This window comes from Leisingera sp. SS27, assembly GCF_028368855.1.
Lineage (GTDB): Bacteria > Pseudomonadota > Alphaproteobacteria > Rhodobacterales > Rhodobacteraceae > Leisingera.
The window spans coordinates 110495-220364 of sequence record NZ_JAQNCY010000004.1 but is presented as its reverse complement, the minus strand read 5'-3'; the positions used below and the strand labels follow the sequence as shown (position 1 = coordinate 220364).

Sequence of the window (109870 nt, the reverse complement as noted above, 5' to 3'; positions counted from 1 at the left end):
CAGCAGATGCTTGCGGATCACTCGTCCGGAGGAGGCACCCATCATTTCCGCGGCGCGGACATATTCCTCTTCCCGCAAGGACAGGAACTTGGCGCGTACGGAGCGGGCCAGACCGGGCCAGTCAAGAATGCCAAGAATGATTGAGATAATGAAGAACACCGCAACAGGCGACCAGTTTGACGGCACCGCAGCAGACAGGGCAAGCCACAAAGGCAGCTCCGGCAGTGAGCGCAAGATCTCAATCACCCGGTTCACAGCCCAGTCCACGCGGCCGCCGAAATAGCCAGCGACGCTGCCGAAGAAGATTCCAAGCACAAATGAGACTGTGATCCCGATCAGGCCGACCGTCAGCGACAGCTGTGCGCCATAGGACACGCGGCTGAAGATGTCACGGCCCAGGCGGTCGGACCCCATGATGAAGATCGTGGCTTCCTCGCTAGCACAGAACAGGTGCCTGTTACTCTCTATGAAACCGGCAAGATAGTAAGTGCTGCCTTCGCAGAAGAACTTGAGTTTTAACGGCCGCGAGGTATCCGGACTGAACTCCCACTGAAATGTTTCCAGGTTGGCCTCGGAGGTCATTGGATAGACGAAGGGGCCGACAAAATCGCCTTCGTGAAACAGCTTGATTGACTGCGGCGGCGAGTAGAGGTGTTCGGAAAACCGCTGGTTCGGGCCGTAAGGGGCAATGAATCCGGCAAACGGGATCAGCCCGTAGGCAATCAGCAGGAAAATACCCGAGATGAGGCCAAGCCTGTGCGTCTTGAATTTGCGCCAGACAAGCAGCCAGTTTGGGGCGTCCAGATCCTTGCGCTCTAGCTCCAGCAAAGAGGCCTTTGGATCAAAGGGTTCATCATCGACGAAACGTCCGTCAGGCAGGTGGGTCATGCGTCGCGCCCCTCGTAGCGGATCCTGGGGTCAAGCAGCACCAGAAGAACATCTGAAATCATCGTCCCGATCAGGGTGAGCAGGGCAACGAACATCAGCACGAAACCGGATAGAAACATGTCCTGAGTCTTGAGCGCCGTCAGCAGGGTCGGGCCGATGGTCTGCAGGCCCAGAACAACCGATACCAGAACAGAGCCGGAGATCATCGAGGGTAGCAGATTGCCGATGTCGGCAACAAAGGGGTTGAAGGCCACCCGCAGCGGGTATTTGGCGAGCATCCGCGATGGCGCCATTCCCTTTGCAATTGCGGTCTCAACATAGGGTTTACCCAGCTCGTCCAGCATATTTGCGCGCAGCCGCTGCATCATAGCAGAGGCGCCGGCGGTTCCGATCACAAAAGTTGGGACAATCAGATGAACCAGAATTGACTTCACCTTCTCCCAGTTCATTGGGACCCCCTCGAATTCAGGTGCCATCAGCCCGCCGATCGGCAAGTCAAACCAGCGGTGGCCGTAATAGAACAGTATCAGCGCCAGCAGAAAGTTCGGGGTTGCAAGGCCGAGGTATCCGACAAAGGCGGTGGTGTAATCGACCCAACTGCGGGCGCGGGCAGCCGCCAGCACCCCAAGCGGCAGAGCGACGGCATAGACAAAGATTACCGCAGCAAGGTTCACCAGTACTGTCAGCCACAAACTGTCGCCGACAATATCGGCTACAGGGCTGTCAAACTCGAATGACCAGCCGAAATTTCCCTGTATCATTCCGGAAAAGCCATGCGGTCCAGGCATGAAGCCCATCCAGATCATGTATTGCTGCCACAGCGGCTTATCGAGTGCGTACTCTTTTCGCAGGAATTCGGCCTTGGCCACTCCTGCGGACTGTCCGGTTGCCTGCAGTTCGGCAATTTGGTTCGACAGGTAATCTCCGGGCGGGAGGTTGATAATCACAAAGATCAGAACCGAAACCACCAGAAGTGTCATCAGCATGGTGCCAAAACGGTAGATGGCGTATCGCAGTATCTCCATCAGTCCAGGCCATCCTCGAAAAAGAATTCATCCGGCCGGTAGACGCCGAAATGCGCGCCCGGATCCCAGGCCCAGATTGCTTTCTCCGGCACATTGCGCAGTCGGTTGCTGACGACCACGGGTTGCGGTGCAGCTGCTATCACACCGATGGCGTAGACCTGTTCGGCGTGGATTTTCAGCATGGCGTGCCATGCAGCCATGCGTTCGGCCTTGGTCGTGGCCATGTCCCAGTCCTGCAAAAGGGAGAGCAGTTGCTGGGCCGGCGCCATGTCTGGCGGTTCGCCTGAATTGCCACCGGTCTGGTAGAACTGGCCCCATTTCGGCCAGGACAGAAAGACCTGATCAGTCGGCGCCAAGTAAACGGGGGATGTATAGGACTGTGGCAGGCCGTTGTCCCAGCCAAACCAGGCAGAAGCCATAGAACTTCCTGAGAACACGCGGTTCCTGAGAATATCGCGGTCCAGAGGCCGCATAATCAACTTGACGCCGATATCGCGCCAGTCATCGGCGATGATCTGCAGGGCGTTTTCCACTTCCTGCCGTTCACCAGCGGTTTCCACGATCAGTTCCATCAGACGGCCATCAGGCAAATATCGGATGCCATAGCCGTCCTTGTCCGTTAGCCCGGCTTCGTCCAGCAATTGATTGGCGTGCTCTGGGTCAAACTGTGCCCATGCATCCCTAAAGGCGGGATCAAAGAGCTCGCTTTGCTCCAAAACGGTCATCGCGCCGGGTTTGGCAAGATTGAAGTAAAGCGCCCTGTTGATTGCGCGCCGGTTGATTGCAAGCGATAGAGCACGCCGCACCCGCACATCGCGCAGAATGTTCCGCCACACCGGGTCCTGAGTGTTCAAGTTCGGGTAGATGGCGATTTGCGAGGCCGCACCGTTGCCCCAAAGATAGGTTTTGTAGCCGGAGTTGTCCTTTTCCCCCTTGCGCAGAATAGGAATGTCGCGGAAGTCCAGCCCGCGGGCCTGCAAATCGGCTTCCCCGGCATTTGATTTGGCGGCCACCAGACCGGCAGTCACGATCTCCATCTCGACGGTATCAATATAAGGCAGCTGGACACCCCGGCTGTCGATCCGGTGATAGTAAGGGTTGCGCACAAATTGGTGGCGGATCTTCTTGCCAGGCGAGGCGTTGATCCACGGCTGCAAGGTCGGAAGCTCGTGATTGTCGAACTTGTACATATTGTCGTACTTGTTGTGCAGGGCAGCCCAGCTTTTCACGCGGGCATAGTCGACTTCTTCCTCCAGAATTGCCGGGTCGGCGTAGTCCGCATGAAACTGTTTCAGATACTTGGCCGGGCGGTAGATAAAGGGCGGGCGCGCCTGGGCCAGCATGTGCAAAAAGCTGGGGTTGGGGTCGTTCCATTCATAAATTACTGTGGTTTCGTCAGGGAAGCTGACCCGCGGCAGCTTACCCATCACCCGCAGGAAATCAGGCGGGCCGGCGGGACTCAGCAGTTCGTTGTTGGCAACGTCGTCCCACCAGTAGCGGAAATCGCCCGATGTGAAGGCGTCGCCATTGGACCAGCGGTGCCCAGGCCGAAGTTTCAGCGTGTAGCGGCGGTTCCCCTCGTTTTCATATCCCAGCAGGATATCCGGCTTTAACTGGTACTTCTCATCATAGCCTGCCAGCCGAGCGTATCCGTAAACAACCATCTGCCGGATGTCCTTGGAGCGGGTGACCATCGTATTGAGGGTGCCGCCCTGAAGGCCAAAGTCGCGGCCCTTGGCTGTCAGATCGACCACCAGCGGCACCTCGGGCAAGCGTTTCGCAGCAGGGGGCAGGTACCCTGCCGTAACCTCTGACTTCCAGAAGTTGCTTTCCTGCACTGTGATGTCTGCAAGAGCCCCCAAAGGCGTAAAGCAAAAGATGGCGGCCAGCAAAGGTTTCAGGGCATCAAGCATGGCAGCGCACCTTGTGGCCAGGTTCCAGGTGTTTCTTTCCGACCAGAGGCGGAGCTTCGGCACCGTTAAACCTGAACTCCTCTGGCCAGTGCTCAGGGGCACCTGCACCCTGCGCCACCAATTTCAGGTCGATTGGCCGGTCTATGTCAGGCTCCGGCTGGGCAGCGATCAGAGCCTTGGTATAGGGATGTTGCGGATTGTAGAACAGTGTTTCCGGCGGTGCCTGCTCGACGATCAGCCCGCGCCGCATGACCGCAACTTCATCTGCAATCCGTGCCACCACGGCCAGGTCATGGCTGATAAACAGGTAGGACAATTTGTGCTGGTCGCGGATTTCCTCCAGCAGCCGCAGGATTTGTTCCTGAACCGATACGTCCAGTGCTGAAGTCGGTTCATCGCATACTATCAGAGCTGGGTCGAGCATCAGCGCCCGCGCAATTGACAGGCGCTGGCGCTGGCCGCCGGAAAAGGCGTGGGGATAGCGTTTCAGCATATCAGGCGACAGACCTACCAGGCGCAGCATTTCCGCAGCCTTGTCGCGCCGCTCGGAACGGGTGCCTATGCGATGGATGTCCAGCGGCTCCATCAGCGTGTCCTGAATGCGCATCCTGGGTGACAGTGACGAGTACGGATCCTGAAACACCATCTGAGCTTGTTTCTGAAAAGCCGTCCGCGTTTCCCGGTCCATGTCATGCACTGCGACAGGGGGGCGGCTGGGGTCTGGCCGGAACAGAACCTCGCCACCGGGATCGGGAGGCTCTGCCCCCAGGGCAATCCGGGCGGCTGTTGTCTTGCCTGAGCCGCTCTCTCCCACAATTGCCAGCGTCTCGCCGCGGGTCACCCGCAAATCGATTTCCCGGCAGGCATGGATCAGTGTCGGGGCCTTCCAGCCTTTGCCTGCCCGCAGAGTGTAAGTTTTGGAGACATTTTTCATCTCCAGGATCAGATCATCGCGCAATGGCGGGATTGCGACAACTTCCGCATCCGGAATCTCCGGTGCGGCGTCGAACAATGCCTTGGTGTAGGGATGTGCCGGCGATCGCAGCATCGGTTCGGCAGGCCCTGCTTCCATGACCCTGCCCTTGTGCATCACCACCACCTGCTCAGCCATATTGGCAACCACACCAAGATCATGGGTGACCAGGATCATCGCCATGCCGGTTTCGCGCTGCAGGTCCTTCATCAGCCCCAGCACCTGCGCCTGCGTGGTGACATCCAGTGCCGTGGTCGGCTCGTCCGCAATCAGCAGGTCAGGCTTCGCAACCATTGCCATGGCTATCATCGCCCGCTGGCGCATTCCCCCTGACAGCTCGAACGGGTAGGAGCGGTAGGTGCGTTCTGGGTCAGGAAACCCGACCCGTTCAAAACACTCCAGGACCACATTTCGTGCTTCACGTTCAGATTTGCGACCGTGCAGCCACAGGACTTCGGATACTTGATTTCCGATCCGGTGCAGCGGTGACAGGGACCGCATCGGCTCCTGAAATATCATTGAGACCGTATTGCCGCGCACGTCGCGCATCAAGCGTTCGTCAAGCGTGGCAAGGTCCAGCTTCTTGCCCCGGGTCTCCAGAATTATCCGTCCAGAACGCAGCTGCGCCACTTTTGGCAGAATGCGTAGAACCGCACGGCAGGAAATCGTCTTGCCCGAGCCGCTTTCCCCAACCAAGGCAAGTGTTTCGCCGGGCTGGACGGCAAAGCTGACGTCCTTGACAACGGAGTCTCCCTTGCCAAACCCGATGCTGAGGTTTTCGACGGACAGCAGCGGACGCATTCAAAATTGCCCGCCCAGCTGGTTCAAGGCGCTCATGAGATTGTGTTTTCCCCTGTTTTTTTCAACACCTTCGCGCGCCGGAGGCCGTTTAGTCAAACCCCATTTGGCCAGATGCCGACTTTGCAAAAGGAAATTCGTAAAGCTGAAGAAGGCGTTGCGGGTCCGGGGATGCTTTGCAACGCGCGTTTAGGCTGGCTGTACGGGGGCTAGGGAGGGGCGGCCGTGCAGTGGCGGCAAAGCTTGATCATGTGTGAGCAGCCGCCAGTTGCCACAAACTCTTGAAAGCCGTGCCGACAGTACGGTGTGTCGCCAAGGCCACTCAAGCCTGATCGCAATTCGGCGCAGACTGGAGTGCTGTGTTGGCGCTCGCTGCAAGCCCGGCATAGACTAACGCGAATGCAATCTACCTGAAAGGCCGCCCATGGCGCAAAAACCTGTCCTGCACCGGGATAATCCTGAGGCTGAGCCATTGATCGGCAATATCAAGGTCACCCGCAATGACTGGCTTAATGTCGCTATGGACGTGCTTATCTCTGACGGGGTTGAGCAGGTCAAAGTGCTGGCACTGGCTGAGCGGATGCAGGTTTCTAGATCTTCGTTCTACTGGTACTTCAAGTCGCGCCAGGATCTGCTGGACGCGCTCCTGAAAACTTGGGAGCAGACGAACACAGCGGGAATGGTGCGCCAGGCGGAGGCGCCGGCCAAGACGATCACTGGCGCAGTGCTGAACGTCTTCCACTGCATCACCAATCCCAACCTGTTCAACACCGCCTTGGATTTTGCGGTGCGGGACTGGTCGCGCCGCTCAGGCAAGGTTCGCAGCCTGCTGGACCGGTCCGACCGGCGCCGGGTTAAAGCTTTGACAGCAATGTTCGCCCGCTATGGCTATTTGGAACGGGAGGCAATGACCCGTGCCAAAGTACTCTACTATATGCAGTTGGGCTATGACATGGCGGACCCGAACGAAAGCCACGCCCACCGTCTGGAGGTGACGCCTGAATACCTCAAGGTGTTCACCGGGCAGGAGCCCCTGGCAGAGGAAATGGAAGCCTTCACTGCGTTCACACGCCAGCACTGGGACGTCTGAAATCCCTGTGCTGACAATCATTAGCGTTTCCTAAAGCGTGCCCAGCATCTCATCTGTTTTTGCTCTAACGGCCTTCGCAGCCTCCAGGCGCACCGGCCCGTAACCGCGGATTTCCATCGGTGCTTTCAGTATATCGAGGCAGGCGTCATGGGTGCCAGGCGCGTAGCGTTGGGCAATCTTGCTGAGCGCGGCCTCGTACCACGTCAGCAGATCGCGGTGCAGCCGGGCTTCCTCGTGGTACCCGAAGATGTTGAAGGCGGTGCCGCGCAGGCGGCGTGCCTTGACTAGCAGGTTCAGTGCCGGGCGCAGCCAAGGGCCAAATGAGCGTTTCAGCGGTCGGCCGCGGCTATCCTTTTTGCGGCTCAGCAGCGGCGGAGCGAGGTGGTATTTGACCGTGAAATCACCCTCGAATTCGTCCTCGATCTGGTGACGGAACTTCTCGCTGGTCAGCAGGCGTGCAACCTCAAATTCGTCCTTATAGGACATCAGCTTGAACAGGGAACGGGCTGCTGCTTCGACCAGCTGTTCCTGCGCCCGCGCCGGAAGGGCGTCGCGGAACCGGGCGAGCGTTTCATGAAACCGTGCGGCATATTTGGTGTCCTGGTATCCGGTCAGGAAGGTTGCACGCCGCTCGACCAGTTCCGTCAGCGTTTCGTCCTTGTCTGGAGTTTCCTTGTATATCTCCTCAACCAGCTTCGGGTTTGCAGCCATGGCGCGGCCAATGGCAAAAGCGAGGCGGTTCTTTTCGATCGCAACGCCGTTCAGCTCGATAGCTTGGTCCAAAGCACCGGCACTGACCGGAACCAGCCCCTTTTGCCAAGAAAATCCCAGCATCATCACATTGGCCAGAACCGCGTCGCCCAGCAGGGATTCTGCGGCTTCATTTGCGTTGAAACCTGACAGATTGGCCGGGCCAACAGCTTCTGCAATAGTCCGTTCACGCACCCCTGCCATGAGGTCTGCATCGCGCCGCAGGACCAGGTCACCCGTGGGCATTTCTGCCCGGTTCAGTACGACTTTGGTGCCTGCGCGGTAATGAGTTGACGCCTTCGGTGCCGAGCTGACGACAACATCGCAGCCAATGACTGCATCTGCGCCGCCTTGGTCAATCCTGACCTGATTCAGCGTTTCAGGGGAATTGGACAGCCGGATATAGCTCAGCACGGTGCCGAATTTCTGAGCAAAGCCGGTGAAATCCAGCACGCTGGATCCCTTGCCCTCCAAATGCGCGGCCATGGTGATCAGCGCCCCGACAGTGACAACTCCGGTGCCGCCCACTCCGGTGACGAGCAGATCAAACGGCTCGGACAGGGAGGGAAGGTCCGGGGCGGGCAATTGGGCCGTCAGTTTGGCGGTGTCCAGCCCGGCTGGCTTCTTCTTGCGCCGGGTTGCGCCCTCGACCGTGACAAAGCTGGGGCAGAACCCGTTCAGGCAGGAAAAGTCCTTGTTGCAGGTTGAGAGGTTGATCTTGCGTTTGCGTCCGAAAGGCGTCTCTTTCGGCTCCACGCTCAGGCAGTTGGATTCAACCGAGCAATCGCCGCAGCCCTCGCAAACCAGATCGTTGATGAAGGCAAACCGCTTGGGATCCTCCATCTTGCCGCGCTTGCGGCGGCGGCGCTTTTCGGTGGCGCAGGTCTGCTCGTAGATCAGCACGGTGACGCCGGGGATCTCGCGCAGCTCGCGTTGCACGCTGTCCAGCTCCGCGCGGTCATGGAAGGTCGTGCCGCTCGGGAAATCTCCATGGTTGAACTTGCCGATGTTGTCCGAGACCAGCGCAATACGCTGCACGCCTTCGGCGCGGCAGGTCTGGGCGATGCCATGCACCGAAACCGGTCCGTCCACCGGCTGGCCGCCGGTCATTGCCACCGCGTCGTTATACAGGATCTTGTAGGTGATGTTGGTGCCGGCCGCGACCGCCTGGCGGATTGCCAGCGAACCGGAGTGATACCAGGTGCCTTCGCCGAGGTTCTGAAACACATGCTTGTTTCCATTGAACTGCGAGGCAACGGTCCACGGCACGCCTTCACCGCCCATCTGGGCATAGCCGGCGGTTTCGCGATCCATCCAGCTGGCCATCACATGACAGCCGATGCCGGAAAACGCTTTGGAGCCTTCCGGCAGCTTGGTAGACGTGTTGTGCGGGCAGCCGGAGCAGAAGTAAGGCGTGCGGGTGGCGCCGGGCACGTTCAGCACTTTCGGCGGCTCAGCAGTCAGCGCAGCGGCCTTCGCCGGAAGGTTTTCTTCCGGGAAAAACTTGTCCAGCCGTGCCGCCACGATGGGCGCCAGCAGCAGCGGGCTCAGCTCGCCGGTCCACGGGATCAGCGGCTCGCCCTGGCTGTCGTATTTGCCGACCATCTTCTCCGGCTTGCTGCCGGGCCAGTCATAGAAGTTCTCCTTGAACTGGCTTTCGATAATGCCGCGCTTTTCTTCGACAACCAGCACTTCCTGCTTGCCCTTTACGAACTTCAGCGCATCGGTGCGGTCCAGCGGCCAGACCATGCCGACCTTGTAGATGTCGATGCCCAGGCGGCGGCAGACGACCTCGTCCAGTCCTAGCAGCCGCAGGGCCTCCATCAGGTCCAGATGCCCCTTGCCGGTGGAGACGAAGCCGAAGCGGGCGTCTTTGATATCATAGATTCGCTTGTCGATCGGGTTTGCCTCGGCAAAGGCGCGCACCGCGTCCAGCTTGGCGTGGATGCGGGTTTCGATTTCGGGCGAGGGCAGGTCTGCGCGGCGGATATGCAGCCCGCCAGGGTAATCCGGCAGCTCCGGATAAATGAATTCTCGGTCCGGCTGCAGTTCCACCGAGCGCGCGCTCTCCACGGTTTCCGACACTGCTTTGAAGCCGACCCAGGTGCCTGAGTAGCGGGACAGGGCAAAGCCGTATTCGCCGAAGGTCAGGTATTCGGACACATCCGCCGGGTTCAGAACCGGCATAAACCAGGACATGAAAGCCACGTCCGACTGGTGCGGCATCGACGAGCTGACACAGCCGTGGTCGTCGCCGGCAACAACAAGGACACCGCCCTTGGCTGACGATCCGTAGGCGTTGCCATGCTTCAAGGCATCGCCGGAGCGGTCAACCCCAGGCCCCTTGCCGTACCACATGGAGAATACGCCCTCGACCTCGCAATGGGGGTCAAGAATGGCCTGCTGGGTACCCAGGACAGCGGTAGCGCCTAGATCTTCATTCACGGCGGGCATGAACTTGATGCGGTTTTCTTGCATCCGTTCCTTGGCGCGCCAAAACTCCAAGTCTACCCCGCCCAGCGGCGAGCCGCGGTAGCCGGAGACAAACCCTGCAGTATTAAGGCCTGTTTCCTTGTCGCGGCGGGCCTGGTCAAGCATTACCCGGGCCAGCGCCTGCGTGCCTGTCAGAAACACCCGGCCCTTGGTCAAGTCGTAACGGTCATCCAGCTTATAGCTGCGGAAATCGTGGCTCAGCTTGGTCATCGCGGCGGAATCCTTGCGCGGAATATGTGATTTCCGGAAAAGTAATCCTGAAAGTATGAAAAGATTTGCCCGATTTGTTGGTTTTGCGGTGATTTGTGGTTAAGTTACCCCTCGTTAAGCTGTGAAGCGGGGAAAGTGACCGGAAAATGGATATCAACGACCGAGACCGCCGTATCCTGACGCTGCTTCAGGAGGATTCCCGTATTTCTAATGCTGATCTCGCAGAGGCCGTAGGCATGTCGCCGTCTGCCCTTTGGCGCCGGGTCAGGGCACTTGAAGAGGAGGGCATCATTGAACGCTACGGTGCGGTGGTGAATGCACCGGCAATGGGGCTCGGTTTTCAGGCAATTGTGCATGTCCATCTGACCCGCCACGACCCGGACAAGCTGGTTGAGTTCATCCGCGCCGTTGAAACAAACCCGCTGGTGCAGGAGTGCTATGCCACAACCGGCCAGGCGGATTATCATCTGCGGGTGCTGGCTCCGGATCTGGATGTCTATAACCGGTTTCTAGAAACCTTCCTGTTCCGTCTGCCTGCGGTCGCCAGCGCGCAAACGAACGTTGTTCTGCGCACGATAAAGCGGGACATACCGGTGGTGCCTTGAACATCTCGTCACTAACACGGCCTATCTTGCAGCAGAGCCAAAGTATTCAACGGTGACTTTTTTGTGCGGAGAACGCGCTGGGAGGGGGCCGTTTCTGTAGCAGCTTCTCAAATTGCTGCGTATTTTACCCAAGCCCAGGCCATAGCTATATATGTCAGCTGGTGCAGTGCCTGATCCGATCCCATGGCCTGCCAGAACATTGGCTGCTGTGGACTAAGTTTTTTACGTTCGGAAAAGCGGGCTTTGCCGAAATCGATGTGGAAATGCACCAGCCACTCCAAAACCGCGAGCACGAAAATGAAACTCAGCGGTGCGCCAAACAGCAGAAAAATGATTGCCGAACCGGCAATATGGACGCCAGCATGCTGTGCCCGCCCCATGTGCACATAAGCGCAGCGGCCAGAAAGCATTTTGGGAGTCTGCAGGAAAAAATCGGCAAACAGGTGCTTTACCTGCAGGGCGCAGAGAAGCAGCAGCACGGATCCTACATATTCCGGCAAACCAATAAGCCTCCTGAAAGTACACTTGGCTGGCACCTTACGGATTTTTTGCCATCTGGCAAATGTTGCAACTGCAGGGTGCCGTAACGGGACTAGGCCGGTTTCTGCCCATTGCCTGTGCCGGCCAAACCGCGCTAACCATAGAAAATCCTTGCCTGATGCCGCCAATTACGGAGCTTTCCCATCGAGCGCTCTTTGTTCCGCTTCATCTGGAAATACTCGAAACGCGACCAGCTGGTGCTGCTTGTCGTGACAGCTTGCCTGTTTCCGCTGCTTTACCTGACGCTGGAGTTGCCGAAACGGATCATAAACGACGCGATTGGTGCTGAAAGCTCGACCATCACAGTGCTGGGCCAGAGTTTTGATCAGCTGACCTTCCTCTGGATTCTCTGCGGTGCCTTTCTGATATCAGTGCTGTGCCACGGTCTGCTGAAGATGCGGATCAATACTATGAAGGGGGTGCTGGCGGAGCGGATGCTGCGCCGCTTCCGGTATCAGCTGATTGCCCGTGTTTTGCGCTTCCCGCAGCCTTATTTTGAGCGGGTGAGCCAGGGTGAACTGGTGTCGATGGTCACATCAGAGTCTGAGCCGATGGGCGGCCTGATGGGGGACGCCGTCAGTCAGCCGGTACTGCAAGCCGGGCAGATGCTGACCATCCTGTTCTTCCTGTTCTTGCAGAACTTCTGGTTTGGAATGGCGGCGATTGCATTGATCCCGCTGCAGGGCTGGCTGATTCCAATGCTGCAGCGGCAGATCAACCTCTTGAACAAAAAACGCATCAAGCAGGTGCGGTCGCTGGCTACCGAAATCGGTGAAAGCGCAGCTGGTGCTTCGACGCTCAGGATCAATGGCGGCTGGCGTTACCGGATGGCTATCATAACGGCCCGGCTCGGGCGGCTCTACGACATCCGCTTCCAGATCTATCAGAAAAAGTTCTTTATGAAGTTTCTCAACAACTTCATTACCCAGCTGACCCCATTTTTCTTCTATGCGGTTGGCGGTTATCTGGTTCTGCAAGGCAAGGTTTCGCTCGGGGCATTGGTTGCCGCGCTCGCTGCGTACAAGGATCTCGCTTCCCCGTGGAAGGAGCTTCTGGCCTATTATAACCAGACTCAGGACATGAGCCTGCGATGGGAAGTGATCCTGGAGCGTTTTGCGCCGCAGGGAATGGTGAATGAAGAACTTCTCACCGGAGAACCGGACGAGCTGCAGCATCTATCCGGAGAGGTGGTACTAGATTCTGTCACTGTCCGCGACACCGACGGCAATCTCGTATTGGAAGAACTGAGCGCAACATTTCCGGCCGGTCAGGTGATCGGGATTGCAGCTCCGTCCGAAGAAGACCGCAGAGCACTGGCCGAGCTTCTGACGCGGGAAATCCTGCCCAGCTCGGGAACTGTTACGGTGGCTGAGCAGGACCTGAGTGGTCTGCATCAGGCCGTTGTGGCGGCTCGCATTGGTTATGCCACGTCGCGGCCGGTTCTATTTCAGGGGTCTTTTGGCGACAACGTGATGATGCCGATGCGGATGCGCCCTCAGGGCGATTCGAAAAATCAGCATGAGCTGGAAGTCGCTATTCAGGCAGGGAACAGCCCGGATCCATTCGACGCGCCTTGGCTGGATCCCAAACTTGCCGGATTTTCCAGTGAGGCAGAGCTAAGGGGCTGGTGGCTGAAAGTGGTGGAGGGTATCGGCTCGGACACCGCCCTGTTCCGGCGGGGCATTGAGCAGCGGTTCGAAGAAGCTGCACATAAGGAACTGGCAGAGCAACTGGTCAAGTTGCGCCCAGCGGTGCGTGAGGCGATCGAGGATGCCGGGCTGGATGTGCATGTGCATTTCCTGGACCCTGAGAGCTATAATCCGGCCCTGCCGGTTGCCGAAAACCTGCTGTTCGCGGCCTCTCACGAGCCACTGACCGGCGAGATGCTCCACCAGCAAAGAGACTTTCTGGACCAGCTGAAGCAATTGGGCCTCGATGAAAGCCTGGTCGCGCTGACCCGCGACGTTGTTGAAATGCTGCGGCAGATCTTTGGTGTGGATGGAACCGGCCATCCGCTTTTCCGCAAGCTCGGCCTGGATGTTACTGCATATGAGACCGCGCTGGCGCTGGTCGACCGGTCCGGAAGTGCTGAAGCATCGTCGCTCAGCCGGGAAGAATTGGCGCAGCTGCTGATTGTGCCTTTCACCATCTCAGCCGAGCAGATCGGGCCTGCCTTTGAAGATGATATGAAAGATCGTATCCTCGGTTTTCGCCGCAGTCACGGTGATGGCTTGCTGAAGTCCTTGGGCGCTGGCTTTGTGCCTTTTCAGCAAGACGCGATTACTCCCAGTCTAACAGTTCTGGAGAATGCCTTATTCGGTAAAATCTCCGATGCAGCGGGCGCTAAGGGCGACGAAGTGCGCAAACTGGTTTCAGACCTGATGGTTCGCGACGGTTTGCGTGATCAGGTTGTGGAGTTGATCTTCGACATGCCTATTGCCGTCGGCGGGCAGGGGTTGGCAGCCAGTTTTGCGGAGCCGCTTGCCTTCTGCCGGGCAACAATCAAGCGCCCCGATATCCTGATCCTCGACTCTGCGATGGCGAGCTATGATCTGGAAACCCGCGTTGCAGTGCACAAGAACCTGCGCAAGCTTTTGCCGGGCACGACGCTGATCTATCTGGCGCCCGCGTTTCAGAGCCCGGACGTCTTTGATGTCTATTTTGAGTTGCGCCAAGGCAGGTTGGTCAGTGATGAAACGCAGGCTGAGGCTGCTGAAGACGGGGCGGCCAGCCAGGATCTGGCGCGCAAGCTTCGTGCTTTGGAACAGACAGAACTTTTCTCCGGCCTGAACCGACGGCAGCTGCGCCTCTTGGCTTTTGGGGCACGCTGGTATGATGCCAAAGCGGGCGAGGTGGTTTTCCTCAAGGATGATGAGGCTTCAGACGGTGCTTACATGATCCTGTCGGGTGAGGCGGATCTTCTGCTGCCGCAAGAGGGGCGCGAGGACCGGCTGATTGCGCAAGTTGGACCAGGTCGCCTGGTCGGGGAACTGGGGCTGATCCGCCAAGAGCCGCGCGCGCTGAGCATGGTTGCAGCCAGTGATTTGCGGTGCTTGCGGATTGGTGAGGAAGAGTTTCTGGCAGTTGTCGAGAATGACGCTTCGACTGCATTCAAGCTTCTGCAAGTGGTGGCTGGCTATGTTTCCAACTGATCCGATCGCCGTCCGGGAGAAGGTTAAATGAAACTGCTCCGCTATCGAATGGGGTCAGAGGTGCGCCCGGGACTTTTGGATGGTTCGGGTGCGATCCGGGACTTGTCCGCCCATGTGCCTGATATCGCAGCAGCGGCGTTAAGCGATAGCGCACTGGCCCGGTTAGCCGGCTTGGATCCTCGTGCCCTGCCGCTGGTGGAGGGGAAACCTGACCTCGCCCCTTGTGTTGGACAGCCTGGAAAGTTTCTCGGTATTGGTTTGAATTACACTGATCATGCCGAAGAAATGGGGATGGCTCTTCCAGAGCATCCGATCCTGTTTCTCAAGGCGACGTCGTCGATCTGCGGGCCGGACGATGACGTTATTCTTCCCCGCGGTTCTGTCGCCACTGATTGGGAGGTCGAGTTGGGCGTGGTAATCGGCACCAAGGCGAAATACGTGACCGAGGCTGAAGCGCTTGACCATGTTGCAGGCTATTGCGTGATCAACGACGTGTCGGAAAGGGATTTTCAAACCAAGCTGACAGGACAGTGGACCAAAGGCAAAAGCTGCGACACTTTCGGGCCGGTTGGACCCTGGCTCGTGACCAAGGATGAAGTGCCCGATCCGCAAAACCTATGGCTGACCTGTGATGTGAATGGCACTCGGCGGCAGACAGGCAATACCAGTAGAATGGTGTTTACCGTTGCGGAGATCATCTCACATCTGAGTCAGCTGATGACGCTGCACCCCGGTGACGTGATTGCAACCGGAACCCCGCCAGGGGTCGGTATGGGGGCCAAACCCGAACCGGTCTTTCTAAGGGCCGGCGATATGATGCGGCTGGAGATCGAAGGGCTTGGAGTGCAGACACAGAAAGTCAGGGCAGACGATAGGTAGCCGCCTGAACTACCTCGTTTCATCTTCCTTGCGGCTGTAGCGACAAACACCGCCAGTCTGTGCTCGGACATGGGCCGGTGCAAACCAATCCCTTACAACAATAATCGGTTCTTCAAACCGCTGTTTGGCAGGCCGCCAGCCAAAGAGCGTTGGCGCTCATCCGCCATCGCAGAATTGTTTGTATAGCAGGGCAATTATCTCTTCCGTGTTGCCGTTGCTCAGAGAATAAAACACTGCTTTGCCATCGCGCCGGGCTTCCACAAGCCCGTCGTCCCGCAACCGGGCCAGCATTTGGCTCACTGCAGCTTGGCGCAGGTCCAAAAGCTTTTCCAGCTCGCTGACTGACTTCTCGCCGGCACTCAGGTGGCACAGGATCATAAGCCTGCCTTCATGCGCGAGGGTTTTCAGGAAAGCTGTCGCAGCTGCAGCACTTTCCTGCATGATGGTTTCCGGCGGGTTGCCGTCACGCTTCCACGGTGCCAAGGCTTCATTTCCTGCTGTTTTCTCACAACATGCCCGCTAAAGGTTATGGGGTCATCCAGCAGTTGCGTTTCACTCCGGTATCGGCGGAGAGCCACCGGTAATGGGGCAGGCATGAGCAGAGCCGTGCCTGCCAAGGCCGATTCCGATGCAACCGGTTAAGTGGTTTTTGGCAAGCGGCCTAAATGAATGCGTGTCTTTCGGTGGAGGATTTTCATGATCTTCCTCACGCTGAATCAACTTACTGTGCCGTTCCGGTCAAATACGATGACGTTGCGCTTGGCGCTTCCTGTCTTGGTGTCGGCAATCGCCTCATTGATTTGCTCCAGGGGCCAGCGGCCGGAGATCAGTTCATCCAGCTTCAGGCGTCCCTGCTGGTACAAATCCACGATCCATGGGATGTCCCTTTGGATTACGGTATCGCCCATCTTGGAACCGGTCAGACCTTGGCCCAGGGCGGCCAGAACAACGGGTTCGTAAGCGGCTTTTGCACCTGAATGCGGCATGCCGATCAGAACAGCCTTGCCGCCGCGCGCCAAGTAGCGCAGCGCTTGATCATAGGCAGGAATTGCGCCAACTGTGACCAGCACCGCATCCGCACCGCGTCCGCCAAGTGCTTCCCGGGCGGCTTTCCAGGGTTTCGCATCTGTGGCGAGAACCCCGTGGGTAGCGCCGAAATCCTTGGCAGTCTCCAATTTCTCCGGGTTCATGTCGACGGCGACGATACGGCGGGCGCCGGCAATACGGGCGCCCTGAATAGCGTTGAGACCAACGCCGCCAGCGCCGATGACCACCACATCCTGTCCTGCACGCAGCCCGGCCGCGTTGACGGCTGCACCCACGCCTGTGATCACACCGCAGGAAATCAGCGCCGCCGCGTCCTTGCCGATTTCTGCGGGTATCTTGACGACCTGACGCTGGTCCACGACCACTTTCTCTGCAAAGGCGCCACAAGCCATCGCCTGGTCCAGCGGTCCGCCGCTGGCCGTCTTCAAAGGACCGTTCAGTGTGTCATAGGGCGTTTCGCAAATCACCGGCCTTCCGCTCGCGCATGACGGGCAGGTGCCGCAGCTGCGGATCAGTGTGACCACAACGGAGTCGCCAACGCAAAAACTCTGCACGCCTGTGCCGGTCCCGGTGATCACCCCGGCGGCCTCGTGGCCGTAAACCGCCGGCAGATGCCCGCCCCAGGCGCCTTCGGCAAAGGAGATGTCGCTGTGGCAGATTGCAACTGCGTCCAGGGTGACCTCGACTTCACCCGTGCCAGGCGGTGCCAGCTGCACATCCTCAATGACCAGCGGGGCGCCGAATTCATGGCAGACAGCGGCCTTTATGGTTTGCATGATCCTCCTCCTCCGTTTGCAGTCAGGGTGACGCGCCGGGGTGGTTGCATCAAGCGGGAACGCGCAGAGCGCGGCGTGTTGTAACGTGACGGAAGATACCCAGCGTAGTACCGCGCGCTATCCGGTCAGGAATTGCGCAGGTTGTCTGTTCTTTTGCTGAATTGAAGGGCCTCCCAAGGGGCATGGCCCATCTGCTTAGCGGGATCAAACAAGGCGGCCGAATCTATGTCAGGATAGTCCCGCTCAACAAGTTCCCGCAGCGGTATGCGGGAGGTCATAGCCTCCTGGCACAAAGTCTTAACAGCCGCCTGGGCATCGGGCCTCGGCATTTTCGAAGCCAAGGCAAAGCTTAGCGCTTCGGCGTGTATCAGGCCCTGACCGGCCGATAACGCAGCCGCCATGGCCTCAGAACGCGGTGTTATATCCGCGCAGAGGCCCTTGCCAGTTTTTGCGGCTGCTGCCGCGCCAAGAACAATTTGCGGCAGGCACATCCATTCGGCAAACCAGGCGGCCCCGTCGCGCTGGTGTTTCTGCAATGCAGCGCTTTGGAGTACCGCAAACAATCCGCTGCCTTGATGCGCCAGGGCGGTCAGCACAGACGGCTGCACGGGGTTCTGTTTTTGCGGCATGGTGGAGGAGGCGCCGGTTCCGCCAAGAGAAATTTCTTGAACACCGCTTTGTACAAGCGCAGTGCAGTCTTCACCGATTTTGCCAAAAGCCAATTTTACACGAAGCAGCCACTCGGCGATCCGCAGCACCGGTGTGCGATCAGTATGCCATGTGCGCCCCGGATCCTTAAGTGCCAGCCCCTTTGCCATCGCTGCGCGAACCTCGGCGGCCTTTGCCCCCAGCGCACCTGATGTTCCCGCTGCGCCGGAAAGCGACACCAGAAGGCAGGAGTTTCGTAGCGCTGGAAGCTCCTCCAGCAGGTTCAGCAGCGGTGTGCCCCATGCTGCCGCAACCGCGCCAAAGCTGGTTGGGGTTGCATGCTGTCCGTAAGTGCGCGCGGCCATAGGCAGCTCCGCATGTGCCTTGGCGAGTTCGCCCAGCGACAGGACTGCGGCCTTTAGGTCTGTCTCTACCAGCGCCAGCGCCTGGCGCAGCCGCAGCATCAGCGCGTTATCCATGATGTCCTGCGAAGTAGCCCCCCAATGCACATATTGTGCATGCTCGGGCGCTTTCATTTCTTCGCGGAATGCGGCCACCAGTCCAGGCACCGGCACACCATTCTGGCCGGTGGGGCGTTTCAACACGCCAGGGTCGACGGCAATTTCCACTACCGCCCGCCCGATCGCAGCTGCACTTTCCTGCGGAATTACGCCTGCTTCGCCCTGCGCCTTAGCCAGCGCACCCTCTACCAGCAGCATAGCCCGCACCTCTGCACTATCCGAGAAAAGGCGGCTGGCTTCGCCGCTGCCGAATAGATCGCCATAAATCTGGCTGTCAAAGACGGAGCCTGCCATCAGAAGTCCTTTGCAATCTGTCCCAGAAGTTGTGCCAGCCTTTCAGGGTCGGCGAAAAAGGGTGAATGGGAAGTGTCCATATCGTGTGTCCGTGCAGGCGGCAGCTGAGCCGCCATATGGGCCTGATATTCCGGCGGAATGACCCGGTCCCCGGTGCAGCGGATATAGGCCTTGGGGATTGCCGCGAACTGTTCGCTCAGACGGAGAGGCGTGTCCTGTGGCTGGATTGGCTGTTCACACAGGTTTTCCATGGCAAAGCGCACCGTTTCGTCCGGGCAGTCGTGATAAAAAAGGTCTGGTGCGGTCTTCGGCACCAGGCTGTAAGCAGTGCCTGCCGCGTTCTTTCGCGTGGCACCCTCCAAGGTCTGCCGTGGCCCAGCCTTACGCATTTCGATCAGGGACATGCCGCTGACCGGCAGATAGGCGCAGAGGTAGATTAGTCCGCGCAAGCGCTCCGGATGCGCCTCTGCCGCCGCAGAAATGGGAAAACCGCCCCAGGAATGGCCGACGATCACAGTTTCCGGAGTGGAAGCCGCAGCTACGGCTTCCGCCGTTTCGGCGAGTGTCACGCCTGCGGGATCGCGCCCGTCGGCGTGGCCGGGCAGGGTGATCGCGCGGGCAGTGTGGCTTCGAGCTTCCAGCGCAGGGATCACGTCGCGCCAGCACCAGGGGCCATGACAGGAGCCGTGAACAAGCAGAAATTCAGCCAATGTGCCCGGTCTCCTTCAAGAAGGCCGTCAGGCGTTCAGCGTATTCATCCGGTTGTTCGACACAGGGAATGTGGCCCGCACGCCGGATCAGATGGAACTGGCTGCCGGGGATCAGATCCACCGTCTCGCGCACAAGGTCGGGCGGGGTGGAGCCGTCCTCGGACCCTGCGATGCCGAGGCAAGGCAGCCTCAGCCCGCTGGTCGGAGTGTAGAAATCGGTGCCCGCAATAGCTGCGCAGCATCCTGCGTATCCATCGCGGGATTGCTGAACCAGCATGTTGCGCCACAGCTGCAGCTCCGGCGTCGACCGGAACCCGCGGGCAAACCAGCGCTCCATAACCGCATCTGCCAGCGCTTCAATGCCGTCGTTTTGGACAGTCCTGACTCGCTCTTTCCACATCTCGCCGGTGCCGATCTTGGCGGCGGTGTTCGACAGCACCAGCGCACGGATCTGGTCCAGCCGTTTTACTGCCAGCCCTTGCGCGATCATGCCGCCTATCGATAGGCCCACGAACATGCAGTCGCGCACCTCCAAATGGTCCAGCAGCCGCTCCGCATCCCGCACCAGTGCGCCCATCGAATAGGGGGCAGACGGGCAAGAGGACAGCCCATGACCGCGTTTGTCATAGCGGATGATGCGCAGGCCTGCTGGCAGCCTTTCCACTACAGAATCCCAAACCCGCAGGTCGGTGCCAAGCGAATTTGCAAAGACAATGGGGGCGCCATCTGCGTCACCGTCTACGCGGTAGTGAAGCTGGACATCGCCCAGGTCTGCAATCTGCATGGGTACCTCGTTTCTGCTCCGCCGCAGTCTACCCGCGCCGGGGCAGGGAGGTAAAGCGATCGGCGGTGCTCAGCCATGCAGCTCCATATGCGCCATGATCTGACCATGGTCCGAGGCCAGCTTGTTATACGGAGCTTCCGGGTGGCTGCCATCGGTCAGATGATCGTTGAAGACGCTGTAATAGTGCATTCTGCCCACTGACCCATGCCAATCCGTGTCGAAATGGCGGGACATGTAGATCTGATCGATGCTCTCATGCACGCCACCAAAAGCAGTAGTGTAGACCACATCACGCAAGGACTTCCTCAGGAAAATCTTTTCAGCAGAGCGCAGACGCACACGATCAACGGCTTCCTGGATCTGCGCGTCCTCAGCCTCGCTGTAGCGGTCGCCCGCGTGTTCAGCATCATGGCGCAGCATCCAAGTATAGTTTTTGAACGGAACCTCTCCGGAAATGATTTCGCTGCTGACCGCGTGTTCGCCGTCGTTGAAGTCTCCCAGAACCATAACCGGGCGGCCTTGTTCGAGTTCATCCAGCACAGCGCGGCGCAGCACCCAGGCTTCGCCCATGCGCCGCAGTGCTGCGCGCAAGGCCCCCATCGCGCGGCCTGCCGCGTCATAAGCCGTCAGCACAGTTTCAGGCGGGTAGGGGGCGCCCTGCGGTTTGATGTACTCGCCCAGTTTCGACTTCAGATGGCAGTTGAACACGCTGATCACCTGATCCCCAACCGGCACCTGCACCTTAAGGATCGGGCGCGAAAGCCGCCGCAATGTATAAAACCCTGCGTCTTCTTCCTCGCCCAGGCAGGCCATCGGAATATTCAACGGCTGTACCAGGTCCTGGATGACCTCAGGCTCACCCGCGAAGCCAAACCGGGATAGCACCGCCAGCCCGGGCCGCCGTTTGCCCGGCTCGCCTGTATCATTCAGGTTGGGGGCGAAGGCCAGCTCCGCCTCGGCATAGGAGCCGTAGGCCAGTTTCTGAAAAATAGCCTTGCGGTGATAGCGTTTCGCTGGATCCGGGATGCTGGCCGCATTGGCTTCTGCTCCGCGGCGGTCAGCCTCGGCGATCACCTGCCGCAAGGGCGCTTCCTCGAAGATTTCCTGAAACCCGACAATGTCGGCATTCAGCGTCAGAAGCTGGTCGGCCATCCAATCCGCCTTCCACGCGTATTCTTCAGGCGTGTAGCTTTGAAAGCGGTAGTATTCCCGCTCCGGGCCGATCAGGTTTTTGACGTTGAACGAGGCGATGGTGAAACGTGTCATGACGTGTCCCCTTGGCTGCCGGGCGGACAATCGCGCGGTCAGGTCTCAAGCATAACGCGACAGCGCCTCCCGGAACAGCGCCGCATCGACGTTGCCGCCGGTGGCAACTGCAATGACTGCATCGCCGTCAATCCGGCTTGAATGAAAAAGCGCAGCCGCTAGCGAGGCAGCGCCGCCGGGCTCCAGAACGATCTTGAGCCGCAAGAAGGCCAGAGCCATGGCACGCATCGCCTCTTCCTCTGTGACGACAATGCCCGGCCCGCACAGGCGGCTGAGGATGGGAAATGTGATTTCGCCCGGCTGAGGTGTCAGGATGGCGTCACAGATGGAACCGGACAAACTGGTGTTCTGCCGGACTTCGCCTGCAGCCAGCGACCGGGTCACGTCGTCGAAACCTTCCGGCTCCACCGGCCGGACCCGCAGACCCGGCACGCGGGCTTCCAGCGCCAGCGCTATGCCCGAGGAAAGACCGCCGCCGCCGCAGTTAACCAGAACATCCGCCTGGGTGATGCCTTCCGCTGCAGCCTGCTCCGCAATCTCCAGCCCGCAGGTGCCTTGGCCCGCAATCACCAGCGGCTCGTCATAGGGCTTGATCAGCGTTAGCCCGCGGACCTTTGCGTTTTCTGCGCCCACAGCCTCGCGGCTTTCACCGCCGGTCCGGTCGTACAAAACCACCTCGGCTCCCAGATCGCGGGTGTTCTTGATCTTCGGCTGCGGTGCATCCGCAGGCATCACAATCACCGCTGGCGTACCATGCGCCTTGGCGGCAGCTGCTACGCCCTGCGCATGATTGCCGCTGGAATAGGCGATCACACCGCGCTTGCGTTCCTCTTCACTCAGCGCCGATACCGCTGACCAACCGCCGCGGAACTTGAAGGATCCGGTATGCTGCAGGCATTCCGCCTTCACCAGCAGGCGCCGCCCGGCAATCTCGTCCAGAAACGGTGAAGACAGCAGCGGCGTCACGCAGGCATGGCCGTTCAGCCGTTCAGCCGCAGCTTCAATCATGGCAATTGAGGTCATTTGATCCTGTCCAGAACTGAATGAATAAGGGTGAGCGCTTCCGCCTCGTCCAGAAAGGGCACATGGCCGCGGTTGGCAATTTCTGCTGTTTGCAGAGCAGGCAAACGGCGTTGCATCTGCGCGAAGGTCTCTGCGCTCAGTATGTCGGAATTCGCGCCGCGGATCACACCGCAAGGCAGGCCGTCCAGCGCCAGGAAAAGCGGCCATAGGTCCGGCGGCGGGCCTGCCTCGGCCTGTGCCAGCAGCGCGTCGCGCAATCGCGGATCGTAGCGCAGGGAAAGCCCGCCGGGCGATTGATCGTAGAAGGCTTCAACCTCCTCACGCCAGCGGACAGCAGGAACGTCCGCAAAGGCAGGTGCCATCAATGTTTCCAGCGCTTCTGCGGCTTCGCCCCACGTCTTGGACGCTGGGAGCCGCCCGACGTATTCCATTATCCGGGCAATACCGCCGGGCGGTATTTCAGGGCCGACGTCATTCAGGATCACTGCCGACAGCCTCTCCTTGGCGACCGCCGCCAGCATCATTGCCACCAGGCCGCCGCGCGAGGTGCCGAGGATGGCGGCCTGAGGCAGTCCCAGGTGATCCAGAAGCTCAAGCACATCCTGCGCCTCACGCAGAACGTTGTAGTTCATACAGTCAGGATCCTGATCCGATTGCCCGCGCCCGCGCGCGTCCAAGGTGATCAGCCGGTATTGTGTTGCGTGCGGAGCAAAATAGCGGAAGTCCCTGCTGTCGCGGGTGAGGCCCGCCAAACAAATCAAAGGCAGGCCTTCGCCGCTGTCCGTATAGTAAAGGCGCAACTCATCGGCTGTGTTGAAGAATGGCATTAAGAAACTCAGTCTTTGGCGAGGTCAGGGATCCTGGTCAAGTCCGTCAGGATATGGGCAGGTTTCCAAGGCAGGCGGTCCACTGGTTCTCCCGCCCTGTTCACCCAAGCTGTCACGAAGCCATAGCCTGAGGCCCCGGCCGCGTCCCAACCATTCGATGAGACAAACAGCACCTCGTCCCTGCCGCAGCCAAACCGCTGACCGACCAGATCGTAAACCCGGGCGTCGGGTTTGAAAATGCCCACGCTTTCCACTGACAGCACATCATCCAGTACGCCTCCCAGTCCGGCTGATTGCACCGCTCCATCCAGCATCGCCGGAGACCCGTTCGACAGGATTGCGGTGTTCATGCCCGCATCCTTCAGCGCTTGCAGCATCGCGGGCACTTCCGGATAGGCCTGCAGCTCCCAGTAAAGATCCAACAGCCTCTGGCGCAGTGCCGTATCACCGCTCAGACCGGCGGCTTCCATTGCCCAATCGAGCCCGTCCTGTGTCACATCCCAAAAATCCGCATGAGCCCCTGTGATGGCGCGCAACCAGGTGTATTGCAACTGTTTCAGCCGCCAGTTGCTGGCCAAGTCCGCCCAGTTGTCCTGAAGGTGCGGAAACTCCGCTTCTCCGGCGGCCTGCCTTGCCGCTGCGGCGACATCGAACAGGGTTCCGTAGGCGTCAAAAATACAGGTGGTGACTGGCATGGTTTTCTCCCCTGCGGCGAGCCTTGCATGATGCGGCGGGAGGGCAAAGCAGGAAATTGTACCCATACGGGTTTACATCGCGTCTGCGGGCGCTAGGCTGCGCCCCTTTATCAACCCGTAACCGATTGGAGGTCTCATGACCGGGGTAAAGAACGGCGACACCGTGTGCATCCACTACACTGGCAAGCTGACGGATGGCACCGTTTTCGACAGTTCGGAAGGGCGCGACCCGCTGGAATTCACAGTTGGCACTGGCCAGGTGATCGCGGGGATGGACACTGGTCTAGAAGGCATGGGAGTGGGCGAGAAGAAGACACTCGAGATCCCCTGCACCGAGGCATATGGACCGATCAATCCTGCTGCGCGTCAGGAAATTCCGCGTGAGGGCATCCCGGCAGACATTCCTCTGGACCTCGGCACTCAGCTGCAGATGCAAAGCCCCGACGGTCAGGTTCTGCCTGTGACCGTGGTTGAAGTCAGCGACGAAACCGTAACGCTGGACGCCAACCATTTCCTGGCAGGCAAGGACCTGGTGTTCGATATTGAACTGGTTTCAGTGAACTGACACCTTCTGTGCGGCGGGCGGGGGCTCCCGCCCATTGCGGTGCAATCTGCCGATTGCATCCTCACCGGTTGGGCCGGGCGCCGCAAGCGGCGCGGTGCCGCCTGCTGGTGTTTGGCGTCCGGCGCGAGGTCAGCCGGTGCATTCTTCTCCGGAAGATCCTGCGAGAAGTGCCGCGATACTGCGCGCCGCACTTGCAGCAAAGTCATCCAAGGCCGGCCTCGGAACGCCGGAGCGTGCCCGCAGGCCGATGGAGTGAAGCGTGGCCGCGGCAAGCACCGCGGCTGCGTCCAAACTTTGTGCTGCCGCTGAAGGGGTATGGCGTTCCAGAAGCCGCCGGAACTGATGGTCGCTTCCAGCAAGTTGTTCCTGCAATTTGTCCCGGATTTCCGGGTGTGCCGGTGCTTCTGCCGTTGCCGTTGAAAAGACGAGGCAGCCCCGGCCGCCTTCGTCTGTTTGATAGAGGTCCAGCATCGCTGTAAAGACGGCTTGCAAGGCCGCGCGCGGGTGTGCCTCTGGAGGCACTTTATCAGTCAAATAGGCTCGTGTTCTGGCAGCGAAATCGTTCATCGCTGCCAGAAATATATCCTCTTTGCCGCCAAAGGCTGCATAAAGGCTCGGACGTACCAGCCCGGTCGCTTTGGATAGGTCGTCAAGCGAAGTCGCGGTATAGCCCTTGGCCCAGAAACAGTGCATGATGGCCTGCCGCACTTCAACTTCGTCGAACTTTCGCGGACGCCCGCGGCCCCGGCTCATTCCGGGAAATCCGCGCCGTGCAGCATGTCGCAGAAATGCGGCTGTCGAAAGCTTGGGACATTCCGGCGGGCCACATCAGCCCCGAAGTTGTGCATCGCCGTCATCGGTTTCTCCGCATAGATCCGGGTCAGAGCCTGTTCCATTGCCTTTTTGAAACCCAGCCGCGGGTAGGCGTCAAGCACCTGTTCCATCACCTCCGGCGTGATCTCGTCATGCGGGATCACGCCGACGTCGATGCCTGCGCCGATTTGCACCAGGGCTGCTTCCGGCGATTTCTTTTGCGGAATGGAAAACGTGGTGTGCAGCGCAATGGCGTCCCAAACCCGGTCGATGCGGGATCGCTCCACATTCTGCGCTGCAAGAAAGCGCGCGGCGGCATCTGCGGCATCTACCTCAAACCGGTCATCACCCTTGTAGGTTTCTGTCAGGCCCAAGTCATGCAGCATAGCGGCGATGTAAAACAGTTCCGGGTCGTAGGTCATATCCATTCTCTGACCAATTAGCGCGCCGAACGCATAAGAGCGGCTTACATGGTTGAAGAGGAAAGGCTCACTGGCCATGCGTGCCATCTCAGCGGCCGCTGCGCAAAGTGCGGAATCCGGCGCGGGAACGAGGCTTGGCTGCGGCATTTGAATTCTCCTGTGTTTGCGATGTCTCATATTAATATGCGATTCGGTATAAAATATAAAAGCCTGACTGCAGGCAAAAGAAAAGGCGCCGAAAGGCGCCTCAACTTTCAGAACTGAAAAGCAGTTGATCACAGATGATCAGGCTGCGGCATTCCCAGGATATGGAAGCCACCGTCGACCCGGATGATCTCGCCGGTGGTGCAGGTACCCGCATCTGAGGCCAGGTAAACTGCTGTGCCGCCCACTGCCTCCAGCGTTGCATTGTCGCGAAGCGGAGCATTTTGGGCCGCGTGTTTGAAGGTCTTGCGCGCACCGCCGATTGCGGCTCCAGCCAGTGTCTTCATCGGACCGGGGGAGATCGCGTTCACGCGGATACCTTCCGGACCCAGATCATTGGCCAAGTAGCGGGTCGCGGATTCCAGTGCAGCCTTTGCGACGCCCATGACGTTATAGTTCGGAACCACTTGGTTCGAGCCCTGGTAAGTCAGAGTCAGAAGGGTGCCGCCATTCTCCTTCATCAGCGGGTGAGCACGGCGCGCCACTTCGATGAAGGAATAGGCGGAAATATCCAGCGAGTTCTTGAAGTTCGCACGGCTCGTATCCAGGAAACGGCCGGTCAGCTCGTTCTTGTCCGAATAGGCAATTGCATGGACAACGAAGTCGATCGCGGGCCAGCGGCCTGCCAGTTGCTCAAACGCCGCGTCCAGCGAGGCATCATCAGTCACATCCACATCGACCATGAAGTCAGAGCCGACGCTCTGCGCCAGCGGCTCCAGCCGCTTGCCAAACGCTTCACCCTGGTAGGTGAATGCCAGCTCGGCCCCAGCGTCTGCCATGGCCTTGGCAATACCCCAGGCGATGGAGCGGTCATTGGCCACGCCCATAATCAGGCCGCGTTTGCCTGTCAGCAGTCCCGCCATCGTCTTTTATCCCTTGTACTTGCTCAGAACCATCGAGCCGTTGGTGCCGCCAAAGCCGAAGCTGTTGGTCATCACCGAGTCGAGGCCTGCGTTTTCCACCAGGCTGGTGGCAATCTCACCCGGCAGGATGCCTTCGGCGAGGGTGTCGACATTGATCGACGGGGTAATGAAATCGTTGTCCAGCATAAGGAGGCAGAAGATCGCCTCCAAAGCACCGGCCGCACCCTGCGCGTGGCCGGTCATCGACTTGGTCGAGGAGATCGGAGGCACTTTGCCCTCGCCAAAGACACGGCGGGCGGCTTCGACTTCACCGACATCACCAACCGGGGTCGAAGTGCCGTGCGCGTTGATGTAATCCACTTTGCGGCCTTCCGGCAGGGTCGACAGTGCCAGACGCATCGCCCGCTCACCGCCCTCACCGGACGGCGCGACCATGTCGTGACCGTCGGAAGTCGCGGCAAAGCCCGTCACCTCGGCATAGATCTTGGCGCCGCGGGCCAGCGCGTGCTCCAGATCCTCCAGCACCACAATGCCGCCGCCGCCGGAGATCACGAAACCGTCGCGATCCTGATCAAAGGCGCGGGAGGCTTTCTCCGGCTCGTCGTTCTTTTTGGAGGACATCGCGCCCATGGCGTCGAACAGGCAGCTGAGGGTCCAGTCCAGTTCCTCGCCGCCGCCTGCAAACATCACGTCCTGCTTGCCCATCATGATCTGCTCCGCCGCATTGCCGATGCAGTGCAGGGAGGTCGAGCAGGCCGAGGTTATGGAGTAGTTGATGCCCTTGATCTTGAAGGCCGTCGCCAGATTGGCGGAAATCGTCGAGGACATGCATTTCGGCACCGCAAACGGACCGATCCGCTTGGTCGCGCCGGACTTCAGAACGGTTTGATGCGCGGTCAGCATGGCAGAAGTCGACGGCCCGCCGGAACCCGCCACCAGACCGGTGCGCTCGTTCACTACCTGGTCTTCAGACAAGCCCGCATCGGCAATCGCCTGGCTCATCGCGATATGAGCATAGGCAGCACCGGGACCCATGAAACGCAGGGTGCGCTTGTCCACATGCTCAGCCACGTCGATTTTCAGCGTTCCGGCCACCTGGCTGCGGAAGCCGTGCTCGGTCATTTCAGGGCTGGCAACGATGCCGGATTTTCCAGCCTTCAAGGAAGCGGTGACCTCTTCAGCATTGTTCCCGATGGAGGAGACAATCCCCAAACCGGTGACGACGACGCGGCGCATGTGCGTACTCCTGTTTCTGTGACTTATGTTCTGCCGGAGAGCGTATCAGCTTTCGGACAGGGCCACTTTCATATCCTTGACCTGATAGATCACTTCACCGTCCGCTTCGACGATACCGTCGGCGACACCCATGGTCAGGCGGCGGGTCTGCACGGCCTTGGTGAAGTTAACGCGGTAAGTCAGCATCTTGCGGTCCGGGCGCACCATGCCGGTCAGCTTCACTTCACCCACACCCAGTGCGTAGCCGCGGCCCAGCCAGCCGCGCCAGCCCAGATTAAAGCCGGTCAGCTGCCACAGGCCGTCAAGGCCCAGGCAGCCGGGCATGATCGGGTTGCCGGGGAAGTGGCAGTCAAAGAACCAAAGGTCCGGGGTGATGTCGAACTCAGCAATCACATGGCCCTTGCCATGCTCGCCGCCGTCGCCGGAAATCTCGGTGATGCGGTCCATCATCAGCATCGGCGGTGCCGGCAGCTGGGCGTTGCCGGGTCCGAACAACTCGCCCCGCGCGCATTTCAGCAAATCGTCCTTGTCAAAGCTGCTGGGGTAATCGGCCATTCGGGCGCATCTCCTGCCTGAGGTTCGTGTATATATATCTGGATCCCTGTAACACCCGGCCAAAGGGTCCTGCAAGGGTACCCCGCGTCACTTCCTGCACTGATTGTGCCACAGAAGCCCCGGAAAAGGCTTGCCAGCTGCGAATGAATTTCATTTGAAAAACCCGGGGTGTTGCTCCTATATATACGGTCAGCAACGCGACGCAGGACCTGCTCATGACGCCAAACACCGAAGAAGTGGCCACACGCTGGCTGACAGAAGCCGGGCTGAGACCCACCCGGCAGCGGGTTGCGCTTGCCGAATTGCTGGTGGGCGACGGCAAGCACCGCCATATCACCGCCGAAAGCTTGTTCGAGTCGGCCAAGAAAAACGGTGCTGCTGTGTCTTTGGCCACCGTCTACAACACCCTGCGCGCGTTCTGCGATGCCGGCGTGCTGCAGGAAATCCCGCTGGACGGCTCCAAAAGCTATTTCGACACCAATACCCACGACCACCCCCATTTCTTCTGGGAGGATGAGGGCCGCGTCAGCGATGCCCCCGCGCAGGAACTGGTGATCCACAAGCTGCCGGAAGCACCGGAGGGGATGGAGATCGCCTCAGTCGACGTGGTGATCCGTCTGCGCAAGGTCTGAACGGGGGGCGCTCAGCACCTCTTTCAGAACGCCATGCGCCTGATGCGCGACGGACGTCTCCGGCAGGTCAGCATGTGCGGCCAGAATCACCGGCTCTTCAGCTCCCGCGTCTGTGACCCGAACTGCGCTCAAGGCTTTGCCGTCATAGCTCTTCCCGCATGGAGGCAAGCTGTAGCTGATGCCGACACCTTCGCCATTGGCCGCGAGGCTTCGCAGAAGCTCCAGCGAATCCGCCCGGTGCGCAATCCGCGGCACCAGTCCGTGCGTTTTGAACAGCCCCAGCATATGGTGCACCGACAGACCCTCTTGTGACAGCACCAGCGGGTGCTCCGCCAGCTCTGTTAGAGAAATACCACCGAAGCCGGCCAGCGGATGGTCCGGCGGCACCAGCGCATGCGGTGACAGCCGCTGCAATTCCGCCCGGCTGAAACCCGCGTCCAGTCCTAGGTCATAGGTTATCGCCAGATCCGCCTCGCCCTCTGACAAGGCTGTGATCAGAGGCTTAAAACCGCAGGCCTGGTGGCTGATCTCAACCTCTGGCATGGCCAGGCGCAGGGCCTTCAGGGCGGGCGCCAGCAGGAAAGGGGCAAGGTCGGAAAAACAGACCAGCACCAGCCTCTTTTGCCCGGCGCCCGCAGCTTCAGGATCCTCCAGAAGGGCAGCCTGTTCCAGCAGCGCCTGGGCTTTCTTTGCAAACAGTCTGCCTTGCGGCGTCATCGCCAGCGCCGCCCCGCGGCGGCGCAGGAACAGCGGATGGCCCAAATGGTCCTCGATCCGGCTTAATGCTGCGGAGAGCGCTGGCTGGCTGACATGGACGGCATCCGCCGCCGCTGAAAGGCTGCCGTGCCGTGCCACAGCACAGATATATTCGTAGTGGCGCAGGGTAAGATATAACATAGAGTGAAGGGTATATTAGAAATATATGATTTGAAACTATGCCTTCTCCACGGCAGGAATGGCGCATCAGAATTGCATCATTCAGCAGCGGAGGCAGAAATGGTCCACCCCCTCATCACCCCGGAGCATGTCGAACAATTTCAGCGTGACGGCGTGGTCCTGATCCGCGGGCTGTTTGCAGACCAGGTCGAGCTGCTGCGCGCAGGCATTGCAGCAAATATGGACAACCCCGGTCCCTATGCCTCGAACAACGAAAAGGCCGGCCAGACCGGCCGGTTCTTTGACGACTACTGCAACTGGACCCGGATCCCTGAATTTCAGCAGGCGATCGAGCAGTCGCCCGTGGCCGAAGTCGCCGCCGATCTGATGAAATCCGCTTCGGTTCAGATGTTCCATGACCATGTTCTGGTCAAGGAACCGGGCACATCGATGCCGACCCCATGGCACCAGGATGGCCCCTACTACTTTGTCGAGGGAGAACAGACCATCAGCTTCTGGTCGCCGCTGGACGAGGTGAAGGAAGCTGCGCTGCGGTGTGTGGCAGGCTCCCACAAATGGGAGAAGGAGGTGCTGCCGACCCGCTGGGTGTCGGAAGAGGACTTCTTCCCGGATGAGGGCCAGTACATGGCTGTCCCGGATCCGGATGCCGAAGGTATGACCGTGCTGGAATACCCGATGCAGCCCGGCGATGCAGTGGCCTTCAACTATAAGATCCTGCACGGCGCCCGCGGCAATACCTCCGCATCGCGCCGCCGTGCATTCTCGCTGCGGCTGGTGGGGGATGATGCCCGTTATGTGGAGCGCCCGGGCCGCACTTCGCCACCGTTCCCGGGCCACGAGATGCAGCCCGGCCAGCGCCTGCGCCAGGATTGGTTCCCGATCCTGCTGCAGAGGTAATGGAGAGGGGGCGTTTCCCCCTCAGAGTACTTGAAAAAAAGCTGTCCGCCGGGTCTACGTCTTCAGGTCGCGGCGGATGCCCATGTTTTCGGCATTTGAAAACGAACAGGTCTTGCAGATGCCGAACTGCTTGAGGAAGCCGCGCTTGCGGGCGCGGGCAGCCTCATCCGAGCGGTAGGCGGCCAGGAAGCCGTCTTTCTCGACGTTGGGCAGCTGAATCACCTGATCATAGTCGATGCAGCACAGGCCCAGATCGCCGTTCCAGAACACCACCGACTGAAACAGCGGCACCGTGCACATGGCATGGCTGGTGTGGCGCGGATGGCGGCGCAGCTCCTTCTGCCGCGGCAGGAAATGCGCAAACTCGCGCTTCTGGTCGGCAGAGGTGTAGGAGCCGATCGAAAAGGTCTTGAACCGGACCCGGTCAAAACCGGCCTCCTTGGCCCAGGCCTCCATCTCGTCCATCTGCGGTTCGGAATAACTGGTCAGCAATGTCTGCAGCACGGTAACAGGCGACTTGGAGCCGATCTGTTTTTTTATGTTCAGGAATTCCTCGATGCTGGCCTTGACGTCATCGAAGTCGGAATTGACCCGGTAGGTCTCCTGCGCTTCCTTGGAAAAACCGTCCATGCACAGGTTCACCCGGGCGAGCCCGGATCGGATCAGCCGCTCGCTCATTTGAGGCGTAAGGCGGGTGGCGTTGGTCGACAGGTAGGTGTCATGACCGTTGTCATGGGCGTAGGCGATGAAATCCGGCAAATCCTTGTGCAGCGTCGGCTCACCTGAGAAGCTGAAATAAATCGCAGGCTTTTCCCGCTGATCCTTGAAGTCGTCGATGATCTTGCGGAACACATGCGGCTTCATCATGCCGCGCTTGCGCTTCATTGCAAACGTCACAGGGCAGACCGGGCAACGCAGGTTGCAGCTATTGGTTGCGTCGATGATGATGATTTTGGGCGGGCGCCGGAAATAGGCAAGTGGAAGGAACCGGGCCAGAAAATGCAGTGCCCGCTCGTGCAGCCCCGGAGGATTGTCCGGCAGGTCCGGCTGTGCAGAGACCGGCTTGAGGTCCGGGGCGGGAGTGAGATCTTGCATTTGGCCGTCTCCGATTTTTGCGTGCGGGAACAACCTTAATGCCCTTGGCCCGGGTGGCAAGTGCCTGACGGGTAACGCCGCGTGAGCAAAGCGTGAGTTTGAGCTGGAACCGGGGGCGGTCTGCGCAGGTCGGCGGATTCGGCGGCGACGCGGCTCAGGTCAAATCAGGACGGATGACGGCTCCCCCCGGGTAACCGTCATCCGGCACCGCGAGTTCCGGAGAATGAAAGATCCCCGGGGTCGCAGCGTTTGAGAGGTCTTACACGGGAGGCTTGCCCTTCACTGCGCGCGCAACCATCGCGACAACAAAGAGGATCAGGAAGATGACGAATAGGATCTTCGCTATGCCGGCCGACGCTCCTGCAATTCCGCCGAACCCGAGCAGTGCTGCGACCAATGCGATCACCAGAAATGTAAATGCCCAACCAAGCATGTCGTTTCTCCTTTTCAACGGGGCTGCCGGAAGCAGCGTTCAGGTTGTCAACCCGCAGACACCGGATTTGTTCCCAGACCGCTCGTCCGGGGGCATCAGATGCCCAATAATCATCTGCGTCGACACAGGCCTGGAGAGCACCGGCCACCGCAGCTTCCGGGATTGCCTTTCCAATTCCCGCTCGGCTCTACTGCCCATCAGGACCAGCCTGCCGCCACGGCTGCGAACGGTCTGGTCAATCCCGAACCGGGCAATCATTTCGGATCCGCATTCCATGAAAGCCACTGCGATCCTGCGGTAGCGTGACAGAAATGGCAGCGCCGCGCTCTGGCTGCTCTGCACATTGATCTCGGCAGCTGGATCAAAGTCCAGAATGGTGTCGCAGATATCGCAGGTGACCAGAAAATTTCTGGACGCAATCAGGTAGACAGGTGCGCTTTCGCGGTTCAGCCACTCCATTGCTTCGCTCCCCATTTGGCCTGCGAGTTTGGAACTTTTGGGCTTCGGGCGCATTAAACTGTGACATACGATGGAAGGGGAAAAAATGATGTCTGCGACCGCCTGTCAGAACTGCCCGCTGCGCAAACGCACCATTTTCACGCCAATGTCGCGCGAGGAGGTCGCCTTCACTCAATCCTTCAAAACCGGAGAAATGGTGGTGGATGCAGGCACAACCATCCTTCTGGAAGGTTCAAACAGCCCGCAGCTTTTTACTGTCCTCAAGGGCATGGGCACGCGCTACAAGACGTTGGAAAACGGCCGACGGCAGGTAATCAACTTCCTTTTTCCGGGCGATTTCGCCGGGCTTCAGGCAGGGCTGATGGGCGAGATGAAGCATTCCGTCGAAGCAACCACCAGCATGACGCTCTGTGTGTTTCGCCGGTCCGCGCTATTCGAGCTGTTCCAGCAGCATCCAGAACGCGCATACGACCTGACGTGGATTGCAGCGGTAGAGGAACACTTCCTTGGCGAGACCATTGCCTCGTTAGGCCAGCGCGATGCCCGGCAGCGCATCGCCTGGGCGCTGGTACGTATTTATGAAAGGCTGAAGGCCGTGGGAATGGAGGTCAAGAGCGCGGTGCCGCTCCCCTACCGTCAGCAGGACCTGGCAGATGCGCTGGGGCTGTCCCTGGTGCACACAAACAAAATGCTGAAGGCCCTGCGTGATACCAAGCTGGCCGAATGGCAGAACGGGATGCTGAAGATCAGAAGTATTCCAGCGCTCGCCGAAATGGCGCTGATCGAGGAGTCCGCCCCTGAAATCCGGCCGCTGATCTGACGTGGCCAGAAGCGGCCTGCCTTCTCGTGTTTGCGATTGAGCAAGTGCATTGCACGACGCCCTGCAGGGAGGCCGCAACGATTTTCAGGAAATGTGCTCCCCGTGGATTGGAACAATTCCAGCGGCCGCGGGTTGGGTAGGTGAAACCAGCAACAGAAAGGAGATGGCATGCTTTACTGGGCAATTGTCTTCCTGGCCGTTGCAATCATCGCCGGAATCTTCGGATTTAGCGGCATCGCCACGGCCTCCGCAGGGATCGCACAGATCCTGTTCTACATCTTTGTGCTTCTCTTCGCGGCAGCGTTGATCGTCCGGCTGCTTCGCGGCGCTTCCCGATGAAAGCGGGTGCGGGGCGTTCTGCAGATGGGCGGCATTTTCTTGCTGGCGGGGCGGAACGATCAGGCCCCGCTTGCGTTGACTTTCCAGTAAGTAACTTGCAACAGGAAAAGGAGTTTCCCATGACTGGCGCACTGACCGCCGTACCAAGCCCCGACAAAGTTGAGACCGGTGTCCGGGACACCGGCGCAATTGCTGACGGCTTGGCGGATGTGCTTGCAGATACCTACCGTTTGGTTTTCAAGACCCACGCCTGCCACTGGAATGTGGAGGGCCCGGCCTTTTTTTCGATGCACAAGCTGACCGAAGACCAGTATGAGAACATGTTCTCCGCCGCTGATCAGCTGGCAGAGCGAATCCGCGCCTTGGGGCATTTGGCACCGTCTCGTATGGGCGAAATCCTGAGCCGGTCCAAGATCGAAGATCCCTGCGGCGACTTGAGCGCCGGTGAGATGGCGCAGGATCTGGCGTCAAGCCATGAGCGCATTGCCCACCGCATGCACGCGCTTGCGGAACTGGCAAGCCGCCGCCGCGACATCGTGACAGAGGATCTGGCAACCGCACGGTCTGCCTTCCACGAGCAGGCAGCTTGGATGCTGCGTGCAATCGCCAAGTCGTAAGTTAAAAGCAGTCCCGGCGTCCTGCCCCGCTTTGCTGGGCAGGGCATTGCAAAGCCCTTGGTCAGACCAATGACTAAGGGCTTTTTTGCAGCTCGCAAAAGAAAACCGGACCGCAGTGGCGGTCCGGGGATTACTTTGCAAAGTCGTGAGCAGCTTTCAGACTTTCAGTGTTTCCGTGGAAGAAAAGAACATCGCCTGACTTACGGCAGAGCGGACTTGCTCCTCTGTATAAGGCTTGGAAATCAGAAAGGCCGGTTCGGGGCCTTCCCCGGTCAGCAGCCGTTCCGGGTAGGCGGTTATGAAAATCACCGGGCGGTCGCCGTGTTGTTGCAGAATGCCGTTCACAGCATCTATACCGCTAGAATTATCGGCGAGCTGGATATCAGAGAGCACAAGTTCCGCAGGCGCACTGGATGCAAGCTCCATCGCCTGAGATTCAGTGCGGGCGATACCCGTGACGCTGTGACCCATACCGGTGACAATTGCCTCCAGATCCATCGCAATAACGGCTTCGTCCTCGATGATCATCACCCGCCCGGCAGTGGCGCGTGACATTTCCTCGTAAGCGATTGAAATCAGATCGGATGCCTCATCTTCACTGACCCCCATGATGATGCCGGTACTGGCGGCGCTGAATTCTTCGATGGTATGCAGCAGCAAAGCTTCACGGGTGTTCGGTGTCAGCTGTCGCAAGTGCCTTTGCGCTTTGGCGGCAAGCCCGGAATCGTCCTCATCCTCGCCTGCCGGAGCGCCGGTGGAGGACCAGATTGCGTGGAAGACCCGGAACAGGGCTGCCTTGGGTGACAGGTTGCTGTCATACTCGGCCTCCCCTGCCAGGATCGCCTCCAGCGCCGCCAGGGCATATTTGTCGCCACTGCTCTGGCTGCCGGTCAGGGCACGCGCATAGCGGCGCAGATAGGGCAGGTTGGCGCCAATCTGGCTGGCGATCAGTTCTCCCGATTGAGCGGTCATTGTGCGACGTTCCTTTTTTTTACAATATATATGGAACTATACGCACCGCCGCGCGTTTGGTTCCAGAAACTGCGCAAAAAATTGATGGATCGCATGACACAGCCACAACGTGCCCGGCCCCGGAATGAGCAGGCCGACCGCGAAATCGATGAAAACCTCAAGCGGGCGTTCGAACAGGTCGCCAGTGAACCGGTGCCGGACCGCTTCACTGACCTGCTGAAGCAGCTGAAGGAAAAAGAGACTCTGGGAAAGACAAAGCAGTCAGAGGAGAGCACCTCCAATGACTGAGATACAGCCTAACCCCAGGGACGACCTGGTCAACCACTTGGGCGCATTGCGGGCATTCGCAATCAGCCTGACCCGGAACGGCGCCACCGCTGATGACCTGGTTCAGGACACGCTGGTCAAGGCCTGGACCAATATCGAAAAATTCGAAGCAGGCTCCAACATGCGGGCCTGGCTCTTCACCATCCTGCGTAACACCTTTTATTCGCTGCGCCGCAAGCGCAAGCGTGAGGTCGAGGATGCCGACGGGGCACTGTCCGGCAGCCTGGCGCAAAAGCCAGATCACGACGGTCGGCTTCACATGCGCGATTTTCAGGTTGCCTTTGCCCAATTGAACGATGAGCAGCGCGAGGCCCTGGTGCTGGTCGGCGCAGGCGGCTTTTCCTACGATGAGGCCGCCGAAATGTGCGGCGTGAAAACCGGCACCATAAAAAGCCGTGTGAACCGCGCCCGCGCCCGTCTGGCTGAGCTGATGGATCTGGACGAAGACGGTCAGATTGAGCTGACCGACACCGTGACCGCCGGAATCGTCGCGCAGCAGAGCGCCGCATGATCTCAATGCCGCGGTTGCAGGCGGGGGGGCTTCTGGTGCGGCTCGCAGCGCTGATGACCTTTGCGCTGCTGCCGCTGGGCCTGATCGCGCTCTATCAGACCAATGCTGTTGTTGATGAGGCCACCCGGCTGTCGCATGCGTCTTTGCTTGACCAGACCGAACGGGCGGCATCCAGGGAACGCGAACTGCTGCAGCGTGCTGGCGGTGCTACAGAAGGGGTCGCGGCGGCTATACTTCCGGTTCTGGACGACCGCCGCGCCTGCAGCGGTCTTCTGCAAGCTTTCACGGAAGGCCCGAATCCGTTCACCTTTGCGGCATTCATCACGCCGGATGGCCGGATGATTTGCGCATCCGACGGCAAGTCGCGGGACGTGTCTGAGCGGTGGATGTATCTGAAAGCCCGCCAGACAGCACAATTGTCCTTTGCTTTGGGCCGCGACTTGTTGGGGGAGGGCGGCTCGTTCCTGCTGGCCACCAGCCCGGTGCAGCGCGACGGCATTTTGCTGGGTTATGTGTCCATCGCCATTCCGCACAAGGTTTCCGCAGCCGGTTCCGGCAATAACTGGCCGGACCGGGGAATTCAGTATGTGACGATCGACGCGCAGGGCGAAATTCTTTCGTCCAGCGTGCCGGAAGAGGAGGCGGCCCAAGTGCTGCCCGTTTCCGTGCCGCGGCGGGACCTGCTGGCGCATACCGGGGAGACCTTTTTTGAGGATGACCGTTCAGGCAGCGAACGGTTCTTTGCTGTCAGCGGTATCCTTCCCGGCCAGGTTTCGGTTGTAGGCAGCTGGCCGGTGGAAAACGCCATGACCGCGGCCAGAAACCCCGCCTCCCTGATGACGATCGCTTTTCCGGTCCTGATGTGGCTTGCAGGGATTTCCGTGGCCGTCCTTGGCCTGCAGCAAATGGTCATCCGCCACCTCAGTGCGCTGCGCCGCGCAATGCGCCGCTATGCACTGGGGGAGCGTGAAGACCCGAGGCTGGAACTCCTCAACCCGCCGCGTGAGTTCGAGGAAGCAGAGCAGTCCTTCAACAGGATGGTTGCCATCCTGAGCGAGGCAGAACGGCGGCGCGAACTGGACCTGGAAGAAAAGACGATCCTGCTGCGGGAGGTGCACCACCGGGTCAAGAACAACCTCCAGCTGGTCGCCTCGATCATGAACATGCAGGGCCGCACCGCACAGACGCCCGAAGCCCGCCGGATGCTGTCGCAGCTGCAGCGCCGGGTGCGCGGGCTGGCCACCATACATCGCAGCCTGAACACCAACCCGGATATCACGACGGTCGACAGCCGCGACCTTGTTCAAGAGCTGATCACGGAGATCGGGTCGATGAACGCCGGGACGGGGCAGGAGATTATGATCGAAACCGACCTCGCGCCTGTGCCGCTGAGCCAGGATCAGGGCGTTACGCTTTCGATGCTGGTGTCGGAGGCGATGACCAATGCAGTCAAGTACCTGGGTGTGCCTGATGGAGGACGCCCGCGCATTGATGTCCGCCTGCATGAAACGGCGCCAGATTGGCTTGAGCTTGAAATCACCAATACCAAGGGCCAGCCGCTGGCCGCGGAGGAAGAAGCCATTCAAGGCACCGGCATCGGCGCTCGGCTGATGATGGCCTTTACGGCGCAGCTTGACGGCATCGCCACTACCGGCGAGACAGAGACAGCCTACACCTACCGGCTGGGTTTTCCCGTTGCCGCCGGTGCAGTTCCGCCAGCCGCAAGGGACACAGAACAGGATCATGACGCAGAAGAACCCGCAGCGTGATGGCTTCAGCGGCCCGGAATTTTCAGTTCTGGTCACGGCTGAACAGGCCTGGCCGGCGTTCGAGCGTGCGGTCCTGGAGGCCAAGCAGGAAATCATTGCGAGCTTCCGGCTGTTCGATTTCGCGACCCGGCTGCTAAGCCCGGAAGGCAGAAAAACAGGAGAAACCTGGGCAGAACTGATTGCAGACGCCCTGCGGCGCGGCGTTCAGGTCCGCTTGGTGGTGAGCGACTTTGACCCGGTGATGGCGGCCCCGCTGCATGCGGCGGCGCAAAACACGCTTGCCCAGGCCAGGGAGATTGCCTGTGGCCTTGCGCCGGAAGCGGCTGCGCGCCTGTCGGTGACCGCGGCGCTGCATCCGGCACGGGCAGGCTTGCTGCCGCGGCTGGCGTTTTCACCTTTTGTGATCCGCAAGCTTCGCAAGCTTCCGCGGCGGCTCAGGCCCTCCCCTGCGAACCGCAGTTTGCCGCAGCTTTTTCCCGTCTCTCATCACCAGAAGGTAGCGGTGATCGACCGGCAGGTTCTCTACATCGGCGGGCTGGATCAGAACCACCGCCGGTATGACACCATCACCCACGACCAGCCTGCGTTCAAAACATGGGCGGATGTGCAATTGCTGTTGCGCGGCCCCGAGGCTGAGGAAGCCGCTGATCATCTTGATAGCTTTCTGGATGATATCGCCGGACGCAGGCCGCCGCCTGTCCGCAAACACATCCGGCGGACGTTGTCAGTTCCGCGCCGTGCGGGCTTCTGGGCGCTGTCGCCAAAAACCGTTCTGCGCGAAATCGAGGAAGATCACCTGGCCGCTTTTGCCGCTGCCCGCCGCCTGATCTATCTGGAAACCCAGTTTCTGCGCTCCAGCGTCATTGCCCGGGGGCTGGCAGATGCAGCCCGCCGCAATCCCGCATTGTCGCTGATCCTCATCCTTCCCGGCCTGCCGGAAGATGTTGCCTTCGATGGCAATCAGGAGCTTGATGCCCGCTATGGCATGGCGCTGCAGGCGGAGGCGCTTGAGACCGTGAGTTCAGCCTTTGGGTCCCGTGCCTGTATCGCCAGCCCGGTGCAGCGCCGGATGGCCGCGCGGGATGCGCCTTCGACCCTTGCGGGCTCGCCGCTGATTTACGTGCACAGCAAGGCGCTCATCACTGACAGGGATTTTGCCCTGGTGGGGTCGGCCAACCTCAACGGGCGGTCAATGCGCTGGGATACCGAGGCAGCTTTGCGCATCACTGGCAAGGACCGGATCGGGCAGCTCTGGCAGGTGCTGGCCCGGCACTGGTGGCAGGAAGACTTGCCGGAGGAGGCATTGGATCCGGCCAGCGCTGCCGCCTGGTGGCAGCAGGAAATCCGCCGCAACCAGGTGCGCCGCCCCGAGGCCCGGCGCGGGCTGCTGGTGCCGCATCAGCCGGACAGGATGGCAGAACTGCAGCAGCCCCTGCCGGGTGCTACGGAAGACATTGTCTGACTGGCACTGTCTTCTGCCACAGGTGCCCAAGAGCTTTGCAATCAAGTGTTCATGCCCATGAAAAAGGCCCGGTGCAGCACTGCACCGGGCCTTCGGGACGGGAGGAAATTCCGTAAGCCTTATTGAGCTTCCTGCGATTCCTCGGTGATTTCGTTGCCAAGGTTCGACACATCCCTGCCGAAACCTTCTGCAGTCTCGCAGGCCGCCAGGCCCGCCATTGCAAGCATAGCTATCAGGATACGCATGCTGGCCTCCTTATTGCAGTTTCGAGGCCACATTGCCGGCAAAGGCATCAATGACGGCATTGTAGAACAGGTCGCTGTCAACGGTCACGGCTGCGGGATCGGTGCCTTCAGGATAGTAGGCGTTCAGCTGGTCGGCGGACACGGTCAGGTCATAGCGTAGATCTTTGGAAGCGTCGGCCATATCGATGTCCACATCGCCCTTCAGCACCCATTCGCCGACACCCAGAGCCTGCTCGAAATTGCTGGCCATTGCCACCGAGTCGATCTCCACATGGATTTCTGCCGCGTCCTCAGCGCCGGCTTCAGCGATCTGTCCCACCAGCTTCTCTGCCAGGGCGGTTTCCAGGTCGGTTTCGAGGCTGGTCCAGACTTTTGCTGCCGGATAGTTCTCAACCGCGCTCAGATCGGCGGTCACGTCGATTTCTGAGACCATGGAGCCAGCGGTAGCGGCGGTTGCCATGGCTGCGACAAGAGCAGTGGTGCGGATCAGATGTTTCATCGTCGATGTTCCTTTCCAGTTGTGTCCCGCTTGGGGATGCACCGACAGAACGCGACAGGCAGACGAAAGGTTCCGGCAAAAATCCGGCGGTCGGCCCGGCCAACACTGCGTAGGCGGATTTTTGCGAAAATCAGGCACTTGGAACTTCAAACCGGAAGGCGCGTTGCCCCTGTAAACCGGAACAGCCAGAGAAAAGGGGGGCAAGATGACATCAGCGAAACAGCCCGTTGAACATGTTCTGAAGAAAACCAGCAGCCTTGCGCGCAGAAACCGCGGCGGCTTTACTGTCAGCCGGTTTGCCGAGAAACTGGGGCAGAGTTCGCTTCCGGCGGTGCTGGCCGTCCCGGCCATGGCTGTGGTCACACCGCTCAGCGGGGTGCCGCTGTTCTCTTCCGCCTGCGGTGCTCTGATCTGCCTGATCTCGGTCCAGATGCTGATGGGACGACGGCACCTGTGGATCCCCGGCTGGCTGGGCCGCCGCAGGATCCAGGCTGATGCCGTGCGCAAGGGGGCAGCAGCACTACGCGGTAGCGTGCGCTGGATGGACCGCCATTCGGGCAAGCGGCTGGCATTGCTGACCCGCCAGCCTTTTCTCACTCTCATCCAGACCGTTTGCCTGATCTGCGGTGCTCTGATGCCCCTGCTGGAAATTGTCCCGTTCTCCTCATCGGTGCTGGGCGGCATTGTCAGCCTTCTGGCTGTGTCCATGCTGACCCGCGACGGGCTGATTGCCTTGATCACGCTTGCCGCGCTCTTTGCCGCAGCTGCCGCGATCGCGTCGGGATTTGTTTGATTGGCATGCGCTCCGGCCAGAGGGAAAAAGACCGGGCTCCGTCGGGAACCCGGTCTTGCAGGCCGCTTGGCAGTGAAATCCCCCGGGACTCCGGTACGAGGCAGGAACCCGGAACCGGGGAAGACAAACAAGCGGAGGTGATCATGCCGGCCAGCAGGCCGCCACGATTTCTGTATCTTATCCCGGCCGGTAGTCCGGCAAGGCTTCCAGTTGCTCGCGAGTCAGATGGGTGAAGACACGCACGTCAGTTTCGGCCTGCACGATCTCGATATCGCCCATCGACAGCTCGACCGGCTTTTCGCCGAAGCCTAGAAACCCGCCCACATCGATGATGACGGCTTCGACGCCACCATTGGTGTTCACCACGACCTGCGAGAGTTCGCCAATATGCTCGTCCTTGGCGTCATAGGCCGGGGCGCCGGTCAGCTCCGAAGCCGTGACCTCATTCATGCCCAGCGGCTCCATCGCAGGCCCGTCGGCGCCGGATATCAGGGCCGCAATGCCGCCCCCGGAAGCCGTGCCGCCGCTGAGCGGGCTGTTTGCGGAAATGCCTCCATCCGTGCCGGAGGCCGCAGGAACCGCAGCAGCGATGATCAGCGAAGCCGAAAGCGTAAGATGTTTCATTGGTTGATCTCCTGAGTGTTCCGCATTTCAGAGCGCGTGTTAAGCACCCCCTCAACCCGCTCAAGCCGGGAAGGTTCCCGTAGACCTCGAAAATTCAAGAAAAACTGCATCTAAGAGGCGCACAGGAAAGCGCCTCAACGCTGTGTTTCCGGCTTCTGCGGCAACTTGCCTCTGGCAGCACGGAAGGCACAGGCATAGGTGGCGGAATACCGCTCCGGAGGGCAAGACCGGGCCGGAAAACATGATTGTGTGATGCGCTTTTTGATCCACGTCAAAGTTCCGGCACTTTGCTTCTGTGACAAGGGCGGCAGCACTGCCACAAGACGGAGAGAGTCCGTGAGCGATTCCAAACCGGCCCCCAGCCTTTACGCCGCCAGAGAGCCAATTTTCCCGCGGCGCGTGTCCGGCAAGTTCCGAAACCTGAAGTGGTACATCATGGCGGTGACGCTGGGGATTTACTACCTGACCCCCTGGATCCGCTGGGACCGCGGGCCGTCGCTGCCGGACCAGGCGGTGCTTCTGGATCTGGCAAACCGCCGGTTCTACTTTTTCTGGATCGAGATCTGGCCGCATGAGTTCTATTTCGTAGCGGGTCTTTTGATCATGGCCGGGCTTGGACTTTTCCTGTTCACCTCGGCGCTGGGCCGGGTCTGGTGCGGTTACGCCTGCCCGCAAACGGTCTGGACCGACCTGTTTATCCTGGTGGAACGGTGGATTGAGGGCGACCGCAACGCCCGCCTGCGCCTTCACCGGCAGAAGAAAATGGATTTCCGCAAGGCGCGCCTGCGGGTGACCAAATGGGTGGCCTGGTTCCTGATCGGACTCGCCACCGGGGGCGCTTGGGTCTTCTATTTCGCTGACGCGCCGACGCTGGCCTATGATCTGGTGACGCTGAACGCGCACCCCATTGCCTATTCGACGATGCTGATCCTGACCGCGACCACCTTCCTGTTCGGCGGCTTCGCGCGCGAGCAGATCTGCATCTACGCCTGCCCCTGGCCGCGCATCCAGGCGGCGATGATGGATGAAGACACGCTGACCGTCGGCTACCGCGAATGGCGGGGGGAGCCGCGCGGCAAGCTGAAGAAGGGCCAGGTCGCTGAAGGGCAGGGCGACTGCATCGACTGCATGGCCTGCGTCAACGTCTGCCCCGTGGGCATCGACATCCGCGACGGACAGCAGATGGAGTGCATCACCTGCGCGCTGTGCATCGACGCCTGCGATGATGTGATGGCCAAGATCGGCAAGCCGCGCGGCCTGATCGACTATATGGCGCTGTCGGACGAGACGCTGGAGCGCGAAGGCCAGCCGCCCAAGAATATCTGGAAGCACATCCTGCGCCCGCGCACCATCATGTATACCAGCATGTGGTCGCTGGTGGGGGTGGGGCTGCTGTTTGCGCTGTTCATCCGCTCCGACATCGAACTGACCGTCGCACCGGAACGCAACCCGACCTTTGTAACCCTGTCGGACGGCTCGATCCGCAATACCTATGACGTGCGCCTGCGCAACAAGCATGGCGAGGACCGGGTGTTCAAACTGTCGATCAAGGGCGACCCGGCGATGCGCCTGCAATTGGAAGGCACCGTTTATCATTCGGTGAACGTGCCGGCGGATACAGCGCTGCTGCAGCGGGTCTATATTGTCTCCGCCAAGGGCTCCGCGCCGTCACAGGCCTCCAGCACCCCGGTTCGCATCTGGGTCGAGGATCTGATAAACGGGGAACGGGCCCACAAGGACACCAGCTTTAACGGCAAGGGGAACTGAGCCATGGCCAAGCGCGAACGCGAATTTACCGGCAAGCACGCCCTGATGCTGTTCGGCGGCGCCTTTGCGGTGATCATCGGAGTGAACATCATCCTGGCGGTCAATGCAGTAAAGACCTTTCCGGGGCTTGAGGTGAAGAACTCTTATGTCGCCAGCCAGGAGTTTGACCAGCGCCGCTCTGCGCAGGAGGCGCTGGGCTGGTCGGTCTATGCATCCTCTCAGGGCGATCAGGTCAAGCTGGAGATCACCGACGCCGAAGGTGTCCCGGTCAAGGTCGCCAAGCTGACAGCAACGCTCGGCCGCGCAACCCATGTGCAGGACGACCAGAAGCCGGAGTTCACCTTTGACGGCCAGGCCTATGTGGCGCCGGCTGATCTGGGCCCGGGCAACTGGAACATCCGTATGGTGGCCCGGGCCAAGGATGGCACCGAATTCACCCAGCGGGTGATCCTGCATGTGAAAGGCTGACCGCGATGACCGCGCAGCTCCGCCCCTCGCTGGCCGCTTGTCCCGCTTGTGTTGCCGCTCCGCATGGCGGGGCAGAACAGGCGCCGACCGAAGCACGGCTGGCGCTGTCCCTGCCAGGCATCCACTGCCAGGCCTGTATTTCAACAGTGGAAAGGGAGCTGAACGCCCATCCGGGCATCCATTCGGCGCGGGTGAACCTGACCCTGAAACGGGCGCTGATTGAGGCGGAGCCGGATGTGCGCGCCGCCGATCTGATTCCGGTACTGGAGCGGGCCGGTTTCGAGGCGCATGAACTGGATCTCGCGGCGCTGGCGGCCACCCAGAACGACAAGGCCGGGCGGGATTTGCTGATGCGGCTGGCGGTGGCCTTCTTCGCCTCCATGAACGTGATGCTTCTGTCGGTTTCGGTCTGGTCCGGGGCGTCTGACGCGACGCGGGACATGTTTCACTGGATTTCCGCCGCGATCACCTTCCCGGCGATCATCTTCTCTGCGCAGCCCTTCTTTGCCAACGCCTGGAGCGCGCTGCGCGTCAGGCGTCTCAACATGGATGTGCCGATCGTCCTGGCGCTGGTGCTGGCGTTGGTCACATCGCTATGGGAGACCTTCCTGTCAGGCGAGCACGCCTATTTCGATGCGGCACTGACGCTCACGTTTTTCCTGCTGGCGGGCCGCTATCTGGATTACCGCACCCGTGCGGTGGCACGCTCCGCAGCGGAGGAACTGGCGGCGCTGGAAGTGCCCCGTGCCATCCGGCTGCTGGACGGTGACGAATACGAGGTGCCGGTGGCGGATCTGGGCATCGGCGACCTGATTCTGGTGCGCCCAGGCGGACGGATGCCGGTGGATGGCGAGATCGTTTCCGGCCGGTCTGAACTCGACCGCTCGCTGCTGACGGGGGAAACCCTGCCGGTCTTTGCAGAACCGGGGCTGGCAGTCTCTGCAGGTGAAGTGAACCTGACCGGCCCGCTGACTATCCGCGCAACTGCAGTGGGAGAAGACACCTCGCTGCACCGCATGACTGATCTGGTGGCCATCGCGGAATCCGGCCGTTCCCGCTACACGTCGCTGGCCGACAGTGCAGCAAAACTCTATGCGCCCGGTGTCCACATCCTGTCGGCGCTCGCCTTTGCGGGCTGGTATCTCTACACCTTCGACATCCGCACGGCGCTGAACATTGCCGCCGCGGTGCTGATCATCACCTGCCCCTGCGCGCTGGGTCTTGCAGTGCCTGCAGTGACAACTGCAGCCTCGGGCCGGCTTTTCAAGAAAGGCATGCTGATCAAGCACGCCACCGCGCTGGAGCGGCTGGCAGAAGTGGATACCGTGGTCTTTGACAAGACCGGGACGCTGACTGCCGGCACGCCGGAAGTCACCAACCTGGGCAACCATGCCCGCGCTGATCTTGAAATTGCCCTGGCACTGGCCGAAGGCTCCTCCCATCCGCTGTCGGTGGCACTGTCCCGCGCCGCGCGCGCGGCCGGGATCAAGCCTGCTGCCGTGCAGGACATAACCGAAGTGCCGGGTTATGGCGCTGAGGGCCTGTACCGCGGCGCCCGCGTCCGGCTGGGCCGTGCGGCCTGGATCGGGGCCGCGCAGGGCAGCCAGACCGCTGCCTGGCTCGACGGCGGGGCAGGGGCGGCCAAACCCTTCCTGTTCACCGACGCGCTGCGGCCCGGCGCGGCAGAAGCCGTGCAGGCGCTGAAGGAGGCGGGCAAGGATGTGCTGCTGATCTCCGGTGACACCGTCGGCGCAGTAGAGGATCTGGCTGTGCGGCTCGGCATTTCCAAATGGGTGGCTGAGGCGCTGCCTGCGGACAAATCCGCCCGGGTCCAGTTGCTGACGGATCAGGGCCAAAAGGTGCTGATGGTGGGCGATGGCCTCAACGATACCGCGGCGCTGGCAGCTGCACATGTCTCCATCTCCCCGGCCTCTGCCCTGGACGCGGCGCGTGTTGCCTCCGATATCGTGCTGCTGGGGCAGGACCTTGAGCCGATTGCCGAGGCCTGCGGCGTGGCGCAAAAGGCCACCCGCCGCATCCGCGAGAACTTCCGCATTGCCACGCTCTACAACGTGATTGCTGTGCCGCTGGCCATCGCCGGGCTGGCAACGCCCTTGATTGCAGCGCTGGCGATGTCTACCTCTTCCATAACCGTTTCCCTCAACGCGCTGCGGCTGCGCTGACTGCACTGGTACCAAACCCATGAGTGTCCTTGCCTATCTGATCCCGATTTCCCTGATCCTAGGTTCGGTGGGGCTTGCAGCCTTCTTCTACACGGTGCGCAGCAATCAGTACGATGATCCGGAAGGCGACTCGCGCCGGATCCTCAATGATGAATGGGACGACAAGCCCAAGCCCTGACGGGCTGTTCCGAAGTCAAGACCTCCCGCCCCCGTAGGTGCCCTGGCTGGCGCCAGAGCAGCTTGGCGGTGTTGGGCGTGGCACCGCGCCAGGCGCGGTGCCACGCCCAACGGGAAAAAGGGTTTTCGAAAGAAAAGCCTGACGACGGGCGGGAGAATCTGCCGGAAACGAATTGGACCCTGGCATGAAAAAGGCGCCTTTGCGGGCGCCTTTGCTCAATCCTGCGGCACCGCACTGGTCAGGAGGGGCCGATCGGCTCGCAGGTGACGTTGCGGGCATTGAGGCGGCGGCAGGCCAGTTCCGCCTGCTCCTGGCTCATACCCAGGAAGTTGGCCTCGAACCCGCGGCGGGTCTTGGCCACCTTGCGCAAGGAGCCGTCCAGTGTTTCCAGTTCCGACAGCGCCGTGCGCAGCAGCACCTTCTCAGCCTGGTAGCGGCTGGTGTAGAGCCCCACATTGACTCCCCAGTAGCGCCCGCCGGACGTGGACAGGCGGGTCACGACGACGGGCTCCGCCTCAGGTGCGGCTCCGGTCAGGCTGGCCGGGCGGGCCACAGGGCGCAAGCCGGTAAAGGGCACCTTCTGCACGGCAGCGATGATGACCGGCTCCGATGTCTCTTCTAAGGGCTGCGGTTCGGCTTCCGCTTCGGCCAGGGCCACTGCAATGCTATCGCGCAGGGCATCACCCTGAACCAAAGTATCCGCGCTGACGGTCTGAACGTTCTCTATCTGCTCCCGCTGGCTGTTGTCCGCCGGGTTTACTGCGGTTTCAGAGGCTGTGCCGTCAACGGCCTCAGCGGAGGCAACTGACTCAGCCGGGGCGGCATTCTCTTGCGGTTCGCCAACCGGTGTCTGGAGCGCTTCTTCGAGGGCGGCAACCAGCACCGGCGAGCCGCCGGCGGCAGGGCGCGTCTTGGGACGCAGGCTTGTGTTCACCTGGCCGCTCACACGGAGGGTCTTGCCTGCCACGCCAGACGAGGAACCGTCACCGGCGTCGGCAACAACCACATTACCCGCTCCCTGATAGGCCGGCCGGCGCGGTTTGCGCAGGGCCGCGCGCGATGGCGCCCGGCGGAAGCCCAGATCCAGCAGTTCCGCCACCTTGGCATTGCGCGAGGCGGTGGATTTGCCGCCGAACACAGTGGCTATGATACGTTCATTGCCGCGTTTGGCCGACGCGACCAGGTTGAAGCCGGCTGCGCGGGTATAGCCGGTTTTGATCCCGTCGGCACCGCGGTAGGCGGCCAGCAGGCGGCGGTTGGTATTGGGAACCTCACGGATGCCGGCATGGGTCGAGCGGCGTGAGAAAAGGTTGTAATATTCCGGATAGTCATACAACAGGTGCCGCCCCAGCGTGGTCATGTCGCTGGCGGTCGACAGATGCCCGCTGGCAGTCAGCCCGTGGGCGTTCTTGAAGGTTGTGCGGGTCATCCCCAGCGCCTTGGCGGTGCGGTTCATCCGGCGGGCAAAGGCTGCCTCAGATCCGGACAGGGTCTCGCCGATAGCGGTGGCGGCGTCATTGGCGGACTTCACCGCCGCGGCGCGGATCAGATAGCGGAAGGCAATTTTCTGGCCGGACTTCAGCCCCAGTTTCGACGGGGGTTCAGCCGCTGCATTGCGGCTGATCCGAACCTTGGTGTCCAGCGTGATCTCGCCGTTCCGCACCGCCTCAAACGCGATGTAGAGCGTCATCATCTTGGTCAGCGATGCCGGGTGCAGCCGGGTGTCGGCATTACGCGAATGCAGCACCTCGCCGGTGCGGGCGTCGATGACCATGGCCGCATAAGGCGCAGCTAAGGCCCGCTGCGGCTGAAACGCCACCGTAAAAACTGCCAAAAGAAAGACCGCGGCTGCCCATAGGAACCGGGTACGGGAATACCGGCTGGACGCCGGACTTACCTGCGTGATCACTGCCATGTTTGCCTCGTGCCGCCGGTTTTCCGGCTGACGTTTTTGCCTGTGCTGAAAAGCGTAGCACAGGGTTTACGAGGAATAAACAGGCGCGAAAGCGCACTGTTGGGTGCTTCGGCCAAACTGTGCCGGCATCTTGTGTGCGGAGCGGATCTGGCCGCTAGATGCGGCAAGTCCTAACGAAATGTTATCAAAAAAAGTTGCCTCTGCGGCCGGGGGCAGCGGCCGGAGGCGCCTGCGGGAAGGGCATCGGCCGGTTTTCCGGGTCATCCGCCGTGGAAATTGGTCACATAGAACGGGGTGGAATAGCTGAGACCGAGAGAGAATTCACAGGGCTGATGCAGTTGCTTCTTGATGCGGGATTCGAGGTCCGCCAGCAATGCCCTGGAAAAGGCTTCATCCCGGTGCGGCTTGGTCAGCAGCGCGACGCTGATGGTGATATGCGAGTGGTGGAACCGGCCGGCAGGGTAGGCGCGGCCTTTGCAGGCGCCCGCGCCGCTGTCGTGTTCCAGAATCACAGTTTCGATTTCGGCAAGAATGGCCTCTGCATCGACATCCAGGTCGCTGGAGTACTTCAGTTCTGCGTGCGGCATGTGTCCGGGGCTCCTTTGGCATTTGCCAAAGGGATAACGCCGCTCAGCCCAGGCTGTCCACCAGATCCGCCAGCCCGCGCAGATCGGCGATCTCCGTGTACCGCGGACTATGTTCGGGGGCTTCGGCGTGCTCGACCTCCCAGATCAGCCCGTGCGGCACATAGGTGCCCCAGCCGCCGGCCTCGATCACCGGCACCACGTCAGACCGCATGGAGTTGCCGACCATCATCGCGCGTTCTGCGCCGTCGCCATGGCGGGTGAAGATGTCCAGATAGACCTCCGGCGTCTTCTCCGACACGACCTCAACACCATCGAACAGCTCGCCCAGGCCGGACTGGGCCAGCTTTCGCTCCTGATCCAGCAGGTCACCCTTGGTGATCAGCACCACCTTGTACCGGCCTGCAACGGACTCCACTGCCTCCCGCGCATGGGGCAGCAGTTCGATCGGGTAGGACAGCATCATCTGTCCCGCGGTGATCAGCTCCTTGATGACTGCTGCAGGCACTCTCTCGCCGGTCACTTCGATCGCGGTTTCGATCATCGAGAGGGTGAAGCCCTTCACCCCGTAACCATAACGCCCGAGATTGCGCTTTTCGGCGTCCAGCAGCTGGCGCTCCAGCTGTTCGGGGCCGACATCCGCGGGGGTGTGATCCTGCAACAGTTCAGCAAACCGTTCCTGCGTCACCCGGAAGAACCGTTCGTTGTGCCAGAGGGTATCATCGGCATCAAAACCGATTGTTGTCAAATTAGGTGTCAATCTGCCGGTCTCAGTCTCTTTTCCTCTACGCTATAGACGCTATATAAGCGTCACAGTTAATTCCACGTATCACTGGATCAAATTGCCTATGCCGCTGCTGCCGACAATGATGACCGATCATTCTGACGACGACACGGAATCCGGCGTTCTGACTAAGACGCGGCCCAAGACCAAGCGTCCGCCGCGCTACAAGGTGCTGCTGCTGAACGACGACTACACCCCGATGGAATTCGTGGTGATGGTGCTGGAACGCTTCTTTGGTATGACACACGCGCAGGCGTTTGAGATCATGCTGACGGTGCACAAGAAGGGCGTTGCCGTGGTCGGCGTGTTCAGCCATGAGGTGGCGGAAACCAAGGTGGGCCAGGTGATGGATTTCGCCCGCCGCCACCAGCACCCGCTGCAGTGCACCATGGAAAAAGAAGAGTAAAGAGGCCTTTAGATGTCCGTACGCTTGTCCCTGGCCGCCCAATCGGGCGGCTTTGCTGTGCCTGCCGAGGGCCGCATTGCCGTGTTCCACCCGCGCAGCGAACACGATCTGGCGGTGCTGCCCAAGGAGCAGGTTCTGGTCATCCAGCCGCTCCGCCCGGACCATGATCATTTCGCCGGGCAGGGGTTCACCTGCGCACCCGCACTGGAAGCCGGAGCGCAATACGCCGCCGCCGTCGTCTTCCTGCCGCGGGCCAAGGCGCTGGCCCGGATGCTGGTTGCACAGGCCGCCGCTGTCACCGCGGGGCAGGTGCTGATCGACGGCGCCAAGACCGAAGGGATCGATTCGGTGCTGAAGGACCTGCGCAAGCGCTGCACGCCCTCCGCGCCGGTCTCCAAGGCTCATGGCAAGGTGTTCTGGATCGAGGGCGGCACCGATCTGTCCGATTGGCTGCCCGATGGCCCGCAACAGGTTGAGGGGTTCATCACCGCCCCGGGCGTGTTCTCGGCGGATGGCATCGACCCGGCCTCCCGGATGCTGGCGGCGGCACTGCCGCAAAAACTGGGCCGTTGCGTGGCGGATCTTGGCGCCGGCTGGGGCTATCTTTCGGCGCAGGTGCTGAAACATGAGGGCGTCGAAGACCTGCATCTGGTTGAGGCCGACCATGCCGCACTGGCCTGTGCCCGCCTGAATGCAGCGGATCCGCGGTCGCATTTCCACTGGGCGGATGCCCGGACATGGAGGGCGCCGGGTGTGGTGAGCACTGTGGTGATGAACCCGCCGTTCCACAGCGGCCGCGCCGCGGAGCCTGCGCTCGGGCAGGCCTTCATCGCTGCGGCGGCCTCCATGCTGGCCACCAGCGGCAGCCTTTGGATGGTGGCCAACCGGCACCTGCCGTATGAGACAGCGCTGGCGGAAAAATTCGCCCTGGTGCGCGAGGAGGGCGGCGACAACCGCTTCAAAATCCTGCATGCGGCCAAGCCGAAACGCGGGCGCAAGTAACCGCGCGCGCGGCGCAATGGCGGTTTCCAAACCGGCAGGCGCGGTCTAACGTGCGGGCCAAATGCCATAGCGGAGCACCCTTTCATGTCCTTTTCCATTTCCGGAAAGACTGCCATCGTAACCGGCGCCGCCAGCGGCATCGGACTGGCGATCGGCAAGCAGTTCGCCGATGCCGGCGCCAATGTGATGTTTGCCGACATGCACGAAGCCCAGCTGGTTGATGAGCTGGGAGAGCAGGCCGACGAAAGCAATATCCGCTATTTCGCAGGCGATCTGCGCGAGCGGCTGACCATTGCCAACCTGCTGTCGGCCACCATCGATGCCTTTGACGATATCGACATTCTGGTCAACGGCGCGCGGCAGGTGGTGGCGACCGACGCATTGGACCCTCAGGACGAGACTCTGGATCAGCTCCTGAACCAAAGCCTGCTGCCGTCGGTGCGCTTGTCCCAGCAGGTTGCCAAGCGGATGATCAAGCGGGGCGAAGAGCGTGAGGACAGCGACAGCCCGCTTGGCACCATCATCAACCTGTCATCGATTGCGGCCCGCCGCACCCACCCGGAACTGATGGCCTATTCGGTGGCCTCTGCCGCGCTGGACCAGGTCACGCGATCCTTGGCAGTGGCGCTGGCGCCGCACCGGATCCGGGTCAATTCGATTGCCTTCGGATCGGTGATGAGCGCCTCAATGCAGGAAACCCTCAGGGAAAACCGCAGCTTCCGCCAGGACATCGAGGCGCACACGCCGCTGGGCCGGGTGGCCTCTCCGACGGAACTGACAGAGACGGCCCAGTATCTGGCTTCTGACGCCTCAGGGTTCATGACCGGGCAGGTGCTCACGCTGGATGGCGGCCGCACCCTGCTGGATCCGGTCTCCGCACCGATGCACTGATTGGACTGACCATTGACTGCTGAAATGAAAGAAGAAAAAACCCGGGCGGCTGCCTGGTTCCGGGAATTGCGCGACCAGATCGTTGCGGCCTTTGAGGCGCTGGAGGACAGCCATGACGAGGGTCCGTTTGCGGAAATGGACCCGGGCCGGTTTGACGTGACCGAAACCAAGCGCACCTCGGACGACGGTTCCGATGCGGGCGGCGGGCTGATGAGCGTGATGCGCGGCGGCCGGGTTTTCGAGAAGGTCGGCGTCAACATTTCCGAGGTCTACGGCACCCTGGGCGAACGCGCGCAGGCCGCGATGGCGGCGCGCAAGGGCATTCCCGGGATGAAGGATGATCCGCGCTTTTGGGCCTCCGGCATTTCGCTGGTTGCCCATATGCGCAACCCGCATGTGCCCGCCGTGCACATGAACACCCGCATGTTCTGGACCCCGCACGCCTGGTGGTTCGGTGGCGGCTCGGACCTCAACCCCTGCATCGAATACGATGAGGACACCGCGCATTTCCACGCGACGCAAAAGCAGCACCTGGACCCGCACGGGGCAGACCAGTACCCGCGGCTCAAGGAATGGGCGGATGAGTATTTCTACATCCCCCACCGTAAGCGCGCCCGCGGCGTTGGCGGCATCTTCATGGACGACCAGAACTCCGGCGATTGGGCTGCGGATTTTGCCCTGACCCGGGACATCGGCCGCGCCTTCCTGCCGGCCTTCGTGCCGCTCGTCGAAAAGCGCCGGGTGCAGGAATTTGACGAGGCGGACAAGGACGCCCAACTGATCCACCGCGGCCTCTATGCGGAATACAATCTGGTCTACGACCGCGGCACCAAGTTCGGGCTGGAAACCGGCCATGATGCAAATGCGGTGCTGATGAGCCTGCCGCCCCTGGCCAAATGGGTCTGACCCGCCCTTTCTGAAACAGCAGCGCGCCGCCCCAAAGCGGCGCGTTTTTTCTTGCGGCGGATTTACGCTGATCTGCGCCCTTTGGGGCGCGACTTTGCGCTGCCCTGCGCTAAGATGAAACTCAACAGGCAAAGAAAAGAGCAGTTGTAACGAAGCGAGGCAGGGAGCACATCACATGCGCAGACTGGTTCTTGGGGCATTGGCACTGGCGTTGGCAGCGGGATGCGGCAGGCCGCCGGAAAGGGAAGCCGGCGCGACGGCAGTCACCCGCACCGAACCCGCCAATGCGCGGCTGGCCGGGCTTTCGACCTATCCCCGCTTCGGCGACCGCGACCCGCATGACTGGGAGGGGCGCAAACCCTGGTCCTACCCGGTGCACGGCATCGACGTCTCGCGCTATCAGGGTGACATAGACTGGCGCACTGTGCGCCGCTCCGGCGTGTCCTTCGCCTATATCAAGGCGACCGAAGGCGGCGATCACATTGATGCCAGGTTCCGCGACAACTGGCGTGGTGCCCGCGCGGCTGGCATGAAACGCGGCGCCTATCACTACTACTACTTCTGCCGCCCCGCAGCAGAACAGGCGCGCTGGTTCATCCGCAACGTGCCAAAGGACGCAAACGCGCTGCCGCCGGTGCTGGACATGGAATGGAACCACCGCTCCCGCACCTGCCGCACGCGGCCTGACGGTGCCACGGTCCGGGCCGAGGCGCGCAAGTTCCTGAACATCCTTGAACGCCACTACGGCAAGCGCCCGGTGGTTTATACAACAGTGGATTTCTACCGCGACACCGGCATCGGACGCCTAGGCGGCACCGAATTCTGGCTGCGCTCCGTCGCGGGCCATCCGCAAAAGGTCTACCCGGGCAAGGCTTGGAGCTTCTGGCAGTATTCCGGCACCGGTGAGGTGCCAGGGGTGGCGGGCGACGTCGATCTCAACACCTTCCGCGGCAGCCCGGAAAGCTGGCTGAGGTGGTCCGGGCAGATCTAAAGCCAAGCAGTGGGCATTGCCCCCTCGCGCCATTGGCGCTCACCCCCAGGATATTTTCAGCCAGATGAAGAATGGATCCTTATTTCATCTGGCCTTAATTATCCCGGAGCGCGAGGCAGAGCCTCGCTCAGGCTCTCCAATCAAAGAAGCCTTTACCGGCCTTCTCCAGCAGCTTGGCCGCCATCTCCCGGCCCAGCTGCGCGCCGTCTTCGACCGGGCAGGTCTGGTCGTCATTGATCGCTTCCGAGCCATCCGGGCGCAGCACCTCACCGCGCAGGCGCAGGGTGGTGCCGTCCAGTTCCGCAAGCCCCGCAATCGGCGTCTCGCAGGAGCCGTCGAGCGCGGCCAGGAAGGCGCGCTCCGCCGCCAGCCGCTGGCCGGTCTCATGGTCATGGATCGCCGCCAGCATGTCGCCTGCGCGGCTGTCACCGGCGCGCCGCTCGATGCCGATCGCGCCCTGCGCCACCGCGGGCAGCATGTCAGAGGTCTCAATCGCTGTGGCAGGCACATCGTCCATTGCCAGACGGTTGAGGCCGGCCATTGCCAGGAAGGTGCACTCGGCGACGCCCTCGGAGAGTTTGCGCAGGCGGGTTTGAACGTTGCCGCGGAACTCAACCACCTTCAGATCCGGGCGGCGATTGAGCAACTGTGCCCGGCGGCGCAGCGAGGAGGTGCCGACCACCGCGCCCTCGGCCAGATCATGCAGCGATGTCAGCGACGGTGAAATAAACGCATCCCGCACGTCCTCGCGCGGCAAGTAGGTATCCAGCGCCAGCCCCTCCGGCTGCAGAACCGGCATGTCCTTCATCGAATGCACCGCAATGTCGATCGCGCCCGACAGCAGGTCCTCCTCGATCTCCTTGGTGAACAGCCCCTTGCCACCCAATTCCTTCAGCGGCTTGTCCGCCGCGATCAGCGCCTGATTGTCGCCGGTGGTTTTGATCACCACGATCTCGAACGCCTCGGGCGGCAGGTCGAAGGCATCGGCGAGGCGGGAACGGGTTTCATACGCCTGGGCCAGCGCCAGCGGCGATCCGCGGGTGCCGATTTTCAGGGGCGAAGCGGGGGAGGGCAGGGACAGTGTCATGGAAGAAGCCATAAATCAGATTGCGTGCCGGTGGAAACCGGTTTTTGCGCATGTTCCACGGGCGCCGCTCACAGGCTTTGATATAGGACAAGGCGCGCAAAGCCCCGGCGCGGCAGATCGCCCCTGCCCTTGACATTCGCCCTCGCAGGCGTGACCTCAGAGGGCGACCTACGTGGGCGAATGATAGCGAGGAAAATCATGGCCGGACAAAAGAAGCTGCTGCGCGCATTGGCGGGTGAAAAACAGGATGTGCCGCCGATCTGGATGATGCGCCAGGCGGGCCGCTACCTGCCGGAATACCGCGCGACGCGGGCCGAGGCCGGGGATTTCCTGTCGCTTTGCTACAATTCCGATCTGGCCGCCGAGGTGACGCTGCAGCCGATCCGCCGCTACGGCTTTGATGCCGCAATCCTGTTTGCCGATATCCTGCTGGTGCCGCAGGCGCTGGGCGCCGACCTGTGGTTCGTGACCGGCGAAGGCCCGCGGCTGTCGACCATCACCACCGAGGCGGATTTTGCAAAGCTGGGCCCGGCAAGCGACATTCACGAGACGCTGAACCCGATCTATGAAACCGTCCGAATCCTGTCGCGCGAGCTGCCGCCTGAGACCACGCTGATCGGCTTTGCCGGTGCGCCCTGGACCGTGGCAACCTACATGATCGCAGGCCGCGGCACCCCGGACCAAGGGCCTGCGCACGCCCTTCGCGAAGAAAACACCGCCCTGTTCGAGGCGCTGCTGGCGCGGATCACCGAGGCAACCATCGACTATCTTTCCAAGCAGATCGAGGCCGGCGCCGAAGTCGTCAAGATCTTCGACAGCTGGGCCGGTTCGCTGAAGGGTGAAGCGTTCCAGAAATACGCGCTGGAACCCTGCCGCCAGATCACCGCGGCGCTGAAGGAGCGCCACCCGGGCATCCCCGTCATCGGTTTCCCGCGCGAGGCGGGCGAGAAATACGTCGGCTTTGCCAAGGCGACCGGTGTGGACTGCGTGGCGCTGGACAACTCCGTCGATCCGGCCTGGGCGGCGGCCAATGTGCAGGTGGACGGCTGCGTGCAGGGCAATCTGGCCTCCCGCCACATGGTGACCGGCGGGCAGGAGCTGGTCGATGACACCCGCCGCATTGTCGAGGCGTTCAGGAACGGCCCGCATATCTTCAACCTGGGCCACGGCATCACGCCGGACGCGGACCCCGGCAATGTGCAATTGATGATCGACACCGTCCGGGGCGGCTGATCTTGTGTTAGCCTGAAAGATGCGGCAATAGCCGCATCTTCGGATACATTCAGAGGTCTTACGATGGACTACAGCAGAATGGGCGGCGCCCGCATGGGCAGCAACAAGCCCCGCCACGCGGAACATAATGCCAAGGGCACCAAGAAGAACCCTTTTGGCAAGCAGGCGGATAAGACCGAACTGCTCAAGCGGATGAAGGCCGCGGCGGAAAAAACCAAGAAAGAGGACTGATCCTACTTCTGGTTCAGTTCTGCCAGGATTTCTTCCGTGTGCTGGCCGCGCCGGGGGATCTCCGGAGGCGTCCACTCCGGCTGCCCTGAGAACCGCGGGGCAGGGGCGGCTTGTAAGACGCCTTCTGCCTCTATCCAGGCACGGCGCGCATTCATTGGATGCGCCATTGCCTCCTCCGGGTTCAGCACCGGCGCCACGCAGGCATCTGATCCCCCGAACAGCGCCGCCCAATGATCGCGCGGCTGGCCGGCAAAGATCCCGGCAAGGCGGCCAGTGAGTGCAGGCCAAAGCGCCTTGTCGAACTGCCGCTGAAACTCCGGATCCTCTGACAGCCCAAGTTTCTCCAGAAACTGCGCATAAAACTTCGGCTCCAGGCATTGGACAGAGACATAGCCGCCACCGGCGCAGGCATAGGTACGGCTCCAATGCGGCCCGTCGAGCAGATTTGCTCCACGTGTGACGCCAAAGTTTCCAGCCTGCCGGATGCTCATCAGGAGGTTCATCATATGGGCCGATCCGTCATAGATCGCGGCATCCACCACGCAGCCCTCGCCGGTGGCCTTGGCCTTCAGAATGCCCGCCAGCATCCCCGCCACCAGATACATCGCCCCACCGCCGATGTCGCCGACCAGCGTGGCGGGTGTCAGCGGTGCGTCACGAGGGCTGGAGGCGTACCACAACGCACCCGACAGCGAGATGTAATTGAGGTCATGGCCCGCCGTATGGGCCAGCGGGCTGTCCTGGCCCCAGCCGGTCATGCGGCCATAGACCAGGCCTGGGTTCATCGCATGGCACTGCTCCGGCCCCAGGCCCAGCCTCTCCATCACGCCTGGGCGGAACCCCTCGATCAGTCCATGTGCGGTTTCGGCAAGTTTCAGGAAGGTTTCGGCGTCGCCTGACTCCTTCAGGTCCAGTGTGACCGACCGTTTGCCGCGGTCCAGCAAAGAGTGCTCCGGCATTCCAGGTGCACTGCCCGGTGCACGGGTGGTGTACGGCCGGTGCACGCAGATCACCTCTGCCCCGAGGTCCGCCAGCGTCATCGCTGCAAAGGGGCCGGGACCGAGCCCCTCAACTTCCAGGATGCGGATCCCCTGCAGCATTTGCCTTCTCCCTTTCGCTGTCCGGCAAGAACAGTCTGCGGCGGCTCAGCCCGTTCCGGCAAGCTGCTGCCGGAATTTCCGTGGCGGCATTCCGGTGCCTTTGGCAAAGACCCGGCTGAAATGGGCCGGATCGTTGAAACCCAGCTCATAGGCAATCTGGGCGGCTGTCAGGTTGGTGTAGATCAGCAGCCGCCGCGCCTCCCGCAGCATCCGGGCGCTGACCAGGGCAGAGGCCGGCTGCCCGGTGGCCTGATGGGTGATGCGATTGAGGTGTGTTGGTGAAACGGCCAGCTCAGCCGCATACTCCGTCAGCCGGCGGCGCAGGCGGAAATCGCGCTCCAACAGGGTCTCGAACCTTGCAAACAAGGGGCTTGCAGATGGCTGCGACGCGGCGTTCAGGTCTGCTGCAATGGCGCGCGCGGCTTCAGCAGTGAGCAAAAGCGCCAGCCCGCGCAGCATCTGCGCGCGGCCAAATGCCTTGGCTTGGTATTCGCGGAACAGCCTTTCAGCCAGTTCCCGCAAACCTTTGGGCAGCGGCAGGACGGCAGGTAACTCCAATGGCGCCCGCAGCCCCGCGCCTGATGCGAGGTCTTGGTCCAGCAAGTCGGAGGCCAGGGAGATCACCCAGCCGCCGGTGCCGCTGCCAAACCGGAACCCATGCACCACGCCGCGGGGCACGTTGATCAGGCAGGGCGGGGTAAGGTTATGTCCGTTTCCGTCAAGATCTGCCACCCCCTCCCCGCTGTTCAGCACCAGAAACTGATGCAGCCTTGCGTGCCGGTGGGGGCGCAGTTTCCAATCATGCAGCTCAGAACGGGCGCGAATTGTCTCCACGTGAAGCACATCGGGCAGTTCGGCGGTTTCGCCAAATAGGTTGTAGCTGTCGATGCGTGCTGATGCGGTCATGTGCGAAATAAACAAGAATTGGCGCGCTTAGTCCATTCGTAATAGGACGCGTGCGGCGCATAATCCGCTTCGCACGAATAATCCGAACGTTCAGGGGAACGCGCATGTCCACGCATCAGACGCAGGTTGTCATCATTGGCGGCGGGCCTTCTGGGCTGCTGCTGTCGCAGTTGTTGCACCGCAAGGGGATCAGCTCGATCGTGCTGGAAAAGCACACCCGCGCCCATGTACTGGGCCGGATCCGGGCAGGCGTTCTGGAGCATGGGTTCGTCAACCTTATGCGTGAGGCGGACTGCGATGAACGAATGGACCATGAGGGTGAGATTCATGAGGGCTTTCTTATCGCCCATCAAGGACAGCTGGAGCGCATCAACCTGGCAGACCGCACCGGCGGAGAGACTGTGATGGTCTACGGGCAGACCGAGGTGACCCGCGACCTGTATGAGGCGCGGGATGCAATGGGCGGGGTGGTCATTCATGAGGCGCAGAATGTGCAATTGCAGGCTCTGACCGAAGCGCGCCCCTGTGTGACCTGGGAACAGGGCGGAGAGGCTCAGCGGGCCGAGTGTGATTTCATTGTCGGCGCCGACGGTTTCCACGGGGTCAGCCGCAAGTCGATCCCGTCCGACGTTCTGAAGGAATACGAGAAGGTCTACCCTTTCGGCTGGCTGGGGGTTCTTTCAGAGACGCCGCCGGTAGCGGAAGAGCTGATCTATGCGCGGCATGAGCGCGGATTTGCCCTATGCTCGTTGCGCAGCCGGGTGCTGAGCCGCTATTACATCCAGGTGCCGCTGACTGACCTTGTGGAGGACTGGAGCGATGCGGCCTTCTGGGGAGAGCTGAAACGGCGGCTGCCGGCGGACGTGGCGTCGGGCCTGCAAACCGGCCCGTCGATCGAAAAGTCCATAGCGCCGCTGCGCAGCTTCGTGGCGGAACCGATGCGCTACGGAAATCTTTTCCTGGCAGGCGACGCTGCCCATATTGTGCCGCCCACCGGCGCCAAGGGGCTGAACCTGGCGGCGTCAGATATCCACTACCTCTATTATGGTTTCATGGATCACTACCTGAAGGGCGACAGTGCCGGGCTGGACGGTTACTCGGAAAAGGCGCTGGCGCGGGTCTGGAAAGCGGAGCGGTTCAGCTGGTGGATGACCAACCTGCTGCACCGGGCGCCGGAGGGATCGGAAACAGACCTTCGGCTGCAGCGGGCAGAACTGGATTACCTGTTCTCCTCGGAGGCCGCTCAGGTTTCACTGGCGGAGAATTACGTGGGGCTGCCTTACTGACTGTGCCGCAATCTCAGCCGCGTCTGATATCCGGAAAACGGGGTCTCCCGCGCCTTTGCAGTGCATCGCAGATGCCCTGCTAAGCCTTGGGTCCGGCGCCGCGCAGAAGCGCGGCGCGGCAGCGCGCCTGGCGCGCTGCCTGGCCCAACGCGGCTCAAGGCCGGGCATCAGCCGGCCGCCAGGGCCGGGACGGGAGCGCGCCAGGCAACTGTCAGTTTCCGCTGGCTGCCGCGCGAAGCCTCAACCAGATCCAGCAGCGCCGCGCCGAAATCTGCGAAGGAAATCTGAGAGTTGCCTGCCGCATCCGTGACCAGCGTATCGGTGCCGAAGCGGTAGCTGCCTGTTTGCGGCCCCGCTGCCAGCATCGCAGGAGGGCGCAGGCAGGTCCATTGCGCCTCTGTTTCAGCGTCCAGCAGTGCGTCCTGTTCCGCGCAGGCCTCGGCAATCGGGCGGACACCGCCAGGCAGGAAACCGGGTGCGCTCAGCACCGTATGGCCGCTTCCGTCTGCCAGTTTCAGCGTTGCCGCACCGCCGGTTATCAGCACCGGAAGGGCAGCCCGCCGTGCAGCAGCCAGTGCGGTGCGGGTCAGCGGTACCAAGTCCGCCTCATGGCCGGCGGGCGGGCGCAGGGCGCTGATCACCCAGTCATGCCCCTTGGCTGCCTCTGCCGCAGCGTCAGTGTCTTTCAGCAGATCCAATGCAAGCGGTGTGACATTCGGGCTGATGGCGGCCAGTGCCTGCGGTTGGCGCGCCACCGCGGTCACGTGGTGGCCGCGGGATACCGCGGCTTTCAATGCTGCGCTGCCTACGTCGCCGGTGGCACCAAAAAGTATGATCTTCATGACGTTCTCCAATTAATCTTGAGGTCGAGATATATAAGTTTAAATCTTGACGTCAAGATAAAGCCGCCGAGCTGAATGCCATGAGCTGCCGGGAATGCCGCTGCGGGCTTGGCAGAGCGGGGCGGGGCGGCTAGGTCTGAAAGGAACCGCAAGCGAGCGCCAGGGAGGCCAGCCCATGCAGATGAGTGACCAGAAAGAGATCGCCGCCGATCCGGCAACTGTCTATGCCGCGCTGCTGACGCCGGAGGTGCTGCAGGCCTGTGTGCCCGGTGCGCAGGAAGTGACCGGCACGCCGGAGGACGGGTTTGAGGCCACGGTTACCCAGAAGGTCGGGCCGGTCAAAGCCACCTTCAAAGGGCAGGTCTCGCTGTCGGATCTGATTGAAAACGAAAAGCTGACCATTTCCGGTGAGGGCAAGGGCGGTGCGGCTGGTTTTGCCAAGGGCGGTGCTGTCGTGACTTTGGTGCCGTCGGAGACCGGCACGCTGCTGTCCTATGATGTGGAGGCCAAGGTCGGCGGCAAGCTGGCGCAGCTGGGCAGCCGGATCATTGACGGCTTTGCCAAAAAGATGGCGGATCAGTTCTTTGCCAACCTGCAGGCGCATCTGGCGCCGGAGGAGGAAAGCCAGGATGGCGAGGTGCCGGAAACGGGTGAGGAAAAGAAAGGCTGGTTCAGCAAGGTCACCGGCCGCGGCTGACCCCTGCACTGGCGCACAGGCCATTCTGCGGACCGGCCCGCGGAGCAGGGCTGGCAGATGCGGCAAACCGCCGCTAGGGTGGCCGGGATTTGAGATTATCCCGGAGGCACCATGGCGGCGATCCTGACTATCCGCGATCTGCGCAAAACATATGATGGCGGCTTTCAGGCGCTGAAGGGCGTCTCGCTTGATATTGAAGAGGGGGAAATTCTTGCCCTGCTTGGCCCCAATGGCGCGGGCAAGACCACCCTGATTTCAACCATTTGCGGCATAACCACAGCAACCTCCGGAAGTGTCAGCGTTGGCGGGTTCGACAACGTCGGCCAATTCCGGCAGGCGCGGGCGCTGATCGGACTGGTGCCGCAGGAGATCACGCTTGAACCCTTCACCAAGGTTCTGGACACGGTCACCTTCTCGCGCGGCCTGTTCGGCAAGCCTGCCAAGCCTGCGCTGGTGGAGGACATATTGCGCAAGCTGTCGCTGTGGGACAAGCGGGACAGCCGGATCATGGACCTGTCGGGCGGCATGAAGCGGCGGGTGCTGATCGCCAAGGCGCTGGCCCATGAGCCGCGCATCCTGTTCCTGGATGAGCCGACCGCGGGCGTCGATGTCGAACTGCGCAAGGACATGTGGGAAATCGTCCGGGAGCTGAAGGCGGACGGCGTCACCATCATCCTGACCACCCACTACATCGAAGAGGCCGAGGCAATTGCCGACAGGGTCGGGGTCATCACCGGCGGTGAGTTGCTGCTGGTCGAGGAGAAAGAACAGCTGATGGCCCGTATGGGGCAGAAGCAGCTGGAGGTGCAACTGACCGCACCGGTCGAGGCAATTCCTGAGGCGCTGTCGCAGCACAACCTGCAAATCGTCCATGGCGGCGGAGCTCTCCTCTACACCTATGATGCACGTGCGGAGCGAACCGGGATTACCACCTTGCTGAACGATGTCGCCCAGGCGGGACTGGTGCTCGCGGACGTGCAGACCCGGGAGTCCAGCTTGGAAGATATCTTTGTCGGTCTGGTCTCCGGCGGGCAGGCAGTAAAAGACGCAACCGCAGGAGATGCAGCATGAACTGGACCGCAGTTGCCACGATCTACAAGGCGGAAATGGCGCGGTTCTGGCGCACCTTTCTGCAAAGCTTCATTTCGCCGGTCCTGTCCACCTCGCTCTATTTCGTGGTGTTCGGCAGTGCAATTGGCAGCCGCATCCAGGAGGTCGACGGGGTCGAATACGGCGCCTTTATCGTGCCGGGGCTGGTGATGCTGTCGGTGATCACCCAGAGTATTTCCAACGCGTCCTTCGGGATCTACTTCCCGAAGTTCATTGGCAATATCTATGAGATCCTCTCGGCGCCGATCAACTTTCTGGAGGTCGTAGCGGGCTTTGTCGGTGCGGCAGCGACGAAATCCCTGTTCATTGGCACGGTTATCCTTTGCACGGCTTCGTTGTTTGTCGATCTCACAGTCCAGCATCCGCTGGCGATGGTGGCGTTTCTGGTGCTGACCTGTCTCAGCTTCTCCTTGATGGGCTTCATCATCGGCATCTGGGCCGGGAATTTCGAGCAGCTGCAGCTGGTGCCGCTCTTGGTGGTGACGCCGCTGGTGTTCCTGGGCGGATCCTTCTATTCGATCTCCATGCTGCCCCCGGTCTGGCAGACGATTACCCTGTTTAACCCGGTGGTCTATCTGGTGTCGGGTTTCCGCTGGGCATTCTTTGGTCAGGCTGATGTGCCAGTGCTGCTCAGCCTGTGCGCAATTGGCGGCTTCACACTGGCTTGCGTTGGCGTCATCTGGTGGATCTTCAAAACAGGCTGGCGCATCCGGGCCTGATCCGTGCCAGGCGTTCTTTCAAGGCGGCCGCCGAAAGCGGCTGTCCTGAATTGCAAGAAGGCTGGGGAGCTATTTTGCTGGCACAAAACGGCGTTGCATTTATGCCCGCGGCTGTGCGGTTTTTGCATTTCAAGGAAATTCCCAAGTCCGCGCACCTTGTTTCACCCCGGACGGCCCTCTACATCGGCGCCATGAGATTTCGCCTGCCTTTCCTGAAGAGACAGCCGCTGGTGGCAGTGGTGCGCCTGAATGGTGCCATCGGTATGCCCGGGCGCGGCTCCCTGAGTGACGCCGCGTTGGCGCCGGTGCTGGAGCGTGCCTTCCGCAAGGGTAAACCCGCCGCTGTTGCGCTGGAGATCAACTCGCCTGGCGGTTCGCCGGTGCAAAGTTCGCTGATCGGCGCCCGCATCCGGCGGCTGTCGGAAGAACTGGATGTGCCGGTTTATGCTTTTGTCGAGGATGTGGCTGCTTCGGGCGGGTACTGGCTGGCTGCGGCTGCGGAGGAAATCTGGGCCGACGCCAGCTCGGTGCTGGGCTCGGTCGGGGTGATCTCGGCCGGTTTTGGTGCGCATGTGCTGCTGGCGCGCCAGGGGGTGGAGCGGCGCGTCTATACCGCCGGTGAGAGCAAATCCATGCTGGATCCGTTCAGCCCCGAAAACCCGGAGGATGTGAAGCGCCTTAAGGTGATCCTGAACGACATCCACGCCAACTTCATCGACCATGTCACCGAACGCCGCGGCTCCAAGCTCAATAGTGAAGAAAACCTGTTCACCGGGGAGATCTGGCTCGCACGCCGGGCCGAGCAACTGGGGCTGATCGACGGCATCGGACATCTGAAACCAAAGATGCAGGAACGTTACGGCGAGAAGGTCCGCTTCCGCCGCTATGGTCTCAAGAAACCGCTGCTGAGCCGCTTTGGCATGCAGATCGCGCAGGATGCGCTGACAGGGATCGAGGAGCGGGCCGAATACGCGCGTTTCGGCCTCTGACGTGCTGTTCAAGATCGTTGCAATCTTTCTGGTGGTGATGGCTGTGCTGGCGATGTTCGGCAAGCTGCGGTTTCCCGGCCAGAAGCAAATCAATTCCAGGCGCTGCCCGTCCTGCGGCCGCTTCAAGATCGGCAAGGGGCCGTGCGCCTGTAAAAAGGGGGATCGTGGCAAATGATGCCATGGCTGTATTCGGCGCTTGGTCTGGTCATCCTGCTGCTGGCGGGGGACGCGCTGGTGCGCGGTGCGGTGAACCTCAGCCTGCGGCTGGGGGTGCCAGCGCTGATCGTCAGCCTGACCATTGTTGCCTTTGGCACCTCAGCGCCGGAATTGCTGATCGCGATCAGCGCCGTGCATGAGGGCGCTGATGGTATTGCGATGGGCAATGTCGTTGGTTCCAACACAGCCAATATCCTGCTGGTTCTGGGAATACCGGCCCTCATGCGGGCCTTGCACACCAGTGAATGCAGCACCCGCAGGAACTATATCTTCATGCTGTGTGCCTCGGTTCTGTTCATCGGCCTTGCTTTCTGCGGCACGTTCACCCTCTGGTCCGGACTGATCCTTCTGACGGCGTTGGCCGGCGTTTTGGGCGTGGCCTTCAGGGACGCCCGCAACCACCGGCGCAACGGCAATGACTGTGCTGCGGATGCGGATCTGGAAGACATTGAGGAAGCCGACCCGGACATGCCGTACTGGCGAGTCGGTTTGTACCTGCTGCTTGGCTTAATCGGCCTGCCGCTGGGTGCCGATCTGCTGGTGGACAATGCGACAATCATTGCACGCCTTTATGGTGTCAGCGAGCCCGTTATCGGTCTGACGCTTGTTGCAATTGGAACTTCGCTGCCGGAACTGGCCACCACTGTGATGGCAGCGCTGCGGCGTCAGGCAGACGTGGCGCTGGGCAATGTGATCGGCTCCAACATGTTCAACTTGCTGGCCATCATCGGAATTGCCACTTTCATCGGCCCGATCAGCGTGGATCCGGAGTTCCTGCAGTTCGACTTGTGGGTGATGCTGGCGGCCTCATTGCTGCTGATCCCCTTTGTCTTTTTCAAGCAAGACATCACCCGCGTCTGGGGTGTGATTCTGACGGCGCTCTATCTGGCCTATCTCTTCATCCTGTTCTAACTCTGTTTTCAAGGCAGCAGCAGGGAGGCGCAGATGCGGGCATTGGTGACCGGAGCAGGCAGGCGGCTGGGGCGCTCCATGGCATTGGAGCTTGCAGCCCAAGGGTACGATGTTGCCGTCCACTATGCGTCTTCGGCTGCTGAAGCTGAGGCTACGGCGGAACAGATCCGCGGCATGGGCCGTCAGGCAGCAGTTGTGCAGGCGGACCTTCTGCAGGAGGCCCAAACCCAGGAACTGCTTTCGCGCGCTGCTGAGAGCCTCGGCGGCACCATAAATTGCTTGGTCAACAATGCGTCTGTGTTTGAGCATGACACGCTTGCCACAGCCACGCGCGGCAGCTGGGACCGGCATCTGGACAGCAATCTGCGAGCGCCGTTCGTATTGTTGCAGGCAATGGCGGCGCAAGAGGTTCCCATAGAGATTGATGCCGGCGGCGAGCCGCGGGCCTGGGGGCTGGCGGTCAACATGATCGACCAGCGGGTGCGGAAACTGACACCTGACTTCATGAGCTACACGCTGGCCAAATCAGCGCTATGGACATTGACGCAGACGGCGGCGCAGGCGCTGGCTCCGCGGATCCGCGTTAACGCCATCGGTCCCGGCCCAACCCTGCAGGGACCGCGGCAGAGCGCAGAGCAATTTGCCCGCCAGCGTAAGGCAACAATTCTGCAGCGCGGCGCGGATGCTGGCGATGTCACGGCGGCTCTCAGCTATTTGCTGCAGGCAAAGGCCGTGACAGGCCAGATGATCTGCGTGGACGGCGGCCAGCACCTGGGCTGGCAGACACCCGACAGCGACGGCCTTGAGTGACGCATACAAGGACAAATCCGGCCCTTTCGCTGCAAGTTTTGCACCGTCTCGCGTACCGTCACGTAAGCGTTACAAAAGTGCCTTTCTTTTCAAAACCTTGACAGGTTGCGTGAAAAGTTTCGCCTTAAATCAGCACTTTAACAGTGTGCCTAAAATTTAGGCATCTGTCCAAAACCGCTCTGAAATAAGAGAAAAGGCGGGATAGCCCAAAGATATCTCCGTAGTTATCCACAGCTTCCGTGGATTTTCCCGCTCTTGATCCTGACAGGCAAACATTGCAGCCACGCGCAGGGAATCATATGTCTGGGCGCATGACTGACCAGCCTTCCGAAACAGCCCCGGATTCGCCTGTCCGAACCGGTTATGCGGTGATCCAGGATTATGTGAAAACTCTGGACGCATCACCCGGTGTTTACCGGATGCTGGATGCAGACAGCCGGGTTCTGTACGTTGGCAAGGCACGCAACCTCAAGGCGCGGGTATCGAATTACACGCGCCCGGGAAACAGCCCGCGGATCGAGCGGATGATCGCGCTCACCGCTTCGATGATGTTCCTGACCACGCGGACCGAGACTGAGGCGCTGCTCTTGGAGCAGAACCTGATCAAGCAGCTGAAGCCCAAGTACAACGTGCTCTTGCGCGATGACAAAAGCTTCCCGAATATTCTGGTTGCCAAAGATCATGCCTTTCCCCAGATCAAGAAGCACCGCGGCGCCCGCAAGCAGAAGGGCAGCTATTTCGGACCGTTCGCCAGCGCCGGTGCGGTGAACCGGACCCTGAACCAGCTGCAAAAGGCATTCCTGCTGCGCAACTGCTCGGATTCCATGTTCGAAACGCGAACGCGGCCCTGCCTGCAGCATCAGATCAAACGCTGCACCGCGCCCTGCACTGGGCTGATCAGCGAGGAGGACTACGCGTCCAGCGTGCGTGACGCCGAACGCTTCCTGTCGGGCCGCTCCACCAAGATCCAGGAGGAGCTGGCGGAGCAAATGATGGCCGCGTCTGAGGCGATGGAGTTTGAACGCGCCGCCGCCTTGCGCGACCGGATCAAGGCGCTGACCCAGGTGCAATCCTCACAAGGCATCAACCCGCGCGGGGTGGCAGAGGCGGATGTGATCGGTCTGCACATGGATGGCGGCCAGGCCTGCGTGCAGGTTTTCTTCATCCGCGCCAACCAGAACTGGGGCAACCAGGATTTCTACCCCCGGGTCGATGCTGACAACAGCCCGGCGGAAATCATGGAAGCCTTTCTGGGCCAGTTCTACAGCAACAAGGAGCCGCCGCGTCAGCTGATCCTTTCCGATGGCATCGAAAATGCCGACCTGATGGAAACGGCGCTGAGCGAAAAAGCCGAGCGTAAGGTTGAACTGCTGGTTCCCCAGCGCGGCGAGAAGACAGAATTGGTGGCTTTTGCCGTGCGCAACGCTCGCGAAAGCCTGGCCCGCCGCATGGCCGAAAGCGCCACCCAGGCGAAGCTCCTGCGCGGGCTGGCCGATGCCTTCGGGCTGGACGGCCCGCCGCAGCGGATCGAAGTCTACGACAACTCGCACATCCAAGGCACCAATGCGGTGGGCGGCATGATCGTGATGGGGCCGGAAGGCTTCATGAAGAACGCCTACCGCAAGTTCAACATCAGGGGCGACGACCTAGTCCCCGGCGATGACTTCGGCATGATGAAGGAAGTGCTGAACCGCCGTTTTTCCCGCCTGCTGAAGGAGGATCCGGACCGGGAAAAAGGTCTGTGGCCGGATCTGCTGCTGATCGACGGCGGCGCGGGCCAGGTTTCAGCGGTGGCAGAGATCATGGAGGCCCACGGGGTGCAGGACATCCCGATGGTTGGCGTTGCCAAGGGCGTGGACCGCGACCACGGCAAGGAAGAATTCTACCGCCCGGGCGAGAGCGTATTTGCGCTGCAGCGCAATGATCCGGTGCTTTATTTCATCCAGCGGATGAGGGATGAGGCGCACCGGTTTGCGATTGGCACCCACCGTGCCAAACGCGCCAAGGCCGTCAGTGCGACGCCATTGGATGAGGTGCCGGGCGTCGGAGCCTCGCGAAAGAGGGCGCTGCTGGCGCATTTCGGCAGTGCGAAGGCCGTCAGCCGCGCCAATCTGGCCGACCTCAAGGCCGTGGATGGAATATCCGAAGCGCTCGCCGAACGGATTTATGACCACTTCCACACGCAGGGCTAGGCCGCTGGATTTGGGCTGAGGGTGCATTCGTGCTAAATCCCAATGGCAGCCCTTAACTGCCCGGAGGAATTATGCCTGTCTCCCTGACCGTGAAAAACGTCGTCTATGACACCTACTCGGTGTCCGGAAAAACGCTGCCGGACATCGCTAAAAGCATCGAGAAAAGCGGGCCCAAAGACCCGAACGACAACAAGAAAGTGGCCTTTCTGACCACAACGGAATTGGAATGCCTGACCGCCAAGGGAAAATATGCTGCCGACGGCAAACCCAAGATCGACAAGAAAACCGGCTGGTTTGAGGTCACGGCCAAGGTTTCAACGCTGAAACTGATTCTGCACACGACGGTCAAATGCCCGAAACGCTCTGTCAGCGGGCTGTCGCCGCGGGCGCTGATCGAATGGTACCGCTTTTATGCGTGCTGCCTGGCGCATGAGGCGCAGCACTTGGATAAGGCCAAGAAGGAATGCGACAAGATCGCCAAGGAACTCAACAAGCTGAAAGGCAAGGGGCTTGCGGACACGGAAGCAGATGCCCTGAAGATGGCGAAGGAAGACCTTATGCGGGAAATCAACAACCACATCTTTGTCGACCGGGACCGGCTGAACGAAGTGCACCGGAAGTTTGACCACTCAAGCCACCACGGCGAAAAGAAGGGGGCGTTGCTGGATACTTCCGTAGGATGAGGCGAACACGTCCCGCGTGCACACGGACCTGATTGCCGCCGGCTGCCGCTGTTTCGTGGTACAAGCCATCGCCGAATTTTGATCAACGCCGCTTTCCACTTTCGAAACAGCCGGATAATGTGCGCGGCATGAAGTGGACTCTGCCTAATATCCTCACCTTGCTGCGGCTGGTCGCAGCACCCGGCTTGGCCGTGATGTTCCTGTATTTCACCCGGCCGTACGCGGACTGGTTTGCCTTGCTGCTGTTTGTGACGGCTGCGGTCACTGACTGGTTTGACGGCTATTTGGCGCGGGCCTGGAAGCAGGAAACCAAGATGGGCGCGATGCTGGACCCGATTGCCGACAAGGCGATGGTGGTGATCGCGCTGATGATCCTGGTGGGTTATTCCGCTGAGCACTGGACTCCCTGGCTGGTGCTTCCGGCTACGGTGATTCTGTTCCGCGAGGTGTTTGTATCGGGTTTGCGCGAATATCTCGGAGACACGGCAGGAACGCTGAAAGTCACCAAGCTCGCCAAATGGAAAACCACGGCCCAGATGATCGCAATTGCTACGTTGTTCTCGCAGGGCATCTTTGAGCACTATCTGGTGATGTCCTCGTTTGGCATGGACCAGGCGCTGATCGAACAGATCATGACGGGGCAGGTTTCCGACGAAATGGGCCTGCGCTGGAAGTTCGATGGTATGGTCTGGACCGGCCGTGCCGGTCTTTGGCTCCTATGGGTCGCGGCGGCGCTGACTGCCATCACCGGGATCGACTATTTGCGCAAGGCGATGCCGCATCTGAAGGAGGCGCACTGATGGACGTCCTGTATTTTGCTTGGGTGCGGGAGCGCATCGGCGTGCCGCGCGAGCGGGTGGAAACGGCTGCCGCCACGGTGTCGGATCTGGTCGAGGAGCTGCGCGGGCGTGAAGACCGCTACGCCGCTGCCTTTGCCGATCTGTCGGCGCTGCGGGTGGCGCTGGACCAGGAGCTGTCTGAATTCGACTCCCCCCTGGATGGGGTGCGCGAGGTTGCCTTTTTCCCGCCGATGACCGGGGGCTAAGGCAATGCGGATCTCGGTTCAGGAAGACCCGTTTGAGCTGGGGGCAGAAAGCGATGCTTTTGCGGCCGGGATTGAAAACGCTGGCGCGGTGGTGACTTTCACAGGCGTGGTGCGGGATGCAGATGCGGGCGGTCTCCAGGCGATGGAGATTGAGCATTACCCGGGCATGACGGAAAAGGCGCTGACCGCCATTGCGGAGGAAGCCATGAGCCGCTGGTCTCTGGCCGATGCACTGGTGATCCACCGCCATGGCCGCCTGGCCCCGGGTGAGCGCATCATGATGGTTGCGACCGCCGCGCGCCACCGCAAGGATGCCTTTGAGGCAGCTGAGTACCTGATGGATTACCTGAAATCCCGCGCGCCGTTCTGGAAGAAAGAAATCCTCGCAGGCGGGAGCGCGGATTGGGTAGCGGCCAAGGAGGCCGACGAGGACGCGCTTAAGCGCTGGTGAGGCCAGGCGACGTCAAGTCCCCCAAGCATTCAATCATTTTGGATGATGTCCGCCCGGCCCAAGGCTGTTGGAAGGGCGCGGACACATCCAGCGCGTTTTGCAGGCGCGGGAGTGTCCCGCTGCAACAAGCTGCTCAGTGCGGGATCTGGCTGCGCAGTTCCTCAGCCTCGCGGCGGGCTTCGCGCAGGCCTTCCATTGCTGCCCGCAGTTCCGCCTCGGTCTGGGTCAGCTGGTTGGTCAGTTCCGCCTCACGCTGCTGCAGGTAAGTGATCGCCTGGTCGCGCGTCTCTTCGGCCTCATGCAACTCCTGGCTCATCCGGTCCAGATCGGCCACATCGCTCTGGCGAACCCGGGTGAACCGGTGCACCAGCCAGTTGGCAAACCAGCCCATGGCAAAGGCCGCAAACAGGATGATCGCGGTGGTGATGATGAACTCTGTCCTGTTCATTCCTCTGGTGTCTCCTGTGCGCCGTCTGCGCTTTCGGCGGTCTCGCCGCTATCGTCGTCATTTGTTTCCGCCTGCTCCACCGGGCGGACCAGCTTGAACTCGATGCGGCGGTTGGCCTCACGGCCTTCTTCGGTGCCGTTGTCGGCGATCGGTTCGCTTTCGCCATAGCCCTTGGCGGCGAAGGTAGAGGTCACCACCCGGCGCGCCCGCAGCTCGTTCAGCACCGATTGCGCCCTGGCCTGGCTCAGGTTCTGGTTCATAACCTCGCGGCCTTGGCTGTCGGTATGGCCCTGGATTTCCAGCCGCACGGGTCCGCAGCGGCTCAGCACCGCTGCGATCCGGTCCATGGTGCCTGCGCTTTCGGTGGCAATGGTGGCGGAACCGGGTTCAAAGGCGATTTTGGCTTCGGCTTGGGCGCCGGCCAGCTGCGCCTCGCAAAGCTCCGGCGGGATCGGCTGGTCCTTGGGTGCGGGCGGTTCCTCGTAGGTGATGTCGAGCCCGTAGGTCTCAGCCTCGCCGAGCTTGGCGGACAGGAAGCGCGCGATCTCGGAGAGCGCATCCTTGCGGTAGCTCATCCCGCGCAGTTCCAGGTTTTCCGGTGTAACCGTCACTGATCCGCGCTGCAAATAAGAGAGTGCCTCCAGCCCTGCCAGTACGCGCACTGGCCAATCGGCGGGCAGATCGGCGACAATCCGGGTGGCGGTGTGCACATTCCCGGAGCCAAAGCGCGCCTTGGCATAGCTGTCGGCCACCGTGCGCAGTGCTGCGTCGCTCAGCCGTCCGCGAAGCTGCACCTGGCCTTCGGGGCTGAGGGTAGCTGTAAATTCTGGCGGTCCGGCGGTGGTGCTGGCTTCGGGAACCGGCAGAACGGCGTGCAGGGCAAAAACCCGGGGCAAGGCGTTTTCCAACTCGCCAACCACATGGTCGAAAGTGCCGCTGGCGGTGCCTTCCGCGGCAACCAGCGTGATGTCGGCATTGGCAATGGTCACGGAACCGCCGCCCAGTTCGGCAAGGCTGGCGATGCTTAGCTCTGCCGCACGGGCCCAGTTGGGCGAGGGTACACCCATGCCGATCACGCAATCAGCGTCTCCTTCCAGCCCCGCCTTGCGGGCGGCATCAATTATGCGATTTCGGCTCTCCTCGGTTTCGGCAGAGCAGGCGTCGAACTGAGCACCATCCTGACCTAGCAGGAACCGCAGAGTGAAGGGGGTGATCACCGGGCGCGGAGCAGCAATGTCCATCGCCAGCCGCAGCCCGGGCGGTGCCAGCCTGCCAAGCTGCTCCTCCAATTGATGCTTGGCCTCTTCACTGCCGGAAATTGCGGTGATGGAGACCTCGCCCGCTTCAACCGAAATCTTGGCGCGCGGCAGCAGCTTCAGCGCCTCGACGGCGAAATCCAGGGCGCGCTGCCAGCCATCGGGCTTGGCATATTTGGCGGTTTCCAAAAGGTCCGCCACATTGCCTTCGCCAGCGAGCGCGTTCAGCTTCTTGACCATTGCCGCGCGGCCGGAGCCTGCTGGTATCAGCCCGATGATGGAGATGCCGCTGTCGTTTCGCAGGATTTCGGCGGAAAACCGCGGCGGCGCCAGCCCCTTGGCTGGAGGAACCTCCATCCCGTCGATGATCCGCGCCGCATCTACCACGCCGCCGATCAGGGAAATCACCGAAAACCGGGTTGCCTCGTCAGGGGCTGTGCCTTCCAGCAGCACTTGAAGCCCGTCCGCCGTTACCTCGGCCCAGGTGAAGCCCGCGCGGTCCAGCGCCTGCCGCACCCCGGTTTCGGTGCTGCGTTCCACCGCGGTGACGGAAAAACCGGCGGCCACAAGGCTCAGCCCTGCAGCGGCGGTAAAGGCCAGGCCTGGGATCAGCAGAGAGGACAAGCGCATACGGCGGCAGTTTCCCTTGGTCAGTTAGTGGCTCTTACCGCGCGCGGCGCTGGGGTTCAATCATGCGAACATGGCCAAGGCGAAGAAGATCAGCGGGATCAGGCCGGTATCGCGGTTCAGCCGGAACAATTGCAGAAGCCGGGCATTGTTGTCCGCGTCAAAGGCGCGCAGCTGCCAGGTCATGTGCCAGCCCATTGCCCAAGGGGCTGCGAGTGCCAGCACCAGCGCCAGAACCGAAGCGCTTTCCAGCATCGCACCAATGACCGCCATCGCCATCAGGCAGACAAAACCCACGATGAAACGGCGCAGCCACATCGGGGTTTCCGTGCCGAACAGCCGGGCAGTGGACTTCACCCCGATCAGCGCGTCGTCCTCGGTGTCCTGATGGGCATAGATGGTGTCATAGAACAGCGTCCAGGCGATGCCGGCCAGATACAGCAGAACCGGCGGCCAGCCCATAGAGCCGGTGTGCGCAACCCAGGCCAGCATGGCCCCCCAGTTGAAGGCAAGGCCCAGAAACACCTGCGGCCACCAGGTAAAGCGCTTGGCAAAGGGGTAGACCGCCACTGGCAAGAGCGACAGGATGCCCATGGCGACAGCGGCCTGGTTGAACGTCAAGAGGATCATCAGGCCCAAAAAGCACTGCAGCCCCATCCAAGCCAGAGCGCCCTTTACGGTGACTTGGCCGGAGGGGATAGGGCGGGAGCGGGTGCGTTCAACCTGGCCGTCGAAGTTGCGGTCGGTGATGTCGTTCCAGGTGCAGCCGGCCCCGCGCATCAGCCAGGCGCCAGCGGCGCAGCCGACGGCAATCCACAGGTCGCTCCAGCGCGGGCTTTGATCTGCTAGGATTGCCAAGGCAAGCCCCCACCAGCAGGGGATAAGCAGCAGCCAGGTGCCGATGGGCCGGTCGGCGCGGCTGAGGCGCAGATAGGGGCGTGTCCATTCCGGGGCGTAGGTGTCGACCCAGTTTCCCGTGACCGCATCCGCGACCTGACCCTCTGGTGCTGGTGTCTCGCCTTGCATATGTAGGACCCCATGAGTGCAAAAATCAGACTGTATGTAGAGCACCCTTTGGGCGCAGGGCAATCACTTCCCTTGGATCGTGATCAGGCGCATTACCTGTTCGGAGTGATGCGTCTGACGGCGGGCGCCCATGTGGCGCTGTTTAACGGCCAGGACGGCGAGTGGCTGGCCGAGGTGGCAGAGGCCGGAAAGCGTGGCGGCACGCTGGTTTGCCAGGAACAGACCAAACCGTTGCAGCTGCCGCCGGACCTGTGGCTGATGTTTGCGCCGATCAAGAAAGCGCGCACAGATTTTATTGTTGAGAAAGCAGCGGAAATGGGTGCCGCGCGTATCCTGCCGGTTCAAACGGAGTTTACCAATTCCGAACGTATCCGCCAGGACCGGCTGCAGGCCCATGCGGTCGAGGCCGCGGAGCAATGCGGCGGCACTTATGTGCCGGAGGTGGCGGACCTGCAGAAGCTCTCCCGCCTGCTGGACCATTGGCCCGCCGAGCGTCAGTTGATGTTCTGCGACGAGGCGGAGGTGGGCAATGCGCTGCAATTGGCCGCCGAGAAGCAGAAAGACGCTCCCTGGGCCATTCTGATCGGCCCCGAGGGCGGGTTTTCCGAGGCAGAACGCAAGCGGCTGCACGCGCTGCCGCAATCCCATGTTGTCAGCCTTGGCCCCCGAATCCTGCGCGCCGATACCGCCGCCGTCGCAGCGATGACCCTGTGGCAGCAGGCGTTGGGGGACTGGCAAGGGAAAGCTGGGTGACATTGGTCACAGACTGGAAACCATTTCCGGTTAACCTTTAATTGTGCTGCGGCGTCCGCGGCCATTGTATCCGCCGTCCTGGCTGAACAAATAAGGATGGCAAGGCAGGCTGCACCGTTTGCTAAACGTTTTAAAGAGGCGAAACAAATGAGTTTCATCCGCCCTGAAGCCCGCGAAACACTGTGGCAATGGCGCGAGGTTCTGGCCGCAGCGCTGATGTTCCTGCTGGGGCTGAAATGGGCGTATTCCGCGGCCGGCTTTACCGCAATCACCGGCTGGGCGCTGGTTGCAACCGGTCTGATCGCCGCTGTCATCGGCGTTCAGCGAATGCGGTTCCGGCGCGGCAGTGGCGGCCCTGGCGTGGTGCAGGTCGACGAGGGGCAGATCGCCTATTTCGGCCCGCTCAATGGCGGTGCAGTGGCAGCCTCGGAGCTGGAGCGGCTGGCGCTGGACCACACGTCCAAGCCGCCGCACTGGCTGCTGGAGCAGCCGGGCCAGCCGCCGCTGGCAATTCCGGTCAACGCCGAAGGCTACGAGGCGCTGTTTGATGTCTTTGCCGCCCTCCCGGGCCTCAAGACGGAACGGATGCTCACCGAGCTGCGCCGCCGGGGCCCTCACCAGGTCGTGATCTGGGAGCGTGCTGCCAGCCGTCCGGAACATCAGCGCCTGCATTGACACCGGCGGCGATTCCGCCCACGACTGACCGTTCAAGACAGATCTAACAGGACGGAGTGCCAGGCATGTCCATTCCCCAGTCCGGCGGCGGGCCGATCGAACGCCACGAGCAGCTTGCCCAGTACCTTGCCGATGGCTGCAAGCCTAAGGAAGACTGGCGCATCGGCACCGAGCATGAGAAGTTTGGCTTCTGCAAGGATACGCTGAAGCCTCTGCCCTATGCCGGTGAGCGATCCATCCTGGCGGTTCTCGAAGGCCTGCGCGATGGCCACGGTTGGGCTCCGCTTACCGAAGGCGATAACCTCATCGGCCTGACCAAGGACGGTGCCAACATAAGCCTGGAGCCGGGCGGCCAGCTGGAATTGTCAGGTGCGCCGCTGGAAACCATCCACGAGACTTGCGACGAGGTGAACGCGCACTTGCGCGACGTCAAGGACATCGCCGATAAGATCGGCGTGGGTTTCATCGGATTGGGCGCTGCCCCTGTGTGGCACCATGAAGACATGCCTCTGATGCCCAAGGGACGCTACAAGCTGATGGACGGCTACATGCAGGAAGTCGGCACCATGGGCACCACCATGATGCGCCGCACCTGCACCGTGCAGGTGAATCTCGACTTCTCGTCCGAGGCCGACATGGTGCAGAAACTGCGCGTGGCGCTGGCGCTGCAACCGGTCGCAACGGCGCTGTTTGCCAATTCGCCGTTCCTGGACGGCCAGCCCAACGGCCACAAATCCTGGCGCGCCCGGGTTTGGCGCGATTTGGACGCTGACCGCACCGGCATGCTGCCCTTTGTATTCGAGGAAGGTTTCGGATTTGAAGCCTGGGTGCAGTATGCGCTCGATGTGCCGATGTATTTCGTTTACCGCAATGGCGAGTACATCAATGCGCTGGGCATGTCCTTCCGTGACTTCCTGAAGGGCGAACTGCCTGCGCTGCCGGGCGAAACCCCGACGCTCAGCGACTGGGCCGACCACCTTACCACCATCTTCCCCGAGGCACGTATCAAGAAATTCATCGAAATGCGTGGCGCCGACGGCGGTCCCTGGCGCCGCCTCTGCGCGCTGCCTGCCTTCTGGGTCGGCCTGACCTATGACCAAATTGCGCTGGATGCAGCTTGGGACCTGGTTAAGGGCTGGGACGCGGAAACCCGCGACGCCCTGCGCGTTGCCGCCTCTGAACAGGGCCTGCAGGCCAAGGTGAATGGCATCAGCATGCATGAATTGGCCCGCGAGGCAGTGGCAATTTCTGAAAGCGGCCTGAAGGCGCGTGCGCGCCCCGGTGCTGGCGGTCTGGTGCCGGATGAAACTCACTTCCTGAACGCACTGAAAGACAGTCTGGAAACCGGCAAAGTGCCCGCGGATGAGCTGCTGGAGCGCTACAGTGGCGCCTGGGAGGGCGACCTCAGCCGGATCTACGGCGAATTCGCTTACTGATAACAGGAATAAAACAGGCCGCGCTTCGGGCGCGGCCTTTCTCATTGAAAGAAGCCGGCGGCAGGATATCCTGCCGCCGGCTGTTTTTGTGAGTGGTGGCTTCAGGCGTTACTGGGCCTGCAGCTCCTCCGGGGTCTTTTCAGCAATATCGGTCCAGTTGACGCTGGCCTTCTCGATGAAGCCCGGGATGTCGCCCTCCCAGCGTTCCTGAATGTCCTGCGACAGGTTCAGGTACAGGGTGTTGTCGACGATTTTCCAGTGGTTCGGATCACCGTCGAACTTGAAGCCCATCGCGGTGCCAAAGGCGCAGTAGCCGCCGTAGGCCGGAACATAGGCTTCGGGATTCTTCTCAAAGGCCGCTTTGTGCTCTTCCGAGGCAAAACGGTAAGTTGCGTCATTGTAAATGGAAGTGATTTTGTAGCTGCCCTTGGTGGGGGCACCGTCCGTGAAATATGCGACCGGGTCATAGCCCTGCATGGCCAGGCCAGTGGAGGACGCGTTGATCTCAACGCCCGCCGCCAGTGCCGAGGTTGCCATTGCAACCGACAGAGCCACACCGCTGATCAGTGCTTTTACTTTGTTCATGGTCCCGTCCTTTCAAATCCCGGCCGTGGCGTTCCCAAATGCTTGCCCGGCCGGCGTTTCACCATGTGTGCCGCGGTATGCTGCGGGTCACGGAACCGATGTGGAGAGCCGGGCGATCACATTCAAAACAACTCAATTTGACTGTGCGCAGGTTGGCTGCCGCCTGTGCAGTGGTGCGCAGAACGGATGACATGCCGCCCGGACGCAGGCAGACTGGGCACAAAGAACGGAGGACAGGATGACACGCTCATTCACTACCCGCCGCGCCGCGCTGGGCGGCCTGTTGGCAGCAGCAGCCTTTGCAGGGGCGGCCGCGGCCCAGGACATCAGCGGCAGCTACCGCGCCGAAGGCCGCAACCCCGATGGCACCACCTATACCGGCACGGTGCAAATCCAGGACTATGGCGGTGCGATCGAGATGAGCTGGCAGGTCGGTGTCCAGGCCTATGCCGGGACCGGTACCCGCAACGGCGATGTGGTCTGGGTCGACTGGGGCGATACCTATCCGGTGGTCTACGTGCGGATGCCAAGCGGTGAGCTGCACGGCACCTGGTCCAACGGCCGCGCTTTGGAGCGGCTCATTCCATAACCTGCAGTGCCAGCACGAAGCGGACCACTTTCTCCGCAGGCATCTCGCAGGGTTTCAGCCGGGCACCGGACGTGAGCCGGTAGAGGTTGAGGCTGATGTAATCCGCGCCTCCCAGTTCCCGCGCCACCAGCTTCTGCGATTTGCCGCCGGCCAGGTCTTCGCGGGTCACCATGTACTTGCACCCTTCCGCAGTCCCGGTGAAGGCGCCCAGCGGCAGGGTGTCAAAAGCTGCAAGAAAGGCCTGCAGCTTTTCCGGTGTCACTTCTGGCCGATCCGCGGCTCTGTGCCTGCCCGCAGGCGGGTGATATTGGCCGAGTGGCGGATGAACACGACGGCCGCCAGCAGCAGCGCGAGAACCGCAACCTGCTGATAACCCAGCAGCAACGCCCAGGCCGCACCCGATGCGGCAGAGGTCAGCGCGCCCATTGAGGAGATCCGGCTGACTGCAGCCGCCGCCAGCCAGGTCAGGCAGCAAGCGATGCCCACCGGCCAGGCCAGCGCCAGCATCAGGCCCAGGAAGGTTGCCACCCCCTTGCCGCCCTTGAAGCGCAGCCAGACTGGAAAGCAATGGCCGAGGAAGGCCATCAGCCCAGCGGCCTGCGCCGCGTCCTCGCCCGCCAGAAACCGGGCCAGCAGCACTGCCGCCGCGCCCTTGCCGCCATCCAAAAGCAGCGTCAGTGCCGCGGCCGCCTTGCTGCCGGTGCGCAGCACGTTGGTAGTGCCAATATTGCCAGACCCGATTTCCCGCAGGTTGCCAAGGCCAAACGCCTTGGTGACCACCAGCCCGAACGGCACGGAGCCGAGACCGTAGCCAATCGCCGCCCACAGGATCAGCACAACGGCAGAGCTTTCTAGTACAGGCATCAGTCCCTCCGGTAGACGGGTTCGCCCGCCACGTAAGTTGCTTCGACCCGGCCCTGCATCCGCTGGCCGTCAAAAGGCGTGTTCTGCGACTTTGAACGCAGCGTGAAGCGGTCGAGCACAAACGGCACATCCGCATCGAACAGCACCAGATCGGCGGGCGCGCCCGCGGCCAGGCGGCCGCTTTCCAGCCCCAGCCGTTTGGCAGGGTTCAGCGACATGGCGCGGAACAGGGCGGGCAGGTCCAGAAGCTCGGCGTGGTACAGCCGCAATGCTGCTGGCAGAAGTGTCTCCAGCGCCACCGCACCGGCCGCAGCTTCCTCGAACGGCAGGCGCTTGCTTTCCTCATCCTGCGGCGTGTGCATGGAGGAGATGATGTCAATGAGCCCGGTCCGCACCGCCTCAACCACCGCCAGCCGGTCGTCCTCGGAGCGCAGCGGCGGTTTCACCTTGAAGAAGCTGCGGTATCCCGCCACATCCAGCTCATTGAGTGTCAGGTGATGGATAGAGGTGCCCGCGGTGATATCCAAACCGTTGGATTTGGCACGCTCCAGCGCGGGCAGGGCGCGTGCTGTCGTAATCTGGTCGGCATGGTATTTTGCGCCGGTCATTTCCAAGAGGGCAATATCGCGGTCCAGCCCCATCCGTTCCGCCATCGGTGACACCGCGGGCAAGCCATAAAGGGCAGCAAATTTGCCGCTGGTTGCAGCCGCGCCCTTGCTCAGAACAGGTTCCTGCGGATGCGCGATGACCAGCGCACCGCAGGAACGCGCATAGGTCAGCGCCCGCTGGAACACCTTGGTGTTGCTGACCACATGGTCGCAATCGCAAAAGGCAACCGCGCCGGCATCCATCAGAAAGCCGATCTCGGTCATTTCGCGGCCTTCGCGTCCCTTGGTCAGCGCCGCCATAGGCAGCACGTTCACCGGTGTATCCGCCTGGGCGCGGCGGGTGACAAACTCCAGCGCCTCCGGGCTGTCAATTGCCGGAGTGGTATCGGGCCGGGTGACGATTGTGGTCACGCCGCCCGCCGCCGCCGCCAGACCTGCGGACTTATAGCTTTCTTTGTGCCGCTCACCGGGTTCGCAGACCTTGACGCCGATATCGACGATCCCCGGCGCCAGGCATTTGCAGCCGCAGTCCACCTGGGTCACATCATTTGGTGAAAGGCCTTGCGCGTTCAGCATCCGCGCTGGGTCTGCAGTATCCTTTTCAACCGCCGCGATCCGTCCTTTCCGCACCAGAACTGCCCCCGGTGTGTCGGTTCCTGCCTCAGGGTCGATCAGGCGGGCGTTGATGAAGAGAGTGCTCATGCCTTGGCTCTTTCAATTGCGTTGAGGGTCGCGGCCGGGTCGGCCTGGTATTTGATCAGGTGCTTGTCACCGCCCTGGGTGATGACCTGCACATAGCTGCCCATGGTCTTGATGGCTTCGATTTGGGAGAGCGGCACGGAACGCCCCGCGGGGCCTGAGAGGGTCTCTTGCGTCAGGGTCCAGACCACTGCCAGTTCCTCGCTGGCCATGTACCAGCCGCGCAGGGCGATGGCAGCCAGCCCGCCAACGGCGCCTGTCCAGATATGCGGGCTGCCCATGAACCAGAGCACCGCCATAGCGCCGCCCATGCCAATTGCGGCCATCCAGGCGTGGGCGCGGACGTAGGCGCTGCGGTCTGGTTTGAATTCTATGTTCGCCATCAGAACACCAGCAGCCATGCAATCAGGGCGATCAGGGCCATGACAATGGCAAACAGCGCAGCCCCGATGCGGCGGGCCTGCGAACGGGCCTCGCGGGGGGGCAACTTGGGTGCGGAATAGGGCTTGGCGCTCTCGGCAGTCTCAGGAGCAGCATTCCAATTGGTCCGCCGTTCACCATAGGTGCCCTTCAGCACGATCTGGTCCGCCGGGGTGAGCCGCGTCTCTTCACCGCCAAAAGCACGGGAGCGGATCAGCAGCACATGGCCTTCCAGGGTCTGCAGTATTTCCCGGTCTTCTTCGACCTGCGCCCGCGGCACGCCGCAGCCCTCGGTCAGGTAACCGGTCAAGCCGATATCCTCCAGGTCTGAGACCGGAAAGATCTCCACCTGTTCCATGTCCAGCGCTTTGATCCCCAGAACCTGAGCCAGCGCGCCGGGTTCCTTCAGAAACGCTGCCTGCTCGGGCCGCATGGCGAGCTCAAACAGACGGATTACGCCACGCTCGCCCGCCGGGATATGGATCACGCCCTCCAAGCGGCTCAGCCTGCTTTGGCCTGGCGTTCGGCGCGCAGGTTGCGGGCCAGGAGGTCCATCGCCGCCATCCGCACCGCCACACCCATCTCGACCTGCTCCTGAATGACCGAGCGGTTGATGTCGTCAGCGAGCGTGCCGTCAATCTCGACCCCGCGGTTCATTGGCCCGGGGTGCATGACGATGGCGTCGGGCTTGGCGCGGCCAAGCTTGTCAGCATCCAGCCCATAGCGGTGGTAATACTCGCGCTCCGACGGGATGAAGCCGCCATCCATGCGTTCCTTCTGCAGGCGCAGCATCATCACCACATCAACGTCCTTCAGCCCCTCGCGCATGTCGTCGTAAATCTCGGCGCCGAACTCAGCGAACTGGCCGGGCACCAAGGTCGGCGGGCCGATCAGGCGGATGCGGTTTTCCATCTTGCCCAAGAGGATCAGGTTCGAGCGCGCAACGCGGCTGTGCGCTATGTCGCCGCAAATCGCTATGTTCAGCCGGTGCAGGCGGCCCTTGGAACGGCGGATGGTCAGTGCATCCAGCAGAGCCTGGGTCGGGTGCTCGTGCTTGCCGTCGCCCGCATTCAGCACCGCGCAGTTCACCTTCTGGGCCAGCAGATCCACCGCGCCTGAATGCGGGTGACGGACGACCAGCAGGTCAGGGTGCATCGCATTCAGCGTCATCGCGGTGTCGATCAGGGTCTCGCCCTTTTTGATCGAGGACGCCTGCATCGCCATGTTCATCACATCGGCGCCCAGCCGCTTGCCCGCAAGTTCAAACGACGCTTGGGTGCGGGTGGAGTTTTCAAAGAACATGTTGATCTGGGTGAGCCCCGCCAGCACATCGGAGTGCTTCTCCGGGCGGCGGTTCAGCGCCACATAGTCGTCGGCCAGATCAAGGATCGCGGTGATCTCATGCGGCTTCAGCGGTTCGATGCCAAGCAAATGGCGGTGTTCGAAGGACATATGGGGCAGCTCCGCTTGATTTGCCGGTTCTTATAGGCGGGGGGGGCAGAACGGGCAACGGCTGCTTGCAGGATGCGGTCAGAGAATTTGAGTATTTGCAGCAAGATGACAGGGAGGTGTTCCGCTTATCCGGCAGGCGGAGTAGCTTGGGCGCATGGAATCGGCATTGGATTACTGGAGCGCGCGTGCGCTGTTGGAGTGGCAGGCGGAGCTTGGCGCCACTGAGGCGCTGTGCGACGAGCCGGTCGACCGCTATGCGCTGGAACAGGCCGCCCCCAAGCCGAAACCGGGTGCCGCCCCGGCGCCGCCGCCTAAGCCCAAGGAGGTTGATCCGGTCGAGGTGGCACAGAAGGCGGCCAGTGGCGCAGCCTCGCTGCCTGCCTTGCGCGGTGCGATGGAAGGCTTCAGCCACTGCGACCTGAAGCGCGGCGCCCGCAATCTGGTGTTCTCCGACGGACAGGCAGGCGCGCGGGTGATGGTCATCGGCGAAGCCCCGGGCCGCGATGAGGATCTGCAGGGCAAGCCCTTTGTCGGCCGCGCCGGACAGCTTCTGGACAAAATGCTGGAAGCGATCGGCCTCAGCCGCGCGGAAAACGTCTATATCACCAATGTGCTGCCCTGGCGGCCGCCGCAGAACCGCGACCCGCTGCCCGCTGAGATCTCGATGCTGACACCCTTTCTGGAAAGGCATGTTGCACTGGCTGAGCCTGAGATCTTGGTGCTGATGGGCAATATCAGCTGTCAGGCGGTATTGGGAAAACGCGGCATCACCCGGCTGCGCGGACAGTGGGATCAGGCCTGGAGCAAGCCGGTAATACCGATGTTCCACCCTGCCTATCTGCTGCGTCAGCCCGCGCAGAAACGGCTGGCCTGGGCCGATCTTTTGGAATTGAAGGCACGGCTTGGGAGCTTGACCTGAGGTAGTTCCATGAAAATTCTGGCGTTCTCCGATCTGCATCTTTCTGCCTCTCATGCCGCAGATATCGTCGCTGCCAGTGCGGGTGCGGATCTGGTCATCGGCGCCGGCGATTTCTGCAACATGCGGATGGGGATGGACAGTGCCGTTGCCATGCTGTCGGGACTGAAGGCGCCGATGGTGGCCGTGCCCGGCAATGGCGAAAGCGCCGATGAGTTGCGCGCAGCAGGGTTTGCGAACACCACGGTCCTGCATGGCGAAGGCACTGACATCGAGGGCCTGCGCCTGTTCGGTCTGGGCTATGGTGTGCCCGAGACACCCTTTGGCGGCTGGTCCTGCGACCTGAGCGAGGTGCAGGCGGGGGTGATGCTGGCGGCCTGCGATCACGCAGATATCCTGATTTCCCATTCACCGCCCAAGGGGTTCGGGGATGTGACGTCCGGCGGACTGTCCGTGGGGTCCACCGCGGTCTGCGCTGCGGCCGAGCGAATCCAGCCGCAGCTGTTGCTGTGCGGCCATGTGCATGATTGCTGGGGCTTTCGCGGCAAATTGGGGAAGACGGAGGTGGCAAACCTCGGTCCCGGTTTGAATTGGTTCGAGGTGGAACCATGATTGATCCCGTGACCCTGCTGGCCTTTGTCCCGGCAGCGCTGGCACTGAACCTGACACCGGGTGCGGACATGATGTTCTGCCTCGGCCAGGGGCTGCGCTCCGGCCGCGCTGCAGCGGTGGCGGCCAGTGCAGGCATTTCGGCAGGCAGCATAGTGCATGTCGCGCTGGCAGGTCTCGGACTGGGCGCTGTGGTTGCTGCCATGCCAGCGCTGTTTGACCTGATCCGCTGGATCGGAGTGGGGTACCTTCTGTATCTCGCCTGGAACGCTCTCCGCAGCGGTCCGGTCACGGAGGACAAACCCGCAGAGCCCGCCCGGCGGGCGTTCCGCACCGGCTTTCTTGTCAACCTTACCAACCCCAAGGTGATTCTGTTTGTGCTGGCCTTTGTGCCGCAATTCGTGAAGCCCGAAGCGGGGCCGGTGCTGGCGCAGTTTATGGTTTTTGGCCTGATCCTGGCTGCGGGCGGGTTTGTCATCAACGGTCTCGTAGGCATTTTTGCAGGCCAGGCGGGCAGACAGCTGGCGGGCTCGCAGTTGTTTGCGCGCTGGCTGGGCCGGATCTCGGCCGGAATTTTCGCAGGGCTGGCCGTGCGGCTGGCAATCATGGAGAGGGCGTAGATGTCCCGTATCGACGAAAGCATGGAATTCATCCCGGTCCGCATCGCGGTCCTGACGGTCTCGGACAGCCGCAAGATGGTGGACGACCGCTCCGGCCAGGTGCTGGTCGACCGGCTGCGCGAGGCTGGCCACACCCTGGCTGACCGCAAGATCATCCCCGATGAGCGCGCAGAGATCGCTGCTCAGCTGCGCGCCTGGATCGCCGACACCAAGGTCGACGTGGTGATTTCCACCGGCGGCACCGGCCTGACGGGGCGCGATGTGACGGTGGAGGCGCACCGTGACGTCTACGAGAAGGAGATCGAGGCCTTTGGAACCGTCTTCACCATGGTCTCGATGCAAAAGATCGGCACCAGCGCGGTCCAGTCACGGGCCACCGGCGGCGTTGCGGGCGGCACCTATTTGTTTGCGCTGCCCGGCAGCCCAGGCGCGTGCAAGGACGGCTGGGACGAAATCCTGTTAAAACAGCTCGATTACCGCCACCGCCCCTGCAATTTCGTGGAAATCATGCCCAGATTGGAGGAGCATCTGCGCCGGAAGTAACCTTGCGCTGCGTGTAACCTCGCAAACCTGCGCGGAAAATCCTATATTTCCAAGCGGGCACAAGGCTTTTGCGCCTACCGGCCCATGCGCGGCCCCGGCAGCCGCCGCCACCGGAAGGGAGAGACATGCGCTTTTTGCGTCAGAGTTTGATGGGGCTTTTCCTGGCGTCGCTGACGGCGGCCATGCTGCTTTATGCCGGGCAGCTGATCTTTGGCGCTATAGAGGCGCAGCTCAACGCTGAACGCAAACCGCCGCCGGTGCGCGAGCGGGTCTTTGCAGTCAATGTTGTGACCGCGGATCTGCAGACGGTGGCACCGGAACTCACAGCCTTTGGCCGCGTCGAAAGCCGCCGCACTCTGGAACTGCGCACTGCTGCAGGTGGCCGGATTGTGCAGCTGTCTGAGGATTTTGAAGAAGGCGGTGCCGTCCGGGCGGGCGAGGTGCTCGTGCAAGTCGATCCGGCGGATGCCCAGGCCGCGCTGGACCGGGCCGAGGCTGACATGATGGATGCCCGCGCCGAGGAACGCGATGCCGGACGCGCGCTGATCCTGGCGCAGGACGAGCTTCAGGCGACGCAGGATCAGGCGCAGCTGCGCGAACGCGCCTTCCAGCGGCAGGTGGATCTGCAGGAGCGCGGGGTCGGCACTGCGGCCACGGTGGAAACCGCAGAGCTTGCCGCGGTTCAGGCCCGCCAGACCGTGATCTCGCGCCGTCAGGCCGTAAGCCAGGCAGAGGCGCGCGCAGATCAGGCCGCCACCCGGGTGGCCCGGGCGCAGATTGCGCTGGATGAAGCACGGCGGGATTTAGATGACACCACCATCAAGGCGGGCTTTGATGGCACGCTGCAGTCGGTCAGCCTGGTGCAGGGCCGGCTGGTGTCTGCCAACGAGAAACTCGCGGATCTGGTTGACCCGGACTTGCTGGAGGTGGCGTTCAGGGTCTCCACCGCGCAATACGCCCGGCTGCTGGACAGCGACGGGCGCCTGTTGCAGGCGCCGGTGCGGGTGGCGCTGGACGCGGCTGGTGCGGGCCTCAGTGCAACCGGGCTGATATCACGTGCCAGCGGTGCCGCGGGCGACGGGCAAACCGGGCGGCTGGTCTATGCCAGTTTGGATGCTGCCCCCGGGTTCAAACCTGAAGATTTCGTCACTGTTCATGTGACAGAGCCGGAGGTCCGTGCGGTGGCGCGGGTTGCGGCCTCTGCACTGGGCGCGGACGGCACCGTTCTGCTGTTGGGTGAAGAGGACCGGCTGGAGGCGCTGCCTGTCGAATTAGTCCGCCGTCAGGGCGATGATGTTCTGATCCGCGGCTCAGGACTGGAAGGCCGCGAGGTTGTCACCGGGCGCACGCCCCTGCTGGGGGCTGGCATCAAGGTGCGCCCCTTGCGGCAGGGGGCAGAAGCGCAGACTCTGCCGGAGCTGATCGAACTCACGGACGAGCGCCGCGCCCGGCTGGTGGCGCTGGTTGAAGGCAACAGCCGGATGCCCTCTGAGATGAAGGCTAAAATGCTTCAGCAGCTGGCAGAGGCCAAGGTGCCTGCACAGCTGATCAGCCGGATTGAAGCCCGGATGGGAGGCTGAACCCGATGGCGCGCAGGCTCCCCCGGCAGGCCCGCGGGCTGTTCAGCTATTTCACCCGCCACCGTACCGCGGCCAACCTTTTGCTGGTGATCATGCTGGTGCTGGGCGCGGCGGCGATGCCCAACATGCGGGCGCAGTTCTTTCCGGATGTGATCGTCGAGCGCGTCACCGTCTCCGTCGAATGGGAAGGTGCCGGTCCCGAAGATGTGGACAGCGCCATCGTGCAGGTGCTGGAGCCCGCGCTGCTTGCCGTCGACGGAGTTGAGGAAACTTCCTCGATCTCCCGCGAAGGGCTGGCGACCCTGACCTTGGAGTTTGAGCCCGGCTCCGACATGGGCCAGGCCACAGACGATGTGCAGACCGCGGTGGACGGGATCACCACCCTGCCGGAGGAGGCGGAGGAGCCGGAGGTGCGCCGCGGCGCTTGGCGGGACCGCGTGACAGATGTGGTGATCACCGGGCCGGTCGGGGCGGGGCAGCTGGGCCTTTTTGCCGACGAGCTGGTTGTGCGCCTCTTTGAGGCCGGTGTCACCCGCACCACAATCCGCGGCGTGGCGGCGCCGGAAACGATTGTAGAGGTGCCCACTGCCAAGCTGATCACCCACAACATCACCATGCGCGAGATCGCGGAGGCGATTGGCGCAGAGGTAGATGCAGACCCTGCAGGCGATGTGAGCGGCGCCAACGCCCGCGTGCGCACCGGCAGCGAAAAGCGCAAGCCGGACGAGCTGGCGGCCATCGTGCTGCGCACCAACGCTGACGGTTCTGTGCTGACCATCGCCGATGTGGCGCAGATCCGGGTTGAGGGGGTGGACCGCAACCGCTCCTACTTCGTGGATGACAACCCGGCGATGTCGATCCGGGTGGACCGCTCCGATCAGGGCAACGCCATCCGCCTGCAGGCACAGGTGCAGGAGGTCGTGGATGAGATGCAGGCCAGCCTGCCGCAGGGAGTGACGGCGGAACTGATCCGGACCCGCGCCCAGTCCATCACTGACCGCCTGGATATCCTGGTCGACAATGGCCTGATGGGGCTTGGCCTGGTGCTGTGCCTCTTGTTCCTGTTCCTGAACACCCGCATCGCCTTTTGGGTGGCAATGGGGATCCCGGCCTCGATGTTTGCCGCCGTTGCGCTGATGTATGCCGCGGGGATCACCATCAACATGGTCAGCCTGTTTGGTCTGATCATCACCCTTGGAATCGTGGTGGATGATGCCATCGTGGTCGGGGAACATGCCGATTTCCGGGTCCGGCGGCTGGGCGAAAGCCCCATGCAAGCAGCGGAGAACGCCGCCCGCCGTATGGCAATGCCGGTCTTTGCCGCAACCCTCACAACCATCATCGCCTTCTTTGGGCTGGTGCTGGTGGGCGGGCGCTTCGGCGAGCTGATCCGCGACATTCCCTTTACCGTGATTGCGGTGCTGGCGGCCTCCCTGGTGGAATGCTTCCTGATCCTGCCCAACCATCTGGCCCACGCGCTGACCCATGCTCAGGCGCGCCACTGGTACGACTGGCCGAACAGGATGGTGAACCGCGGCTTCCGCTGGCTGCGCGACCACGCGTTCCGGCCTCTGATGGGTTACGTCGTGACCGCCCGCTATGCTGTTCTGGCGGGGGCTGTGGCAATTCTGGCCAGTCAGGCCGCGCTGTTTATCAACGGCGATGTGCAGTGGCGCTTCTTCAACGCGCCGGAGCGTGGTTCGGTCACCGGCAACTTCGCCATGGTGGAGGGCGCCAGCCGCGCCGACACCATGATGATGATGCAGGAGATGCAGCGTGCGACAGAGGCGCTGGGCGCTGAATACGCAGAACGCTACGGTCGCAACCCGCTGGATTTCGTGATGGCCGAAACCGGCGGCAATGCAGGCCGCGGCCTCAGCGGGGTGGAGGCAAAGGACACCGACCTCCTTGGCGGCATCTCAATCGAACTGATCGACGCCGACCTGCGTCCCTATTCCAGCTTTGCCTTTGTGGCGGAACTGCAGGAGCGGGTGGTGAGTCACCCGATGGTCGAGACGATTTCCTTCCGCAGCTGGCGGTCGGGGCCTGGCGGCGACGCGCTGGACGTGCAGTTTTCCGGCCCCAGCGTGCAGGTGCTGAAAGATGCCTCCGAAGACCTGAAAACCGCGTTGCTGCGCTTTCCGGAAGTTTCAGCGGTTGAGGACAATCTCGCCTACGACAAAGAGGAAGTGATCCTCGATCTGACCCCGCAGGGCCAGGCGCTGAACTTTACCATCGGCAGCCTGGGGCAGGCGCTTCGGGCACGGCTCAACGGGATCGAGGCCGCGACCTATCCCGATGGTCCGCGCAGCGCCACCATCCGCGTGGAACTGCCGGAGAACGAACTGACCGCCGATTTCCTGGAGCGCACCCTTATGCGGGCCCCCAGCGGCATCTACGTGCCGCTTGCCGATATTGTCTCCGTGACCCAGCGTACCGGGTTCTCTACCGTGCTCCGCGAAAACGGTATTCGGGTTATCAGCGTGACGGGTGATATTTCCGAAGACGATCCCGCGCGTGCGGAGGCAGTGACCCAGGCCCTGCAGGACGAGATTCTGCCGAAGATCGCCAGTGAGCGGCAGGTTGAATGGCGTCTTTCCGGACTGGCAGAGCAGGAACAGACCTTCCTGCAGGAGGCGGGCACCGGGCTGATCCTCTGCCTCACCGGGATCTATCTGGTGCTGTCCTGGATCTTTGCCAGCTGGACCCGGCCGCTGGTGGTGATGGCGATTATCCCCTTCGGCCTCGTCGGCACCATCTGGGGCCACTACGTGTGGGAGGTGCCGCTGTCCATGTTCACCGTGGTGGGCCTGTTGGGAATGACCGGGATCATTATCAACGACTCAATCGTGCTGGTAACGACGATCGACCAATATGCTCAGGACCGCGGGCTGATCCCGTCGATCATCGACGCGGCAGCAGACCGGCTGCGCCCGGTGATGCTGACCACGATGACCACGGTGCTGGGCCTGGCGCCCTTGCTGTTTGAACGCTCACAGCAGGCACAGTTCCTGAAACCTACGGTGATTACCTTGGTCTATGGCTTGGGATTCGGGATGTTCCTGGTGCTGCTGGTGGTGCCTGCGCTGGTGGCGATGCAGCGCGATCTGTCGCGGCCGCTCACTTCCTTGCGCCGTGCGCTGCGGCAGGGGGCAGGCCGCCTGCGCTGGCTGGTGCTGGGCACAGCGCTGGCGCAACTGGGCTGGCTGGTGCTGACGCTGGGCTGGGCGATGGCATCCGGCGCCTTGCACCCCGCGCTGCGGATGATCCCGGCACTGGCAGCAATGGAGCCGGTGAAGGCCGGATTGCTGGCTTTCCTTCTGGGCGCCTTCGCGCTGGCGCTTCTTGCCTATGCAGCGGGCGGTATTGCCTACCGGCTCAACGCCCGCCAGCGGGCCTGAGCCAGCAGCGCCACATCGCCGACCTGATCCAGAAGCTGCAGCCCGCGGGTTTCGATTTCTGTGATCGGGATCCATTCGGCCTGTTCAGCGTCATCATCAGGCACCGGTTCGCCGCTTACGTGTTCGCACAGCACCACGGTCAGCAGATACTGCCGCTGCGCCACACCGGACGCATGGCGCGAGATCACATCCACATTGGTGAGATACTCCAGCGGCCGGGCGGTCACGCCGGTCTCCTCCATCAGCTCGCGTGCAGCGGCCTGCAGGGCGGTCTCGCCCATCTCCACATGGCCGCCGGGAAAGCCCCACCAGCCTGCGTTCGGTTCCTTGCCGCGCTGCACCAGAATGACATGGTCCTGCCCGCCGAAATGGCGGCAGACCACGGCAATTGTACCCAGAACCGGGCGGGCAGGGCTGCCGGCTGCGCTCATCCCGCGCTGCAGCCCTGAATGTCAACAGCGTGGTTTTTCCCAAGCACGGTGATCCGCAGCTGCGAGCGGTCAATGGCATAAGGACTGCCGTGCGCGGGGAGAAACTCGGTCTCCGCCACCAGCTGCCCGCCCTCGCGGCGGGTCTTGGTTTCACCTGCGTAAAGCTTGGGGTTGCCCGGTTCGATCACCGCAACCTCCTCACCGCCGGCAGAGGGCATCGAGATGCGGGCGGTGACCGTCATGCCGTATTGCGACGGGCGCAGGCTGCAGGTGGCCTTGCGCACGCCGGCCTCCTTGGCTGACCAGGGGCGGTTCGCCATGGCTGCAGCAATTGCCGGGTGGCGGCCTGCGCTGCCGTCCAGTTCCTGGTCGAACTTCAGCTCGGCCGGCACGCAGACATCCTTGCACACCCCCAGCTGCATCCGCCCTTTGAGGCGCACCGGCTTGCCTGGGGTCGCAGGCGTGATCTCCAGCGGCAGCACCAGCTGGTCATGATAACCAATGGTTCGGTAGCCGGAGGTCAGGAAAACCTCGGGCGAAGGCCAGGTGATCGACAGCCCGCCGACATTGCGCGCCCCGCGCCAGGAAAAACTGGGCGGGATGCCCGCATCTCCGGGTGCGCGCCAATAGGTCTTCCATCCCGGCTGCAGGGTGATCCGAAGCGCCCCCATATGGGTGCCGCGGGACGTCATCCCGCCATCCAGCACCTCGACCTGCACGATATCGCTGTCCGCAGCGCCGGCAAATGCAGACGACCCGCTTGCAGCAGCCAGCAAAGCTGCCGCGGCAGCAGTGGTTTTGAGCATTGTCCGTTTCATACCCGAATACATGCGCCCGCCAGCCCCGTTTGCCAAGTCACGATCCGGTCATGCCGCCCGCATCCCTCTGTGTTTGCGGCAAATTTGCCGGAGCCTGCGCGGAGTTGCGCCGATGCGCCCCTTGCGCGGCAAGCGGGTGCACGTCATGGTGGGGGGAGGCAGCAGAAAGACGGAAATTCATGGATCTGACTGGCAAGCTCTTGATTGCAATGCCTGGAATTGGCGACCCGAGGTTCGAGCATTCGGTGATCTTCCTGTGTTCGCACGGCGAGGAGGGCGCTATGGGGCTGATCGTCAACAAGCCCGCCGACGGCGTGGCGCTGGGCGATCTGCTGGAGCAGCTGGACCTGGGCGGTGACAGCAACGCGGCAGCGGCGCTGCCGGTGCGCTTTGGAGGCCCGGTGGAGACCCAGCGCGGTTTTGTGCTGCACACACCGGATTACGAATCGGATGTGAGTTCCCTGAAGGTGCCGGGCGGCTTTTCGATGACCGCCACGCTGGATATTCTTGAGGACATCGCCGAGGGTCAGGGGCCGGAACAGCTGCTGGTGCTGCTGGGCTATGCCGGCTGGGGGCCGGGTCAGCTGGAATCGGAAATCACCATGAACGGCTGGCTGACGGCCGAGGCCAGCCCCGAGCTGGTGTTCAGCCTTGCCGATGACAGCAAATGGGGCGCGGCGCTAAAAACCCTGGGGGTTGATCCGTTGACGCTTTCGTCCAGTGCGGGCCACGCCTGAAAGCTAAAATCCGGGCGGCGCAAGCGGAAGGCTCCCGCGCATTTTCTGATTATCAAAGATAATCCCAAAACCCTTGGGCCGGGCGCCCATCTTTGATGGGCGCGGGTGCGCTGCGGCTTGCCGCGTTCAGTCCCGCGGCGCGGCGGCGCGGCGCAGGCGGTCGTTGATGGCCTCGCCCAGCCCGCGCATCGGAATCGGCGCAACGGCAATCGGCTTGCCAAGTGCATCCAGTTGGTGGAGCTGCCCAAAGAGATTGGCCGCGGCCTCTGCCAGGTCACCGCTTTCGGACAGATTCAGATCACAAGGTCCGGGTCCAAAGCCAAGATATAGCTCGCCGTCGCGCGGTGCCTCCGCGTTGAGCCGCACCGGCGCGCCGGGGGCGTAGTGCGACAGCAGCTGACCGGGCGCGGTCAGCGGGTCGTGCACATCGCGTTCTGCCAATTTGCGGCCCAGCACGGCTTCGATTTCTTCCGCCGCCAGCCCGCCGGGGCGCAGCAGCAGCGGGTCCGGTCCGGCCAGGCCGATGATGGTGGATTCCAGCCCCACACCGCAGGCGCCGTCATCCAGGATCGCGGCAATCCGGCCGTCCAGCCCGGCTTTCACATGCGCGGCCGTCGTCGGGCTGATCTTGCCGGAGGGGTTGGCGGAAGGTGCGGCCACCGGACCGTCCAGCTCCCGCAGCAGCACCTGCGCCGCCGGATGCGCGGGCACCCGCACGCCAAGCGTCTCCAGCCCTGCCGTAACCAGCGGCGAGATCCCGTGCCCCGCACGCAGCGGCAGCACCAAAGTCATCGGCCCTGGCCAGAAGGCCGCGGCCAGCTGTTCCGCAACGTCATTCCATTGCACATACCGCCGCGCGGCCTCTGCCGAATGGACATGGGCAATCAGCGGATTGAATGACGGCCGCCCCTTGGCCTCGTAAATGGCCGCAACCGCCTTGCCCTGCCGGGCATCAGCGCCAAGGCCATAAACTGTTTCGGTCGGGAAGGAGACCAGTTGCCCGGCCTGCAAAAGCCGGGCGGCGCGGGCGATGCCGCTTGCCGTTGCGGCAAGGATTTCAGTGCTCTGCTGGGGCATTCCGGGTGACGCGGCGTTTTGGTTGATTGAAATAAGCGCCCGGTTAGGTAATCGGACAAGCCACAGACCATAATGGGCCCGCGCCGGGAAGCCAAGACTGCCCGCTCCGCAGGCCCCAGAAACCCCCGCCAGAGGACGTCCATGACTTTCCGCGCCCCCGTTTCCGAGTATGAATTTCTGCTGAACCACGTTGTGGGCTATCACAGCATCCCGGCTACAGACCGCTTTGCTGAAGCAACATCCGACACTGTAAGCGCGATCCTGACAGAAGCAGGCAAGCTGTGCGACGAGGTGATGGCCCCGCTGCAGCGCAATGGCGACCTGCATCCTGCACGTCTGGAAAACGGCGTGCTGCGGACTTCGCCCGGGTTTGCCGATGGCTATCAGGCCATTTGCGATGGCGGCTGGGTCGGCATCAGCGCGGCGGAGGAATTCGGCGGCATGGGGCTGCCGCAGACTGTCGCTGTCGCGGTCTATGAAATGATGGCCGGCGCCTGTCTGTCGCTGCAGCTGGCACCGCTTCTGAGCCAGGGCCAGATCGAAGCGCTCGAACACCATGCGTCAGATGCGATCAAGGAGCTGTATCTGCCCAAGCTGATCTCCGGTGAATGGTCCGGCACCATGAACCTGACCGAGCCGCAGGCCGGGTCCGATGTCGGCGCGCTGACGTCAAAGGCGGAACCCAACGGCGACGGCACCTTTGCGGTGACTGGCCAGAAGATCTTCATCTCATGGGGCGACAATGATTTCTGCGGCAACATCTGCCACCTGGTGCTGGCGCGGCTGCCTGATGGCGTGCCAGGAACCAAGGGGATCTCGCTGTTCCTGGTGCCGAAATTCCTGCCGGATGCGGACGGCAATCCTGGCAAGGCGAATGATCTGAAGGTCGTGAGCCTTGAACACAAGATGGGCCTGCACGGCTCCCCCACCTGCGTGATGCAGTTCGACGGCGCCACCGGCTGGCTGGTCGGGCCGGAGCACGGCGGCATGGCAGCGATGTTCACCATGATGAACAACGCCCGTCTCGGTGTCGGCGGCCAGGGCGTTGGTGCGGGCGAGGGCGCTTATCAGCACGCGCTGGCCTATGCGCTGGAGCGCAAGCAGGGCAAGACCGCCAGCGGCTTCATCGCCGACCACGCCGATGTGCGCCGGATGCTGATGGAAATGAAGGCGGATCTTTTTGCCTCCCGCGCAATCCTGATGGCCTGCGCCCGCGCTATCGACATGCATACCGCCACTGGTGGCAGCGATTGGGCCGCCCGCGCGGCCTTCCTGACCCCGATTGCCAAGGCCTTTGGCACTGACACCGGCATGCGCGTTTCGGAAACCGGGGTGCAGGTCTACGGCGGCATGGGTTTCATCGAAGAAAGCGGAGCCGCGCAGTATTACCGCGACGTGCGGGTGACAGCGATCTACGAAGGCACCAATGGCATCCAGTCAATGGATCTGGTGGCGCGCAAGATGATGGACGGCGGCGAAATGGGTTTTGCCCTGATTGACGAGATCGAGGAACAGGCTGAACGCGCCCGCGCCACCCATCCCAACATGGCCGAAGCCGTCTGGCAGGCATGTGAATCCCTGCGCGAAGCCACCGAATGGCTGGTGTCGCAGCAGGACATGCAGGACCGTTTTGCAGGCTCGGTTCCGTACCTGCGCGCATTTGCCCGGGTGCTGGGCGGCCATTATCACCTGGCAGCCGCGATGGCGGATCAGGGCGGCCCGCGCGAGAAGCTGGCCCGCTTCTACATCACCCGCATGCTGCCGGAGCACAGCGCGCTTTTGGCCCATGCACAGGCGGGGGCAGAAGGCACCTTCGCCCTCAGCCTTGATGAGCTGGCGGGCTGACAGCCGTGACTGATATTCCCGACGTCTCCCCCCGCACCCCCTGGGAAGAACCGCCCGCACAGGGGGAGGCGATCGAAGTGGCCGAGGGCGTCCTTTGGATGCGCCAGCCGCTGCCGATGAAGCTGGATCACGTCAACATCTACGCGCTGGATGAGGGCGACGGCTGGACGGTGATCGACACCGGTTTCAACTCCCGCAAAAGCCGCGGCATCTGGGAAAGACTGATGGCAGGCCCCTTGAAGGGCAAGCCGGTGACCCGCGTGGTCGTCACCCATCACCACCCTGATCACATCGGTTTGGCGGGCTGGTTCCAGAGCGTCCACGGCGCCGAACTGGTCACCACCCGCACCGCCTGGCTGTTTGCCCGGATGCTGACGCTGGACGTGCAGGAGACGTGGCCGGAAGAGACGCTGGCCTATTACCGCAGTGCCGGCATGGCGCCTGAGATCTATGAGAAGCGCGTCAATGACCGGCCTTTCAACTTTGCCGACACCGTGCATCCGATGCCCCTGGGCTTCACCCGCATCAAACAGGGCGATGTAATCCGCATGGGCGGGCGCGACTGGGATGTGCACACCGGCAACGGCCACGCCCCGGAGCACGCGACCTTCTGGAGCCGGGATGACAACCTGGTGATTACCGGCGATCAGATCCTGTCGACCATCAGCCCCAACATCGGTGTTTATGCGACCGAACCGATGGCCGATCCGCTGGGCGAATGGCTGGAAGCCTGCGAACGGCTGGCGAAACTGGCGCGTCCGGATCACCTGGCGCTTGGCGGCCACAAGCTGCCGTTCTCACGCTTGCCGCTTCGGATGCAGCAGCTCATTGGCAACCACCACGGCGCGCTGGAGCGGCTGATGGATCACCTTTCCGTGCCGCGCACAGCTGCTGATTGCTTTGCGCCGCTGTTCAAGCGCACAATCGGTGAAGGTGAGTACGGGCTTGCACTGGTCGAGGCGGTGGCCCATGTAAATCACCTGTACCACACCGGCCAGGTGGCGCGCTGGAAAGGCGAAGACGGCGCCTGGCTCTATCAAAGCAAGGGGTGATCCGCACCCCGCAAAAGGGGAGGCACCATGAGCGACGAGATTTCCACCAGCGCCGAGGCGGCAGAGGCGGCGGTGCTGCCCTGCGTGCATGAAGTCCACTCCGACCCGGATGCCTGTGCAGGCCTCACCAAAGTGCCGGAGAAGCTGCAGAAACCGGATGCGGCCAAAAGCCCGGCCCGCTGGGCCTATGAACGGCTGATCCTTTATATCCAGAACTTCGAACAGCAGCTGGACGCTGAACACGAGGTCGCAATGGGCTTCACCGGCGGCAATACCGGCGTGCTCCGGATTGAGGGCATGGGCTATTTCGACCCGGACATCATCACCTATTACGGCAGCGAGCCGGATGGCTCCCGGACCCAGCTGGTGCAGCACGTGAGCCAGCTCAATGTGATGCTGCGCGCAGTGCCCAAGGCACGCGAGGAAGAGCCCGCCAACCGTATCGGTTTCCGTCTCGCCTCGGATTTGCAGCAGGAGTGAGCCGCACGATTCGCCGCCCGGGCCGAAACCGCAGGATCCGCAGCGGTTTTATGTGGTTTTCGGACGGCATTTCCCGGGGATGCGCCCGAATGACGTGGTGACAGGGGACGGCAAATCCGGTAATCACCGGGAAAACGCACGTGAATTTTGAGGGATAACTCACATGGCTGATCACCAGCACGGCACCATGGACATCACCGTTCAGGAGAAGATGTTCTCGAGCTTCATGACCTTCGTGACCCGTTTCTGCATCGCGATGGTGTTCCTCGCGCTGTTCCTGGCTATGTTCGCCACCTGATCCCGGGACAATATTGATGCGCAATCTGCTCTGCCTCGGCGCGGTGATGCTGGCGCTTGCGGGTTGCGCGGCGCCGCAGCAACCGAATGCGGACGCCGAAACCCTGGCCAAGGTGGCCTACCGCCACCCCGGCCCTGCAACGCTCACCCTCTACACGATGATCAACAACCGCACCGGGCGGGGTGGCCATGCGTCGCTGATGATCAACGCGTCGGAACGGGTGATTTTCGATCCGGCAGGCTCGTTCTACGCCTCAGTAGTACCAGAGCGGAACGATGTCCTTTACGGTATTACTCCGGCAGTCGAGAAAGCCTACCGCGGCGCCCATGCGCGCAGCACCTTCCATGTGGTGGTGCAACGGGTTGAGGTGACGCCGGAGCAGGCCCAGAAAGCCTATCAGCTGGCAGTCACCAACGGACGCGTGCCGGGTGCCTATTGCGCCCAGGCCACCATCGGCATTCTGCAGCAGATCCCGGGCTTCGAAAGCCTCGACCGCACCTTCTATCCGGAGAAACTGTCCGCCCAGTTCGGCCAGCTGCCCGGTGTGGTAACGGAACGCTACTATGAGAACGACAGCGCCGATCTGCAGGCAGGCATCACCAAGAGCGACGCCGCGCTGAACGCGGCAGAGTAATTCTTCCCCAGGTGCAGCGCGCTCAGGCGGCGAGATACAAGAGCAGCAGGCACAGCCCGCCGGTTCCGAGACCGATCAGCACGTTGCGCGTAAGATAGCCCGCGGCGAAGGTCGCCGCAGCGGCGGCAAAATGCATCAGGCTGGGCGCGCCACCCGTGGGCGCAGGCCACACCACCAGCGGCGCCACCAGCGCCGGGATGATCGCCACAGCGGTATAGCGCAGATGCCGCATCAGCCATTCAGGGATGGGTTTGCCGCCCATGAAACCGATGAAGGCAAACCGCAAGCCATAGCTGCCAAGCGCCAGCCCGATGATCACGGTCCACAGGATGGGTGTGGGGATACTGCTCATTTTGCGCCTTCCGCTTTGGCCTTCTGCCGCTCCAGCCACAATTCCGCCTGCGCGCCCGCAACCATGCCGGCAATGCCCGCCACGATCAGGCCGAGGTTATAGGGCAGGGCAGAGGCAGGCAGCGAGGCCGCCACCGCCACAAAACAGGCCGCCACATGCGCCGGCGTGCGCAGCATCGGGCCGATCATCGCCAGAAACGCCAGCGGCAGCACGAAGTCCACTCCCCAGCTTTCCGGGATCCGGGTGCCGACCAGCGCCCCCAGTGCGGTGGCCATCACCCAGGCCGGTGTGATCAGCCCGTTGGTGCCAAAGAAATAGGCAACCCGCTGTGCCAGCGGCATCTCCGGCTCCTGTTCGAATTGCACAACCGACAGCGCATAGGACTGATCGACGATGAAATAGGCAGCAATCGCGCGCTGCCACATTGGCGCATCACCCAGGTACGGCGTCAGGGAGGCCGAATACATCGCCATCCGCAGGTTCACCGCCAGTGCCGAAATCAGGATGATGATCAGCGGCGCATTCTCCTGCATCAGCTGTAGCGCGGTGAACTGGGCCGCACCGGCAAAGACCGTTAGCGAGAAGGCAAAGGCTTCCGGCACGATCAGCCCGGCCTCCGCCGCCAGCACCCCGAACAGGAAGCCAAAGGGTGAGGCCATGAACAGAAACGGCGCGCTGTCGCGAAACCCCTTCCAGAAGGCCGATTTGGTGGTGGTGATTGCCATCTGCGCGTCCTAGATTGCCTTGAACCGCCCTACGGCGGACGCAGAAGGAATGCAATTGGTGAGTATGGATATCACGTCAGAATATCTGATCGCCCCCGGTGTCTCCGACCCGCGGCTGACACGCGCGGTCACCGGTGTTGACCAGAATGGCGAGGCCAGCGAGATTGCTGTGGTGGAGGAGCGCCCGCTGACCATCTTCCTGAATTCGCAGGAAATTGTCACCGCGATGACAATCGGCGACTACCCGGAATACCTGGCGCTTGGTTTTTTGCGCAACCAGCGGATGCTGCGCGACGAGGATGAGGTCACCCGCGTCGACTATGACGAGGATCTGGAAACCGTGGTGGTGCGCACCGCGGTGGAAACCAGTCACGAGGAAAAGCTGAAGAAAAAGACCCGCACCTCCGGCTGCGCGGTCGGCACCGTTTTTGGCGACATGATGGAGGGACTGGAGGACGTGCGCCTGCCCGAGGCCGAGGTCCGCACCTCCTGGGTCTATGCACTGGCCCACAAGATCAACCGCACGCCCTCGCTGTACTTGGAGGCCGGCGCCATCCACGGCACCGTGCTCTGCTGCCAGGACCGCCCGCTTGTCTATATGGAGGACGTGGGCCGCCACAACGCGGTGGACAAAATCGCCGGCTGGATGCTGTCAGAGCAGGCCGAGGCCGCGGACAAGATCCTCTACACCACCGGGCGGCTGACCTCCGAAATGGTGATCAAGACCGCAATGATGGGCATCCCGGTGCTGGCCTCACGCTCCGGCTTTACCGCCTGGGGCGTGGAGATCGCGCGCGAGGTTGGCCTCACCCTCATCGGCCGGATGCGCGGTCAGCGGTTCATCTGCTTGTCGGGCGAGGAGCGGCTTGTGCGGGACATGGACCCCAAGGACGCGCCGGTTGAAGAAAAGAAGCACCGTAGAAAAAGCGCAGAGAGGTAACCGGATTTCACGCGAAATCCGGCCCGGAAAACACGTGTTTTCCGCCGCGTGAGGAGAAGGCATGACAAAACAAAAGCCTTTGGGCGTAATCCTAGCAGGCGGCCTCGCCACCCGGATGGGCGGCGGCGACAAGGGGCGGCTGCAGGTTGGCGGCCAAAGCCTGCTGTCCCGGGTGGTGGACCGGCTGTCGCCGCAGGTCGCAGGGCTTGCGCTCAACGCCAATGGCGATCCTGAACGCTTCGCTGATCTGGGCCTGCCGGTCATTGCCGACTCGATTGAAGGCTTTGCTGGTCCGCTGGCAGGCGTTCTGGCAGGCCTTGATTGGGCGGCAGAGCAGGGCGCGGATACCATCGTCACCGCCGCCGCCGACACGCCCTTCTTTCCGCAGGACCTAGTGGCCCGGCTGACTGCAGCAGCCGAAGGCATGGATCAGCCGCTGGTGCTGGCCACCACTCCGCGCACCGGCGATGAGGCGCTGAAATCCGGCGGCGGCAAGCGCATCAACCGGCACCCGGCCTTTGGCCTCTGGCCCGTCGCCCTGCGCGATGACCTGCGTGAAGCACTGCAGGGCGGATTGCGCAAGGTGGTTCTCTGGACCGACCAGCACGGCGGCTGCGAAGCGCTGTTTGAGGCAGACCCCTTCGACCCCTTCTTCAACATCAACACACCGGATGATCTGGCCAGGGCCGAGGCGCTGTTGAAATGAAGATTTACGGCGTCACCGGCTGGAAGAACAACGGCAAGACCGGGCTGATGGAACGGCTGGTGGCGGAGTTCTGCGTCCGCGGGTTCACCGTTTCCACCATCAAGCACGCCCATCACGCCACCGATGTGGACCTGCCCGGCACCGACAGCCACCGCCATCGCCAAGCCGGTGCGTCCGAGGTGGTGCTGGCCTCCGCAGGCCGCGTGGCGATCATGCAGGAATTGCGCGGCGCGGCAGAGCCGCCGCTGGCAGAGCTGCTGGCCCGCCTCAACCCCGTCGATCTGGTGCTGGTGGAGGGCTACAAGCGCGAGCCGCACCCGAAGGTTGAGGCCTTCCGGCAGGCAGCAGGCACCGAATTGATCGCGCCGGGGGATCCCAGCATCCGGGCCGTCGCCAGCGACGCCCCGCTGGAACTGGACCGCCCGGTGTTCGATTTGAACGGCACCGCTGCAATTGCGGACTTCATCCAGTCGGAATTGAGGCTGTGACCCCCTTTGATGCCGTTCTGACTGTCGATTGGTCCGCTGCCAAGCGCAAATTCAAGCGGCCCAGCAAGGACGCGATCTGGCTTGGTGTCGCGCGCGGCGGGACCGCAGAGCAGCCGGTTTACTGCCGCAGTCGGCAGGAGGCAGAGGCTTGGATCAGCCGCTTTCTTGCTGTGGAGCAAGCTGCCGGGCGGCGGGTGCTGGCAGCCTTTGATTTCCCTTTCGGATACCCGCGCGGATTTGCGCGCCGGATCACCGGATCGGATGACCCCTTTGCCCTGTGGCAGTGGCTGGAAGAACGGATCGAAGACGCGGAGGACGGCAGCAACAACCGGTTCGGCGTCGCATCCGAGATGAACCGGCTGTTTGCCGGTGCCGGACCGTTCTGGGGCAAGCCTGATGAGGCAAGCTGGCCGGACATCCCCTACCGCAAGTCCGGGATCACCTATACGGACGTGGCAGAACGGCGCAGCGCGGACTTGGCGGCCAAGGCAGCCTCTTCCTGTTTCCAGCTGTTTTTCAACCCTACGGTTGGCAGCCAGGTGCTGATGGGGCTGCCGGTCCTGCAGCGGTTGCGGCTAAATCACCGGGCCGCGGTCTGGCCTTTTGAAAACATTGCGGGCGCGCAAATTGTGTTTGCGGAAATTTGGCCAGGGTTGATCGAACCGGCTGTCAAAGCTGCAATGGCTGTTGCAGATGAGGGCGAAATTCGCGACCGGGTGCAAATGCGGCTGTTGTCGCAGGCGCTCAGCCGCCTGCCGGCAAAGGAGCTGGCCGCAATGCTGGCCGCAGCACCTGAGGAAGCACAAGAGGAGGCCTGGATATTGGGCACAGGGAATGAGGACCGCTTGAACGTGCTGGCCACGGATGAGGCGGGCGGGCTGGTGCCGCCGCCGCTCAGCAATGACTGCTTTGCTCTGCCTGCGGGCGTCGATTGGACCCCGGTAGACGATGCGCTGGCGTTGCTCAGGGACAGGCTGGGTCCGGTCACCGGGGCGGAAACGGTGCCGCTGGCTGATGCGCTTGGCCGGGTTCTGGCAGCGGAGGCGGTGGCAAAACGCTCCAACCCGCCGCTGCCGAACACAGCGGTGGATGGCTACGGGTTTGCCGGCGGCCGGGAAACGGGGCCGCATGTGCTGCCGCTGGTGCAGGGGCGTGCCGCTGCCGGCGTTCCCTTTGACGGAACCGTCCCCGAAGGCCGCGCCATCCGGATTCTGACCGGTGCCGCGCTGCCCGAAGGCGTGGACACGGTGATCCTGGAGGAAGACGTCAACACCGACGGCACCGGGATCGCCTTCAACGGCCCTTTGAAACAGGGCGCCAACACCCGCAAGGCAGGCGAGGATGTCTGCGAGGGCGAGGTCATCCTGCCCGCAGGCCGGGTCATCACCCCTGCTGATCTTGCTCTCGCTTCCGCTACCGGCTTGGCCGGACTCACCGTGCGGCTGCCGCTGCGGGTGGGTGTGCTCTCTACCGGGGATGAGCTGGTCGAGGCCGGGCAGGCTGCAGGCAAGGGGCAGATTTTTGACGCCAACCGCCCGATGCTGCTGGCGCTGATCCGCCAGCTGGGGTTCGTGCCGGTAGACCTGGGTAAGGCAGCAGATGACCGCGCGGCGCTGCGGGCGCATCTGGACGGTGCTGCGGCGCAAACGGATGTGATCCTGACCTCCGGCGGCGCCTCTGCCGGGGATGAGGACCACATGTCTGCGCTTCTGCGCGAGGCCGGAGCAATGCAGGAATGGCGCATCGCGCTGAAGCCCGGCCGCCCGCTGGCGCTGGGCATGTGGCAGGGCACGCCGGTGTTCGGGTTGCCGGGCAATCCTGTGGCGGCGCTGGTCTGCACCCTGATCTTTGCCCGCCCTGCCATGGGGCTGCTGGCCGGTGCCGGCTGGCAAGAGCCGCAAGGCTTCGAGGTGCCGGCCGCCTTCGAAAAGCGGAAGAAACCGGGCCGCCGGGAATACCTGCGGGCACGGGTGCGGGATGGCAAGGCGGAAGTGTTCAAGTCCGAAGGTTCCGGCCGTATCAGCGGTCTTAGCTGGGCCGAAGGTCTGGTGGAGCTCGGTGATGGCGCCGCGGACATCAAACCGGGAGATCCGGTCCGCTTCCTCCCCTACGGCAGCTTTTCCATGTAGGCGAGGTACTCCCGCCCGCGGCGCGGCGCATCAGAGATGCTTGCCCGCCGTTGGGCCAGGCGCCGTGCTGACGCCCGGCGCAGGTGCTCTTCATTTTCACCTTTGGGAAAATACTCGCGCAGCAGGCTGCGCCTGAAGGGCGCGTCCGCTTTAGTCGAATGTTCCGGCAACCCGTCCGACCAGCATGAAAGCGCGGGCGGTGCGGGTGTTGCCAAGAGCGGAAATCTCGCCGTCACTGGCCTCGGCCTCAAAGTCGGCGAACATCTGGTCGAAGCGGCGCAGGAAGTGGTGCGCGGCATCGCGGAAGATCGGATCCTGCTTCATCCGCGCTGCCGTCAGCGCCAGCGATGTCCGGTCGCGCACGCCGCCAAGCGCTGCCACCGCGCGCCCGCGTGCACCTTGTGCGAACTGGCGCCAGATCTCGGGCCGGGCCATGTCGGGGCGCAGGTCGTCCATATAGATGCCATCCTGGCTCAGCAGAGTCAGCACATCCTGTGCCGCCTGGATCACCTGCGCCGCCTTGCGGTCCTTGAGCGCCGCGCGCAGGGCAGCAAAGCCTTCGGTGTCCTCGGCAGTTTCCGGGAAATTCAGTGCCCGGATAAACTGTTCGGCGGGCAGGGGTGGCGCGGTATCCGCAGCCTGAGTCCCCAGCGCCAGCGAACCCTGATCGGCAGCCGTCATCTCTGCCGCCTCTGCGGGTATGGCTGGACGCAGCGGATTGGCGCGGCGGCTGGTTTGAAAGGTCGCCAGTGCCGTCTCTGTGTTGCGCGTGGCCTCGGCGATTTCCTCCAGCCGCTTGGCAACCGACGTCTCCGCCACAGCCGCATGCTGCTGTGCCTGTGCCAGATAGCTTTGACGCAGCCCGTCGATGGCCGCCTGCAGCTGTTCGCTCTCCTCCCGCATCACCCGGGCCGAGCGCGCGGCAGAAGCGGCAACCCACAGCATCGCCAGGGGCAGCACCACCGCCAGCACACTGGTGATCAGATCCGCCCATTGCGAAAGCCCGGCATCTTCCGGCGCCAGCACAAAGGCCCCGGTCACCACCAGCAGCCACAGCGCCCCCAGTCCGATGGCTGCCAGCTCAGCCCCGCCCAGGCCGTTGGCCGCCGAGGGGCCGTCAAGCCGCCGGAGCGGCTGGCTGCCGCCAGGTTTCTGGCCGGAGCCCGGACTGCTGCTGGAGCCTGTCATGACCTCGCGGCCTCCCGGATCAGGAATAGACGATCTTGAGAATCTCGTAGGCGCGCTCGCCGCCGGGCGTGCGCACTTCCACACTGTCGCCTTCGTCCTTGCCGATCAAGGCGCGTGCGATCGGGGATTTGATGTTCAGAAGGCCCGCTTCGATATTGGCCTCATGCTCGCCCACGATCTGCCAGGTTTTTTCCTCGTCGGTGTCCTCGTCCACCACGGTCACCTTGGCGCCGAACTTGATGGCGCCGGACAGTTTGGCGGGGTTGATCACATCGGCCAGCGACAGGATGCCTTCCAGCTCCTTGATGCGGCCCTCGATGAAGGACTGTTTTTCGCGGGCGGAGTGGTATTCTGCGTTTTCCGACAGGTCGCCCAGCTCACGCGCTTCGGCAATCGCCTGGATGATGGCCGGGCGTTCGACGGATTTCAGGTTTTTCAGTTCGCTTTCCAGCGCGGCGTGACCCTTGGGGGTCATCGGGATCTTTTCCATGTGATTGGTCCAGGTCGCTCTATTGTTCTTGTCAGTATGAAAACCGCAGCCCCGCAGCATGTGCCGCGGGGCCTCCGGTCCGGTTGACATTTACCTGACCCAATCCTGCGCCCGAATTCAAGTGGCCGCAGAGCTTTGCCGCACGCAATTCCGCCTAACGCGGCAGAATGTGCGGCTTTTCCACAGGTTTGCGCGGAAAAATGCCGCGGGCAGGGGGCGTGGGCCCTGCCGCCAGCCACAGCAGATCAATCATATTGCACGGCCTCGTATTCGATGCCGTTCTCATCGTGGAAGTAGAACCGGCGGCCCGGCTCATAGTCGCCGTGGTTCATCGGTGTGAAGCCGGCGGCCCTTACTGCAGCCTCGGTTGCATCCAGATCCTCAACAATCACCGCCAGATGGTTGAGCCCGCCGATGATGCCATAGCTTTCCGGCGCTTGGCCGGCCGCAGTGGGCGGCGTGTACAGCGCGAGGTAGCTGTTCTCGCCGCCCACATGCACAGTGTAGCCGCCGTTCTTGGCTTCGCCCTGCCAGCGCACATGCCAGCCAAAGATCTTCTCCATCCAGGCGGCAGTGCCGCTGGGGTCTGCCACGGTGACATTCGCGTGTTCCAAAACTGCGCTCATAGAAAATCTCCTTCTCATCTTGAGCAAACCTGTTGATGCGACTCACCGTAATTCCTAAACCTAACTTTAGCTCAAGAGATTTCTTCAGGGAGTTCGCAATGCCCCAATCCGCAGGTATTTCCATCGGCTATCTGGCCGAACGCACCGGCCTCGCCGTCTCCGCCATCCGCTACTACGAGGCGCAAGGTTTGGTGGAGCCCTGGCGCAACGCTGGCGGCCAGCGCCGGTTCCACCGGGCCGACATCCGGCGGATGAGCTTCATCATGATTGCCCAGCAGTTCGGCTTCTCGCTGCCGGAAATCCGCGGCTTCCTGCGCAGCCTGCCGGGCGGCCGCACCCCGACCAAGGAAGACTGGGCCTTCATTTCAGAAAACTTCCGCAGCCATCTGGACCAGCGAATCGAAACCCTGGTCAAACTGCGTGACAATCTGGACGGCTGCATAGGCTGCGGCTGTCTTTCGCTTCCGAATTGCAAACTTTACAACCCCGAAGACAGGGCGGCACAGAAGGGGCAGGGACCCCGATACCTGATGGGAGACAGCCCTGAGACAGAGATAGCGGCGGAAAATGATCCTTGAGTGACGAAAATGGACGCACTTTTTGTCTCAGTTGCCTGTTTTACAGGTGTTTGACGCGGAGTTTGGATTGACCCAAGGGGGCGCCAAACGCTAAGCAGCCGCGAAAGAAAATTGCGCCCGCATGACCCTGTGGGGCCGGTAGCGAATAGAAAGCCAAGGAGCGCCGCAAATGGCCGAGATTGAACGCGAAGCGATGGAATACGACGTGGTGATCGTCGGGGCCGGCCCTGCTGGTTTGTCTGCGGCCATCCGACTGAAGCAGCTGGACGCCGACCTGCAGGTCGTGGTTCTGGAAAAAGGCTCCGAGGTGGGCGCGCACATCCTGTCCGGCGCGGTGCTGGATCCTTGCGGCCTGAACGCCTTGATCCCCGACTGGAAGGAAAAGGGCGCGCCGCTTAACGTCGAGGTCAAGGAAGACAACTTCCTGATGCTGGGCGAGGCCGGCCAGGTCCGCATCCCCAACTTCCCGATGCCGCCGCTGATGAACAACCATGGCAACTACATTGTCTCCATGGGCAACGTCTGCCGCTGGATGGCGGAGCAGGCTGAGGAAATGGGTGTCGAGATCTTCCCGGGCATGGCGTGCTCGGAACTGGTCTATGGCGACAACGGCGAAGTGAAGGGCGTGGTTGCCGGCGAGTTCGGCAAGAACGCCGACGGCACCCCCGGCCCGTCTTACGAGCCCGGCATGGAGCTGCACGGCAAATACGTCTTCCTCTCAGAAGGCGTGCGCGGCTCGCTGTCCAAGGAAGTGATTGCCAAATACGGCCTCTCTGACGGCAAGGAGCCGCAGAAGTACGGCGTCGGCATGAAAGAGATCTGGGAGATCGACCCGGCCAAGCACAAGGAAGGCACCGTCACCCACACCATGGGCTGGCCGCTGGGATCCAACGCGGGCGGCGGCTCGTTCATCTACCACCTGGACAACAACCAGGTTTACGTGGGCTTCGTGGTGCACCTGAACTACAAGAACCCGCATCTGTTCCCCTACATGGAATTCCAGCGCTTCAAGCACCATCCGGTGGTCGCCGACCTGCTGAAGGGCGGCAAGCGCGTGGCCTACGGCGCCCGTGCCATCACCGAGGGCGGCTGGCAGTCGATGCCGAAGCTGGTGGCCCCTGGCGTGGCCCTGCTGGGCTGCTCCGCGGGCATGGTCAACGTGCCGCGCATCAAGGGCAACCACAACGCGATGTTGTCGGGCAAGGCCGCAGCCGAAGCCGCCTTTGACGCGATCAAGGCCGAGCGTTCGGGTGACGAGCTGACCGCCTATGAGGCCGACGTACGTGAAGGCGCCATCGGCAAGGACCTCAAGATGGTCCGCAACGTCAAGCCGATGTGGTCCAAATGGGGCCTCACCGCGTCGCTGGCCTTTGGCGGCCTGGACATGTGGACCAACAACCTCTTCGGCTTCTCGCTGTTTGGCACTCTGGGCCACGGCAAGAACGACGCCGAGGCGACAGAGGAAGCCTCCAAGCACAAGCCCATCGACTACCCCAAGCCCGATGGCGTGCTGTCCTTCGACCGCCTGACCAACGTCAGCTTCTCGATGACCAACCACGAGGAAAGCCAGCCCTGCCACCTGCGCCTGGGCAATGAGGACACCCCGATCTCGGTCAACCTGCCGAAATTCGCGGAACCGGCGCAGCGCTACTGCCCGGCCGGCGTCTACGAGGTGGTCGAAAAGGACGGCAAGCCGGAGTTCGTGGTGAACTTCCAGAACTGCGTCCACTGCAAGACCTGCGACATCAAGGACCCGTCCCAGAACATCACCTGGACCACGCCGCAGGGCGGCGACGGCCCGAACTACCCGAACATGTAACGGGAACGTTAGCATTTCGGCGTGGTTTCGCCGGATTTTGTGGGGCGGTCCTTGGACCGCCCCATTGCGTGTTGACGGGCGCCGCACTACGCTTTCTTAGAAGAGCAAGAGCAGTAAACCGTGAGGGGATCCCCAGTGCCCGTATCCATTCTTCGCACCCTGTCCTGTGCGGCCCTCATGGCCGCATCCGCCGCACCTGCCGTGCAGGCCGAAGGACTGGCAGGATCCTATCTGGCCGGACGGGCCGCGACCTACGGCAGCGACTTTGCCGCCGCGGCGCTCTACTACACCCAGGCGCTGGCACGTGACCCGCAGAACCCGCTCCTGATGGAAAATGTGGTGTTCGCCCAGCTGGCGATGGGCAAGGCGGAACTTGCGGTGCCGGTTGCCGAACGGCTGCGCCAGACCGGTGCCCGCAGCCAGGTTGCCAATATCGTTCTGGCGGGCGGTCTTGCCGCCAAAGGCGACTATCAGGCGATCCTGGACCGTGATCTGGAGCGGGAAGCGATCCATCCGCTCGTGGACGGCCTTCTGCAAGGCTGGGCCCATGTCGGCGCGGGCTCCGTCTCCAGCGCGCTGGAAACCTTTGACCGGCTTGCCAAGGACGGCAGCCTGAAACCCTTCGTGCTCTATCACCGCGCCCTGGCGCTGGCCTCTGCCGGTGACTACGGCGGGGCAGAGGCGCTGTTTGCCGCCGAGGACGGCCGCCTTGCCACCCTCAGCCGGCGCGCCGCGGTGGCGCGGGTGCAGATCCTGTCACAGCTGAACCGTAATGACGATGCCCGGGAGGCGCTGGCCGCAGCATTCGGCAGCAGCCTTGATCCGGGCCTTGAGGCGCTGGACGCGCAGCTCGCTGCTGGGAAAACCCTCGCCTATACCATCGCTCCCAGCCCGCAGGAGGGCATTGCCGAGGTGTTCTTCACCCTTGGTGCGGCACTGAACGGCGATACCGCCAATGACTATGTTCTGATGTATGCCCGCATGGCGTCCTCGCTGCGCCCGGATCATGTGGATGCCATACTGCTCAGTGCAGGTCTGCTTGACCAGCTGGGCCGGTATGAATTGTCGGTCGCCACCTACAAGCAGGTGCCGAGCAGCCATCCGGACTATCACGCCGCCGAAATGGGCCGCGCCGAGGCGCTGCGCCGCGCCGCCAAGCCGGACGCCGCCATTGAAGTGCTGGAGAAACTCGCCCGCGACTTCCCGGATCAGCCCAGCGTCTACATCAGCCTTGGCGACCTCCTGCGCCAGCAGGAAGATTATGCCGCCGCCGCCCGCGCCTATGACAAGGCGCTGGACAAGACGCCTGAAGACTCCTCCAGCCGCTGGTTCCTGTTCTATGCCCGCGGCATCTGCCACGAACGGCTGGACCAATGGCCGCAGGCTGAGGCCGACTTCCGTGCCTCGCTGGATCTGGACCCGAACCGGCCGCAAGTGCTGAACTACCTCGGCTATTCGCTGGTCGAGAAAAGCAGCAAGCTGGACGAGGCCCTGGACATGATCGAACGCGCCGTTGCGGCCCGGCCGGATTCAGGCTTCATCGTCGACTCCCTCGGCTGGGTGCTCTACCGCATGGGCAAGTTTGAGGAGGCCGTCGCCCATATGGAGCGCGCGGTGGAGCTGATGCCGGTGGATCCGGTGGTCAATGACCACCTGGGCGATGTCTACTGGGCCGTGGGCCGCGAGCGGGAGGCGGAATTCCAGTGGAAACGGGCGCTCTCCTTCATCGACCCGGAGGACACCGACGGCGAAGCCGACCCCGAGCGCATCCGCCGCAAGCTGGACGTGGGCCTCGACGCGGTTCTGGCCGAGGAAGGCGCCCAGCCCCTGAAGGTGGCCAATGGCGGCTGAGGTCGCAGCACCCGCCAAGATCAACCTGACCCTGCATGTGACCGGCCGCCGCGAGGACGGCTATCACCTGCTGGATTCGCTGGTGGTCTTTGCCGATACCGGCGACCGTCTGCAACTGGAGCCGGGACCGGAGCTGTCGCTCGAGGTCTCCGGCCTGTTTGCAGAGGGCGTGCCTTCCGATCAGCGTAACCTGGTTTGGAAAGCCGCCGAGGGTGCGGGCTGGACCGGACATATCAGCCTGGACAAGCAGCTGCCGCACGGGGCGGGCATCGGCGGCGGGTCATCGGATGCCGCTGCAGTGTTGCGCACGCTGGCGGGGCAGGGCGCCAGCATCCCCGCAGACTTGCCGCTGACACTTGGCGCTGACGTCCCGGTCTGCATGGCGGCGCGCGCCTCCCGGATGCAGGGCATCGGCGGCCAGGTCACGCCGGTGGAGTTGCCTGAACTGCACGCGCTTCTGGTCAATCCAGGCGCGCATGTGCCCACCGGCCCGGTTTTTTCGGCACTCGCCTCACGACAGAACCCGCCAATGCCAGACGTCATCCCGTCCTTCAGCTCGGCTGATGAGTGTGCCATCTGGCTGGCAGAGCAGCGCAACGACCTGGAGACCCCGGCCATCACAGTTGCACCTGAGATAGAGCGGGTTCTGTCGGATCTGCGCAACTCCCGCCAGTCTCTGCTCGCTCGCATGTCCGGCTCGGGCGCCACCTGCTTTGCGCTCTACCCCACCAAAAAGGCCGCCCATATGGCCGCCTATGAAATCGGCGCAGAGCATCCCGAGTGGTGGTGCAGCGCAGTCACCCTGACTTGAACCGCCCCTTTGTTCACAGGGATCTCCCGCCTGCGGGCCGGCGCATCACAGATGCTTGCCCGCCGTTGGGCCGCGCGCCGTGCTGACGCACAGCGCGGCACGGCTATGCCTATTCACCTTTGTGGGGATACTCCGGGGCTGAGGCCGG

At 62.1% G+C, this 109870-nt stretch carries 115 protein-coding genes and 1 pseudogene (1 of these 116 only partly in view); 63 read left to right on the top strand and 53 right to left on the bottom strand.

The annotated features are described in order from the left end of the window. The 4 genes in view from N6L27_RS11145 to N6L27_RS11130 are tightly spaced (each overlapping or abutting the next) and all read right to left on the bottom strand, a layout consistent with a single transcriptional unit that may run on beyond the window. Positions 1-888, bottom strand: partial view of an ABC transporter permease gene (locus N6L27_RS11145; RefSeq protein WP_271907321.1) — the 5' portion only. Its footprint begins 267 nt before the window's first position; only the first 888 of its 1155 coding nucleotides appear in the window; its start codon is at positions 886-888; its stop codon lies beyond the left edge, outside the window. Next, positions 885-1913 (bottom strand): ABC transporter permease, encoded by a 1029-nt coding sequence (locus N6L27_RS11140; protein WP_271907320.1) that lies wholly within the window; start codon positions 1911-1913, stop codon positions 885-887. Before N6L27_RS11140 ends, N6L27_RS11145 begins: the two co-directional genes overlap by 4 nt. Next, positions 1913-3826 (bottom strand): ABC transporter substrate-binding protein, encoded by a 1914-nt coding sequence (locus N6L27_RS11135; RefSeq protein WP_271907319.1) that lies wholly within the window; start codon positions 3824-3826, stop codon positions 1913-1915. The genes N6L27_RS11140 and N6L27_RS11135 overlap by 1 nt, the downstream gene beginning before the upstream one ends. After that, positions 3819-5600 carry an ABC transporter ATP-binding protein gene (locus tag N6L27_RS11130; protein ID WP_271907318.1) on the bottom strand — a complete coding sequence of 594 codons (1782 nt, stop codon included), beginning with the start codon at positions 5598-5600 and terminating at the stop codon, positions 3819-3821. The genes N6L27_RS11135 and N6L27_RS11130 overlap by 8 nt, the downstream gene beginning before the upstream one ends. Before the next feature lie 421 nt (positions 5601-6021). Here N6L27_RS11130 and N6L27_RS11125 point away from each other — a divergent pair, with 421 nt between their 5' ends. Further along, the gene (locus N6L27_RS11125; RefSeq protein ID WP_271907317.1) at positions 6022-6687 is read left to right on the top strand and encodes a TetR/AcrR family transcriptional regulator; all 666 of its coding nucleotides are present in this window, start codon (positions 6022-6024) and stop codon (positions 6685-6687) included. 30 nt (positions 6688-6717) lie between these two features. On the opposite strand, the gene N6L27_RS11120 is transcribed toward N6L27_RS11125, so the two are convergent. Then, positions 6718-10140, bottom strand: a complete 3423-nt coding sequence (locus N6L27_RS11120; RefSeq protein ID WP_271907316.1) for an indolepyruvate ferredoxin oxidoreductase family protein — start codon at positions 10138-10140, stop codon at positions 6718-6720. A gap of 146 nt (positions 10141-10286) precedes the next feature. Between N6L27_RS11120 and N6L27_RS11115 the strand changes: the two genes are divergently transcribed. Next, a complete protein-coding gene (locus N6L27_RS11115; RefSeq protein WP_271907315.1) occupies positions 10287-10745 on the top strand; it encodes an Lrp/AsnC family transcriptional regulator in 459 nt (152 codons plus the stop codon). A 107-nt stretch (positions 10746-10852) separates the two neighbouring features. Here N6L27_RS11115 and N6L27_RS11110 read toward each other — a convergent pair whose 3' ends face one another. Further along, the gene (locus tag N6L27_RS11110) at positions 10853-11245 is read right to left on the bottom strand and encodes a DUF3307 domain-containing protein (protein WP_271907314.1); all 393 of its coding nucleotides are present in this window, start codon (positions 11243-11245) and stop codon (positions 10853-10855) included. 195 nt (positions 11246-11440) lie between these two features. Here N6L27_RS11110 and N6L27_RS11105 point away from each other — a divergent pair, with 195 nt between their 5' ends. Together N6L27_RS11105 and N6L27_RS11100 are read left to right on the top strand one after the other, a co-directional pair. After that, on the top strand, positions 11441-14437 hold the full coding sequence (locus N6L27_RS11105) for an ABC transporter transmembrane domain-containing protein (protein WP_271907313.1): 2997 nt from the start codon (positions 11441-11443) through the stop codon (positions 14435-14437). Between the two features lie 27 nt (positions 14438-14464). Next, positions 14465-15316: a fumarylacetoacetate hydrolase family protein gene (locus tag N6L27_RS11100; protein WP_271907312.1), complete on the top strand. Its 852-nt coding sequence runs from the start codon at positions 14465-14467 to the stop codon at positions 15314-15316. Positions 15317-15472: 156 nt separating this feature from the next. On the opposite strand, the gene N6L27_RS11095 is transcribed toward N6L27_RS11100, so the two are convergent. The 9 genes from N6L27_RS11095 to N6L27_RS11055 all read right to left on the bottom strand — a co-directional run bounded on the left by N6L27_RS11095 (position 15473) and on the right by N6L27_RS11055 (position 23907). Then, positions 15473-15757 (bottom strand): ArsR/SmtB family transcription factor, encoded by a 285-nt coding sequence (locus N6L27_RS11095; RefSeq protein ID WP_271907482.1) that lies wholly within the window; start codon positions 15755-15757, stop codon positions 15473-15475. 275 nt (positions 15758-16032) lie between these two features. Next, on the bottom strand, positions 16033-17139 hold the full coding sequence (locus N6L27_RS11090) for a Zn-dependent alcohol dehydrogenase (protein ID WP_271907311.1): 1107 nt from the start codon (positions 17137-17139) through the stop codon (positions 16033-16035). 125 nt (positions 17140-17264) lie between these two features. Continuing rightward, positions 17265-18602, bottom strand: a complete 1338-nt coding sequence (locus N6L27_RS11085; protein WP_271907310.1) for a lyase family protein — start codon at positions 18600-18602, stop codon at positions 17265-17267. Further along, on the bottom strand, positions 18602-19312 hold the full coding sequence (locus tag N6L27_RS11080; RefSeq protein ID WP_271907308.1) for an alpha/beta fold hydrolase: 711 nt from the start codon (positions 19310-19312) through the stop codon (positions 18602-18604). Before N6L27_RS11080 ends, N6L27_RS11085 begins: the two co-directional genes overlap by 1 nt. Beyond that, on the bottom strand, positions 19305-20096 hold the full coding sequence (gene pcaD / locus N6L27_RS11075) for a 3-oxoadipate enol-lactonase (RefSeq protein WP_271907307.1): 792 nt from the start codon (positions 20094-20096) through the stop codon (positions 19305-19307). Before pcaD ends, N6L27_RS11080 begins: the two co-directional genes overlap by 8 nt. 69 nt (positions 20097-20165) lie before the next feature. Continuing rightward, entirely contained in the window at positions 20166-21362 is a 1197-nt protein-coding gene (locus tag N6L27_RS11070; RefSeq protein WP_271907306.1) for an endonuclease/exonuclease/phosphatase family protein, read from the bottom strand. A 45-nt stretch (positions 21363-21407) separates the two neighbouring features. After that, the gene (locus tag N6L27_RS11065; protein WP_271907305.1) at positions 21408-22385 is read right to left on the bottom strand and encodes a threonine ammonia-lyase; all 978 of its coding nucleotides are present in this window, start codon (positions 22383-22385) and stop codon (positions 21408-21410) included. Continuing rightward, positions 22382-23212: an alpha/beta fold hydrolase gene (locus tag N6L27_RS11060; RefSeq protein WP_271907304.1), complete on the bottom strand. Its 831-nt coding sequence runs from the start codon at positions 23210-23212 to the stop codon at positions 22382-22384. Before N6L27_RS11060 ends, N6L27_RS11065 begins: the two co-directional genes overlap by 4 nt. An 8-nt stretch (positions 23213-23220) precedes the next feature. Then, on the bottom strand, positions 23221-23907 hold the full coding sequence (locus N6L27_RS11055; protein ID WP_271907302.1) for a haloacid dehalogenase type II: 687 nt from the start codon (positions 23905-23907) through the stop codon (positions 23221-23223). Between the two features lie 136 nt (positions 23908-24043). Between N6L27_RS11055 and N6L27_RS11050 the strand changes: the two genes are divergently transcribed. Then, positions 24044-24472 carry an FKBP-type peptidyl-prolyl cis-trans isomerase gene (locus N6L27_RS11050; RefSeq protein ID WP_271907301.1) on the top strand — a complete coding sequence of 143 codons (429 nt, stop codon included), beginning with the start codon at positions 24044-24046 and terminating at the stop codon, positions 24470-24472. Positions 24473-24601: 129 nt separating this feature from the next. Here the strand turns inward: N6L27_RS11050 and N6L27_RS11045 are convergent, their stop codons facing one another. The 5 genes from N6L27_RS11045 to fabA form a co-directional block, all read right to left on the bottom strand. Beyond that, positions 24602-25225: a TetR/AcrR family transcriptional regulator gene (locus N6L27_RS11045; protein ID WP_271907300.1), complete on the bottom strand. Its 624-nt coding sequence runs from the start codon at positions 25223-25225 to the stop codon at positions 24602-24604. Continuing rightward, on the bottom strand, positions 25222-25785 hold the full coding sequence (locus N6L27_RS11040) for an HD domain-containing protein (RefSeq protein ID WP_271907481.1): 564 nt from the start codon (positions 25783-25785) through the stop codon (positions 25222-25224). Before N6L27_RS11040 ends, N6L27_RS11045 begins: the two co-directional genes overlap by 4 nt. Positions 25786-25982: 197 nt before the next feature. After that, on the bottom strand, positions 25983-26774 hold the full coding sequence (locus N6L27_RS11035) for an enoyl-ACP reductase FabI (protein WP_271907299.1): 792 nt from the start codon (positions 26772-26774) through the stop codon (positions 25983-25985). A 6-nt stretch (positions 26775-26780) separates the two neighbouring features. Then, the gene (gene fabB, locus N6L27_RS11030) at positions 26781-28010 is read right to left on the bottom strand and encodes a beta-ketoacyl-ACP synthase I (RefSeq protein ID WP_271907298.1); all 1230 of its coding nucleotides are present in this window, start codon (positions 28008-28010) and stop codon (positions 26781-26783) included. Between the two features lie 45 nt (positions 28011-28055). Further along, on the bottom strand, positions 28056-28565 hold the full coding sequence (gene fabA, locus N6L27_RS11025) for a bifunctional 3-hydroxydecanoyl-ACP dehydratase/trans-2-decenoyl-ACP isomerase (protein ID WP_019297189.1): 510 nt from the start codon (positions 28563-28565) through the stop codon (positions 28056-28058). Positions 28566-28780: 215 nt separating this feature from the next. Between fabA and irrA the strand changes: the two genes are divergently transcribed. Next, positions 28781-29197 carry an iron response transcriptional regulator IrrA gene (gene irrA, locus N6L27_RS11020; protein ID WP_271907297.1) on the top strand — a complete coding sequence of 139 codons (417 nt, stop codon included), beginning with the start codon at positions 28781-28783 and terminating at the stop codon, positions 29195-29197. Here irrA and N6L27_RS11015 read toward each other — a convergent pair. Next, positions 29162-30094 (bottom strand): LysR family transcriptional regulator, encoded by a 933-nt coding sequence (locus tag N6L27_RS11015; protein ID WP_271907296.1) that lies wholly within the window; start codon positions 30092-30094, stop codon positions 29162-29164. The two genes, irrA and N6L27_RS11015, sit on opposite strands and share 36 nt — an antisense overlap. Before the next feature lie 99 nt (positions 30095-30193). Here N6L27_RS11015 and N6L27_RS11010 point away from each other — a divergent pair, with 99 nt between their 5' ends. After that, the gene (locus tag N6L27_RS11010) at positions 30194-30991 is read left to right on the top strand and encodes a phytanoyl-CoA dioxygenase family protein (RefSeq protein WP_271907295.1); all 798 of its coding nucleotides are present in this window, start codon (positions 30194-30196) and stop codon (positions 30989-30991) included. Between the two features lie 54 nt (positions 30992-31045). Here N6L27_RS11010 and N6L27_RS11005 read toward each other — a convergent pair whose 3' ends face one another. From N6L27_RS11005 to N6L27_RS10995, 3 genes are all read right to left on the bottom strand, one after another. Then, positions 31046-32086 (bottom strand): radical SAM/SPASM domain-containing protein, encoded by a 1041-nt coding sequence (locus N6L27_RS11005; protein WP_271907294.1) that lies wholly within the window; start codon positions 32084-32086, stop codon positions 31046-31048. A 259-nt stretch (positions 32087-32345) separates the two neighbouring features. After that, on the bottom strand, positions 32346-32519 hold the full coding sequence (locus tag N6L27_RS11000) for a DUF1328 domain-containing protein (RefSeq protein ID WP_271907293.1): 174 nt from the start codon (positions 32517-32519) through the stop codon (positions 32346-32348). Between the two features lie 39 nt (positions 32520-32558). Further along, on the bottom strand, positions 32559-32978 hold the full coding sequence (locus N6L27_RS10995) for a hypothetical protein (RefSeq protein ID WP_271907292.1): 420 nt from the start codon (positions 32976-32978) through the stop codon (positions 32559-32561). A gap of 88 nt (positions 32979-33066) precedes the next feature. Between N6L27_RS10995 and N6L27_RS10990 the strand changes: the two genes are divergently transcribed. The 3 genes from N6L27_RS10990 (at position 33067) to N6L27_RS10980 (ending at position 34754) form a co-directional block, all read left to right on the top strand. Beyond that, positions 33067-33798, top strand: coding sequence for a Crp/Fnr family transcriptional regulator (locus tag N6L27_RS10990; RefSeq protein WP_271907291.1), 732 nt, complete (start codon positions 33067-33069; stop codon positions 33796-33798). A gap of 168 nt (positions 33799-33966) precedes the next feature. Continuing rightward, positions 33967-34137, top strand: a complete 171-nt coding sequence (locus N6L27_RS10985; protein WP_271907290.1) for a DUF1328 domain-containing protein — start codon at positions 33967-33969, stop codon at positions 34135-34137. A 119-nt stretch (positions 34138-34256) separates the two neighbouring features. Further along, positions 34257-34754 (top strand): Dps family protein, encoded by a 498-nt coding sequence (locus tag N6L27_RS10980; protein WP_271907289.1) that lies wholly within the window; start codon positions 34257-34259, stop codon positions 34752-34754. 156 nt (positions 34755-34910) lie between these two features. Here the strand turns inward: N6L27_RS10980 and N6L27_RS10975 are convergent, their stop codons facing one another. Then, positions 34911-35726 carry a response regulator gene (locus N6L27_RS10975; RefSeq protein ID WP_271907288.1) on the bottom strand — a complete coding sequence of 272 codons (816 nt, stop codon included), beginning with the start codon at positions 35724-35726 and terminating at the stop codon, positions 34911-34913. A gap of 93 nt (positions 35727-35819) precedes the next feature. Between N6L27_RS10975 and N6L27_RS10970 the strand changes: the two genes are divergently transcribed. The 4 genes from N6L27_RS10970 to N6L27_RS10955 are packed head-to-tail and all read left to right on the top strand — an operon-like array spanning position 35820 to position 39795. Continuing rightward, positions 35820-36014 carry a NepR family anti-sigma factor gene (locus tag N6L27_RS10970; protein ID WP_271907287.1) on the top strand — a complete coding sequence of 65 codons (195 nt, stop codon included), beginning with the start codon at positions 35820-35822 and terminating at the stop codon, positions 36012-36014. Further along, a complete protein-coding gene (locus N6L27_RS10965) occupies positions 36007-36564 on the top strand; it encodes an RNA polymerase sigma factor (RefSeq protein ID WP_271907286.1) in 558 nt (185 codons plus the stop codon). The genes N6L27_RS10970 and N6L27_RS10965 overlap by 8 nt, the downstream gene beginning before the upstream one ends. After that, positions 36561-38333: a sensor histidine kinase gene (locus tag N6L27_RS10960; RefSeq protein WP_271907285.1), complete on the top strand. Its 1773-nt coding sequence runs from the start codon at positions 36561-36563 to the stop codon at positions 38331-38333. The genes N6L27_RS10965 and N6L27_RS10960 overlap by 4 nt, the downstream gene beginning before the upstream one ends. Beyond that, positions 38308-39795: a phospholipase D family protein gene (locus N6L27_RS10955; RefSeq protein WP_271907284.1), complete on the top strand. Its 1488-nt coding sequence runs from the start codon at positions 38308-38310 to the stop codon at positions 39793-39795. The genes N6L27_RS10960 and N6L27_RS10955 overlap by 26 nt, the downstream gene beginning before the upstream one ends. A 119-nt stretch (positions 39796-39914) precedes the next feature. On the opposite strand, the gene N6L27_RS10950 is transcribed toward N6L27_RS10955, so the two are convergent. Further along, positions 39915-40040 carry an entericidin gene (locus tag N6L27_RS10950; RefSeq protein WP_271907283.1) on the bottom strand — a complete coding sequence of 42 codons (126 nt, stop codon included), beginning with the start codon at positions 40038-40040 and terminating at the stop codon, positions 39915-39917. Between the two features lie 10 nt (positions 40041-40050). After that, a complete protein-coding gene (locus N6L27_RS10945) occupies positions 40051-40539 on the bottom strand; it encodes a hypothetical protein (protein WP_271907282.1) in 489 nt (162 codons plus the stop codon). Positions 40540-40744: 205 nt separating this feature from the next. Between N6L27_RS10945 and N6L27_RS10940 the strand changes: the two genes are divergently transcribed. Continuing rightward, complete coding sequence (locus N6L27_RS10940; protein WP_271907281.1) at positions 40745-41332, top strand: exopolysaccharide biosynthesis protein; 588 nt, start codon at positions 40745-40747, stop codon at positions 41330-41332. Between the two features lie 177 nt (positions 41333-41509). On the opposite strand, the gene N6L27_RS10935 is transcribed toward N6L27_RS10940, so the two are convergent. After that, a complete protein-coding gene (locus tag N6L27_RS10935) occupies positions 41510-41956 on the bottom strand; it encodes a PRC-barrel domain-containing protein (protein WP_271907280.1) in 447 nt (148 codons plus the stop codon). Positions 41957-42292: 336 nt separating this feature from the next. Between N6L27_RS10935 and ccoG the strand changes: the two genes are divergently transcribed. From ccoG to ccoS, 4 genes are read left to right on the top strand one after another with little or no spacing between them, the layout of a single operon-like run. After that, positions 42293-43723: a cytochrome c oxidase accessory protein CcoG gene (gene ccoG, locus N6L27_RS10930; RefSeq protein WP_271907279.1), complete on the top strand. Its 1431-nt coding sequence runs from the start codon at positions 42293-42295 to the stop codon at positions 43721-43723. 3 nt (positions 43724-43726) lie between these two features. Further along, on the top strand, positions 43727-44191 hold the full coding sequence (locus tag N6L27_RS10925; protein WP_271907278.1) for a FixH family protein: 465 nt from the start codon (positions 43727-43729) through the stop codon (positions 44189-44191). A gap of 5 nt (positions 44192-44196) precedes the next feature. Further along, a complete protein-coding gene (locus N6L27_RS10920; RefSeq protein ID WP_271907277.1) occupies positions 44197-46374 on the top strand; it encodes a heavy metal translocating P-type ATPase in 2178 nt (725 codons plus the stop codon). A gap of 19 nt (positions 46375-46393) precedes the next feature. Then, positions 46394-46552 (top strand): cbb3-type cytochrome oxidase assembly protein CcoS, encoded by a 159-nt coding sequence (gene ccoS, locus N6L27_RS10915; RefSeq protein WP_271907276.1) that lies wholly within the window; start codon positions 46394-46396, stop codon positions 46550-46552. A gap of 238 nt (positions 46553-46790) precedes the next feature. Here ccoS and N6L27_RS10910 read toward each other — a convergent pair whose 3' ends face one another. The 3 genes from N6L27_RS10910 to N6L27_RS10900 form a co-directional block, all read right to left on the bottom strand. Further along, the gene (locus N6L27_RS10910) at positions 46791-48467 is read right to left on the bottom strand and encodes a D-alanyl-D-alanine carboxypeptidase family protein (RefSeq protein ID WP_271907275.1); all 1677 of its coding nucleotides are present in this window, start codon (positions 48465-48467) and stop codon (positions 46791-46793) included. Between the two features lie 260 nt (positions 48468-48727). Continuing rightward, a complete protein-coding gene (locus N6L27_RS10905; RefSeq protein WP_271907274.1) occupies positions 48728-49054 on the bottom strand; it encodes a hypothetical protein in 327 nt (108 codons plus the stop codon). A gap of 43 nt (positions 49055-49097) precedes the next feature. Further along, positions 49098-49811, bottom strand: coding sequence for an HAD family hydrolase (locus tag N6L27_RS10900; RefSeq protein ID WP_271907273.1), 714 nt, complete (start codon positions 49809-49811; stop codon positions 49098-49100). A 106-nt stretch (positions 49812-49917) separates the two neighbouring features. Between N6L27_RS10900 and clpS the strand changes: the two genes are divergently transcribed. From clpS to N6L27_RS10875, 5 genes are all read left to right on the top strand, one after another. After that, positions 49918-50241 (top strand): ATP-dependent Clp protease adapter ClpS, encoded by a 324-nt coding sequence (gene clpS, locus N6L27_RS10895; protein ID WP_036762377.1) that lies wholly within the window; start codon positions 49918-49920, stop codon positions 50239-50241. Between the two features lie 12 nt (positions 50242-50253). Beyond that, positions 50254-51243, top strand: a complete 990-nt coding sequence (locus N6L27_RS10890) for a methyltransferase (protein ID WP_271907272.1) — start codon at positions 50254-50256, stop codon at positions 51241-51243. Between the two features lie 84 nt (positions 51244-51327). Beyond that, entirely contained in the window at positions 51328-52134 is an 807-nt protein-coding gene (locus N6L27_RS10885) for an SDR family NAD(P)-dependent oxidoreductase (RefSeq protein ID WP_271907271.1), read from the top strand. Between the two features lie 24 nt (positions 52135-52158). Next, a complete protein-coding gene (gene hemF, locus N6L27_RS10880) occupies positions 52159-53040 on the top strand; it encodes an oxygen-dependent coproporphyrinogen oxidase (protein WP_442915758.1) in 882 nt (293 codons plus the stop codon). 175 nt (positions 53041-53215) lie between these two features. Further along, positions 53216-54031: a glycoside hydrolase family 25 protein gene (locus N6L27_RS10875; RefSeq protein WP_271907269.1), complete on the top strand. Its 816-nt coding sequence runs from the start codon at positions 53216-53218 to the stop codon at positions 54029-54031. 127 nt (positions 54032-54158) lie between these two features. Here the strand turns inward: N6L27_RS10875 and hemC are convergent, their stop codons facing one another. Then, the gene (hemC, locus tag N6L27_RS10870) at positions 54159-55118 is read right to left on the bottom strand and encodes a hydroxymethylbilane synthase (protein ID WP_271907268.1); all 960 of its coding nucleotides are present in this window, start codon (positions 55116-55118) and stop codon (positions 54159-54161) included. 198 nt (positions 55119-55316) lie between these two features. Between hemC and hemE the strand changes: the two genes are divergently transcribed. Next, positions 55317-56351, top strand: coding sequence for a uroporphyrinogen decarboxylase (hemE, locus tag N6L27_RS10865; RefSeq protein ID WP_271907267.1), 1035 nt, complete (start codon positions 55317-55319; stop codon positions 56349-56351). A 63-nt stretch (positions 56352-56414) separates the two neighbouring features. Then, entirely contained in the window at positions 56415-56582 is a 168-nt protein-coding gene (locus N6L27_RS10860; protein WP_039181590.1) for a hypothetical protein, read from the top strand. Between the two features lie 2 nt (positions 56583-56584). On the opposite strand, the gene N6L27_RS10855 is transcribed toward N6L27_RS10860, so the two are convergent. Further along, positions 56585-57682 (bottom strand): CaiB/BaiF CoA transferase family protein, encoded by a 1098-nt coding sequence (locus tag N6L27_RS10855; RefSeq protein WP_271907266.1) that lies wholly within the window; start codon positions 57680-57682, stop codon positions 56585-56587. 45 nt (positions 57683-57727) lie between these two features. Continuing rightward, the gene (locus N6L27_RS10850) at positions 57728-58588 is read right to left on the bottom strand and encodes a helix-turn-helix domain-containing protein (protein WP_271907265.1); all 861 of its coding nucleotides are present in this window, start codon (positions 58586-58588) and stop codon (positions 57728-57730) included. A gap of 104 nt (positions 58589-58692) precedes the next feature. On the opposite strand from N6L27_RS10850, the gene pobA reads away from it, so the two are divergent. Next, on the top strand, positions 58693-59874 hold the full coding sequence (pobA, locus tag N6L27_RS10845) for a 4-hydroxybenzoate 3-monooxygenase (protein WP_271907264.1): 1182 nt from the start codon (positions 58693-58695) through the stop codon (positions 59872-59874). 167 nt (positions 59875-60041) lie between these two features. On the opposite strand, the gene N6L27_RS10840 is transcribed toward pobA, so the two are convergent. Further along, positions 60042-60716 carry an NAD(P)-dependent oxidoreductase gene (locus tag N6L27_RS10840; RefSeq protein WP_271907263.1) on the bottom strand — a complete coding sequence of 225 codons (675 nt, stop codon included), beginning with the start codon at positions 60714-60716 and terminating at the stop codon, positions 60042-60044. Positions 60717-60891: 175 nt separating this feature from the next. On the opposite strand from N6L27_RS10840, the gene N6L27_RS10835 reads away from it, so the two are divergent. The 12 genes and pseudogenes from N6L27_RS10835 (at position 60892) to N6L27_RS10780 (ending at position 70540) form a co-directional block, all read left to right on the top strand. Then, entirely contained in the window at positions 60892-61413 is a 522-nt protein-coding gene (locus N6L27_RS10835) for a CoxG family protein (protein WP_271907262.1), read from the top strand. Between the two features lie 111 nt (positions 61414-61524). Next, positions 61525-62484 carry an ABC transporter ATP-binding protein gene (locus N6L27_RS10830; RefSeq protein WP_271907261.1) on the top strand — a complete coding sequence of 320 codons (960 nt, stop codon included), beginning with the start codon at positions 61525-61527 and terminating at the stop codon, positions 62482-62484. After that, the gene (locus N6L27_RS10825; protein WP_271907260.1) at positions 62481-63242 is read left to right on the top strand and encodes an ABC transporter permease; all 762 of its coding nucleotides are present in this window, start codon (positions 62481-62483) and stop codon (positions 63240-63242) included. The genes N6L27_RS10830 and N6L27_RS10825 overlap by 4 nt, the downstream gene beginning before the upstream one ends. A 191-nt stretch (positions 63243-63433) precedes the next feature. Next, positions 63434-64231 (top strand): S49 family peptidase, encoded by a 798-nt coding sequence (locus N6L27_RS10820; RefSeq protein ID WP_271907259.1) that lies wholly within the window; start codon positions 63434-63436, stop codon positions 64229-64231. A gap of 31 nt (positions 64232-64262) precedes the next feature. Next, complete coding sequence (locus N6L27_RS10815; RefSeq protein WP_271907488.1) at positions 64263-64406, top strand: hypothetical protein; 144 nt, start codon at positions 64263-64265, stop codon at positions 64404-64406. Next, positions 64403-65359, top strand: coding sequence for a calcium/sodium antiporter (locus N6L27_RS10810; protein ID WP_271907258.1), 957 nt, complete (start codon positions 64403-64405; stop codon positions 65357-65359). Before N6L27_RS10815 ends, N6L27_RS10810 begins: the two co-directional genes overlap by 4 nt. A gap of 30 nt (positions 65360-65389) precedes the next feature. Then, positions 65390-66169, top strand: a pseudogene (locus tag N6L27_RS10805) (SDR family oxidoreductase); the annotation flags it as partial. A gap of 299 nt (positions 66170-66468) precedes the next feature. After that, the gene (uvrC, locus tag N6L27_RS10800) at positions 66469-68361 is read left to right on the top strand and encodes an excinuclease ABC subunit UvrC (RefSeq protein WP_442915757.1); all 1893 of its coding nucleotides are present in this window, start codon (positions 66469-66471) and stop codon (positions 68359-68361) included. 71 nt (positions 68362-68432) lie between these two features. Next, the gene (locus N6L27_RS10795) at positions 68433-69044 is read left to right on the top strand and encodes a DUF922 domain-containing protein (protein WP_271907256.1); all 612 of its coding nucleotides are present in this window, start codon (positions 68433-68435) and stop codon (positions 69042-69044) included. A 128-nt stretch (positions 69045-69172) separates the two neighbouring features. Then, positions 69173-69844 carry a CDP-diacylglycerol--glycerol-3-phosphate 3-phosphatidyltransferase gene (gene pgsA, locus N6L27_RS10790; protein ID WP_039181620.1) on the top strand — a complete coding sequence of 224 codons (672 nt, stop codon included), beginning with the start codon at positions 69173-69175 and terminating at the stop codon, positions 69842-69844. Further along, positions 69844-70089 (top strand): molybdopterin converting factor subunit 1, encoded by a 246-nt coding sequence (gene moaD / locus N6L27_RS10785; RefSeq protein WP_271907255.1) that lies wholly within the window; start codon positions 69844-69846, stop codon positions 70087-70089. The genes pgsA and moaD overlap by 1 nt, the downstream gene beginning before the upstream one ends. Positions 70090-70093: 4 nt before the next feature. Next, complete coding sequence (locus N6L27_RS10780; protein WP_271907254.1) at positions 70094-70540, top strand: molybdenum cofactor biosynthesis protein MoaE; 447 nt, start codon at positions 70094-70096, stop codon at positions 70538-70540. 133 nt (positions 70541-70673) lie between these two features. Here the strand turns inward: N6L27_RS10780 and N6L27_RS10775 are convergent, their stop codons facing one another. Genes N6L27_RS10775 through ubiA form a run of 3 tightly spaced genes read right to left on the bottom strand, consistent with a single transcriptional unit; the run spans position 70674 to position 73897 of the window. Further along, positions 70674-70988: a hypothetical protein gene (locus tag N6L27_RS10775; protein ID WP_039131391.1), complete on the bottom strand. Its 315-nt coding sequence runs from the start codon at positions 70986-70988 to the stop codon at positions 70674-70676. Beyond that, positions 70985-72874 carry an OmpA family protein gene (locus N6L27_RS10770; protein WP_271907253.1) on the bottom strand — a complete coding sequence of 630 codons (1890 nt, stop codon included), beginning with the start codon at positions 72872-72874 and terminating at the stop codon, positions 70985-70987. Before N6L27_RS10770 ends, N6L27_RS10775 begins: the two co-directional genes overlap by 4 nt. Positions 72875-72934: 60 nt before the next feature. Further along, positions 72935-73897: a 4-hydroxybenzoate octaprenyltransferase gene (gene ubiA / locus N6L27_RS10765; RefSeq protein ID WP_271907252.1), complete on the bottom strand. Its 963-nt coding sequence runs from the start codon at positions 73895-73897 to the stop codon at positions 72935-72937. A gap of 12 nt (positions 73898-73909) precedes the next feature. Here ubiA and N6L27_RS10760 point away from each other — a divergent pair, with 12 nt between their 5' ends. The 3 genes from N6L27_RS10760 to N6L27_RS10750 all read left to right on the top strand — a co-directional run bounded on the left by N6L27_RS10760 (position 73910) and on the right by N6L27_RS10750 (position 76761). Continuing rightward, on the top strand, positions 73910-74650 hold the full coding sequence (locus N6L27_RS10760) for a 16S rRNA (uracil(1498)-N(3))-methyltransferase (RefSeq protein WP_271907251.1): 741 nt from the start codon (positions 73910-73912) through the stop codon (positions 74648-74650). A 147-nt stretch (positions 74651-74797) separates the two neighbouring features. Next, entirely contained in the window at positions 74798-75325 is a 528-nt protein-coding gene (locus tag N6L27_RS10755; RefSeq protein WP_271907250.1) for a hypothetical protein, read from the top strand. A gap of 65 nt (positions 75326-75390) precedes the next feature. Continuing rightward, positions 75391-76761 carry a glutamate--cysteine ligase gene (locus tag N6L27_RS10750; RefSeq protein WP_271907249.1) on the top strand — a complete coding sequence of 457 codons (1371 nt, stop codon included), beginning with the start codon at positions 75391-75393 and terminating at the stop codon, positions 76759-76761. A gap of 108 nt (positions 76762-76869) precedes the next feature. Here N6L27_RS10750 and N6L27_RS10745 read toward each other — a convergent pair whose 3' ends face one another. Then, positions 76870-77346, bottom strand: a complete 477-nt coding sequence (locus tag N6L27_RS10745; protein WP_039149391.1) for a YHS domain-containing (seleno)protein — start codon at positions 77344-77346, stop codon at positions 76870-76872. 238 nt (positions 77347-77584) lie between these two features. Here N6L27_RS10745 and lfb1 point away from each other — a divergent pair, with 238 nt between their 5' ends. After that, entirely contained in the window at positions 77585-77935 is a 351-nt protein-coding gene (gene lfb1, locus N6L27_RS10740; protein ID WP_271907248.1) for an LIC10280 family protein, read from the top strand. On the opposite strand, the gene N6L27_RS10735 is transcribed toward lfb1, so the two are convergent. Genes N6L27_RS10735 through N6L27_RS10710 form a run of 6 tightly spaced genes read right to left on the bottom strand, consistent with a single transcriptional unit; the run spans position 77925 to position 81978 of the window. Then, on the bottom strand, positions 77925-78197 hold the full coding sequence (locus tag N6L27_RS10735) for a hypothetical protein (protein ID WP_271907247.1): 273 nt from the start codon (positions 78195-78197) through the stop codon (positions 77925-77927). The two genes, lfb1 and N6L27_RS10735, sit on opposite strands and share 11 nt — an antisense overlap. Beyond that, positions 78194-78799 carry a glycerol-3-phosphate 1-O-acyltransferase PlsY gene (gene plsY / locus N6L27_RS10730; protein WP_271907246.1) on the bottom strand — a complete coding sequence of 202 codons (606 nt, stop codon included), beginning with the start codon at positions 78797-78799 and terminating at the stop codon, positions 78194-78196. The genes N6L27_RS10735 and plsY overlap by 4 nt, the downstream gene beginning before the upstream one ends. Then, entirely contained in the window at positions 78799-80109 is a 1311-nt protein-coding gene (pyrC, locus tag N6L27_RS10725) for a dihydroorotase (RefSeq protein WP_271907244.1), read from the bottom strand. The genes plsY and pyrC overlap by 1 nt, the downstream gene beginning before the upstream one ends. After that, positions 80106-80489 carry a hypothetical protein gene (locus N6L27_RS10720; protein WP_271907243.1) on the bottom strand — a complete coding sequence of 128 codons (384 nt, stop codon included), beginning with the start codon at positions 80487-80489 and terminating at the stop codon, positions 80106-80108. The genes pyrC and N6L27_RS10720 overlap by 4 nt, the downstream gene beginning before the upstream one ends. Next, positions 80489-81022 (bottom strand): hypothetical protein, encoded by a 534-nt coding sequence (locus tag N6L27_RS10715; RefSeq protein ID WP_271907242.1) that lies wholly within the window; start codon positions 81020-81022, stop codon positions 80489-80491. The genes N6L27_RS10720 and N6L27_RS10715 overlap by 1 nt, the downstream gene beginning before the upstream one ends. Positions 81023-81027: 5 nt before the next feature. Then, positions 81028-81978, bottom strand: coding sequence for an aspartate carbamoyltransferase catalytic subunit (locus N6L27_RS10710; RefSeq protein WP_271907241.1), 951 nt, complete (start codon positions 81976-81978; stop codon positions 81028-81030). Between the two features lie 154 nt (positions 81979-82132). On the opposite strand from N6L27_RS10710, the gene N6L27_RS10705 reads away from it, so the two are divergent. The 6 genes from N6L27_RS10705 (at position 82133) to N6L27_RS10680 (ending at position 89647) form a co-directional block, all read left to right on the top strand. Next, positions 82133-82897: a uracil-DNA glycosylase gene (locus N6L27_RS10705; RefSeq protein ID WP_271907240.1), complete on the top strand. Its 765-nt coding sequence runs from the start codon at positions 82133-82135 to the stop codon at positions 82895-82897. A 9-nt stretch (positions 82898-82906) separates the two neighbouring features. After that, complete coding sequence (locus N6L27_RS10700; protein ID WP_271907239.1) at positions 82907-83506, top strand: metallophosphoesterase family protein; 600 nt, start codon at positions 82907-82909, stop codon at positions 83504-83506. Then, positions 83503-84123 carry a LysE family translocator gene (locus tag N6L27_RS10695; protein WP_271907238.1) on the top strand — a complete coding sequence of 207 codons (621 nt, stop codon included), beginning with the start codon at positions 83503-83505 and terminating at the stop codon, positions 84121-84123. The genes N6L27_RS10700 and N6L27_RS10695 overlap by 4 nt, the downstream gene beginning before the upstream one ends. Next, positions 84124-84666, top strand: coding sequence for a molybdenum cofactor biosynthesis protein B (gene moaB, locus N6L27_RS10690; RefSeq protein WP_271907237.1), 543 nt, complete (start codon positions 84124-84126; stop codon positions 84664-84666). Positions 84667-84791: 125 nt separating this feature from the next. Beyond that, positions 84792-86246, top strand: a complete 1455-nt coding sequence (locus N6L27_RS10685; RefSeq protein WP_271907236.1) for an efflux RND transporter periplasmic adaptor subunit — start codon at positions 84792-84794, stop codon at positions 86244-86246. A gap of 5 nt (positions 86247-86251) precedes the next feature. Next, on the top strand, positions 86252-89647 hold the full coding sequence (locus tag N6L27_RS10680) for an efflux RND transporter permease subunit (RefSeq protein ID WP_271907235.1): 3396 nt from the start codon (positions 86252-86254) through the stop codon (positions 89645-89647). Here the strand turns inward: N6L27_RS10680 and N6L27_RS10675 are convergent. Continuing rightward, positions 89617-90078: an NUDIX hydrolase gene (locus N6L27_RS10675; protein WP_271907234.1), complete on the bottom strand. Its 462-nt coding sequence runs from the start codon at positions 90076-90078 to the stop codon at positions 89617-89619. The two genes, N6L27_RS10680 and N6L27_RS10675, sit on opposite strands and share 31 nt — an antisense overlap. Beyond that, positions 90075-90896 carry a protein-disulfide reductase DsbD domain-containing protein gene (locus N6L27_RS10670; protein ID WP_271907233.1) on the bottom strand — a complete coding sequence of 274 codons (822 nt, stop codon included), beginning with the start codon at positions 90894-90896 and terminating at the stop codon, positions 90075-90077. Before N6L27_RS10670 ends, N6L27_RS10675 begins: the two co-directional genes overlap by 4 nt. A 104-nt stretch (positions 90897-91000) precedes the next feature. Between N6L27_RS10670 and N6L27_RS10665 the strand changes: the two genes are divergently transcribed. After that, positions 91001-91633 (top strand): YqgE/AlgH family protein, encoded by a 633-nt coding sequence (locus N6L27_RS10665; RefSeq protein ID WP_442915767.1) that lies wholly within the window; start codon positions 91001-91003, stop codon positions 91631-91633. 126 nt (positions 91634-91759) lie between these two features. On the opposite strand, the gene N6L27_RS10660 is transcribed toward N6L27_RS10665, so the two are convergent. Next, positions 91760-92710, bottom strand: coding sequence for an L-threonylcarbamoyladenylate synthase (locus N6L27_RS10660; RefSeq protein ID WP_271907231.1), 951 nt, complete (start codon positions 92708-92710; stop codon positions 91760-91762). A gap of 141 nt (positions 92711-92851) precedes the next feature. Here N6L27_RS10660 and N6L27_RS10655 point away from each other — a divergent pair, with 141 nt between their 5' ends. The 5 genes from N6L27_RS10655 (at position 92852) to N6L27_RS10635 (ending at position 97019) form a co-directional block, all read left to right on the top strand. Then, positions 92852-94555 carry an acyl-CoA dehydrogenase gene (locus tag N6L27_RS10655; RefSeq protein WP_271907230.1) on the top strand — a complete coding sequence of 568 codons (1704 nt, stop codon included), beginning with the start codon at positions 92852-92854 and terminating at the stop codon, positions 94553-94555. A 5-nt stretch (positions 94556-94560) separates the two neighbouring features. Beyond that, positions 94561-95607, top strand: coding sequence for an MBL fold metallo-hydrolase (locus tag N6L27_RS10650; RefSeq protein WP_271907229.1), 1047 nt, complete (start codon positions 94561-94563; stop codon positions 95605-95607). A gap of 27 nt (positions 95608-95634) precedes the next feature. Further along, positions 95635-96087: a DUF6173 family protein gene (locus N6L27_RS10645; RefSeq protein WP_271907228.1), complete on the top strand. Its 453-nt coding sequence runs from the start codon at positions 95635-95637 to the stop codon at positions 96085-96087. A gap of 163 nt (positions 96088-96250) precedes the next feature. Next, the gene (locus tag N6L27_RS10640; RefSeq protein WP_039181692.1) at positions 96251-96385 is read left to right on the top strand and encodes an aa3-type cytochrome c oxidase subunit IV; all 135 of its coding nucleotides are present in this window, start codon (positions 96251-96253) and stop codon (positions 96383-96385) included. 16 nt (positions 96386-96401) lie between these two features. Then, the gene (locus tag N6L27_RS10635; RefSeq protein WP_039181695.1) at positions 96402-97019 is read left to right on the top strand and encodes a hypothetical protein; all 618 of its coding nucleotides are present in this window, start codon (positions 96402-96404) and stop codon (positions 97017-97019) included. 22 nt (positions 97020-97041) lie between these two features. On the opposite strand, the gene N6L27_RS10630 is transcribed toward N6L27_RS10635, so the two are convergent. Next, positions 97042-97371, bottom strand: a complete 330-nt coding sequence (locus N6L27_RS10630) for an AzlD domain-containing protein (protein WP_271907227.1) — start codon at positions 97369-97371, stop codon at positions 97042-97044. Next, positions 97368-98096 (bottom strand): AzlC family ABC transporter permease, encoded by a 729-nt coding sequence (locus N6L27_RS10625; protein ID WP_271907226.1) that lies wholly within the window; start codon positions 98094-98096, stop codon positions 97368-97370. The genes N6L27_RS10630 and N6L27_RS10625 overlap by 4 nt, the downstream gene beginning before the upstream one ends. A gap of 49 nt (positions 98097-98145) precedes the next feature. On the opposite strand from N6L27_RS10625, the gene N6L27_RS10620 reads away from it, so the two are divergent. From N6L27_RS10620 to N6L27_RS10605, 4 genes are all read left to right on the top strand, one after another. Further along, on the top strand, positions 98146-99036 hold the full coding sequence (locus N6L27_RS10620; protein WP_271907225.1) for a formate dehydrogenase accessory sulfurtransferase FdhD: 891 nt from the start codon (positions 98146-98148) through the stop codon (positions 99034-99036). Between the two features lie 61 nt (positions 99037-99097). After that, complete coding sequence (gene mobA / locus N6L27_RS10615; RefSeq protein ID WP_271907224.1) at positions 99098-99742, top strand: molybdenum cofactor guanylyltransferase MobA; 645 nt, start codon at positions 99098-99100, stop codon at positions 99740-99742. Beyond that, positions 99739-100230, top strand: coding sequence for a molybdopterin-guanine dinucleotide biosynthesis protein B (gene mobB / locus N6L27_RS10610; protein WP_271907223.1), 492 nt, complete (start codon positions 99739-99741; stop codon positions 100228-100230). The genes mobA and mobB overlap by 4 nt, the downstream gene beginning before the upstream one ends. After that, a complete protein-coding gene (locus tag N6L27_RS10605; protein ID WP_271907222.1) occupies positions 100227-102359 on the top strand; it encodes a molybdopterin-binding protein in 2133 nt (710 codons plus the stop codon). Before mobB ends, N6L27_RS10605 begins: the two co-directional genes overlap by 4 nt. A gap of 150 nt (positions 102360-102509) precedes the next feature. Here N6L27_RS10605 and N6L27_RS10600 read toward each other — a convergent pair whose 3' ends face one another. The 3 genes from N6L27_RS10600 to N6L27_RS10590 all read right to left on the bottom strand — a co-directional run bounded on the left by N6L27_RS10600 (position 102510) and on the right by N6L27_RS10590 (position 104663). Further along, entirely contained in the window at positions 102510-103547 is a 1038-nt protein-coding gene (locus tag N6L27_RS10600; protein ID WP_271907220.1) for a hypothetical protein, read from the bottom strand. Positions 103548-103566: 19 nt separating this feature from the next. Then, positions 103567-104037 carry a transcription elongation factor GreA gene (gene greA, locus N6L27_RS10595; RefSeq protein ID WP_271907219.1) on the bottom strand — a complete coding sequence of 157 codons (471 nt, stop codon included), beginning with the start codon at positions 104035-104037 and terminating at the stop codon, positions 103567-103569. Positions 104038-104282: 245 nt separating this feature from the next. Next, entirely contained in the window at positions 104283-104663 is a 381-nt protein-coding gene (locus N6L27_RS10590) for a VOC family protein (protein ID WP_271907218.1), read from the bottom strand. A 98-nt stretch (positions 104664-104761) separates the two neighbouring features. Here N6L27_RS10590 and soxR point away from each other — a divergent pair, with 98 nt between their 5' ends. The 4 genes from soxR to N6L27_RS10570 all read left to right on the top strand — a co-directional run bounded on the left by soxR (position 104762) and on the right by N6L27_RS10570 (position 109722). Further along, entirely contained in the window at positions 104762-105241 is a 480-nt protein-coding gene (gene soxR / locus N6L27_RS10585) for a redox-sensitive transcriptional activator SoxR (protein WP_271907217.1), read from the top strand. Between the two features lie 169 nt (positions 105242-105410). Then, positions 105411-107060, top strand: coding sequence for an electron transfer flavoprotein-ubiquinone oxidoreductase (locus tag N6L27_RS10580; protein WP_271907216.1), 1650 nt, complete (start codon positions 105411-105413; stop codon positions 107058-107060). Positions 107061-107195: 135 nt separating this feature from the next. Further along, positions 107196-108911 carry a tetratricopeptide repeat protein gene (locus N6L27_RS10575; protein ID WP_271907215.1) on the top strand — a complete coding sequence of 572 codons (1716 nt, stop codon included), beginning with the start codon at positions 107196-107198 and terminating at the stop codon, positions 108909-108911. After that, a complete protein-coding gene (locus N6L27_RS10570) occupies positions 108901-109722 on the top strand; it encodes a 4-(cytidine 5'-diphospho)-2-C-methyl-D-erythritol kinase (protein WP_271907214.1) in 822 nt (273 codons plus the stop codon). Before N6L27_RS10575 ends, N6L27_RS10570 begins: the two co-directional genes overlap by 11 nt. Positions 109723-109870: the final 148 nt, after the last annotated feature.

Bases quoted from the DNA above. Each gene is read 5' to 3' on its own strand.
- N6L27_RS11140 (WP_271907320.1), bottom strand. From the start codon at position 1,913: ATGGAGATACTGCGATACGCCATCTACCGTTTTGGCACCATGCTGATG.
- N6L27_RS11135 (WP_271907319.1), bottom strand. From the start codon at position 3,826: ATGCTTGATGCCCTGAAACCTTTGCTGGCCGCCATCTTTTGCTTTACG.
- N6L27_RS11130 (WP_271907318.1), bottom strand. From the start codon at position 5,600: ATGCGTCCGCTGCTGTCCGTCGAAAACCTCAGCATCGGGTTTGGCAAG.
- N6L27_RS11125 (WP_271907317.1), top strand. From the start codon at position 6,022: ATGGCGCAAAAACCTGTCCTGCACCGGGATAATCCTGAGGCTGAGCCA.
- N6L27_RS11120 (WP_271907316.1), bottom strand. From the start codon at position 10,140: ATGACCAAGCTGAGCCACGATTTCCGCAGCTATAAGCTGGATGACCGT.
- N6L27_RS11115 (WP_271907315.1), top strand. From the start codon at position 10,287: ATGGATATCAACGACCGAGACCGCCGTATCCTGACGCTGCTTCAGGAG.
- N6L27_RS11100 (WP_271907312.1), top strand. From the start codon at position 14,465: ATGAAACTGCTCCGCTATCGAATGGGGTCAGAGGTGCGCCCGGGACTT.
- N6L27_RS11095 (WP_271907482.1), bottom strand. From the start codon at position 15,757: ATGCAGGAAAGTGCTGCAGCTGCGACAGCTTTCCTGAAAACCCTCGCG.
- N6L27_RS11090 (WP_271907311.1), bottom strand. From the start codon at position 17,139: ATGCAAACCATAAAGGCCGCTGTCTGCCATGAATTCGGCGCCCCGCTG.
- N6L27_RS11085 (WP_271907310.1), bottom strand. From the start codon at position 18,602: ATGGCAGGCTCCGTCTTTGACAGCCAGATTTATGGCGATCTATTCGGC.
- pcaD (WP_271907307.1), bottom strand. From the start codon at position 20,096: ATGCAGATTGCAGACCTGGGCGATGTCCAGCTTCACTACCGCGTAGAC.
- N6L27_RS11070 (WP_271907306.1), bottom strand. From the start codon at position 21,362: ATGACACGTTTCACCATCGCCTCGTTCAACGTCAAAAACCTGATCGGC.
- N6L27_RS11065 (WP_271907305.1), bottom strand. From the start codon at position 22,385: ATGACCTCAATTGCCATGATTGAAGCTGCGGCTGAACGGCTGAACGGC.
- N6L27_RS11060 (WP_271907304.1), bottom strand. From the start codon at position 23,212: ATGCCATTCTTCAACACAGCCGATGAGTTGCGCCTTTACTATACGGAC.
- N6L27_RS11055 (WP_271907302.1), bottom strand. From the start codon at position 23,907: ATGCCAGTCACCACCTGTATTTTTGACGCCTACGGAACCCTGTTCGAT.
- N6L27_RS11050 (WP_271907301.1), top strand. From the start codon at position 24,044: ATGACCGGGGTAAAGAACGGCGACACCGTGTGCATCCACTACACTGGC.
- N6L27_RS11045 (WP_271907300.1), bottom strand. From the start codon at position 25,225: ATGAGCCGGGGCCGCGGGCGTCCGCGAAAGTTCGACGAAGTTGAAGTG.
- N6L27_RS11040 (WP_271907481.1), bottom strand. From the start codon at position 25,785: ATGGCCAGTGAGCCTTTCCTCTTCAACCATGTAAGCCGCTCTTATGCG.
- N6L27_RS11035 (WP_271907299.1), bottom strand. From the start codon at position 26,774: ATGGCGGGACTGCTGACAGGCAAACGCGGCCTGATTATGGGCGTGGCC.
- fabB (WP_271907298.1), bottom strand. From the start codon at position 28,010: ATGCGCCGCGTCGTCGTCACCGGTTTGGGGATTGTCTCCTCCATCGGG.
- fabA (WP_019297189.1), bottom strand. From the start codon at position 28,565: ATGGCCGATTACCCCAGCAGCTTTGACAAGGACGATTTGCTGAAATGC.
- irrA (WP_271907297.1), top strand. From the start codon at position 28,781: ATGACGCCAAACACCGAAGAAGTGGCCACACGCTGGCTGACAGAAGCC.
- N6L27_RS11015 (WP_271907296.1), bottom strand. From the start codon at position 30,094: ATGTTATATCTTACCCTGCGCCACTACGAATATATCTGTGCTGTGGCA.
- N6L27_RS11010 (WP_271907295.1), top strand. From the start codon at position 30,194: ATGGTCCACCCCCTCATCACCCCGGAGCATGTCGAACAATTTCAGCGT.
- N6L27_RS11005 (WP_271907294.1), bottom strand. From the start codon at position 32,086: ATGCAAGATCTCACTCCCGCCCCGGACCTCAAGCCGGTCTCTGCACAG.
- N6L27_RS11000 (WP_271907293.1), bottom strand. From the start codon at position 32,519: ATGCTTGGTTGGGCATTTACATTTCTGGTGATCGCATTGGTCGCAGCA.
- N6L27_RS10995 (WP_271907292.1), bottom strand. From the start codon at position 32,978: ATGGAGTGGCTGAACCGCGAAAGCGCACCTGTCTACCTGATTGCGTCC.
- N6L27_RS10990 (WP_271907291.1), top strand. From the start codon at position 33,067: ATGTCTGCGACCGCCTGTCAGAACTGCCCGCTGCGCAAACGCACCATT.
- N6L27_RS10985 (WP_271907290.1), top strand. From the start codon at position 33,967: ATGCTTTACTGGGCAATTGTCTTCCTGGCCGTTGCAATCATCGCCGGA.
- N6L27_RS10980 (WP_271907289.1), top strand. From the start codon at position 34,257: ATGACTGGCGCACTGACCGCCGTACCAAGCCCCGACAAAGTTGAGACC.
- N6L27_RS10975 (WP_271907288.1), bottom strand. From the start codon at position 35,726: ATGACCGCTCAATCGGGAGAACTGATCGCCAGCCAGATTGGCGCCAAC.
- N6L27_RS10970 (WP_271907287.1), top strand. From the start codon at position 35,820: ATGACACAGCCACAACGTGCCCGGCCCCGGAATGAGCAGGCCGACCGC.
- N6L27_RS10965 (WP_271907286.1), top strand. From the start codon at position 36,007: ATGACTGAGATACAGCCTAACCCCAGGGACGACCTGGTCAACCACTTG.
- N6L27_RS10960 (WP_271907285.1), top strand. From the start codon at position 36,561: ATGATCTCAATGCCGCGGTTGCAGGCGGGGGGGCTTCTGGTGCGGCTC.
- N6L27_RS10955 (WP_271907284.1), top strand. From the start codon at position 38,308: ATGACGCAGAAGAACCCGCAGCGTGATGGCTTCAGCGGCCCGGAATTT.
- N6L27_RS10950 (WP_271907283.1), bottom strand. From the start codon at position 40,040: ATGCGTATCCTGATAGCTATGCTTGCAATGGCGGGCCTGGCGGCCTGC.
- N6L27_RS10945 (WP_271907282.1), bottom strand. From the start codon at position 40,539: ATGAAACATCTGATCCGCACCACTGCTCTTGTCGCAGCCATGGCAACC.
- N6L27_RS10940 (WP_271907281.1), top strand. From the start codon at position 40,745: ATGACATCAGCGAAACAGCCCGTTGAACATGTTCTGAAGAAAACCAGC.
- N6L27_RS10935 (WP_271907280.1), bottom strand. From the start codon at position 41,956: ATGAAACATCTTACGCTTTCGGCTTCGCTGATCATCGCTGCTGCGGTT.
- N6L27_RS10925 (WP_271907278.1), top strand. From the start codon at position 43,727: ATGGCCAAGCGCGAACGCGAATTTACCGGCAAGCACGCCCTGATGCTG.
- N6L27_RS10920 (WP_271907277.1), top strand. From the start codon at position 44,197: ATGACCGCGCAGCTCCGCCCCTCGCTGGCCGCTTGTCCCGCTTGTGTT.
- ccoS (WP_271907276.1), top strand. From the start codon at position 46,394: ATGAGTGTCCTTGCCTATCTGATCCCGATTTCCCTGATCCTAGGTTCG.
- N6L27_RS10910 (WP_271907275.1), bottom strand. From the start codon at position 48,467: ATGGCAGTGATCACGCAGGTAAGTCCGGCGTCCAGCCGGTATTCCCGT.
- N6L27_RS10905 (WP_271907274.1), bottom strand. From the start codon at position 49,054: ATGCCGCACGCAGAACTGAAGTACTCCAGCGACCTGGATGTCGATGCA.
- clpS (WP_036762377.1), top strand. From the start codon at position 49,918: ATGATGACCGATCATTCTGACGACGACACGGAATCCGGCGTTCTGACT.
- N6L27_RS10890 (WP_271907272.1), top strand. From the start codon at position 50,254: ATGTCCGTACGCTTGTCCCTGGCCGCCCAATCGGGCGGCTTTGCTGTG.
- N6L27_RS10885 (WP_271907271.1), top strand. From the start codon at position 51,328: ATGTCCTTTTCCATTTCCGGAAAGACTGCCATCGTAACCGGCGCCGCC.
- hemF (WP_442915758.1), top strand. From the start codon at position 52,159: ATGAAAGAAGAAAAAACCCGGGCGGCTGCCTGGTTCCGGGAATTGCGC.
- N6L27_RS10875 (WP_271907269.1), top strand. From the start codon at position 53,216: ATGCGCAGACTGGTTCTTGGGGCATTGGCACTGGCGTTGGCAGCGGGA.
- hemC (WP_271907268.1), bottom strand. From the start codon at position 55,118: ATGACACTGTCCCTGCCCTCCCCCGCTTCGCCCCTGAAAATCGGCACC.
- hemE (WP_271907267.1), top strand. From the start codon at position 55,317: ATGGCCGGACAAAAGAAGCTGCTGCGCGCATTGGCGGGTGAAAAACAG.
- N6L27_RS10860 (WP_039181590.1), top strand. From the start codon at position 56,415: ATGGACTACAGCAGAATGGGCGGCGCCCGCATGGGCAGCAACAAGCCC.
- N6L27_RS10855 (WP_271907266.1), bottom strand. From the start codon at position 57,682: ATGCTGCAGGGGATCCGCATCCTGGAAGTTGAGGGGCTCGGTCCCGGC.
- N6L27_RS10850 (WP_271907265.1), bottom strand. From the start codon at position 58,588: ATGACCGCATCAGCACGCATCGACAGCTACAACCTATTTGGCGAAACC.
- pobA (WP_271907264.1), top strand. From the start codon at position 58,693: ATGTCCACGCATCAGACGCAGGTTGTCATCATTGGCGGCGGGCCTTCT.
- N6L27_RS10840 (WP_271907263.1), bottom strand. From the start codon at position 60,716: ATGAAGATCATACTTTTTGGTGCCACCGGCGACGTAGGCAGCGCAGCA.
- N6L27_RS10835 (WP_271907262.1), top strand. From the start codon at position 60,892: ATGCAGATGAGTGACCAGAAAGAGATCGCCGCCGATCCGGCAACTGTC.
- N6L27_RS10830 (WP_271907261.1), top strand. From the start codon at position 61,525: ATGGCGGCGATCCTGACTATCCGCGATCTGCGCAAAACATATGATGGC.
- N6L27_RS10825 (WP_271907260.1), top strand. From the start codon at position 62,481: ATGAACTGGACCGCAGTTGCCACGATCTACAAGGCGGAAATGGCGCGG.
- N6L27_RS10820 (WP_271907259.1), top strand. From the start codon at position 63,434: ATGAGATTTCGCCTGCCTTTCCTGAAGAGACAGCCGCTGGTGGCAGTG.
- N6L27_RS10810 (WP_271907258.1), top strand. From the start codon at position 64,403: ATGATGCCATGGCTGTATTCGGCGCTTGGTCTGGTCATCCTGCTGCTG.
- uvrC (WP_442915757.1), top strand. From the start codon at position 66,469: ATGTCTGGGCGCATGACTGACCAGCCTTCCGAAACAGCCCCGGATTCG.
- N6L27_RS10795 (WP_271907256.1), top strand. From the start codon at position 68,433: ATGCCTGTCTCCCTGACCGTGAAAAACGTCGTCTATGACACCTACTCG.
- pgsA (WP_039181620.1), top strand. From the start codon at position 69,173: ATGAAGTGGACTCTGCCTAATATCCTCACCTTGCTGCGGCTGGTCGCA.
- moaD (WP_271907255.1), top strand. From the start codon at position 69,844: ATGGACGTCCTGTATTTTGCTTGGGTGCGGGAGCGCATCGGCGTGCCG.
- N6L27_RS10780 (WP_271907254.1), top strand. From the start codon at position 70,094: ATGCGGATCTCGGTTCAGGAAGACCCGTTTGAGCTGGGGGCAGAAAGC.
- N6L27_RS10775 (WP_039131391.1), bottom strand. From the start codon at position 70,988: ATGAACAGGACAGAGTTCATCATCACCACCGCGATCATCCTGTTTGCG.
- N6L27_RS10770 (WP_271907253.1), bottom strand. From the start codon at position 72,874: ATGCGCTTGTCCTCTCTGCTGATCCCAGGCCTGGCCTTTACCGCCGCT.
- ubiA (WP_271907252.1), bottom strand. From the start codon at position 73,897: ATGCAAGGCGAGACACCAGCACCAGAGGGTCAGGTCGCGGATGCGGTC.
- N6L27_RS10760 (WP_271907251.1), top strand. From the start codon at position 73,910: ATGAGTGCAAAAATCAGACTGTATGTAGAGCACCCTTTGGGCGCAGGG.
- N6L27_RS10755 (WP_271907250.1), top strand. From the start codon at position 74,798: ATGAGTTTCATCCGCCCTGAAGCCCGCGAAACACTGTGGCAATGGCGC.
- N6L27_RS10750 (WP_271907249.1), top strand. From the start codon at position 75,391: ATGTCCATTCCCCAGTCCGGCGGCGGGCCGATCGAACGCCACGAGCAG.
- N6L27_RS10745 (WP_039149391.1), bottom strand. From the start codon at position 77,346: ATGAACAAAGTAAAAGCACTGATCAGCGGTGTGGCTCTGTCGGTTGCA.
- lfb1 (WP_271907248.1), top strand. From the start codon at position 77,585: ATGACACGCTCATTCACTACCCGCCGCGCCGCGCTGGGCGGCCTGTTG.
- plsY (WP_271907246.1), bottom strand. From the start codon at position 78,799: ATGCCTGTACTAGAAAGCTCTGCCGTTGTGCTGATCCTGTGGGCGGCG.
- pyrC (WP_271907244.1), bottom strand. From the start codon at position 80,109: ATGAGCACTCTCTTCATCAACGCCCGCCTGATCGACCCTGAGGCAGGA.
- N6L27_RS10720 (WP_271907243.1), bottom strand. From the start codon at position 80,489: ATGGCGAACATAGAATTCAAACCAGACCGCAGCGCCTACGTCCGCGCC.
- N6L27_RS10710 (WP_271907241.1), bottom strand. From the start codon at position 81,978: ATGTCCTTCGAACACCGCCATTTGCTTGGCATCGAACCGCTGAAGCCG.
- N6L27_RS10705 (WP_271907240.1), top strand. From the start codon at position 82,133: ATGGAATCGGCATTGGATTACTGGAGCGCGCGTGCGCTGTTGGAGTGG.
- N6L27_RS10700 (WP_271907239.1), top strand. From the start codon at position 82,907: ATGAAAATTCTGGCGTTCTCCGATCTGCATCTTTCTGCCTCTCATGCC.
- N6L27_RS10695 (WP_271907238.1), top strand. From the start codon at position 83,503: ATGATTGATCCCGTGACCCTGCTGGCCTTTGTCCCGGCAGCGCTGGCA.
- moaB (WP_271907237.1), top strand. From the start codon at position 84,124: ATGTCCCGTATCGACGAAAGCATGGAATTCATCCCGGTCCGCATCGCG.
- N6L27_RS10685 (WP_271907236.1), top strand. From the start codon at position 84,792: ATGCGCTTTTTGCGTCAGAGTTTGATGGGGCTTTTCCTGGCGTCGCTG.
- N6L27_RS10680 (WP_271907235.1), top strand. From the start codon at position 86,252: ATGGCGCGCAGGCTCCCCCGGCAGGCCCGCGGGCTGTTCAGCTATTTC.
- N6L27_RS10675 (WP_271907234.1), bottom strand. From the start codon at position 90,078: ATGAGCGCAGCCGGCAGCCCTGCCCGCCCGGTTCTGGGTACAATTGCC.
- N6L27_RS10670 (WP_271907233.1), bottom strand. From the start codon at position 90,896: ATGAAACGGACAATGCTCAAAACCACTGCTGCCGCGGCAGCTTTGCTG.
- N6L27_RS10660 (WP_271907231.1), bottom strand. From the start codon at position 92,710: ATGCCCCAGCAGAGCACTGAAATCCTTGCCGCAACGGCAAGCGGCATC.
- N6L27_RS10655 (WP_271907230.1), top strand. From the start codon at position 92,852: ATGACTTTCCGCGCCCCCGTTTCCGAGTATGAATTTCTGCTGAACCAC.
- N6L27_RS10645 (WP_271907228.1), top strand. From the start codon at position 95,635: ATGAGCGACGAGATTTCCACCAGCGCCGAGGCGGCAGAGGCGGCGGTG.
- N6L27_RS10640 (WP_039181692.1), top strand. From the start codon at position 96,251: ATGGCTGATCACCAGCACGGCACCATGGACATCACCGTTCAGGAGAAG.
- N6L27_RS10635 (WP_039181695.1), top strand. From the start codon at position 96,402: ATGCGCAATCTGCTCTGCCTCGGCGCGGTGATGCTGGCGCTTGCGGGT.
- N6L27_RS10630 (WP_271907227.1), bottom strand. From the start codon at position 97,371: ATGAGCAGTATCCCCACACCCATCCTGTGGACCGTGATCATCGGGCTG.
- N6L27_RS10625 (WP_271907226.1), bottom strand. From the start codon at position 98,096: ATGGCAATCACCACCACCAAATCGGCCTTCTGGAAGGGGTTTCGCGAC.
- N6L27_RS10620 (WP_271907225.1), top strand. From the start codon at position 98,146: ATGCAATTGGTGAGTATGGATATCACGTCAGAATATCTGATCGCCCCC.
- mobA (WP_271907224.1), top strand. From the start codon at position 99,098: ATGACAAAACAAAAGCCTTTGGGCGTAATCCTAGCAGGCGGCCTCGCC.
- mobB (WP_271907223.1), top strand. From the start codon at position 99,739: ATGAAGATTTACGGCGTCACCGGCTGGAAGAACAACGGCAAGACCGGG.
- N6L27_RS10600 (WP_271907220.1), bottom strand. From the start codon at position 103,547: ATGACAGGCTCCAGCAGCAGTCCGGGCTCCGGCCAGAAACCTGGCGGC.
- greA (WP_271907219.1), bottom strand. From the start codon at position 104,037: ATGGAAAAGATCCCGATGACCCCCAAGGGTCACGCCGCGCTGGAAAGC.
- N6L27_RS10590 (WP_271907218.1), bottom strand. From the start codon at position 104,663: ATGAGCGCAGTTTTGGAACACGCGAATGTCACCGTGGCAGACCCCAGC.
- soxR (WP_271907217.1), top strand. From the start codon at position 104,762: ATGCCCCAATCCGCAGGTATTTCCATCGGCTATCTGGCCGAACGCACC.
- N6L27_RS10580 (WP_271907216.1), top strand. From the start codon at position 105,411: ATGGCCGAGATTGAACGCGAAGCGATGGAATACGACGTGGTGATCGTC.
- N6L27_RS10570 (WP_271907214.1), top strand. From the start codon at position 108,901: ATGGCGGCTGAGGTCGCAGCACCCGCCAAGATCAACCTGACCCTGCAT.